Here is a 95,077-nt window from a genome sequence, read left to right as displayed (position 1 = left end):
CCGCCACCGTCGTCAGCGCCAGGTCGAACCGCTCCACGCCGGTGAAGGTGGCGGCGTAGTTCGAGTTGTAGACGCTGAAAGCCCCGCCGTAGCCCGCCCCCAGCGTCCCGCCCGTGATCCCGCCCCCGACCCCGTAGCCGTTGGCGTACGACGACCAGTCCAGGACCAGCGTGTCGAGGCCGGCATCGGCGGTCAGCGTGTCCGAGCCGGTGCCGCCGTTGAGCCGGTCGTTGCCGGCGCCGCCGATGAGCGTATCGTTGGCGCTGCCGCCGGTGAGGTCGAAGCGCTCCACGCCGGTGAAGGAGGCCGAATAGAAGTACTCGGTCGAGCCGTGGTTCACCACGGTGACGGTGTGGGAATAGCTTTTGTAGGCCCCGTCGCCGCTGTCCCGGAAAATGGCGCTGGACGCCCGCGACCAGTCCATAACCAGCAGGTCGCCAGTGCCGGCACCGCCGTCGAAAGAGGCGCCGTAGGAGGTCGCGAGGTCGACCATCAGGGTGTCGTCGCCGCCCTTGCCCGCGAAATGCGTCGCGGTGCGCGCGAACGCCGGATCGGTGGAGGCCACGCCCGCGGCGTTGACCACCGTTCCGCGCACGTCGAGCAAGTCGTTGCCGTCGCCGGCCAGGAGGTCGATCGCCTCGATCGACGTCAGCCTGGTGCCGTTCGAGAGGGTGAGGGTGCCCCCGCCCTGAAGCTGCTGGAGGACGACGGTGTTGTTGCCGCTGCCCGAGAGGGCGACCAGCGCGCGATCGAAGCCCTCGCCGCCGTCGATGTCGTCGACCCCGCCGCCGCCGTTCAGGGTGTCGTCGCCGCGGTTGCCGATCAGGATGTCGTTCAGCCCGCCGCCGTTCAGGGCATCGTTGCCGGTGCCGCCGCTGAGGTGGAAGCGTTCGATCTCCTTGAAATACAGGGTCTGCCCGAAGGAGCCGAGGACATACCGCTCGGCCTGGCCGAAGGCGGTGGAATCGCTGGTGCCGAGCCCGACGTAGGTGATCGCGCTCGTGGCGGCCGACCAGTTCATCACCAGGAGGTCGGTGCCCGAGCCCCCGTCGACATGGTCCGCGTTGCCGTCGAGGTCGCTGATGGTGACGGTGTCGTCGCCGCCGTGGCCGAAGACGGTGTCGGCCCCGGTCCCCGGCGTGAGCACGTCGTTGCCGTCGGCGAAGGGATCGTCGTCGGAGGCCTTGGCCGTGCCGGCCTCGACCCGGTACAGGCGGACGTTGTCGATCAGGGTGCCGTGGGCGTCGCCGGTGCCGACCTCCTTGAAGGTAAGCCGGTTCTTGTCGGTCCCGGTCCCGGCGCCGCCGGTGAGGTCGATGTAGTAGACCAGGGTGGCCGTCCCCGGGTCGATGTAGTCCGTGGTGGCTGCGCCGATGGTCCAGTTGAGCTTCTGCGCCCCCCAGTAGACCTCGAGGCGCGCGTTCGCCGCCGTGCCGATCTTGCGGGCGTCGAAGGCGAGACGATAGAGCGCGCCGTCCTCGGCGCCCGCGATCGTCTGGGTGATCATGGCGTTCGTGTTGGCCTGGTTGCCCTCGAGGTCGACACCGTAGCGTCCCTCGGACGGCGTCCCGGCCGCGCCGCCGGTGAAGAGCTCGATCCCCGGTCCGGCCAGGCGCTGCCAGCCGTCGAGCGGAGCGTAATAGCCGTAGCCGTTGGCATCCATGGTCGGATCGGCGACCACCTCGAAGCCGCCGTTGACCACGAGGTTGCTGTCGCCGCCGTAGAGGACGTCGTCGCCGCCCGAGTCGGTGATGGTGTCGTTCCCGAGGCCGCCGCGCGCCACGTCGGTCCCGGCACCGAGGAAGACGGTGTCGTTGCCCTTGCCGGCGTCGATCGCGCTGCCCGACAGGGCGCCGTAGCCCACGAGCCGGTCGTCGAGGCCGCTGCCGATCAGGTTCTCGATGGAGATCAGCCTGTCGCCGGCCGCATGACCGCCCGTGGGCGCGCGGTATTGCGCATCGCCCGGGAGCAGGGTGGCGCGGCTCAGGTCGACGTCGACGCCGACGTCCGAGGAGCGGTAGCTCGCGGTGTCCGCGCCTTCGCCGCCGTCGAGGGTATCGCCGCCGGCTCCGCCCTCGAGGACGTTGTCGGCGGCGTTGCCGGTGAGCGCGTCGGCACCGGCGCCGCCGACGGCATTCTCGATCAGGGATCGGACATCGCCGTCGTAGAGCAGCGCATTGGCGATGTTGCCGCGGGCGAAGTTGAGGGGGGCTCCGTCGTCGGCGATCCCGAGGTAGGCGCGCTGGGTGTTGCGGGCGGCCTCGCTGAGGGTCGTCCAGGCGCCGGGCCGCAGGTCGACGACGAGGGCCTGCGCGTAGTTCGAGAAGTCGTAGGTGTCGGTGCCGCCGCCGTCCCAGATCGTCTGGAAGATCATGTTCCGGGCCGGATCGGCGTCGTCGATCGGCACCCCGTCGATCGACATCCGGCCCGAGGTGAGGCTCCAGGTGTAGCGCGAGTCGCCTGCGTTGGTCGTGAAATCGGCGCCGTAGAGATACTGGAGCGCGGCGATGTCGTCCTGCATCAGGCCGATCGGATAGTCGGCGTCGTTGTACTTCGATCTCCCCTCCGGCCAGGTGTTGTAGGTCATGATCGAGTATTCTTGGCTGTCGTGATCGGTCGGCAGCTCGGGGAAGACTTCTGCGTGGGTGGTCTGGGCGGCGTGGCCGTGCTTCAGCCCGAGCGCATGCCCGATCTCGTGCGCGATGCCGGCGGCGTAGCCGAAGCTGCCGGGCGTGGGCGCGTTGTAGCTCGTCTTGTTGAACCAGGTGTCGCCGAAGGCGTAGGCCGGAAACCTGTCCGGATCGGGCGGGGTCGCCTCGGCCGAATTGTTCGATCCGCCCGGAACGTGGAGGGCGTCGCCCGTCCCGCTGTCGAGCGTATCCACCATCGCGAAGCGCAGGTTGGCGTTGGTGTCGGTCGTGAGGGTGAAGCCGAGGCCGGTGACCGCCGCGACGTTGTTCAGCAGCCGCGTCACCGCCGTCTGTTGGGCCGTGTTGAACGCCTGGAAGCCGTTGACCGCCTCGTAGCCGTTGCTGATGTACTCCGCCGAACTCGTCGGGAACGAGTAGGTCAGCGTCGTGGGGGTCCATTTGTAGCCCCACAGCAACCCGTTGATGTCGCCGCTGTCGCCGGCCTTCTTGCTCACCGAGGCCGAGTTCGATGCGCCCGAACCGCCCGTCGCGCCGTCGATGTCGTGATCGAACGCCGTGTAGGACGGGGTTCCTTCGGTCAACGCACACACGTAGCACATGTCGGTTTTCCGATGATCTGGAGCGCGTCGTGCCGGGAGGCCCCGACCGGCGCATCGACGGGGCGGCGTTCAAGTCTTGAAACGGTTCGGTGGATTGGACGGCAAACCGCTGAGTGAAATCCGTAAAAACGATAATCCTTTTTTTAGCAATGACAATTGTGCAACGCAGTTCTCGGCAGCAATGCCGGCACACGAATGTTGCGCGATGACAATGGTACCGCCATCGTCCGTTGCAAAACCCGGCCTCGGGCGATCCGCAACGCGCAACCGTCCGGCCCGGCGCTCTTCGACACTGCATTCGGCTCGATGGTCCGGTGTCCGCCCCTCGCCTCGTGTTGCGACTCAGCGCAGGATCGTGACGTCGGGCGCCATCATGGGCCAGGGGACGGTCGGATCCTCTCGATCGGGGCGGCGACCACGCGGATCGGGGTGGGAAGACGGTGCGGCACGCCGCGATACGGACCCGGAAACGATGGTCGTGTCCGCAGTTACCGTCCAACCCTGGCCGCCCAACCCTGGCGCATCCTGTCCGGCGGATTGCGCCATCGGATGCAGAGGTACCGGTCAATGCGGGTTGTGATGCGCCGCCGGCCGGGGCGAGGCCGTCTCGGCTTCCCTGAACGAGGTGAAGCGGTCCAGCGCATCGAGGGGGACGTCGAGCGTGCAGCGAAGACCCTCCGGCTCGAACGCCAGGCGGACCGCCCCCCCGAGCTCCTGTGTGATGGCACCGGTGATCAGGCGGGTTCCGTAACCGCGCCGTCGCGGCTCCACGACCGAGGGGCCGCCGCTCTCGTGCCACCCCATCGCCAGCCGGCTGGCGCCGCTCTCGCCGGCGACGACGCGCCAGGCGATGTCCACCCGGCCCCCGGGGACGGAGAGCGCACCGTACTTGGCCGCGTTGGTCGTGAGCTCGTGCACCGTCATGCCGAGCGCCAGGACGTAGCGCGGGGGCAGGTCGAGGTCGGCCCCGTCCAGCCGGAAGCGGTCGGCCTGCCCCACCCGGAACGGCGCCAACTCGTTCTCGAGGACCGTGCCGAGCGAAGCCCCGGTCCAATCGTCCCGCGAGAGCAGGTCGTGCGTCTTGGACAAGGCGAGGATGCGCCCTTCGAGCTGTTCGTCCGACGGGTCGCCCCGGCGCGATTGACGGGCAAGGGACTGCACCGTGGCCAGGGTGTTGCGGACACGATGGTTGAGTTCGTGCAGCATCATCCTCTGTCGCTCCTGCAGCAGGTGGCTGCGGGAGATCTCGGAGCGCAGTTCGCTCTCGTGACGCTGGAGGGCGCTCGCCATGGCGTCGAACGCTTCGCCGAGCTGGCCGAACTCGGTCGGACCGGAGATGCCGGTCCGCGTGCCGAGATCCCCCGTCCGCCAGGCCGTCGCGGCCCCCAGCAGGCGTCGCACGGGGTCCTTGATGAAGGCACGCCCCGCCAGCAGGGCGGCCAGCACGGCCAGGAGAGCGCCGAGACCGATCAGGATCACGCCGCGCCGCGTCGCCGCGTCGATGTCGGCGAAAGCCGCCTGCGGCGAGAACCCGACGGCGACCGTCACCGAATCGAGGTCGTCCGGCGTCGCGGCCGCGATGCCGGTGATGCGCATGGTCCCGCGCAGGCCGGGCAGGTCGATGACCCTGCCGCGGTTTGCCGTGAGCGCCGACCAGAGATCGGACGGCAGGGTCTTGCCGACCCATTGCTCGTGGTCGGGCAATCGGATCACGATGGAGCCCTTCCGGTCGGCGACGGTCAGCGTCGCATCCGGCGGGAAGCCGGCCCGGGCCTGATGCGCGGCGAGATGGGTCAGGTCGATGCTGGCCAGGACGACACCCGCCGGGCGGTCGCCCGTCCCCGGAATGGCCTGTGCGAACTGCAGTGTCGGCTTGGTGGTGATGCGACCGGTCACGAACTCGCCGATGGCAAAGCCGCCCGTGCGCATCGCATCCTGGAAGTAGCCCCGATCGGCCAGCCCGTAGGAACCACGGGCGGAACCGAGGGTATTGCAGACGATGCCGCCGTCGGCGTCGGCGACGCCGAAGAAGAACACGCCCGGCACCTTGCCGAGCAGGGTCTTCAGGTACGCCGTGCAGCTGGCCGGCTCCATGCCCCGGATCTCCGGCACCTCGGACAGCACGTCGAGGACCTGCCGGGTGCCGCGCCCGAACTGGCCGAGGTCGGCCGCGATGCTGCGGGCGACGCGCATCGCCTCGCCGCGAACGGCCTCGCCGCGCGCCGTGCGCAGCGCGTACTCGTTGTAACCCTGGATGGCCAACGCCGGCACGAGCGCCAGGGCCACGAGCCCCACGATCCGTTTGGTGAGCGACATCGAGAAACCGGTCCTATGTCACGGTTTCATCGGCGAGGATCGCGACCGGGCCGTCGCGACCGGGCCCGGCGCCCGGACCGGGAGCCGGCGACCACTGTCCCGAGGCCCGCTCAGGCGGCCACATCGTGCTGCTCCTGCATGGAGGCGAGGGCCACCTCCAGCCTGCAAACCAGGCCGGTGGGCAGGTAGGTGAGCCTGACCGCGCCGCCGGCCTCCGCGGCGAAGCTGCGTTCGATCAGGCGCGAGCCGAAACCGCGACGGGTCGGCTGCGCGAGGATGGGCGGACCGCCGTGCTCGGACCAGGTCAGGCAGAACCGCGGCGTCTCCTCCTCGTGCGCGATGTGCCAGCGCAGGTCGACACCGCCGAGGTCGTTCGAGAGCGCCCCGTACTTGGCCGCGTTGGTGGCGAGTTCGTGCAGGGCGAGCGCCAGCGACAAGGCCGGCTTGGCGGCGAGGTGGACGTTCGGGCCGCCGGTGCGGATGCGATGCGCCGCGCCGCCGCGATGCACCGCCAGCGCCCCGTCGACCACGTCGACGATGGGGGCCTGCGTCCAGCTCGACGCCGTGAGGATGTCGTGCGCGCGTCCCAGCGAGATCAGGCGGGCGGAGAAGGCGTCGCGCGAGGCCTCCATGTCGGTGGCGTCGCGGAAGGTCTGGCTGGCGATGGCCTGCACGAGGGCGAGGGTGTTCTTCACGCGGTGCTGCAACTCGCCGGTGAGCAGGCGCTGGTGCTCCTCGGCCCGTTTGCGTTCGGAGATGTCGAGCATCGCGCCGATCATCCGCACGGCGCGGCCCGCCCCGTCCCGGAGGACGTAGCCGCGGTCGAAGATGTCGGCGTAGGTCCCGTCCGCGCGCCGGAAGCGGTACTCCTCCGTCCAACCGGAGCCGGCCCCCTCGATCACGGTGTAGATGCCCTCCTTCACCCGCTCCACGTCCTCCGGATGGATGTGACCCTTCCACCAGGCGCCGCTCGGGCCGACCGCCTCGGGAGCGTAACCAAACAACGTCTGCACCGCCTCGTTCCAGAGAATGTGGTCGGTGCCGAGGTCCCAGTCCCAGATGGCGTCGTTGGTGGCACGGGCCGCGAGGCGGTAGCGCTCCTCGGTCTCGCGCAAGGTCCGTTCGGCCCGCCGGCTCTCGGTGACGTCGCGGGCCGTGCCGATGAGGCGTAGCGGCAGGCCGTCCTCGAACAGGGTCTGCCCCTTGGCGTAGACCCAGCGCTCGACCCCGTCCTCCGGGGCCACGGTGCGATAGGTGATGTCGTAGGTGCCGTCGCCGGCCGGATCGAGGGCGGCACGCACCGCCTCGTCGGCCCGGTCGCGATCGTCCGGGTGCAGGCGCGCCAGGTAGACGTCGAGGTCGACGGTTGCGTCCGGCCCGAGGCCGAAGAAGCTGCGGGTGCGGGTATCCCAGTTCAGCACGTTCGCGACGAGGTCGTAGTCGAACACGCCGGTCCCGGTCGCCTCGACGGCGAGGCGCAGCTGCTCGCGGGCCTTGCGAAGCTCGTCCTCGGCCTGCCGGCGGTCGTGGATGTCGCTGTTGCTGCCGAGCCAGCCGACGACCGCGCCGCTGCCGTCCCGCATCGGCTCGGCGCGGATCAGGAACCACCGGTAGGCCCCGTCGGCCCGTCGCAGGCGGGCCTCGGTGTCGTAGAGCCCCCCGCGCGCGCGGGCATCCTCCCAGCTCAGGAGCATGCCCGGCAGGTCGTCCGGATGGACCGCCTCGCCCCAGCCCATGGGCAGCGCCCGCTCCGGCGTCTGGCCGGTGTAGGCGTACCAGCGGTCGTTGAGGTAGCTCAGGCCGCCATCGGGATCGCCGAACCAGATGACGGTCGGCGCGAGTTCCGTCAGGGTCTGGAAGCGCGCCTCGGCGACCTTGCGCTCGTGGATGTCGAGCGAGGTGCCGATCCAGCTGCGCATGGTCCCGTCCGCCTCCCGCGCCGGACGGGCCCGGGACAGGAACCACCGGTACTGCCCGTCGCGACCCAGCAGCGGAAACTCGACCTCGTAGGGTCGTCCCGACGCCGCCGCCGCGAGCCAGGCACGCCGCGTGGCGTCGCGGTGGTCGGGGTGGATGACGGACATCCAGCTGGCCTCGCCGACCTCGCCCGCGGGCAGGCCGGTGTAATCGTACCAATAGGCGTTGCAGTAGGTGATGTTGCCCTGCGCATCGCCGAACCAGACGACCTGCGGGCTGACCTCGACCAGCGAGCGGTAGCGCATCTCGCTCGCCTCGAGGGCGGCGCCCGCCTCGCGTTCGTCGGTCCGGTCGCGAAGGATCTTCAGGAAGCCCACGACACGGCCGTCGTCCGACCGCAGCGGCATGATCTCGCCGCTCGCCCAGAACCGGCTGCCGTCCTTGCGCAGGTGCCAGCGCTCGTCCGGGGCGCTTCCGTTCTCCAGCGCCAGCGCCATCTCGGTCTCGGGCCGCCGGACGGCGCGGTCCTCCGGCGTGAAGAACGTCGCGGCCGGGCGGCCGAGCATTTCGGTCTCGCTCCAGCCGAGCACGTTCTCGGCCCCTGTGTTCCAGCGTGTGACCCGCCCCTCGGGGTCGGTCGCGACGATGGCGTAGTCGATCGCGCTGTCGAGGATGCGTTCGTGAAGCAGGCGCTGCTCGGCCTGATCCCGCAACGAGCGGCGCAGCTCCATCTGCGCCATGGCCTGACGGGCGAGCCGAAGCAGGCCCTTGCGTTGCCGGTCGGTCAGTTCGCGGGGCGTGGTGTCGAGGACGCAGACCGTACCGATGGAGTGCCCCTCGGCGGTCTTCAGCAGGGCGCCCGCGTAGAAGCGTAGGCCGGGGGCGCCGGTGATCAGGGGGTTGCCCGCGAACCGCGGGTCGCGCGAGGCATCGGGCACGTAGAGGACGTCCTCCTGCAGCAGCGCGTGGCGGCAGAAGGCGTGTTCGAGGGGGGTCTCGCGCACGCCCAGGCCGACCTCGGCCTTGAAGAACTGGCGTCCGTCGCCGATCAGGTTGACCACGCCGATGGGGACGTCGCAGAGTTCGGCGGCCGCTTCCGCGATCTCGTCGAAATCGCTCTCCCGCGGGGTGTCGAGCATGCGGTAGCCGTCCAGGGCCCGGAGCCGTGCCGCCTCTTTGTCTCGGGTCGCGCTCATCCTGGCGTCACGCTCGCGGGCGGCCGATCGTTCCATTGCCGGGTCGCAGCATCGATGGCCTGGACGGCCTTGTGGCACAAGGGGAACGGCCCGTCGCAGGATGATTCGGTCCTGCGGGTGGATACCCGGCGCCGGACCCGCGCGCGTCTGCCGGATGCAACCGGCCCGAGCTCTGCCGTCAGGTGTCATGCATCCGGTGGCTGTGGCATGCACAACCTTGAAGAACGCCCGCGAACCGGCGAAACAGGTCGCACCATTGAAGATGGATGCGACCATGGGCGGGAGGGGCGGTTTTCAGCCGATCGGGGCGATGTCCCTCGCCGTCGATCCGGCCCCGGACGTCGGCTCCGGTACCGCGTCCGGCCTCGTGGGTGATCCGCGCGGGGAGGCCGGCCCTCGGATCGCACCGTGAGCGGCGGGCCGTTCGAATCGGGGGAGGGCGTCCGGATCGCCTGTTCGGCGACGGAGCACGTCAGCCTCGCCTACCACGAGAACGCGGTTCCGGTGATCCGGGAGATCGTGGTCGCCAACGCCTCCGACCGGGATCTCGTCGACATCGAGGTGCGGATCGAGAGCCGGCCGGCGGTGGTGCGGCCGCTGACGCTGCGCATCGACCGGGTTCCGGCGGGCTCCAGCCATCACATCGAGACGCCGGACCTGCGCCTCGACGCGACGCGGCTGGCCGACTTCACCGAGGCGAGCCGCCTGGAGCTGACGGCGGTGCTGGTGGAGGCGGGCACCGAGGGCGCCCGGACCGTGGCGGAGCTGCGCCTGCTGCCGCCCTCACACTGGGGCGGCGGCGCCAGCGCGCCCGAACTGCTCGCCGCCTTCGTCCGGCCGAACGATCCGGCCGTCGACGTGGTCCTGCGCGATGCCGCGACCAAGCTCGCCGAGGCCGGCCGCGAGACCGGATTGAACGGCTACGCCGCCGGCCGCAAGGCCCGCGCCTGGGAACTCGCCGAGGCGATCTGGGCGGCGCTCGCCGACCGGGCCATCGCCTACGTGCTGCCGCCCGCGAGCTTCGAGCGGGCGGGGCAGAAGGTGAGGGGGCCCGGCGACGTGATCGAGCGCCGGGTCGGCACCTGCCTCGACCTTTCGCTGCTCTATGCCGCCTGCCTCGAGCAGGCGGGCCTCAACCCGGTGCTCGTGCTGACCGCCGGCCACGCCTTCGTCGGGGTGTGGCTGCGCGACGAGGATTTCGCGGGTGCCGCGATCGACGACATGCAGCTCCTGCGCAAGCGCCGCGACCTGCAGGACCTGATCCTCGTCGAGACGACGCTCCTGACCCGCCATCCGCCCGCGGCGTTCACGGCCGCGGTCGATCGGGGCGCCGCCCAGGTCGAGGACACGGCGCCCGCCGCCCTCGAGGTCGCCATCGACGTCCGGCGCTGCCGCCGCCGCGGCATCCGCCCGATGGACCTCGGCGAGGGCAGGGCCGCCCCCGTCGATCCCGCACCGGCGGCAAGGCTCCACCAGGCCCTGTCGGCCCCTCCGCCCTTCGACGAGGAGGGGCGCGCCCCCGCCGACGAGGCCCCGGAGACCCCGGTCGGGCGCATGGAGCGCTGGAAGCGCAAGCTGCTCGACCTGAGCGTGCGCAACAAGCTCCTGAACTTCAAGCCCGGCAAGGGCTCCGTCGTCCTCAAATGCGCCGCCCCCGGCGCCCTGGAGGACGGCCTGGCGGCCGGGCACGAGTACCGCCTCAGGCCCGTCTCCGACGTGGCGGCCGGGGCCGACGGGCGCGACGCCGGCCTCGACGCTCACCGCCATCTCGACGACGGCCGGCGCAGCGACATCGCCGCCGCCCTCGCACGGCGCGAGATCCACACGACCTCCACCGAGGCCGAGCTCGACCGGCGCCTGCTCGACCTCTACCGGCTGGCCCGCAACGGCTTCGAGGAGGGCGGGGCCAACATCCTGTTCCTGGCGATCGGTTTCCTGTCGTGGACCCGCAAGGAGGGCGAGGCCGTCTACCGCGCGCCGCTGCTGCTGGTGCCGGTCTCGCTCAAGCGCTCCAGCGTGCGCGCCGGCTTCCGGCTGGCGCTCCACGACGACGAGGTGCGGATCAACCCGACCCTGCTGGAGATGCTGCGCGAGGATTTTCGCCTGCGGATGCCGGACCTCGAGGGCGAGCTGCCGCGGGACGCCGCTGGCATCGACGTCGACGCCATCATCCGCAGCGTGCGCCGGCACGTGCAGGAGCTGCGCGGGTGGGAGGTGGTGCCGGAGGTGGTGCTCGCGGCCTTCTCGTTCACCAAGTACCTGATGTGGAAGGACCTGGTCGACCGGGCCGACCTCCTGCGGCGCAACCCGGTGGTGCGCCACCTCATCGACACGCCCAAGCACGCCTACGGCGACGGCGCGCCCTTCCCCGATCCGACCCGCCTCGACCGGGACCACCCGCCCGAAACCGTGTTCGCGCCGCTGTCGGCGGATTCCTCGCAGCTCTCGGCGGTCCTGGCCGCCGCCCAGGGCCGGGACTTCGTGCTGTTCGGGCCGCCCGGCACCGGCAAGAGCCAGACCATCGGCAACATGATCGCGCAGTGCCTGGCGCAGGGGCGCACGGTGCTGTTCGTCTCGCAGAAGACGGCGGCGCTCGACGTGGTGCAGCGGCGCCTGCGGGAGATCGGGCTGGGCGACTACTGCCTGGAGGTCCATTCCACCAAGGCGCAGAAATCGGCGGTGCTCGGCCAGTTGCGCCGGGCCTGGCACGAGCGCGCGACGCCCTCGCAGGGTGCGTGGAACACCGCCGCGGGCGACCTCGCGCGCCTGCGGGAAGAGCTGAACGGCCTCGTGTCCGCCCTGCACCGGCGGCGGGAGAACGGGCTCTCGGCCTACGAGGGGTTCGGGCGGGTGATCGCGGCGGGTCCGGACGACGGGGGGCTGGCGCTCGCCTGGGACGACCATCGCGCGCACGACGGCGCGACGCTGGCGGACCTGCGCGCGGGCTGCCGCGACCTGCGCCCCGTCCTGGCCTCCGTCGGCTCCCTCGTCGACCATCCGCTGCAGGGGGTCGAGGCCACGCAATGGTCGCCGGTCTGGCGCGACGGCATGGCCGGCGCGATCAGGGCCGTCGAGGAGGCGCTGGCGGCGCTCTCGACGAGCGGGCGGGCGTTTGCCGAGGCGATCGGCCTTCCCTCCCTCCTGTCGACCCATGCCGGCACCCGCGGCCTCGTGGTGCTGGGCAATGTCCTGACCCGGCCGGAGGCGCGCTGCGGCGCCGCCTTCCTGGCCGACGGCACGGGCGACCTGCGCCGGGCCGTCGCCGCGCGCGAGCGCTTCCAGGACACCCGGGCCGAGTTGCGCGGCCGGCTCGCCGGACGCTACCGCCCCGGCATCCTCGACACGGACCTGCCGGGCCTGCTCGCCGAGTGGATCGCGGCTCAGGGGGCGAACTTCCTGGTCCGGGGCGGCCGGCTGAGGCGGGTGGTCCTGCAGGTGCAGCCCTATGCGGAGGGCGCCTTGCCCGACGACCTCGGGCCCGACCTCACCGGCCTGATCGACCTCGCGCGGCACGTCCGGGCCGGCTGCGCGCAGGACGCGGTCCTCGCCCGGCTCGGGGCGCCGTGGAGCGACGCCGAGCTGCCGGCGGCCGAGTTCCGGGCGGCGATGGCCTGGGCCGACAGGGTCGAACAGCTTCTCGACATCCTCGGGCCGCTGTCCCTCGGCGCCGAGGGCCTGCGCGGCCACCTCGCGCAGCTCGCCGAGCATCGGGCCAGGGCCCTGGCCGACGGGGGCCCCATCGCGCAGGCCTATGTCGCCTTCGGGCAGGACCGCGCGCGGGCGGGCGAGGCGACGCGGGCGCTCAACCGGTTGGCGGGGCGCGCCGACCCCGAGGCGCCCCTGGCGGGGGAGACCGGCTGGATCGAGGCCAGCATCGATCGGGTCCGGCGCTGGGCCTCCGGGCTGGGGCGGGCCCAGGGCTGGTGCGCCTGGCAGGCCGCCGCGCAGAACGCCCGCCGGATCGGCCTCGCCCCCCTGGTCGAGGCGCTCGAGGAAGGCCGCGTCGCCCCCGACCGGGCCGAGGCGGCGTTCGAGACCGCCTATGCCCGCTGGTGGACCGACCGCGTCGTCAGCGACGACCCCATCCTGCGCAGCTTCCTGCCCGAGCGCCACGAGGACGCCATCGCCCGCTTCCGGGCGGCCGACGCGCGCCTCGGCGAACTCGCCAAGCAGGTCGTCCGCTCGCGTCTGGGCGGCGGCATTCCGGGGCCGACCGCCTTCGGGACCGACCCCGAATGGGGCACGCTCTCGCACGAACTGACGAAGAAGACCGCGCACATGCCCCTGCGCAAGCTGTTCGGGAGGATGCCGGGTGCGCTCACGAGGCTCACCCCCTGCGTGATGATGAGCCCGCTCTCGATCGCGCAGTACCTGCCGCCCGACAAGGAGCCCTTCGATATCGTCATCTTCGACGAGGCTTCGCAGATCTCGCCCTGGGACGCCGTGGGCGCCATCGCGCGGGGCCGGCAGGTCGTCATCGTCGGCGACCCCGAGCAGCTGCCGCCCACCAGCGTCGGCGACCGCGGCGTCGACGACATCGAGGACGGCAGCGACGTCACCGACCAGGAATCGATCCTCGACGAATGCCTGGCGGCCAACATCCCGCGGCGCACCCTCGACTGGCACTACCGCAGCCGCCACGAGAGCCTGATCGCCTTCTCGAACGCCCGCTACTACGGCGGGCGCCTCGTCACCTTCCCCTCGCCGGTGACCGACGACCGGGCGGTGCGCTTGACGCATGTGCCCGACGGCGTCTACGAGCGCGGCGCCGGCCGCGTGAACCGGCCGGAAGCCCGCGCCGTCGTCGCCGAGGTCGTGCGGCGCCTGCGCGAGCCCGACTTCGCGGGGCAGCGGCGCTCGCTCGGCATCGTCACCTTCAACGGCGAGCAGCAGCGGCTGATCGAGAACCTGCTCGACGAGCGGCGCCGCGCCGACCCGGAGCTGGAGCCGTATTTCGACCGTGACCGCTGGCACGAGCCGGTCTTCGTCAAGAACCTCGAGAACGTGCAGGGCGACGAGCGCGACGCCATCCTGTTCTCGGTGGCGGTGGGGCCGGACCAGGCCGGGCGGCCGGTGAGCACCGTGTCCTCGCTCAACAAGGACGGAGGGCACCGGCGCCTGAACGTCGCCATCACCCGCGCCCGGCGCGAACTCGTGGTGTTCGCCTCGCTGCGGCCCGAGCAGATCGACCTCGGCCGCACGCGAGCGCGGGGCGTGCGCGACTTCAAGCACTTCCTCGAGTTCGCCGACCGCGGCGTGCGGGCGCTCGCCGAGGCCTTCGCGCCCACGGGGGGCGACGTCGAATCGCCCTTCGAGGCCGCCGTCATGGCCGCCCTCCAGGCGAGGGGCTGGACCGTGCACACCCAGATCGGCGTGTCGGGCTTCCGGATCGACCTCGGCATCGTCCATCCCGACGCACCGGGCCGCTACCTCGCTGGCGTCGAATGCGACGGCGCGACCTATCACGGCTCGGCCACCGCGCGGGACCGCGACCGCCTGCGCGAGCATGTGCTGACCGACCTCGGCTGGCGCATCCGCCGGGTCTGGAGCACCGAATGGTGGACGGATGCGGCAGGCGCGCTGTCCAAGCTCGACCGGCGCCTGCGCGAGGACCTGGAGGCCGATCGGGCCCAGGCCGCCGCCTCGGCTCAGGTCGCCCCGCCCGCGCAGGAGGAGGCGGGCCTGGCCGACGCCGACGCGGGCCTCCCCTTGCCGGAGTCGGAGGCGGGTCCGGATGTCCCCGCCGACGATCCCCGGTCCGTGGAGGACCCCGTCGCCCGCCACCTCTATGCCGACCGGGACGGGGCGCCGGGCCCGATGCCGGAGCCGACCTACCGCCTGGCCGATCCGGCCGGCCTCGGCCTGCCGATCGCGCCGGCGCGGTTCTACGAGGCGTCCTACCGCGCCGTCCTGGCCGCGATCGTCGAGCACGTGGCGCGCGTCGAGGGACCGATCTACGAGGACGTCCTCCTGCGGCGCGTGGCGCGGGCGCACGACCTGCAGCGCGTCGGCCCCCTCATCCGCGAGGCCGTCCTCGACCGGATCGCCCCCTCCATCGCCCGCACCGAGGACGACGGCCGCCCCGTGCTGTGGCCCCCGCACGCGGAGCCGCGCGCGAGCCACCCCTACAGACCGTCGCCGGCTGGCCAGCGCAGCCATGGCGACACGCCGATGCCGGAACTGGTCGGGCTGGCGGGCACGCTCCCGGCCGGAGGCCCGGAGGCCGACCGCATCCGCCTGATGGCCCAGGCGATCGGCCTGTCGCGGGTCGAGGCGTCGACACGGGAGCGGTTCTCCCGTGCCTGCGCGCTCGCCGGGCAGCTCGCGTCGTCCCCGGAGACCGGGAACCCAGGCCGCGGCACCTGACGGGCGCCGTGGCGCGCCGCAGTCGCGCCGAATCTCCCTCTCCCGGCCATGATCCGGTCACCTTCGCGTCGGAAGGCGACGTGATTGTACGGGCAGGTGTCCTCGGGGTTGGCGCGACATCGGCGAGCCGAGCCCCGAGGCCGTGCATGAACGCGCGTCGGGCGCGTGAGGATTGAGCGTATGACGAAGCGATCGACGATCGACCGGGCCGTCCGGTCCACCGGGCCCCTCGCGGCCCTGGCCCTGGCGATGCTGCCGGGAGCCGCCCTGGCCGTTCCGGCCGATCCGAGCGGAACCTGGCTCACCAAGGACGGGCGCGCCCGCATCCGCGTCGAGAAGTGCGGCCCGCAGGAAAAGAACATCTGCGGCTACGTGGTGTGGCTGAAGGTGCCCCTCAACGACAAGGGCCAGCCGCGGGTCGACTTCAAGAACCCGGACCCGAAGAAGCAGGCGCGGCCCTCGCTCGGCCACCAGCTCATCATGGGCTTGAAGCCCAACGCGGATTCCCGCTTCGAGGGCAAGATCTACAATTCCGAAGAGGGCAAGTCCTACGACGTCACCATCTGGACCGAGGAGCGCAACGAGCTGTCGATCCGCGGCTGCATGCTGGCGATCCTGTGCGGCTCGGAGACCTGGATGCGGGTGAACGACGTGCTTCCGGGCCAGCTCACCGGACCCACCAACGGCCCGGGCGGCCCGCGGGCCGATGCCGAGTGGGCGCCCAAGGCCGGCCCGGCGACGGCCTCGGCGCCGGGCGTCACCACCGGCACCGCCAAGCCGGCGCCCAAGCCTGCACCCAAGCCGGCCGCCGCGCCGGCGGAGTGATCGGATCTCGTCCCATGTCCGGTCGATCACGTCGTGATCCGGACATGGGCTTCGCTCAGGCACCCCGCGGGCTTCGTGATCCGGTTCCCGCTCGAACCAACCGGAAACCGGATCAGTCCACCAGGGCGGCGTAGGTCAGCACCCGCAACTCCCGTCTGATCGGCAGGGCCGAGGACGGGATGAGCTGGGCGAGGAGGACCACCGCGAGGTCCTCCCGCGGATCGACCCAGAAGGCGGTGCTGGCGAGCCCGCCCCAGGCCACCTCGCCGGGGGTGCCGACGATCTGGGCGCGGGCCGGATCGAGCATCACCGAGAACCCGAGCCCGAAACCGATGCCGGTGTAGGACGATTCGGAGAACCGCGGCTGACCCATCGCGGCAAGATCGCCGTCCAAGTGGTTGCTCAGCATGAGCTCCACGGTCTTGCGGCCCAGGAGCCGGACCCCGTCGAGTTCGCCGCCGCGCAGCAGGAACCGGCAGAACCGCATGTAGTCCGCCGCCGTCGAGACGAGGCCGCCGCCCCCCGAGGCGAGGGCGGGCGGTCTCGTGAACCGGCTCTCGACGCTGTCGTCGTAGAGCTTCAGCTTGCGGTCGCGGAACAGGCTGTAGTTGGACGCGAACCGCGCCAGCTTGCCCGCGGGCACGTGGAAATCGGTATCGACCATCCCGAGGGGGGCGATCACCCGCTCGCGCAGGACGTCGCCGAACTCCCGCCCCGCGATCACCGCGACGAGGTGGCCGAGCACGTCGGTGGCCACCGAGTAGTTCCATTCCGCACCGGGCTGGGCCAGCAGCGGCTGGCTCGCCGCCCTGCGCACCACCTCGGCCAGGCTCGCCTCCTGGTTCTCGCCGAAATCGACCCCGTTCTGGCGGTAGAGGGCGTCCACCAGCGTCGCCTCCATGAAGCCGTAGGTCAGGCCCGAGGTGTGGGTGAGGAGGTCGCGGATGGTGATCGGGCGGGCGGCGGGCTCGGTGTCCCATTTCGCGCGGCTGCCGCCGGTGAGCACCCGCATGTCGGAAAACTCCGGCAGGAAGCGGGTGACGGGATCGTCGAGCTGGAACCGGCCCTCCTCGTAGAGCATCATCACCGCCACCGAGGTCAGCGGCTTGGTCATCGAGTAGATGCGCACGATGGTGTCGGCATCGAATGGCTTGTCCCGCGCCAGGTCGGCCTTGCCGTGGGCGCGGAAGAAGGCAGTGCGCCCGCGCCGGGCCACGCTCACCGAGAGGCCGGCGAGGCGCCCGTCGTCGACGAGGCGGCGCATCCAGCCGTCGATCCGCTCCAGGCGCTCGGGGCACAGGCCGACCGCGGTCGGGTCGGTCACGCTCACGTCCTGCATCCCATCGCCCCGTCGCCCTGCCTGCCGCGTGGAGAGGGCCGGGAACGCGGCCTCACCACCCCATCGTTCCCGGCCCGCCCTTGAACGGCCCGCGGATCGCGCGCGTGATCCAGCCGCCATAGAACCCGCCGGGCTGGGGCACCACCCGTTCGTCGTCGACGTAGCAGGCGTCCATCGCGCCGGCATAGACCGCGACGTAGTTCGCGATCGGCCGGAAGCCGGGCGTCGGGTCGGGATAGGCCCAGGCCGCCCCTTGCGCGACGCGCCCGCCGGCGGTGAGATCGAACAGCACCGCGCGGCCCTTCCATTCGCAGATCCCGGCCCGCCGCGGCGGCCCGAGGAGGCCGGGCGCCAGGGCGGAGGGCGGACAGTAATAGGTCGGCGGGTGGCTCGTCTCGAGGACGCGGAACCCCTCGCGGGTGTCGGCCACGGTCAGGCCGGCGAAGACCACGCGCAGGCGCTGGCGCACCGGCTCCAGGCGCGGCGGGCGGGGATAGTCCCAGACGCTCTCCTCCTCGGGACCGGCGGGATCGGGGCTCGGGTGCATGGGGTCGTCCTCGTGGCGCGAGATGGGGAATCCGGGGCCGGACGCAGGGCGTCCGGGGAGGGGAGATAGCGCGCGCCGGCGCCCGCAAAAGCGTTTGCCGGCACTCCCCGCCATGGTAGCGCAGGGCCGCGACAGACCGGAGGCCGCCCCCCGTGACCGAGCCCGCCCTCTTCCTCGACTTCGACGGCACCCTCGTGGAGATCGCACCCACGCCCGATCAGGTCCGGGTCGATCCGCCCCTGCCCGCCGCCCTGGCGCGGCTGCGCGAGCGGCTCGGGGGGGCGCTCGCCATCGTCACCGGCCGGTCGATCGGGGTGATCGACGGGTTCCTGGCGCCCGAGCGCTTCGACGTCGCCGGGCTCCACGGGGTCGAGACGCGCTTTCGCGGCGAGGTCGGCGGCGGCCGGCGGGAGGACCATCCGGCCCTGCGCGCCCGGATCGACGACCTTCACGCGGCCCTCGACCCGCTGCCGGCGGTCCTGATCGAGGACAAGGGCGCCTCGGTGGCGGTGCACTGGCGCCTGGCGAGCCCCGCCGACGCCGAACGCGCGCGCGGGGTCGTCGAGGCGGCCGCCGTCGCCCTCGGCGAGGCCTACAGGCTGCAGCTCGGCAAGGCGGTGGGCGAGATCGTGCCGGCCTCGGCCACCAAGGGGGCGGCGATCAGGGGCCTGTCGGCCCATGCCCCCTACGCCGGGCGCCGGGCGATCTTCCTCGGCGACGACCTCACCGACGAGCGCGCCTTCGCCACCGTCAACGCCGACGGCGGCGTCAGCGTGCGCATCGGCCCGGCCGAGACCATCGCCACCCGCCGGCTCGCCGATCCGGCGGCGGTGCGGGCCTTGCTCTACGCCTGGGCGGACGGGGCGCCGATCGACCCGGACGCCCTGCCGCCGGCCTGAGGCCCGATCCGCTCCGCGAAACCAGAGACATGTCCATGGAAGACGGTCCTATGGAAGACACGCCCATGTTCGAGTTCCCGGTCCTCGTCGGCGACATCGGCGGCACCAATGCGCGGTTCGGGGTGGTGCCCGAGGCGGGGGCGCCGCCGCGCCTCCTCGCCCATCTCGAGACAGCCGCCTTCCCGGACCCCAGCGCCGCCATCCGCGCCGCCCTCGGCCGCCACGACGGCGCGCCGCCGCGCTCGGCCATCCTGGCGGTGGCCGCCCGGGTCGACGGGCCGGAGGTACGGCTCACCAATGCCGCCTGGGTCATCGCCGGCGCCCGGATCGGGGCCGATTTCGGCCTGTCGCGGGCGGTGGTGGTCAACGACTACGTGCCGGTGGCCGCCGGGGCCGCGAGCATTCCCCCGGACGCGCTCACGGTCATCGGGCCGCACGGCCTGTCGGATTCGGGCGCCCGCCTGGTGCTCGGCCCGGGGACGGGCTTCGGGGCGGCCGCACTGATCCCCTATGCGGACCGCCTCGCCATCGTCTCGACGGAGGCCGGCCATACCGAGCTCGGCCCCGCCGACGACGAGGAGATGGCGATCTGGCCGGCGCTGGAGCGGGTCGGCGGGCGCGTCACCGTCGAGACCCTGCTGTCGGGCCCGGGCCTCGTGCGCCTGGACCGGGCACTGCGTCAGGTACGGACGGGGCAGGCGGGCCCGCCCGGCGACCCCGCCCTGATCACCGAGCGGGGACTGACGGGGGCGGACCCGGATTCCGCGGCGGCGCTGCGTCTCTTCGCCAAGCTGCTCGGCCGGGTCTGCGGCGACCTCGCCCTGACCTTCCTGGCCACCGGCGGCGTCTATATCGGCGGCGGCATCGCCCCACGGATCGTCGCCGTGCTGCGGCAGGGCGGCTTTCGCGACGCCTTCGAGGCCAAGAGCCCCTACGTGGCGCAGATGCGGGCCATCCCCACCAGCGTCATCGCCGTCCAGGACCCCGCCCTGACGGGTCTCGCCGCCCTGGCGAGCCGGCCGGAGGTGTTCGTCTACCACGGCCAGGTCTGGCGGCGGGGGTGAACGGGCACCGCGAACCGTCTGGACTTTCGCCGCAAAACGCCGCCCGGGCCCGGCGCCGGTAGCACTTCTTAAGGAGGTTGCGTCGAAGCTCCGCGCAACCTTCGGGATGGGCGATGTTCACCAACGTGTCGATGGAAAGAGCCCGGGTGGCGGCCGACTGGTTCTGGGAAACCGATGCGGACGGCCGCCTGACCTACGTCTCGCCCGAGGCCGAGGCCGCCTTCGGCCTGACGGCGGCGGCGCTGCTGGGGCGGACGCACGCCTCGCTGGCCACCGAGGCCCCCGCCTGGGCAGCCGACGGACGGATCAGGACCCTCTCCTATCCCTACGCGCATCCCGACGGGCGGCTGCGCCGGGTCAGGATCGCCTGCGAACCGCGCCTCGATACGGACGGGCGCCGGCTCGGCCATCGCGGCGTCGGCACGGCCTGCGATGAGGCGGCCGCCGACCCGCTGGAGGCCCACGCCGGGCTGTTCGAACAGAACCGGCGCTTCGACGCCGCCCTGGAGAACATGAGCCAGGGCCTGTGCATGTTCGACCGCGAGCAGCGCCTGGTCGTGTTCAACGGACGCTATTGCGAGATCTTCGGCCTGCGGCCCGGCGACCTGCGCCTGGGCATGACGCAGCGGGAGATCATCGCGCTCTTGTTCTCGCGCAACTGCTACCACCCCGACACCACCATCGACGGGCTCCAGGCCAGCGTGCAGGCCGCGGTCCAGGCCGGGGGCGGCCACGACGTCCATCGCACCCTGGCCGACGGCCGCATCGTCGCCGTCTCGCACCGGCCGATGGCCGGCGGCGGCTGGGTGGCGACCTTCGAGGACGTGACGCACCGCCAGGAGAGCGAGGCGCGCATCGCCCACCTGGCCCGGCACGACGCCCTGACCGACCTCGCCAATCGCTCGGCCATCCAGGAGACCGCCTACAGCCTGGCCGACACGGTCCGGGGCCGGGAGCGCAGGCTGGCGGTGTTCGCCCTGAGCCTGCGCCGGTTCAAGTTCGTCAACGAAGGCCTCGGGATCCCGATCGGCGACCTGCTCCTGTGCGAGGTCGCCGATCGGTTGCGCGCGCTGTCCCCGGGGGTCGACACCGTGGCCAGGGTCACGGGCGACGAGTTCATGGTCGTCGGGACCGTCGGCGACGAGGCCGAGGCCTTCGCCATGGGCGAAGACCTCGTCGCGGGCGTGCAGGCCCCGGCCGCCATCGCCGGGCAGACGGTCAGCGTGGGGGTGAGCCTCGGCATCGCCCTGTGGGACGGGCAGGAGCCGAACATCGGGCTCGTCATCAAGAGCGCCGACCTCGCCCTCGACCATGCCAAGGCCGAGGGGGCCGGCACGGTGCGCCTGTTCGTTCCGGAGATGGACGAGGCCGCGCGCCGGCGCCGGACCCTGGAGCGGGACATCGCGGCGGCGTTCGCGCTCGGACACTTCGAGGTGCACCACCAGCCGATCCTCTCCGTCGCGAGCCGCGGCATCGTCGGCCTGGAGGCACTGGTGCGTTGGCGCCATCCCACCCGGGGCCTGATCAGCCCGGGCGTCTTCATCCCCATCGTCGAGGAGACGGGACTGATCGTGCCGCTGGGCGAATGGGTGCTGCGCCAGGCCTGCCGCGACGCGGCGAACTGGCCGGAGGAGACGAGCGTCGCCGTCAACGTCTCGGCGGTGCAACTGCGCCAGGGCGACTTCTGCCGGGTCGTGAAGGCGGTGCTCGCCGAGACCGGCCTGTCCCCGCACCGGCTCGAACTCGAGATCACCGAGAGCGTCCTCCTCGACGACAGCGGCGCCAACCTCGCGACCCTGCACCGCCTGCGCGCGGCCGGCATCAAGATCTCGATGGACGATTTCGGCACGGGCTATTCGAGCATCAGCTACCTGCGCCGGTTCCCGTTCGACAAGATCAAGATCGACCAGTCCTTCGTGCGCGACGCCGCGCGCAACGCCGACGCGCTGGCCATCGTCCAGGCGATCATCGGGCTCGGCGCCAGCCTCGGCATCCGCACACTGGCCGAAGGCATCGAGACCGAGGAGCAGCTCGCCATCGTCAAGGCGGAGGGCTGCGACGAGATGCAGGGCTTCCTGTTCAGCGCGGCCCGGCCGGCCGCCGAGATCGACGCCCTGTTCGCGTCTGGCGGCCGCGCGACGCGGGCGGCCTGAGGCCGGCCCGGCGAACGGGACGCAGCCGAGGCCGCCGGCCTCAGATCCCGTCCCCGGCGAGCTCGCGGGCCACGGCGCGCCGGCCGATGTCGCGGCGGCAGAACCCCTCCGGCCAATCGATCCGGCCGATGGCGGCATAGGCCCTGGCCTGCGCCTCCAGCATGGTGGCGCCCAGCGCCGTCACCGCCAGGACGCGGCCGCCGTCGGCCAGGAGCCGGCCGTTCTCCAGGCGGGTTCCGGCATGGAAGACGACGACGTCGGGATCGTCCCGCAGCGCCTCGACGCCCCGGATCTGCGAGCCCCGCACCACCGTGCCGGGATAGCCGGCCGCCGCCATCACCACCGTGAGGGCGGCCCGGTGGCGGTCGAAGGCGATCTCGACGCCCGAGACGTCGCCGTCGCAGGCGGCCACCAGGGCCGGCACGAGGTCGCTCGCGAGGCGCGGCATCAGCACCTGCGCCTCGGGATCGCCGAAGCGGGTGTTGTACTCGATGAGCTTGGGGCCCTCGGCCGTGAGCATCAGCCCGGCGTAGAGGATGCCGACGAAGGGGGTGCCGCGGTCGCGCATGCCGTCCAGCGTCGGGGCGACGATCGTCTCCATCACCTCCCGCTCCAGGGCGGGCGTGAGGACGGTGGCGGGAGAATAGGCGCCCATGCCGCCGGTGTTGGGGCCGCGGTCGCCGTCGAACGCACGCTTGTGGTCCTGGGCGGTGCCGATCGCCACCGCCCGGGTGCCGTCGCACAGGGCGAAGACGCTCGCCTCCTCCCCGAACAGGCATTCCTCGATGACGATCTCGGCGCCTTCGTCGGCGAGCATGGCCAGGACCGCGGCGCGGGCCTGCTCCATCGTCTCGGCGACCACCACGCCCTTGCCCGCGGCGAGCCCGTCTGCCTTGACCACGATCGGAGCGCCGCGCGCGGCGAGATAGGCGAGGGCGGGGTCGACTTGCGTGAACCGGGCGAAGGCGGCCGTGGGGATGCCGCGCTCGGCGCACAGGTCCTTCGTGAACCCCTTCGAGCCTTCGAGGCGCGCCGCCGCCCGGCTCGGCCCGAAGGCGCGGATGCCAGCGGCCTTCAGGTCGTCGACGAGACCGGCCACGAGGGGCACCTCCGGCCCGATCACCACGAGGCCGATGGCCTCGGCTTGGCAGAAGCCGAGGATGGCGGCATGATCGGACACGGTCAGGCCGGGCCGATTCTCGCCCACGGTGGCGGTACCCGGGTTGCCCGGCGCCGTGAACAGGCGCTCGCACAGCGGGCTCTTGGCCAGGGCCAGGGCCAGGGCGTGCTCGCGCCCGCCCGAACCGATCAATAGGATGTTCATGAGCTCGAATGGTCTCCCGATCGGTTCGGAGGTCCCGGCACCACCGGCGCGGCCTCGTCCCGCCCCGACATCGCATCTATCATCGAAACGCCGGCGGGGAACCGTCGCGGCGGCGATGGCAGGGAGGCCCGATCGGCGGTCTGCGGGCGACGGAACGCTTCCCGCGAGCGCGCGTTGATTTCGGCTATGCCAGGATGTCGCCGTCCCCTCCCGAATTCGACGGTGCCCCGCAAGGGCAATGGTTTCCGGTTGTCCCACTGCGTGACCGACTGGACCGGCCCACCACGCGCCGCCAACGACAATCGCTGGATGACGGGCGGTTCCCTATGGCCATGGGCCGTCGTGATCGGCCTCGCGCCGATCATATCGGCCGCCGTACTGCTGGCGATGTCGTTTTGATTGCCGCCATCGTCACGCTCCTGAGGTCGGTGACGATCCGACTCGGATAGACGCATCGAGCCTCCGGTCCGACAGCCGGACGAGACGCGCATCCGTTCGCGTCGGTTACAGATCCGGCTCGTTGAGGACGTAGGGTCCGATGCGGCTTTGCAGATCGATGGTGCCGCCCGCCTGGCCGGCGAAGGTCTCGTCGACGACGATGACGGGGATGCCGGCGTGGCGCATCTGGTCGCGCAGGCGGTCGGCGAGGATGGCGTGCGCGGGATCGCGGCGGGACGAGGTCTGGAGAAGGACCGCAGCGGGACGTGCGATCACCGCCAGGACGTCCTGCGCCGCCTCGAGGGACGCCGTCACACTGGCGTAACCGAGTTCGGCCAGATCCCCGGCCAGGGAGTGGTCGATGGCACGGTGACCATCATCGACGACCAGCACTTGCTGCAGCGCACTCATGAGGATCAGGGATATTCCATCGCCGGTCCCTTGGAAAGGGATACGTGTGACAACACACATGGCCGCATTCGGTTCGCCGGCCACGCTCCGAAATTCACATTGCTGCCGCGATGATGACCGGGGCCTGAACCGCGCGCCGTCTCTCGCCCGACGCACGATGGCCCGGACGCAATACCCTGGCGACGCAGGTTTTCTCATCGGTGCCGCAGGCGACAGCCGCCGATGGCCGGCCACCACGGGGGCTGGGCGCCATTCTCGCGGATGCGGCGGACCGGACGATCGGGCGAGGGTCAGCCGAGGGTCAGAGCAGTGGCGCGGCCCGCCCGCACGGTGGCGCGGAACCGGGTTTCCGACCAAGCCTCGGCGGTTTTCTCGGGACTGTTGCCGCGCTGCAGCAGTGCGGTGCGGCAGGCCTCGCCGCGGAAGGCGAGGCGCCCGTCCTCCTCGGCCCGGATCGCGATCAGCGCATCGGGCAGGGGCGACCTCTCGGGGTCGGCCAGGGTCCGCAGGACGTCGTCGCGGCCGCGAGTGCCCGACAGGAGGGCGACCTCGTCGAAGGCGACCACGTCGATCACCGGGTGGGCGCCGTCCGCGGCCAGGGCGCGGGCCGGGAAGGCGGACGGCGCCCGGTGGACGAGGCTGCACGACCGCAGGGTGTCGGGCAGCCGGCTGGCGGCGAGGTTCCGCTCCAAGCCGGCCGGGGCGACGAGGTGGGTCGGCAACGGCCGCGCCAGCGTCTCGGCGAAGGGCAGGGCGGAGAAGACCGGGAGGGTTTCGAGGCCGGCTCCGCCCGTGAGCGCCGTCCCGAGGCCGGTGACCACGGCGCGCAGGTCGCTGAACGGCAGCAGGCTGAGGATGCGCTCGCCCGGGGCGATCCCGATCCGGGTGCGGTGAAGGGCGATGGCGGCGAGAAGGGCGTTGCCCGAGCGGTGGACGGGCCTCGCCGGATCGCCGCCGGCGAAGCTGACGAGGCCGCCGGCGGCCTGCGCGGCGAAGGGGCCGCCGGTGCCGTCGAGGGCCATCCCGTCGAGGCTGATGACGCCGTCGGGCACGTCGGGTCCGAAGGCGGCGAGGTAGCGCAGGCCGAAGTAGCGCAAGGCGACCCGGCGCATGGTCTCGGCCGGCGCCGCGTTCCCGGCCCGGGCCTGGCAGAGGACGGCGGCGATCCCGGCGGCCTGGACACCGGCGACGAGGTCGTCCTCGCTCCAGCCGGGCGGCAGCAGGCAGGGGCAATGCCCCGCCGCCTCGATGGCGAGATAGGCGAGCGCGCTCTCGGCCCCGCCGGCCAGGGACAGGCCGATGCGGCTCCCCTTCGGCAGGCGCCAGGTCCGCAATCCGTTGGCCAGCCGCGAAACGATCTCGGTGGCGGCGGCATAGGTCCAGGTGATGGGCGCGCGCCCGCTCCAGGCCCGCTTGTCGGCCGGATCGACGAAGGCGACCCGGTGGGGATGGACGTGGGCCGTCTCGGCCAGGAGGGCGCAGAGGCCCAGGCGGCCGGCGGGCGCCGGATCGGGAGCGGGCGGCGGTGCCGCGACGGCCTCCGCCGCGGGGTCGCGGGTGGCGGGGGCGGGGCGGGGTCGCGGCGGCGACTCGCCGGCCATCGGCGTCCGCCGGGCCGGAGCCGGCGAACCGGGACGGTCGCGGGGCGTCGTGATGATCACGGGCTGCGCCGACACCGGTCCCTCGCTCGCGGAAGTCTCCCCCCGTGATGGCGCGTCAGGGTTAAGCCGGGCTTAACGGACTCGCCTCGCGATGGAGGCGTCCCGGAGGGCCGTGGGTGATTGCCATGAGGCGGCGCCTGGGCCAGGAACGGCGCCGGTGTCATGTCTTCGCCGCATTCGGAAGGAAAGCAGGCCGCCCGTTCAGTCGCGCGATCTGTCCACAGATTCGCGCGGAGCCATCGCTGCGCATCCGTCGGCGCAAGGGTGGTCCGGTTCCGCATCGGCCGCGACAGGCGGCCGGCCGGCCAGCCGGTATCGTGCGCTCCGGCGCGCCGCTTCACTATCTCCTCGAGGGGTCAGAGCTGATGTTCTTCGCCAACCAGTCCGCGCGCCCGCTGCGCATCGCCGCCGTCCTCGCCCTCGCGGGCCTGGCCGGGCCGGCCCTCGCCCAGGCGCCGGCGCCCAAGGGCAAGGCGGCGCCGACCGCGCCCGCCCCCACCGCGCCCCCGCCGGGCCAGGGCGCCGCCCAGACGCCCGCCGCCCAGACCGGGCCCCAGACCATCAACGTGAAGTCCGAGCCCTCCCAGACCGAGTGGACCAAGGTCTGCGGCAAGGACCAGGGCAGCGGCACCGACGTCTGCTACACCACCCGCGACTTCGTCTCGGACCAGGGCCAGCCGGTGCTGGCGGTGGCCGTCTACGACATGAAGAACCCGCAGACGAAGCAGGAGGTGCGCGTGGTGCGCTACCTCATGCCGCTCGGCCTGCTGCTGCAGCCGGGCATCCGCTTCACCGTCGACGGCCAGCAGGGCACCGCCGGCAAGTTCGCGGTCTGCTTCCCCAACGGCTGCTTCGCGGAGGCCGGCGGCGTCGGCAACGAGCTGATCGCGGCCATGAAGAAGGGCACGCTCCTCAACGTCAGCGTCCAGAACCAGACCCAGCGCGAGGTCACCTTCGCCGTGCCGCTCACCGGCTTCGGCAAGGCCTTCGACGGCCCGGCGATGGATCCGAAGGTGCTCGAGGAGCAGCAGAAGAAGCTCCAGAGCGAGCTCGAGAAGCGCAGCGACGACATGCGCAAGAAGCTCGAGCAGCAGAACGCCGCCGGCGGCACGGCCGCCCCGGCACCCGCAGCGGCTCCCAAGCCCTGATCTGCGTGACGTTTGAACGTGAACGAAAGAGAGGCCGGGCGGATCGCCCGGCCTCTCTTGTGTCGGCATGCCCGATAGCGGAGGCCCGCCTCGATCGAGGGGCGCCCCATCCGTACTCAGGCGCCGCGTGGGCTCGGTGATACGGCTCCCGCTTTGTCCAAGCGGCGAACCGTATCAATTCGCCTGCCGTTCCCGCATTCGGTAGCCGCCGTTCGCATCCCGCTCGAACACCTCGGCGATGCCGGTGTGGCGCAGGGCCTCGCCGGAGGTGTCGTGCACGAGGTTCTGTTCGGAGACGTAGGCGACGTACTCGCTCTCCGCGTTCTCGGCGAAGAGGTGGTAGAACGGCTGGTCCTTGCGCGGGCGCATCTCCTCGGGGATCGCCAGCCACCATTCCTCGGTGTTGTCGAACACCGGGTCGACGTCGAAGACGACGCCGCGGAACGGATAGATGCGGTGGCGGACCACGGCGCCGAGGCCGAATTTGGCGGTTCTCATCGCGGGGGCTGTCATCGTCGTGTCGATCATGAAGGTCAGATAAGGCGCCGGACGCGTCCTGTCATCGTGCGACCAGGTCGTCGTCCGGCGCCGCGCGTCAGCCCAGGTTGTAGGTCTTGGCCAGGTCCGGGTCCTTCTCGGCGACCAGCTTGGCGAGATCGACGATGACCTTGGCCTGCTTCCAGGTGGCGTCGTCCTGCATCTTGCCGTCGAGCATCACCGCGCCGGTGCCGTCGGGCATCGCCTCGACGATGCGCACGGCGAAGGCGACCTCGGCCGGATCGGGCGCGAACACGCGCTTGGCGATGGCGACCTGGTTGGGGTGCAGCGTCCAGGCTCCGGCGCAGCCCATCAGGAAGGCGTTGCGGAACTGGGCCTCGCAGGCATCGCCGTCGGAGAAGTCGCCGAACGGGCCGTAGAACGCCTTGAGGCCGTTGGCCATGCAGGCGTCGACCATCTTCGCGATGGTGTAGTGCCATAGGTCCTGCTGGGCGCTGGCCCGGGCGGCGCCGTCCGTGGTCGGGTCGGCGATGACCCGGTAGTCGGGATGCCCGCCGCCGACGCGGGTGGTCTTCATGCCGCGCGAGGCCGCGAGATCGGCCGGCCCCAGGCTCATACCGTGCATGCGCGGCGACGCGCTCGCGATGGCGTCGACGTTGGCCACGCCCTCGGCCGTCTCCAGGATGGCATGGACGAGGATGGGCTTGGTGACGCCGTGCTTGGCCTCGAGCTGGGCCAGCAGCTGGTCGATGTAGTGGATGTCCCACGGCCCCTCGACCTTGGGCACCATCACCACGTCGAGCTTATCCCCCACCTGGGACACGATCTCGAACAGGTCGTCGAGAATCCAAGGGCTGTTCAGGGCGTTGATGCGCGTCCACAGGCCGGTGCCGGAAGCCGCGAAATCCGTGGCCTGCGCCATGGCGACGAAGCCCTTGCGGGCGGCCTCCTTCTGGTCGACCGGCACCGCGTCCTCGAGGTTGCCGAGCACCACGTCGACGGTGGCCGCGAGTTCGGGCACCCGGGCACGGACCTTGTCGTTGTGGGGCGGCACGAAGTGGATCATCCGCTCGAGCTTGACGGGCAGGTCGCGAAACGGTGCCGGCGCACCGGTGGCGAGGGGCTGGAAGAAGCGGCGCGGCAGTTTCATCGGGGCTCTGGCTCCGTGGGGCGGGATCGGAACGGCGGGCACCCCCGCCTCCTCCGTCAGCGGTTAGTTCATGCTCGCCCCCCAGGTCAAAGAACGGATGCGTTTTCGCACACCGGGAACCACGCGGGGGCCGCCGGCCGCCTCGCCCCGGAACCGCCGTTGCGACCTTGCGTTTTGCCAATCAGGGCGGGTGGCGTGAACGAGGATCAGGCGATGTCCGGATCGACCAATCGACCCGCCCCGGCGCGGCGCGCTCGCAGGACGGCGTGGCTCACGGCCGGGGTCATCGCGGGCTCCCTCTCGCTCGCGGCGAGCGCATCGGTCGAGGCCGGCCCCGCCGAGCGGCAGAAACCGGCCGAGAGGGTCGCCTTCACGGCCGGCGAGGCGGCCGCCGCGCAGCCCGACGGCCTGATCGGCGTGCGGATCGCCGGCGACGATCCCGCCGCTTTCCAGGCCCTGATCGACGGAGCCTCCCGGGCGAGCGACCCCTGGCTGGTGATGTCGGGCGGCGGCGAGAACGGCGCCTTCGCGGCCGGCCTCCTCAACGGCTGGAGCGCTTCGGGTGAGCGGCCCTCCTTCGGCGTGATCACCGGGGTGAGTACCGGCGCGATGATCGCGCCCTTCGCCTTCGTGGGCGCCAGCGAGGACGCGACGCTGGCCAAGGCCTACACGGAGGTCTCGGCCGCGGACGTGTTCGAGTTCGGGGCGACCCCGATGTCGCTCACCGACACCTGGCCGCTCAAGCGGCGGATCGACCGGTCGGTGACGGCCGACCTCCTCAAGGCCGTGGCGGCCGAGCACGCGAGGGGCAGGCGCCTGCTGGTGGCGACCACGGCGGTGGACGCCGAGCGCCCGGTGCTGTGGGACATGGGCGCCATCGCCACCGCCGGGGGGCCCAAGGCGCTCGCCCTGTTCCGCTCGGTCATCCTGGCCTCGGCGGCGGTGCCCGGCGTTTTTCCGCCGGTGCTGATCGAGGAGCGGGGGCAGGACGGCAAGGCGTTCCAGGACATGCACGCCGACGGCGGCACCATGGCCCCGTTCTACCTCGCGCCGGAGGCGGCCCTGCTGGGCGACACCCTGCGGCTGCCGACGCAGATGGTCTACCTCGTGATCAACAACCGGCTGAGCCCGGACTTCCAGATGGCGAGCCGCAGCACCCTGAGCGTGCTCGGGCGCGCGATGTCGGCCGCCATCAAGGCCCAGACCCGCATGGCGCTGGCCGTGGCCCGCACCTTCGCCGTCCGCGAGGGCATCGCGCTCAAGGTGGCCCAGATCGACGGCCGCTTCACGAAGACGAGCGCGGTGCCCTTCGACGGGGCCTACATGCGGGCGCTGTTCGCCCACGGCGCCGCCCTGGGGCGGGCCGGCACCGCCTTCACGCAAGAGGAGGCACACGGCGCCACAAGTTCGCTGCGGCCGCTGCCGCGCCCGGACCTCTCCCCGCGCCCGGAGACGGCCCCGCGCCGGGACATCGCCGTTCGCTGATCAGCGCGCGCCGGCCCGCATCAGGGCCGGCGCGCCCATGCGCGGCAGCACGCCCTCGCGCATCACGATGCGCCGCAGGGGCGCAATCGAGGTCATGGCGATCAGCCCGATGCCCCGCAGGGCGTCCACCGGCACGAGACCAGTGAGCAGGCTGCGGTTGAGGAGGTCCACGGCCGCGGTCCGCAGCCGCGCATCGCGGGAGCGCGAGCGGGCAAAGCCCGCGAGCGCCTGGCGCGAGCCGGGATCGCGTCCCTCGGAGCGGGCGCCGAGCACCGCATCGCGCAGCGCCGCCGCATCGCGAAGGCCGAGGTTCAGCCCCTGTGCCCCGATCGGCGGGAAGACGTGGGCGGCCTCGCCCACCAGCGCCAGCCGGTCGGCCACCGGGCTCGCCACGGAGAGGCCGCGCATCGGCACGAGGCCGCGCGGCCCGTCGATGCGCATGGCCCCGAGCATCGCCTGCGCCTGGGTCTCGACCGCCTGGGCCAGGGCGTCGTCGTCGAGTTCCGACAGGCGCCGGGCCGCCATCTCGGCCGTCACCCAGACGAGGCTGGAGCGATGGCCGCCGGGCAGGGGCACCAGGGTGAACGGCCCCTGGCGGGTGTGGAACTCGGTGGAGACGTCCCGGTGCGGCCGGTCGTGGGCCAGCAGCGTGGTGATCGCCGCCTGGGGATAGGACCAGGTCCGTTCCCGGATGCCGGCGCTCCTGCGCATGACGGAGCGTCCGCCGTCGGCGGCGACCACGAGCCGGGCGGCGATACCGCTGCCGTCGGCCAGGCGCACGGTGGCGGCATCCACCCCCGTCTCGAGGTCGGCCGCATCGGCCTCGACCAGGGTGAGGTTGGCCGCGGTCCGCGCCACGTCGCGCAGGGAGGCGACCAGCCGGGCACTCTCGACGTTCCAGCCGAAGGCCTCGAGACCGATCTCGGTGGCGACGAAACGCGCCGGCGGAGGCCGGAACAGGCTGCCGGTGTCGTCGACGATGTGGAGTTCGGCCAGCGGCGCGGCGTGAGGGGCGATCGCCGCCCAGGCGCCGAGCGCGTCGAGGAAACGCACCGATCCGTCGAGGAGGGCGACGGTCCGGCCGTCGGCCACCGCGCCGTGCCGCCCGATCAGGGCGGTGGCGACGCCGTCGCGCGCCAGCGCCAGGGCGGCACACAGGCCGACCGTACCGGCACCGACCACGGCGGCCTCGAAGCGGGGAGGGGATGTCATGGGTTTCTAGCCTCCAACCTGAACGCGCGTCCCCCCTCGCGGGGCGGGATCGAGGGCGGGGGGGTCCGCTGGCCTCCGGAGGAGGGTCACCCGGCCACCCCCGCCTCCGACGTCTCCCCACAAGGATGAGGAGAGCCACGCCTTATCCGAAGAGATGGCCATCGCCCGCCCGCTTCAAGCCCCACGATTGCGCGACATCCTGGCCTTCCACGACGCAACCCTGGGCGGAAGGCGCCGTTACGCTTCGGCACGACGAAGACGCCGCAGGAGGGAACCCCGTGAACCTCGCCATCGCGCTCCTGGCCCTCGGGTTCCTGATGCTGGTGGCCTATCGCGGCTTTTCCGTCATCCTGTTCGCGCCGGTCGCGGCGTTGGCCGCGGTGCTCCTCACCGATCCGTCCGCGGTGCTGCCCGTGTTCAGCGGGCTGTTCATGGACAAGCTCGTCGGCTTCGTGAAACTCTACCTGCCGGTGTTCCTGCTCGGCGCGGTGTTCGGCAAGGTCATCGAGCTGTCGGGGTTTTCGCGCGCCATCGTCACCGCGGTGATCGACCTCGTCGGCCCGCGCCGGGCGGTGCTCTCGATCGTGCTGGTGTGCAACCTGCTCACCTACGGCGGCGTCTCGCTGTTCGTGGTGGTGTTCGCGGTCTATCCGTTCGCGGTCGAGGCGTTTCGGCTCAGCGACATCCCAAAACGCCTCATTCCCGGCACCATCGCCCTGGGCGCCTTTTCCTACACCATGGACGCGCTGCCGGGCACGCCGCAGATCCAGAACATCATCCCCACCACCTTCTTCAACACCACCACCTGGGCCGCGCCCTGGCTCGGGCTGATCGGCGCCGCCTTCATCCTGACGCTGGGCGTCCTCTATCTCGACCGACGCATCGCCTCCGCCCGGCGCTCGGGCGAAGGCTACGGCAGCGGCCACGCCAACGAGCCGGCCGCCCTCGCCGACGAGTCCCTGGCGCATCCGGCCGTCGCGCTCCTGCCGCTCGTCGTCGTGGGCCTGTCCAACCTCGCCTTCACCGCGCTGATCCCGCGCCTCTACGGCCCCACGGTCGAGACCACGCTGGCGGGCCTCGACAAGCCGATCGTGACGACCACCACCCAGGTCACCGCGATCTGGGCGGTGGAACTGGCGCTGCTCCTCGGGATCGCCACGGTGTTCGCCTTCGCCTGGAAGCCGGTGGCCTCAGGCTTCGCGCAGGGCAGCAAGGCGGCGGTGGCGGGCTCTCTGCTGGCCGCCCTCAACACCGCCTCCGAATACGGGTTCGGGGCCGTCATCGCGGCCCTGCCGGGCTTCCTCGCCATCCGCGAGGCGCTCTCCGCCATCCCCGACCCGCTGATCAACGAGGCGGTGACGGTGACCGCACTTGCCGGCATCACCGGCTCGGCCTCGGGGGGCCTGAGCATCGCGCTGGCCGCCATGTCCGCCACCTTCGTCACGGCGGCGCAGACCGCGCAGATCCCGATGGAGGTGCTCCATCGGGTAGCCGCCATGGCCAGCGGCGGCATGGACACCCTGCCCCACAACGGCGCCGTCATCACCCTGCTCGCGGTGACCGGCCTCACCCACCGCCAGGCCTATGCCGACATTTTCGCGATCACGATGCTGAAAACCGTAGCGGTGTTCGTGGTGATCGGAGTGTTTTATGCGACGGGGATCGTGTGAGGCGAGGGGAGCGTCGGTTGCGAACCCACGAACCACACCGCCCGCCTTGTCCCCGCGCCCACGCCCTATATGAGCGCTCACCAGCACCGAGGAGCAAGCGACCATGACCAAGGCGATCCGGGTTCACGAATACGGCGGCCCCGAGGTGATGCGGCTGGAGGAGGTGACGCTGCCCAAGCCGGGTCCCGGCCAGGTCCGGGTCCGGCAGACCGCCATCGGCGTCAACTTCATCGACATCTACTTCCGCTCGGGCGCCTACAAGGCCGCCGCCCTGCCCTTCACCCCCGGCAAGGAGGGCGCGGGCGTCATCGTCTCGCTCGGGGAGGGCGTCACCGGTTTCCGGGTCGGCGAGCGCGTCGCCTACGGCTCGGCCGCCAACACCTATGCCGAGGAGGTGGTGATCGAGGCGAGCGCGGCCGTGCATCTCTCCGAGCGGGTCGACGACGTCACCGCCGCCGCGATGATGCTGAAAGGCCTCACCGCCGAGTACCTGCTGCACCGGACCTACAAGGTGAAGGCCGGCGACACGATCCTGTTCCACGCCGCCGCCGGCGGCGTCGGTCTCATCGCCTGCCAATGGGCCAAGCACCTCGGCGCCACCGTCATCGGCACCGTCGGCTCGGCCGAGAAGGCGGAGCTCGCCCGCGCCAACGGCTGCGACCACGTCATCCTCTACCGGGACGAGGATTTCGCCGCCAAGGTGAAGGAGATCACCAAGGGCAAGGGCGTGCCGGTGGTCTACGACGGCGTCGGCAAGGACACCTTCCCGGCCTCGCTGGACTGCATCAGCCCGCTCGGCCTGTTCGCGAGCTTCGGCTCGGCCTCGGGGCCGATCCCGCCCTTCGACATCGCGCTGCTCAACACCAAGGGCTGCCTCTACGCCACCCGGCCCTCGCTGTTCGCCTATTCGAGCCACCGCGACGTGCTCGATTCCATGGCCGCCAACCTGTTCTCGGTGGTGGGCAACGGCGCCGTGAAGATTCCGGTCCATTCCCAGGCGCCGCTCGCCGAAGCCCAGCAGGTCCACCGGGATCTGGCCGGCCGCAAGACCACCGGGGCCACGGTGATGATCCCCTGACCGAAAGCCCGCACGCCGAGAACCCGCACGCCGAGAGTCCGCAAACCATGGCCTGGACCGGCACAGACCTCCTCCTCGTCATCGACGTGCAGGTGGATTTCCTGCCCGGCGGGGCTCTCGCCGTGCCGGACGGCGACGCGGTGATCGCCCCGATCAACTGGCTGATCGGGGCGGCCCCCCACGTGGTCCTGACACAGGACTGGCACCCGGCCGGCCACGTCTCCTTCGCCTCCAGCCATCCCGGCCGGGCAGCCTTCGAGGCGGTGGCGCTCCCCTACGGCACCCAGGTGCTGTGGCCGGACCATTGCGTGCGGGGATCGGCCGGGGCGGCGTTCCACCGGGATCTCAGGACCGACCGGGCCGAACTGGTGATCCGCAAGGGCCACCACCCCGATGTCGACAGTTACTCGGCCTTCCTCGAGGCCGACCGGCGCACCCCCACGGGGCTCGCCGGCGCCCTGCGCGAGCGCGGGTTTTCGCGATTGGTGCTGTGCGGGCTCGCCACCGACTACTGCGTCGCCTGGAGCGCGCTCGACGCGCGGGCGGCGGGGTTCGCGGTGGCGGTGGTGGAGGACGCCGTGCGCGGGATCGACCGCGACGGCTCGGTGGCGCGGGCGTGGGGTGAGATGACGGCGGCGGGGGTTGAGCGGATCGAGAGCGGGAAGATTGCAAGCGGATAAGGAAATTCCGCTCGATCCAGACGCCCTTGAAATACACCTCAGGTTTACGATATCACTAAAGTCAACTTGAGGTATGAAACATGGCTGATGATCTCGATCAGCGCGGCCCTCCCGACCGGCAGCGCATCAACGTCAACGAATCCTGGGAAGTAACCTGGTGGTGCAAGGAATTTGGCGTCACCGAAGCGCAACTACGGGCGGCCGTAAAGGCGGTCGGTCCTATGGTGAAGGACGTGGCTCGCCATCTGGGCAAACCGGTTCCGTAGCGGCCGCACGAGCGACCGACAGCCTTTCAAGTCCGGGGCCACGGCATGGCCGGTTCCGGACTTGAGGCGTCCAAACGCTACACCGCACTCCCATACAGATCGTAGGCATCCGCCCGCTCGATCTTCACGGTGACGATGTCGCCGACCCGTAGCGGTCGGCGGCTCGTGACGTGGACGGCGCCGTCGATCTCGGGGGCGTCGTATTTCGAGCGGCCCTTGGCGAGGCCGGGGCCGGCCTCGTCGATGATGACGGGCAGGCGCTTGCCGATGCGGGCCTTCTGCAGGCGCAGCGACACCACCTGCTGCGCCTCCATGAACCGGCGCTTGCGCTCGGCCTTCAGTTCCGGCGGGACCGGATCGCCGAGCCCGTTGGCCACCGCGCCGCCCACCGGCTCGAACTCGAAGCAGCCGACGCGCTCGAGCTTGGCTTCGCGGATCCAGGCCAGAAGCTCCTCGAACTCAGCGTCGGTCTCGCCGGGAAAGCCGACGATGAAGGTCGAGCGGATGGCGAGATCCGGGCAGACCTCGCGCCAGCGCCGGATGCGCTCCAACTGGCGCTCCTGGTTGCCGGGCCGGCGCATGCGCTTGAGCACGCTGGGAGACGCGTGCTGGAGCGGCATGTCGAGGTAGGGGAGCACACGCCCCTCGGCCATGAGCGGGATGACCTCGTCCACATGCGGGTAGGGGTAGACGTAGTGGAGCCGGACCCAGGCGCCGAGCTGCCCGAGTTCGCCGGCCAGGTCCGCGAATTTGGCCCGCACCTCGCGGTCCCGCCATGGGCTCGCGGCGTAGCGGATGTCGACGCCGTAGGCGGAGGTGTCCTGCGAGACCACCAGCAGTTCCTTGACGCCGGCCTTGACCAGCTTCTCTGCCTCGCGCAGCACGTCGCCGGCCGGACGGCTGACGAGGTCGCCGCGCAAGCTCGGGATGATGCAGAAGGTGCAGCGGTTGTTGCAGCCCTCGGAAATCTTCAGGTAGGCGTAGTGGCGCGGCGTCAGCTTCACCCCTTGCGGCGGCACCAGGTCGAAGAACGGGTCGTGGGCCGGGGGCACCGCCTCGTGGACGGCCGCCACCACCGATTCGTAGGCCTGCGGGCCGGTGACGGCGAGAAGGTTCGGATACTTCGCCCGGATCTCCTCGGGCTGCGCGCCCATGCAGCCGGTGACGATGACCCGGCCGTTTTCGGCCATGGCCTCGCCGATCGCGGCCAGCGACTCGGCCTTCGCCGAATCGAGGAAGCCGCAGGTGTTGACGATGACGACGTCGGCGCCGTCGTGGCGGCGGGAGAGCTCGTAGCCCTCGGCGCGCAGGTGCGTGAGGATACGCTCGGAATCCACCAGCGCCTTCGGGCAACCGAGGGAGACGAAGGAGATCTTCGGGGCCGCGCCTTTGAGCGTGGGCAGGACGGATGCGGTCATGATGGCTCGTCGGGCACGGCGCGATCGGCGCCAAGGGCTTGGCCGGGGCGATCGCACGGGTGCGGGATTTGGATGCAGGGTCTATAGCGCCATCCGTCCGATCTTGCGAGCCTGGCCCGCTTTGTCATGACCGGACAGGAGCTTGGCCGCGGCCGCGGCGGCGGGTGGGGGGCTCCCCCCGGTCGTCCGTCCGCGCCGGCCCGGACGATTTCGCAGCGGCGCCCCCAGCACAAAGGGTGCATAAGGGCTCCCACGGCCATCGGCCCGGCCTAAGGCCGCTCGTCAGACAGCAAGAGTCCAGCCCGACCCGCCCATGTGGACCCAAGACATCTGGATTCGAGACCTCCCGTCCCTCGATCCCGTCGCGGCGGCCCTGGCGCTGTCGCAGCTGCCGGGGCTCGCCTTCCTCGACAGCGCAATGACGCACGAGACCCTCGGGCGCCGCTCGATCGTTGCCGCCGATCCGTTCGGGCGGTTCCGCTGCAGCGGGGGCCGGGCGAGCCTCGACGGCCGGCCCCTCGACGGCCCGCCGCTCTCGGCCCTGCGCGCCTGCCTCGCCCCCTACCGCGTCGCGCCGGAGCCGGGGCTGCCCGCCTTCCCGGGGGGGGCCATCGGTTACATCGCCTACGACTTCGGGCGCACCCTCGAACCCGCCGCCGTTCCGGCCCGGCGGGCCGGCCTGTGCGACGACATCGCCCTCAATCTCTACGACACGCTGTTGTCGATCGACCACGAGACCGGGCGCTGCCGGCTCGTGGCCACGGGCTTTCCCGAGACGACGCCGGCCGGGCGGAAGGCGCGCGCCGCGGCGCGGCTCGACGCCTTCGCGGCCCTGCTGGAGAAGGCCGGCCCGCCGCCGGCCGCCGGCCCCGCCGTCCCGCTCGCCTGGACCTCGAATTTTTCGCGCTCCGCCTACGAGGCGGCGGTGGAACGGGTGCGCGACTACATCCGGGCCGGCGACATCTACCAGGCCAACCTCGCCCAGCGCTTCGAGGCGGCGCTGCCGCCGGGCTTCGACGGCTTCGCCCTGTACCGGCGCCTGCGCGCCACCAACCCGGCGACATTCGGCGCCTACCTGGCCTTCGACGGCCTGACGGTGGCCTCCAGCAGCCCCGAACGCTTCCTCAAGCTCGACGGCCGCAGCGTCGAGACCCGGCCGATCAAGGGCACGGTCCGGCGCGTCGCCGACCCGGACGAGGACCGCCGGCGCGGCGAGGCCCTGCAGGCCGACCCCAAGGAGCGGGCCGAGAACATCATGATCGTCGACCTCCTGCGCAACGACCTCTCGCGGATCTGCGAGCCGCACAGCGTGACGGTGCCGACCCTGTGCGGCCTCGAATCCTACGCCTCGGTGCATCACCTCGTCTCGGTGGTCACCGGCACCCTCAGGGCCGGCGCCGACGCCCTCGATCTCCTCGGCGCCACCTTCCCCGGCGGCTCGATCACCGGCGCGCCCAAGCTCAGGGCGATGGACATCATCACCGAGATCGAGGGCGATGCCCGCGAACTCTACTGCGGCGCCATCGGCGCCATCGGCTTCGACGGCTCGCTCGACACCGCCATCGCCATCCGCACCGTCTTCATGGACGGGGGAAGGGCGGTGCTGCAGTCGGGGGGCGGCGTCACCCTGCTCTCGGACCCGGCGGCCGAATACGAGGAGACCCTGACCAAGGCCGCCCGCGTGTTCGAGGCCTTCGACGACCCGGAGGCGGCATGATCCTCGTCGTCGACAACTACGATTCCTTCGTCTTCAACGTGGTGCGCTACCTCGAGGAACTCGGGGAGACGGTGCGCGTGGTGCGCAACGACGCCCTCGACGTGTCCGGCATCCGGGCGCTCGGCCCCGACGCCCTGGTGATCTCGCCGGGGCCGTGCACCCCGGCGCAGGCCGGCATCTCGGTGCCCGCGATCCGCGACCTCTCGGGGGAGATCCCGATCCTCGGCGTCTGCCTCGGCCACCAGGCGATCGGCGCCGTCTTCGGCGGCCGGGTGGAGCGGGCAGGGCGGCCGCTGCACGGGCAGGGCACGCCGATCCGCCACGACGGGCGGGGCCTGTTCGCCGGCCTGCCCGACCCGATGACGGTGGGGCGCTACCATTCGCTGATCGTGGCGCCCTCGGACGCCATGGCGCAGGTTCTCGCCGTCGACGCCGTCTCCACGGACGGGGAGGTGATGGCGCTCAGCCACCGCAGCCATCCGACCTGGGGGGTGCAGTTCCATCCGGAATCCGTGCTCACCGAGCACGGCCACGACCTGTTCTCCAACTTCCTCGGCCTCGCCCGCGACTGGCGCGAGGGCCACGCGAAAGGCTGAGCCGTGCTCTGGTTCGAGGGCCGCCTCGTCGAGGGCGCCACCGTCCCCTTCGACCTGTCCGACCGCGGCCTGACGCTGGGCGACGGGGTGTTCGACACCGCGCTCTGCCTCGGCGGCCGGATCGCCTTCGAGGCCGAGCACGTCACCCGCCTCGTGGCGGCGGCCGCACACCTCGGCTTTGCCGTCCCGCGCCCGACCGTCGAGACGGCGATGCGCGCGCTGGCGGCCGCCTGCCCGCAGGCGGCGATCCGCACCACGCTCACCCGCGGCACCGGCCCGCGCGGGCTCGCCCCCCCGCCGGACGCGCGCCCCGCGCTCTGGGCCAGCGCCGCCCCCTTGCGCCCGGGGATGGCCTTCGCGCCGTTGAGCCTGCTGCCGGTGGAGACCCGCCGCAACGAGACCTCGGTCTGTTCCCGCCTCAAGACCCTCGGCTACCTCGACGCGGTGCTCGCCGCCCGCGACGCCGCGCAGGCCGGGTTCGACGAGGCCCTGTTCCTCAACACCCGCGGCGCCGTCGCCTGCGCGGGCACCGGCAACCTCTTCGCCCTGAAGGGCGAGTGCCTCGTCACGCCGCCCCTGCGCGACGGCGCGCTCGACGGCATCATGCGCAGCCGCATCCTTCTCCACGCGGCGGAGTGCGGCCTGAGGGTAGAGGAGACCGCGCAGCCGCTGAGCGCCTATGCCGACGCCGATGCGGTCGTCCTCACCAATTCCCTGCGCCTGATCGCCCCCGTCTCCGCCATCGGAATTTGGAATATTCCGTCGGTCGATCACCCCGTCGTGGCGCGGTTGACGCAGGCGGTGCGCCGCGACGTCACGGGCGCCTGCGGTGTGTCGGGGATTCCGTGACCGGCATGGCCCCGATCATGGACCCGGTCATGACCCCAATCTCGGCCCCGCCCCCCTCCGGACCCGCCTGGATGCGGGCGGCGCTGATCATCGTCTTCGGCGGCATCGGCCTGGTCCACCTCACGGCCCCCGACGCCTTCCTGCCGATCATGCCGGAGTGGGTGCCGCGGCCCCGCCTCGTCGTCGTCCTGACCGGGTGGTACGAGCTCGCCGGCTGCATCGGCCTGCTGGTGCCGCGCCTGCGCCGGACCGCCGGCCTGATGCTGGCGCTCTATGCCGTCGCGGTGTTCCCGGCCAACATCAAGCACGCCCTGGAAGGCATCGCGGTGCCGGGCCTGCCGCAGAGCTGGTGGTACCACGGGCCGCGCCTGGCCATGCAGCCGGTCATCGTCTGGTGGGCCCTCTACGCCACCGGCTGGACGCGCTGGCCGTGGCGGGTGCGGACGAACGGGGAAAGGAAGAGGCAGGGGTGATCCGGTCGTGGGCGATCTTCGCCCGTGCCCGGTCCCCCTCATCCCGAAGCGCTCCTTGCGGCGGCAACGAGCCTCGAAGGAGGGTTCCGGACGGCTCCGAGATGCCTCCCTCGCCCCCTCCTTCGAGGCCGCCGTCGCGGCGCCTCAGAATGACGTCGACGTCGGAGGAATATGCTCGGCATTCTTGGAATAAAAAGGAATATTCCTATTCCTTCCGTTCGTCTCGCTTCACCGCCTGCCAGGCCGCCTCCATCGCGGCGAGATCGCTTTTCGCGAGGGGGGTTCCGTCCCGGTCGAGGCGGGTGGCCATCGCCGTGAAGCGGCGCTCGAACTTGGCGTTGCCGCGCCGCAGCGCTTCCTCCGGATCGATCGACAGGTGCCGGGCGAGGTTGGCGACGGAGAACAGGAGGTCGCCGATCTCCTCCGCGATCGCCCCGGGGGCACCCTCGGCCATGGCCTGCGAGACCTCGTCGATCTCCTCGCGGACCTTGGCGACGACCTCGGCCGGGTCGGGCCAGTCGAACCCGACGCTCGCCGCCCGTCGCGAGATCTTCTCCGCCCGCGACAAGGCGGGGAGGGCGCGGGCGATATCCGCGAACGGCCCCGGGTCGGGTCGAGGGTCATCCTCGAGTCCAGGGGTGTCCCGCCCGGCGGCGCGTTCGCGCGCCTTGACCGCGTTCCACAGCACCGCGACCGCATCCGGATCGGTCGGCCGGCCCCCATCCTCGAGCACGCGGCCGTCGGGCTCGAACACGTGCGGATGCCGGCGGATCAGCTTGGCAGTGATGGCAGCGACGACATCGCCGAAATCGAAGGCGCCGGTCTCCTCGGCCAGGCGCGCCTGGAACACGACCTGGAGCAGCAGGTCGCCGAGCTCGTCGCGCAGGTCTGACGGACGCCCCCGCTCCACCGCGTCGGCGACCTCGTAGGCCTCCTCGATGGTGAAGGGGACGATGCTGGCGGGGGTCTGGGCGAGGTCCCAGGCACAGCCGAAATCCGGATCGCGCAGGGTCGCCATCAACCCGATCAGGCGATCGATCGCCGCCTGTGTCGCCTGTGCGCTCATGAACGATCCCGGGATTGGAGAGAGACGATCCTGCCGGACTGGCGCCTGCGTCGGCCGTCGGAGCGACAGGTGACCATGGGGTTAAGAAATCCCGGTCGTTCTGTCACCGGTCTCGGCCTCTGGAGACGGACAGTGGACGGCGCTCTGACAACGTCCAAGACATCGTCTTTGGGAGGCTGTTCGTTTCGACGAACGATCCCGTCCGGTACTAGGAAAGTTATCAGGAAGGATTCTCAGAGAGTCTTTTCGGCAAGTTATAGGAGGCCGGAAAAAATCTCGTCACGACAGAGGGTTGAGCGATGTTTCGGTATCGAACTCTGCGCGACTCCGCATCCGACTCTGCGGTGGTCCGTATCCAGATCTGCGTGGCATCGTGGGGCTCGCGTATCGAGATCTGCGTAGCTGCGTATGGGATTCGGCGGGGATGGCGGGCTCGGCCGGTGAACTATGGGGACAGATCCCGCATCCGCCCCCGTATCGAACTCTGCGTCGGCCGATCGCGGCGCGGAGCGGCGTCCTGTCCGCCTCGGGACGCCGTCGCACGGATACCCCGGTGCGACCACTGATCGCCGGCCCGTGCGGCGCATGCCGTCAGGCCGTGCCAAGACGCCGGCCGAGCCGGCGTGCGTGCCGTGCCAAGACGCCGGCCGAGCCGGCGTGAATCCGTGGGTAACGGGGATTTCGCGAGGAAACCGCAGGCCGGTGCGACTCTCCTGCGCCCAATCGTGCCATGCACGACGATCGGCGCTGCGGCGGGACGAAGTCGGGGAGGGGGCGTGTCGGGGATCGAGGAGAAGCTGGCCCGGATCCGCGATCTCGATCTCCTGGCCGAGATCGAGGGCGCGCGCGGCGGCTTCCTGTTCGCCACCATCGTCGAGCACGTGCTGCACCGCCAGCTCGCCAGGGACGCCGAGGCCGCCTCGCGCCAGGCACTCACCGGACGGCGCCTCGACATGGCCCGCGACCAGCGCCGGCGCGACGCCGTGCGCGAGGTGATCGAGAACGAGCCGACGGCGCCCGAGAACCTGCAGCACATCCACAGTGTGCTCGCCCTGTGCGGCCTGCCCTACCGCGATCCGGGCTCGGCACGCGAGTTCTTCCGGGACTACGGCCGCAACTCCCTCAGCCTGCTCGCCGGGCGGCTCAAGAACCCGGCCAACGGCGAGATGGAGCCGCAGGGCCTGCCCTACGGCCCCAAGGCCCGCCTCGTCCTCCTGCATCTGTGCACCGAGGCGGTGCGCCAGCGCAGCCCCACCATCGCCGTGGCCGACAGCCTGTCGGGCTTCATGAAGGAGATGGGGTTCGCCGTCACCGGGGGCGAGCGCGGCACGATCCGCCAGTTCAAGGAACAGCTCAACCGGCTCGCCGCCTGCACCATGCAGATCGGCCTGTGGGACGGCGGCGACACCGCCCGCACTCTCAACGTGCCGCCGTTCCGGCAACTGGCCCTGTGGCTGCCCCAGGGCGGGGAGGGGCACGTCTGGTCCAAGACCGTGCAGTTCCACCAGGACTTCTACGACAACCTGATCCAGCACGCCCTGCCCGTCGACATCCGGGCGGCGCGGGCGTTCTCGGGCTCGGCGCGCAAGCTCGACCTGCTGTTCTGGGTCGGCTACCGCCTGCGGGCCCTGCAGCGCCCCTTGCGCCTCACCTGGACGAACCTGCACGGGCAGTTCGGGGCCGACAACGCCAGCATCCGCAGCTTCCGCCAGGCCTTCAAGGCCGATTTCGCGCACCTGTGCGAGGTGTTCCCCAAGCTCCCCATCACCCTCGACGACACCGGCATGTTGCTCAAGCCCGCGGACGCCTCCACCCTCCTGATCCCACCGCGCAGCGGCCGGCCGGCCAGGGCCAGCCGCGCGACCGCCGCCTGATACGGCGGCCGCTCGATGAAAGCGGGAACCCCATCGGCAAGCCCGCGCGGTGCCCGTGCGAAGCCCAGGCCCGCATCGCGTCGTGATCGACCGGAGACGGTACGAGACCGGCGAGACCCGATATTCCAATCTGAGGTGTTGGAATAATCCGTTGCTTGCGCTAGGAACGGCGGGCAGATCCGGATCTCGCCCATGGAATTTCCGACCCAGGCGCAAGCGCAGGCCCACCTCGAGGCGCTGCGACGCCGCCGCGACGCCCTCGACCGGGAGATCGCCGACTGCTTGGCGTTCCTCGACCTCGGCCACCGCCTCCGGCCGGCCGCGTCACTCCCCGAACCGGCGTCGGATCGGGCCATGGCGCCGGACGGGTTCGATGCCGGCGACGACGCGTCCCGTTCCGAGGCCCGGCGCCGGGGCCGGGCGATCGTCGCTGCCTGCGTCGCGCTCCTACGCGAGGCGGGCCGGCCGCTGCATGCGGGGGAACTCGTCGCCGGCCTCGCTGCCGCCGGCGTCACGGTGCCGGGCCCCGATCCGGTGGCCGCCCTCAACACCCGCCTGTGGAAGCGCTCGAATCCCGGCGGCCCGTTCCGGCGCCTCGGCGACGCCGTCTATGACTTGGCCTGAAAGCTTGGCCAAAGACTTGGCCGAAGGGGCGAGGGCACGACGAACTGCGGTTCGCCGGGGGGCCCGCCGTCACGGTGATGCACCGATCCGGCCCACCGCACCGGCCCTTGCCGCCCGCCCGGAACCCCTGCCGAGGGGGGATCCGGCCGAGGGCCAGAGCGATGAAGCGACCCGAAACCATCGGTGGGGCGAGCGTTCGCTGAGTCCTTCAGCCTCACGAGTCCTTCAGCCTCAAAAGTCCTTCAGCCTCAAAAGTCCTTCAGCCTCTCATGGCCCTCACCGGCCCGGCGTGAAGCTGATGGTGGCCACCGCCCGCTTGGTGCGGTCCTCCGGCCAGGGGGCGGCCTTCTGGGGGGCGCGGCCGGAATAGACCATCGTGCCCTCGCCCTTGCGCAGGGTGACGCGGCCGCGCGGGGTGTTCACGGTCACGAGGCCGTCGAGGACGAGGACGCCGAAGCCGCCGTCGATCGGGCCGCCCCAGACCGTGGTGCCGCGCACCCCCAGCGTCCCCACCGCGGTGCGGATCGCGACGTTGCCCCCGGTCGGGCCCTCGATCTTGCCGCCCACGAACAGGAAGGCACCGCGCGCCACCGTGATCCCGAGCTTTCCGCCCTGGCGCTCGGGTTTGTAGACGAACTCGTCCACCGTGAGCTTGGCGTGTTCGCCGAGCGTCAGGACGGTGCCGTCGCTGAGCTTGGCCTCCAGGCGCGAGGAGCCCCCGGTGCGGATCATGTCGCTGAAATAGACCGGGCCCGTCGCCGTCATGTCGCGGGGCTGGCCCTCGACCACGGCCACGGCCTGGCGTTCGACCTTGTCGACCCGGCCGACCACGGTGGCGGCCCCGGCCGCGGACGGGCCGAACAGGGTCGATGCGACCGCGAGAAGGGCAGGAAGGAGGGCGGGCGGCAGGGTGGCGCGGGAGGGCATCATCGGGGTGGCTATCCGGTCCGGGCGAGCGAAGGGGGGGCGAGGAACGAAGGGGCAGGCCCGTCGGGGGCCGTCGGGGGGCCGGCGAGGGCGCGGGTTCCGGCGGTGCGGACGAGCGCAAGGGTCTCGGCCAGGGGCACCGGCCGGCCGAACAGGTAGCCCTGGCCGAAGGCGCAGCCCATGGCGGTCAGGGCCTCGGCCTCGGCCGGGATCTCGATGCCCTCGGCCACCACCGGGATGGCGAGTTCGTCGGCGAGCCGCAGGATGGTCTGGACGATCTTGCGGCTGCGCGGGTCGCCGAGCATCGCCTGCACGAAGGCGCGGTCGACCTTGAGGGTCGTGATCGGCAGGGTGCTCAGGTAGCTCAGGCTCGAATAGCCGGTGCCGAAATCGTCGATGGCGATGCCCATGCCGCTGTCGCGGCAGCGGGTGAGGGCGTCCGCGGCGGCGCGCGGGTCCTGCATCAGGATGCTCTCGGTGATCTCGAGCTTCAGGCTCTCGGGCGCCATGCCGCTGGTGGCGAGCATCTCGGCGACCATGGCGGGAAAGCTGATCAGCGCCAGGTCGTGGCCCGAGACGTTGACGCTGACGAAGGGCACGCCCTCCATGGCCTGCGGGTTCTGCAGGGCCGCCAGCATGATCTCCGGCATCACCCGGCCGACCTCGGCGAGCGCCCAGCGGGTGATCTCGACGATGAGGCCGCTCGCCTCGGCCACGGGGATGAAGGCGAGGGGCGGGATCAGGCCGCGTTCGGGGTGGCGCCATCGCATCAGCGCCTCGAAGCCCGCGAACCGGCCCGAATCCAACCGCACGATCGGCTGGAAGAACAGCACCAGTTCGCCCTCGTCGAGGGCGCGGCGCAGCTCGCGTTCCATGACGAGCTGGCCGATGGCGGCCTGCATCTGCGTCGAATGGACCGGCTGGTCGGCGGCGGCGGCGGCCCGGCTCGGCTCGGGATGCGGCAGGGTCGTGCGGTTCACCATCGCGAGCATGTCGCGGTAGCGGGCCATGACGACGCCCAGGCACATCCGCAGGATCGGGTCGAGCTGCGCGATGCGGTGCTGGATCTGGTCGTCGGTCACCGGGATCAGGCTGCAGTCGCGGGCGACCCTGGCGGAGGCCGAACGCGGGCCGGCGTCGAGGAGCGCCATCTCGCCGACGATCTCGCCGGCCCCCCGGGTCGCCAGCCTGACCTCGCCGCCCTCGCGGCGCAGGAAGATCTCGATCTCGCCGTCCATCACGAGATAGGCGGCCCGGCCGACCTCGCCCTCCTCGAACAGCACCGATCCCGTCGGCAGGGTGAGGCGGGCATAGGTATCCGGCATGGGCGTAAGGTGCGCCTCGCAGCCCGCGACAGGGCGACGGGGAAACCTTTGTCAGAAGAAGTTTAAGCGAACCTCTCCGCCCTCCTCGTGCCACCTGCTCGGATACGCCTCGCGGCGGCTCGCGGCATTGGCCGATTCGTTCATCCGGCCTTGCCAGAGTGCCGGGCGAGGCGCGGGTCGCCCGCGTTCCGTTCCATGAGGATCCCGTTGGCGATGCGACGCGGACTGAGACGCCTCTCTCCGGTGATGGCCGGCCTTGCCGCGCTCCTGGCCGTGCTCGCCCTGCGCGCGACCCTGGCCGATCCGTTCGAGCGGCTGCGCCTGGCCGGCTTCGACCTCCTGCAGCGGGCCGCGCCCCGCACCCTCGCGACGCCGGCCCCGGTGCGGGTCGTCGACATCGACGACGCCACCCTGGCGCGACACGGGCAATGGCCGTGGTCCCGCGACACCGTGGCCGGGCTCGTCGACACCCTGCGCGACCTCGGTGCGGCGGCCATCGCCCTCGACGTGGTCTTCGCCGAGCCCGACCGGACCTCGCCGCGCACCCTCGCCGAGACCTGGCGCACCCGCTACGGCTGGCAGGGCGATGCCGCGGGCGACCGCCTGCCGGACCACGACGAGACCCTCGCGGCGTCCTTCGCCAAGGGCCGGGTGGTCTCGGGCTACGGCCTCCTGCCGGCCGACAACGGCGCGGCCGCCCCGGCCCGGCCCGGATTCGCGGTGCTAGGCCCCGATCCGGCCGCGCATCTGCCGGGCTTCTCCGGGGTCATCGCCAACATCCCGCTCCTCGAGCGGGCGGCGGCCGGACACGGCAGCTTCACCATCGCGGCGGGGCGCGACGAGATCGTGCGGCGCCTGCCGATCCTCGGGTCCCTGCGCGGCGGCCTCGTGCCCTCCCTCGCCCTCGAGGCGCTGCGGGTGGCGCAGGGCGAGGACACCGTCCGGGTCCGCACCGAGCAGAACGGCGGCCCGGACGGCGCCGTCACCGGATTCACCGTCCGGGTCGGGTCGCTGGAGATCCCCCTCGACGCCGAGGGCGCGCTGCTGCTCCACCACAGCGGCAGCGTGCGCGAGCGTTCCGTTCCGGCCTGGCGGCTGATGCAGCCTCAGCCCGATGCCGCCGCCCGCGAGGCGGTGGCCGGCCACATCGTGCTCCTGGGCACCAGCGCCGTCGGGCTGGGCGACCTGCGGCCCACGCCCCTCAACGCCTACGAGCCGGGCATCAACGTCCATGCCGAGGCCCTCGAGCAGATCCTCACCGGGGCGACCCTCGACCGTCCGGCCTGGGCGGGGGGCGTCGAGATCGTCGCGGCCGCCGGTCTCGCCCTCGCGGCGGCGCTGGCCGCCGCGGCCCTGGGCCTGCGCTTGGCCACCGGCCTCACGGGACTGGCGATCGCCGCCCTGGGCCTCGGCGCCTGGCTCGCCTACGTCCGGGCCGGCCTCCTCGTCGATGCCACCCTGCCGGGCCTCGTGGTCGGGCTGAGCTTTTCCGCGGCGATCCTGACGCGCCACCTCCTGGCGGAGGGGGATGCCCTGCACCTGCGCCAGGCCTTCACCCACTACCTCTCGCCCGACCTCGTCCAGGCCCTGGTGGCCGATCCCGGCGCGCTCAAGCTCGGCGGCGAGACCCGGACCATGACGTTCCTGTTCACCGACCTCGAAGGCTTCACGAGCCTCACCGAGACCCGGGGGGCGGAATCCCTCGTCGCCCTGCTCAACGGCTATCTCGACGGGTTGTGCGGCGTCGCCATGGCGCATGGCGGCACCGTGGACAAGATCGTGGGCGATGCCGTCCACGTCATGTTCAACGCGCCCCTCGACCAGCCCGACCATGCCGAGCGGGCGGTGGCCTGCGCGCTGGCCATGGATGCCTTCGCCACCGGGTTCTCGGCGGCTCAGCGCGAGGCCGGGGTGCCCTTCGGCAAGACCCGGATCGGCGTGAACACCGGGCCGGCGGTGGTCGGCAACTTCGGCGGCGCGCGCCGGTTCGACTACACGGCGCACGGCGACGCCATCAACACGGCGGCCCGGCTCGAGGCGGCCAACAAGGCGCTGGGTACCCGCATCTGCATCGCCGGCAGCACCGTGGCCGGCTGCCCCGGCCGCGCCTTCCGGCCGATCGGCACCCTGATGCTGCGCGGCAAGGCCCAGGGCGTGCCGGTGTTCGAGCCGGCGCCCGCGGTGTGCGAGGCCGCCTTCGAGATCCGCTACCGCGATGCCTTCGACCGCCTCGCGGCTGGCGAGGAGGCGGGCGCGCAGGCGATGCTGGCGCTCCACGCCGAGCGCCCGCAGGACGCGGTGGTGGCCCTGCACGCCCGCCGGATCGGGGCCGGCGACCGCTCCCTGCGCATCGCCGCGTGAGCCCGGATCAGGCGGACGCGCGTGCGCCCACCAGACCCGTTGTGGCGCGGTAGCGCAGGCCGAAGGCGGAGAGCGCGATGAGGAAGGACAGGCCGTTGGTGGGCACGTAGAGGGCCGTCTCGAACACCGTGATCGTCAGGACGAACAGCCACAGCCGCAGGAACAGCATCCCGAGGGGATCGATGCCGCGCCCGCGCGCCTGCAGGTCGCGCAGCGGCGCCAGCACCAGCCACCACAGGGTCAGGGCGAGGCCGGGCAGGCCGATGTCGAGGGCGACGCTGAGGTAGCCGTTGTGCGCGCTCTTGATGGCGTTGACCCAGCTCGCGCCCTCGCCGCCGCCGCCGTAGAACACGCTCTCCCAGAAGGCGCCGTAGCCGTAGCCGGTGATCGGCCGCCTGGCGATGTTGTCGAGGGCGAACCCCCAGATCTCGGTCCGCCCGGTGAAGCTGGCGCTGCCCAGCACCGAGGCCACCACGGCCTCGATGGAGGGGACGAGCACGGTCCCCACGGTGCCGGCCAGCAGCAGCGCGACCGGTCCGACGATCACGGCCGCCCGCCACCAGCCCGCCCCCGACAGGGTGCAGAGCCAGGACAGGACGAGCACCGTCGGCATCAGAGCCGAGGACGACTTGGCGGCGGTGAAGGCCAGGAACACCGCCGCGGCCACGGCCAGGGCGGTGCCGAGGATCCGGTATCCGACGCTCCGGCAGAACAGGCCCACGAACACGAAGATCGCCATGGTCGCGCCCGCGCCGTTCTTGTGGTCGAACAGCCCGCGCCAGCTGCCGGCGTGCTCCGGCTCGGTGAGGTCGCCGGCGGTGTGCATCGACAGGTTCGGCGCCAGCACCAGCCCGAGGTAGCAGACCGCCGTGATCGCGGCGGCCGTGGCGCCCAGGGTCAGGGCGAACTGGCGCAGGTTGCGGGCCAGCAGCAGCATCGCGGCCGCCGCCATCAGCATGATCAGGAGCGAGACCAGCCTGCGCCCGGAGGTGGCCGGGTCCACCGAGGTCACGGTGGTCAGGCAGAACCAGGCCAGCGTCGCCACGGCCGGGGCGGTCGTCAAAGGCCGCAGGACGCCGAGCCCGCGGTGGAGGATCACGAGGCCGGCCGCGCCGCCGATGGTGAGGAAGAGGACCTGCGTCAGGAGGTTGCCGCCCGCCCCCGATTCGATGAGGTAGGTGCCGGTCCGGTCCTGGAACGGGCTCGGCCCGACGAGGATCACCAGCAGGATCAGCACCATCGTCCCGATGCGCACCGCGTCCGGGATGTCGGCCGCTGCCGTGCGCGGTGCGCCGCGCGCGATCCCCGTGCTCATGTCCGCACTCCTTCCCGGTCCGGGACGTCGGTCGCGAGGCCCGTCCCGGTCCGGCACGCGGGCGTGCCGGGGTCGGGCCCCGTTCCGCCGTACCGGCGGTGTCCAGCGGAATTCGTACCACGTGCCGGGATATGGGCGGCCCGACGGATCACAGGCTCAGGAAGGCGGTGACGAGGCCCAGATCGGTGAGGCCGTGGAGGAGCTGGTCGAAGCCCATCAGCCACCAGAACGGCGCCTGCGACGGCACCAGGGCGGTGCGCCGGCCGACGATCGCCTTCACCCGGTCGACCGCGAAATGGATCGTGAAGTCCACGAGAGCAAGCCACCACAGGTGCGGCGCCACCGCGAGGGCGACGGCCAGCGTCAGGCCCGCGTGGCAGCCGGCATGGGCCGCGAGCGGCAGCAGCCAGCCCCGCGCCCCCTCCTTGCCGCGGGCCATCCATGTGGTCTGGAGGAGGAAGTCGGCGAGGTAGTGCTTGACCGCCATGACGGCGGCGAGCGCCGTCACGGTCCAGACGGGGACCAGGATCATGGACGCATGTTTCCCCGCCGACCTCGTTCGGGACGGCTCTAGAGCATGATGGGGGCAAGGGAAATCGGGTTCTTCGGCCCCGCGCCAGGCTCTCGCGGGCAGAGCGTCGATCGCTCCGGTTCGGCGATCATGCGGTGCGGGCGTGCCGGGTTCGCCTCGGGGCGCTGCGAAACCTATCGGCGCGGCGCGATCGTCCTGGGCAGGGCGCGGGCAGGGCGCGCGAGGCCATCCGGGTGAGGGCTCGCCCCCCGGCCGCAGCGACACCCTCAAAACCGCCCCCTCCGTCATCGCCCGCAGCATCCGTCCCCATCATTTCACCCCCGCCGCGTTATCGCACGTCGCCGATGGTGCTCTACCATCGACCCGGTGCGGGGAGGGGCGGCGATGGGTGTGCTCAGGTCGAGCCTGAAGGCGGTGACGGCGGTGGTCTCGCGCAACCGCCTCACCGCGCGGCTGTTCGAGGCGGTCTCGACCTCGCTGTTCTACAACCACGTCGCCCTGGTGAAGGGCCGACACCTGGCGGCGATCCACGCGGCCACGGGCGGGGTCGTCGAGGACGGGCCGTTCCGCGGGTTGCGGCTCGGCCGGGCGGCGCATTGGGGCCACGACGGCATCGCGATGCTGCTCGGGGACTACGAGCGCGAGGTCGCCGCCGCCCTGTTCGCGCGGGATCTCTCGGCCTACGGGGTGTTCGTGGATGTGGGCGCCGCCAACGGCTATTTCGCGGTGGGCATGGCGCTCGCCTCGCCGCTGCCGGTGGTGGCCTTCGAGCGCGATCCGGCCTCGCGCGCGGTCATCCGCGCGAATGCGGCGCTCAACCACGTGAGCCTCGACCTCAGGGAGGAGGCCACGGCGGCCGCCCTCCAGGCGGTCATCGCGAAAAAGCCGGGGCGGGCCCTCGTCCTCGTCGACATCGAGGGGGCCGAACTCGCGGTGCTCGACCCCGCCGAAACGCCCGCGCTGGCGCGCGCCGACATCGTCGTCGAGAACCACGTCGTCGGCGGGACCCGCAGCCTCGACGTCCTGGCCGGGCGCCTGGCGGCGACCCACGCGGCCGTTCCGATCCCGCGCGAGGGGCGCAATCCGTTCCGGTCGGCCCACCTGCGGGCGCTACCCGACAACGAGGCCTGGGCCTGCCTCACCGAGCAGCGCGCGGCCGATTCGGGCTGGGTGCTGTTCAGGGCGCTGGCGTATCCGTGACCGTGCCGATGACTTGGCCTGTGACTTGGCCTGTGACTTGGCCTGTGACTTGGCCTGTGACTTGGCCTGTGACTTGGCCTGTGACTTGGCCTGTGACTTGGCCCGTGATGGCGGCCACGATCCGCTCGCGCTCGGCTCGGCTCGCGGCCAGGCCCCCCCTAGCCGCGGCCAGGACGTCGGCGCCCGCCGTCCGCGGCGTACCGGCGTCGAAGGGCGGGGCGGGGGCGTATTCGAGGGCGAGCTGGACCCGCTCGGCCTCCGCCCGGCCCATCAGCTCGGCCACAAGCGTGAGGGCGAAGTCGATCCCGGCCGTGACGCCGCCGCCGGTGACGAGGTTGCCGTCGCGCACCACCCGCTCGGCCACGGGCACCGCCCCGAACGCCGCCAGCAGGTCGAGGGCGGCCCAATGGGTGGTCGCCCGCCGCCCCTCCAGAAGCCCGGCCGCCCCGAGCACCAGCGCCCCCGTGCAGACGGAGGTGACGTAGCGCGCAAGGGCCCCCTGCCGGCGCACGAAGGCCAGGGTCGCCTCGTCCTGCATCAGCGCGTTCACCCCGACCCCGCCGGGCACGCACAGCACGTCGAGGTCCGGGCAGGCCGAAAAGGTCGTCGTCGGCATCAGCACGAGGCCGGTGGCGCTGGCGACCGGATCGAGGCTGGCGGCCACCACATGCACCTGCATGCCGTCGGCCGAGGCGAAGACCTCGTAGGGCGCGGTGAGGTCGAGCTGCTGCACGCGCGGGAAGGCGAGGAGGCCGACCTGCAGGGTGTCGATCTGTCGGCTCATGGCGGGTTCCGTGATGGCGCGGCGCTCGCCCCTCCTTACCCCGGCCGGGGCGTGGCGGGGAGAGGCAGGACGATCGGGTGAAACCCGATCGTCGACCATCGGCGCGCGAAGAGCGCCCCGCGGAGCAGGCTTTGTAGGACATCCGTCCTGCAAAGCATCGAGCGCAGCGATAGCCAAGGCCGCGGAGGTGGCCGCCGGCGCTCGAGGCCCGGCAAAAACACAGGGCGATCGGGTTCACCCGATCGCCCTGAGGGGAGAGGCGCCGAATTTGACTTTCCCCCGGCCATCCCCGACACGGACGCCCTTCCCCGACACGGACGCTTTTCGGCAGCGCCGGTCCGGAGCCGCGCTTGTCCCCGCCTTCACGGCCGCCGCCTCGATGATCCGCCCGCCATGAACAGTCCCGCGGCAGACCGGACCCGAGGCGACCGTTTCCGGTTCGCCGAGACCGTCCTCGCCTTCGGTGCCCGCAGCCACGCCAACGCCTGCGCGCTCATCCTCGCCCTCTGCCTCGCCTGCTTCCTGCCCGGCCTGGTCTCGCTGCAGCCGATGGACCGCGACGAGCCGCGCTTCGCGCAGGCGACCAAGCAGATGCTGGAGACCGGCGATCTCGTCGACATCCGCTTCCAGGCCGAGGCCCGCCACAAGAAGCCGGTGGGCATCCACTGGGCGCAGGCCGCCGCGGTGGCGGCCGGGGAGGCGCTGGGCGTGCCCGAGGCCCGCACCACCATCGCCCTCTACCGCATCCCCTCGCTCCTCGGCGCCCTGGCCGCGGCGCTGCTGAGCTACTGGGCCGCCCTGGTGTTCCTCGCCCGGCGCGGGGCGGTGCTGGCCGCCGCCCTGTTCGCCACCTGCCTGATGCTCTGCGCCGAGGCGCACCTGGCCAAGACCGACGCCCTGCTCGCCGCCTGCTGCACCGCCGCCATGGGCGGGCTCGCCCGCGCCTGGATCTGGCGCGGCCGGCGCGACCTCGACCGGGCCACGGTGCTGCTGTTCTGGGCCGCTGTCGCCGTGGGCATCCTGGTCAAGGGGCCGATGGTGCCGCTCTTCGTCGGCCTGCCCGCCGTGGCGCTCTGCCTCCTCCACCGCTCCGGCGCCTGGCTGCGCGCGCTGCGGCCCGCCTTCGGCCTCGCCCTCACCCTCGTCGTGGTGGCGCCGTGGTTCGTCGCCATCGTCTGGAAGAGCGGCGGCGCCTTCCTCAGCGCGTCGGTGGGGCAGGACATGCTCGCCAAGGTCGGCGGGGCCGCCGAGAAGCACGGCGCGCCCCCCGGCACCTACCTCCTGGTGTTCTTCGCCACCTTCTGGCCGGGAGCCGCCTTCGCGGCGCTGGGCCTGCCCCTCGCCCTCGCCAACCGCCGCACCGATGCCGCCGCCTTCCTGCTCGCCTGGATCGTCCCGGCCTGGCTCCTGTTCGAGGCGGTGCCGACCAAGCTCCCGCACTACCTCCTGCCGGTGATGCCGTCGGTGGCGCTCCTCGCGGTGATGGCCCTGGTGCCGGGGGCCGCCCTCGACCCCTGGCGGGCCGGCACGCTGCCGGGCCGGATCCGCCACGCCGCCGCCGCCGCCCTCGTGGTGCTGATCCCGGTGGGGCTCGGCGCCGGCCTCGTCGGGGTCGCCTGGCACCTCGACCGGGTGGTCCCCTGGGCCGGCCTCGCGCCGCTCGCCGCCGCCAGCCTCGTCGCGGTCGCCTGCGCCGGGGCGCTGGTGCGGGCGCACCGGGAGCGCGCGATGATGCTCGGCGTCCTCGCCTCCGTCCTGCTCGTGCCGGGCGTGCTCGGGCTGACCCAGCCGTCGCTGGCCGCGCTCCAGGTCTCCCCCCGGCTCGCCGCCATCCGCGATCGCCTGCCCTGCCGGCCCGCCGTCGCCAGCCTCGGCTACCGCGAGCCGAGCCTCGTCTTCCTCATCGGCACGGACCTGACCATGCTCAACACCGGCGCCGAGGCGCGCGACTTCCTTTCCGCCGGCGGCTGCCGCCTCGTCTTCGTCGACGGCCGCCACGCCGGCGACCTCGAGGCGACGCGGGCGAGGGACCTGGCGGGCGGTCAGGTCTCCGTGGTCGGGCAGGTCTCGGGCTTCAACCTCAACACCGGCCGCCGGGTCGACCTCTCCGCCTATGCGGTGACGCCGTGAGCGTGCTGCCCGCCCTGCCCGAATCCGGGTCCTTGCGCCTCTCGGTGGTGGTGCCGGTCCGCAACGAGGCCGGCAACATCGCCGCCCTGGTGGCGGAGATCGGCGCGGCCTGCGCCCCCCTGGCCCCGTTCGAGGTGATCTACGTCGACGACGGCTCCACCGACGGCACCGCCGCAGCATTGGCCGCCGCCCGGGCCGGCCGGCCCTGGCTGCGGGTGCTCTGCCACGCCCGCAGCGCCGGCCAGTCGGCGGCGGTGCGCAGCGGCATCGCGGTGGTGCGCAGCCCCGTCGTCGCCACCCTCGACGGCGACGGCCAGAACGACCCCGCCTTCATCCCCTCCCTGTTCGCGGCCCTGGAGGCGGGCGGCGCCGGGGTCGGCCTGGCGCAGGGCCAGCGCGTCGGGCGCAAGGACGGGCGCCTCAAGACGCTGCAGTCGCGCATCGCCAACGGCGTGCGCGGGCGCATCCTCAAGGACGACACCCGCGACACCGGCTGCGGCCTCAAGGTGTTCCGCCGCGAGGTCTACGGGGCGCTGCCGTATTTCGATGCGCTCCACCGCTTCATGCCGGCGCTGGTCGCCCGCGAGGGCTACCGTGTCGTCCACCGCGACGTGGTCGACCGGCCGCGCTTCACCGGGCGCTCGAACTACGGCCTGTTCGACCGGCTCTGGGTCGGGCTCCTCGATCTCGCCGGGGTCTGGTGGCTGATCCGGCGCCGGCGCCCCGCACCCGCGGTGGCGGAGGGATGACCCCATGCTGATGCAGCTCTCCGAGGACCTGGGCGGCTACGTCTACGACGTCTTCGTCACCCGCTTCGACCTGTGGCTGGTGTTCGGGCTCGCCGCGCAGCTGGTGTTCGGCTCGCGCTTCGTCCTTCAGTGGATCGCCAGCGAGCGGGCCGGCCGCAGCGTGATCCCGATGTCGTTCTGGTTCCTCTCCATCGCCGGCGGGCTGATGACCCTGGTCTACGGCTTCGTGCGCCGCGAGCCGGTGATCATCTTCGGCCAGGGCCTCTCGACCCTGATCTACCTGCGCAACGTCGCGCTGATCGTGCGCGAGCGCCGGGGCAGAGCGCCGAAGGCCCCGTGACGCCGCTGCCCGCCTTCCACGACGACCTCGACGCCAGCCTCGCCGAGCTGTGGCGGCTCCTGGGGGAGGGCGCCCGCAAGGCGGGCAGCGGCTTCCACACCCCGGCGCTGGCGACGGTGGACGCCGAGCGCCGGCCGCAGGTGCGCACCGTGGTGCTGCGCGCCGCCGACCGGGAAACCGGCACCCTGCGCTTCCATTGCGACCGACGCTCGCGCAAGGCCGACGAGATCGCCGCCACCGGCTTTGCCGCGCTGCACGCCTACGACAGGGACACCAAGATCCAGATCCGCGTGTCCGGTCAGGCCCGCCTGCACACCGACGACGCGCTCGCCGATGCCGCCTGGGCCGGCGCGATCGCGATGAGCCGGGTCTGCTACGGCACCGTCCCGGCCCCGGGTGCGACGATTCCCAAAGGCGATGCCTACACGCTGCCCGAGGCGGAGGAGGCGGTGGCCCTCGGCCGCGCCAACTTCTGCGCCGTGCAGGTCCGGGCCGAGGCCCTGGAGTTCCTCTACCTCGACCGGCGCGGCCACCGCCGGGCCGGGTTCTTTCGCGATGGGGCGGGCTGGGACGGGCGGTGGCTGGTGCCGTGAGGCCCGGCGCCACTGTACGAAGGAGATCTCTCGTTCACATCGCCGCGCGCAATCGCGCAAACCCGGCATCCAGATCCGCCTGCAGATCCTCGAGGTTCTCCAGCCCGATATGGAAGCGCAGGCCCGGGCCGCCCGGCTCCCAGCGGGTGGCGGTGCGGTAGGTCTTGCAGTCGAAGGGGATGACGAGGCTCTCGAAGCCGCCCCAGGAGAACCCCATCCCGAACAATTCGAGCCCGTCGAGCAGGGCGGCGAGCGCCGCGGTGGGGACCGGCTCGAGGATCACCCCGAACAGGCCGGACGAGCCGGAGAAGTCGCGTTTCCAGATCGCGTGGCCGGGGTCGTCGGGCAGGGCCGGGTGGAGGACGCGCAGCACCTCCGGCCGGGCCTGCAGCCAGCGCGCCATGGCGAGCCCCTGGCGCTCGTGCTCGCGCAGGCGCAGTTCCATGGTGCGCAGGCCGCGCAGCGCCAGAAACACGTCCTCCGCCCCGGCGCACATGGCGAAATGCTCGAAGGTGCGGTGCAGGGCCGGCCAGTGCGCGGCGTTGGCCGAGGTGAGGCCCAGCAGCAGGTCCGAGCCGCCGCTGAGGTACTTGGTGCCCGCCTCCACGGCGATGTCGACCCCGCGTTCGTGGGGCGGGAAGAACAGCGGCGTCGCCCAGGTGTTGTCCATGATCACCGCCGCCCCGCGGGCATGGGCGACCGCCGCGATGCCCGGCACGTCCTGCATCTCGAAGCTCTGCGAACCCGGCGCCTCCACCAGCACCGCCTTGGTGGTCTCGCGCATCAGCTCGCCGATCCCGGCACCCACCAGCGGGTCGTAATAGGTCGTCTCGACCCCGAACCGCTTGAGCACGCCCTCGCAGAACAGGCGGGTCGGGCGGTAGGCGGAATCGGTCACCAGCAGGTGGTCGCCCGCGCTCACCACGCTCATCAGCGCCACGGTGAGCGCGGCGAGCCCCGAGGGCGTCAGGACAGTGCCGGCGGCGCCGGTGAGTTCGCTCCAGGCGTCCTTGAGGGAATCCATCGTCGGCGAGCCGCTGGTGCCGTAGTCGTAGCGTCCGCGCCGGTGCATCAGGTCGTCGTAGGTGGGGAACAGCACCGTCGAGCCGCGATAGATCGGGGTGTTGACGAAGCCGTGCTGGGCCGAGGGGTCGCGGCCCGCATGGATCAGGCGGGTGCTGCGGCCAAAGCGGCCGGGATCGCGGGGAGGGGTGTTCGACATCGTCACCGAGGCAGGGCGAGGGGGGTATTGCGGTGCGATCACAGCCCGTGCGCGGCTGCGGCGTCAACCCGCGGGGGTTGACCCGAGGGCGCGATCCTTCGCAATGGCCCCGTCGTCATCACGAGACCGCGGACATCGCCCTTGGCCGATCCAACCCCTCGACGACCGCGTGCCGCGGCGCCGCGCCGGGGCCCCGAAGGAGGGCTCGATGGTGTTTCTCGGCCTCCGGCGGCCTCCCGAGCGGCCTCCGCGGCGCTGCGGCGCCTCGGGATGAGGGCTCTCGGGAAGAAGGCTCTCGCGGGAGCGGTGGCGTCGGCGGCCGTGATCGTCACCCCCGCCCTGGCGGACGGCACGCTGGCGCAGGTCAAGGCCCGCGGGCACCTCGTCTGCGGCGTCAGCCCCGGGGTCGCCGGGTTCAGCCTACCCGACAGCGCCGGCGAGTGGCGCGGCCTCGACGTCGATTTCTGCCGGGCGGTGGCCGCGGCGATCTTCGACGACCCCAAGGCGGTGCGGTTCGTGCCCCTGTCCTCGGCCGCCCGCTTCACCGCCGTGCAATCGGGGGAGGTCGACGTGCTGGCGCGCAACACCACCTGGACCCTGTCGCGCGACACCAGCGCCATGAACTTCCCCGCCATCACCTTCTTCGACGGGCAGGGGTTCCTGGTGCGCAAGGCCCGCGGGATCGGCGCGGTGAAGGACCTCGACCGGGCCACCGTCTGCCTGCAGCAGGGCACCACCACCGAGCTCAACCTCGCCGACTGGTTCCGCACCCGCGGGCTCACCTACCGGGTCGTCACCTTCGCCAATTCCGAGCAGACCCTGGGCGCCTACGAATCCGGCCGCTGCGACGCCTATTCCACCGACAAGTCCTCCCTCTACGGCGAGCGCCTGCGCACCGCGGACCCGGAGGAGCACGTCATCCTCGACGAGACCATCTCGAAGGAGCCCTTCGCGCCGGCCGTGCGCCAGGGCGACGACCAGTGGCGCGACATCGTCGCCTGGACCCACTACGCCATGCTCGACGCCGAGGAAGCGGGCATCGGCCAGGCCAACCTCGAGGCGATGCGCAAGTCCGCGCCGGGACCCGACGCCCGCCGCATCCTCGGGCTGGAGGGCCGCTACGGCGAACGGCTCGGCCTCACCGTGGATTGGGCCGAGCGCATCGTCCGCCACGTCGGCAACTACGGCGAGGTGTTTTCGCGCAACGTCGGCGAGGGCTCGCCGCTCAAGGTGCCGCGCGGGCTCAACGCGCTGTGGACGCAAGGGGGCCTGCACTACGGGCCGCCGATCCGGTGAACCATGCCTGACCCCGCCCGCTCTCCCGTTCGCCGGCGTGCGCTGGCCATCCAGGCGGCCGTCGTCGTCGCGCTGGCGGGGATCGCCTATCTCGCCGCCGCCAACGCTTCCGACAAACTCGCGCGCCAGGGCATCGTCGGCGGGTTCGGGTTCCTGTGGCGCAACGCCGGGTTCGACATCAGCCAGCGGCTGATCCCCTATGCCGCCGCCACGGCCACCTACGGCGAGGCGATCCTCGTCGGGCTCCTCAACACGCTCCTGGTCTCGGGCCTCGCCATCGTGCTCGCCACGGCACTGGGGTTCGCCCTCGGCATCGCCCGGCTCGGGCCCAACCTCCTGGCCCGGTGGCTGGCGGCCGGCTACATCGACCTCGTGCGCAACCTGCCGCTGCTGCTGCAATTGCTGGTCTGGTACGTGGCGGTGCGCCTTGCGCTGCCCGACCCGCAAGAGCCGGCCTCCCTGTGGGGGATCGCCAGCCTCAGCCAGCGCGGGCTCTACCTGCCGCAGCCCGACCTGGGCGGGCGCGGCTGGGCGATCCTCGTCGCCGGCGTTCTCGGCCTCACCGTGGCCGTCGTCGCGCGGCGGTGGCCGCTCCGGCTCGCCCTGATCCTCGGGGCTCCCGTCCTGACCCTGGCGGGGCTGTGGCTCGCCGGCACGCCGTTCGCCGTCTCCTGGCCGGTCCGCGGGCCTTACGACGTCGAGGGCGGCCTGGCCGTGCTGCCGGAGTTCGCCGCCCTGCTGATCGGGCTCTCGACCTACACCGCCGCCTTCATCGCCGAGATCGTGCGCGCCGGGCTCATGAGCGTGCCGGCGGGGCAGACGGATGCCGCCAGGGCCATCGGCCTGTCGCGCAGCCAGACCCTGCGCCTCGTCACGGTGCCCCAGGCGATGCGGGTGATCGTGCCCCCGCTCACCAGCCAGTACCTGACGCTCACCAAGAACTCGTCGCTGGCGGTGCTGATCGGCTATCCCGACCTCGTCCACGTGGTCATGGGCACCGTGCTCAACCAGACCAACCAGGCCATCGAGGCGGTGGCGATCACCATGGCGGTCTACCTCCTCGTCAGCCTGTCCACGGCGCTGGCCATGAACGCCTACAACGCCCGCGTCGCGCCGGCGGGGCGCCGATGACCCGGTTCGTGCGCAGCACCCCGGTCCCGCCGAGGCCGCGCCCGCCGAGGCCCGGGGGCGCCTTCGGATGGCTTCGCGAAAACCTGCTCTCGGGCTGGGGCAACGCGCTCACCACCCTGGCGATCCTGGCGCTGCTCGCCTGGCTGCTGCCGCCGGTGCTGCGCTTCCTCGTGGTCGACGCGGTCTGGACCGGGACCTCCGGCGAGGCCTGCCGCCCGGAGGTGGCGGGCCGGCCGGTGGGGGCCTGCTGGGCCTTCGTCGCCGACAAGATCGGCTACCTCGTCTACGGCTCCTATCCGGTGGGGGAGCGCTGGCGGGTGAACCTCGTGTTCGCCCTCGCCGCCCTGGGCGCGGGCTGGATGCTGTGGCTCGACGCGCCCCGGCGCGGGCTCGGCGCGGTCCTGGTCTTCGCCGTGCTGCCCGTGGTCGGCTTCGTCCTGCTCGCGGGCGCGCCCCGGCTCGGCCTCGGGTCGGTGCCGACCGGGCTGTGGGGCGGCATGCTCGTGACCTTCGTGGTGGCGCTCACCGGCATCGTCGCCGCGCTGCCGCTCGGCATCCTGCTGGCGCTCGGGCGGCGCTCGCGCCTGCCGGTGCTGCGCTACGCCTGCATCGGCTTCATCGAGTTCTGGCGCGGGGTGCCGCTCATCACCGTGCTGTTCATGGCCAACGTGATGCTGCCCCTGTTCCTGCCCGGCGACCTCACCGTCGACCGGCTGGTGCGGCCGCTCGTGGGCATCGCGCTGTTCGCCTCGGCCTACATGGCCGAGGTTGTGCGCGGCGGCCTCCAGGCGATTCCCGAGGGCCAGTCGCAGGCGGCCGCCGCCCTCGGGCTGACCCGGGTGCAGACCCTGCGCCACGTCGTGCTGCCCCAGGCCCTCAAGGTGGTGGTGCCCGGCATCGTCAACACGCTGATCGGCCTGTTCAAGGACACGACGCTGGTCTCCATCGTCGGCATCGCCGACTTCATCCGGGTGCTGGAATCGGCGCGCGCCGATCCGCGCTGGTCGGCGCCGATGGTGCCGCTCACGGCCTACGTCTTCGCCGGGCTGTTCTACTTCGCCTTCTGCTTCCTGATGGCGCGCTACGCCGGCTTCATCGAGCGGCGGCTGGCCGCCGGGGACCGGGCCCGATGAACCCGTCGGCCAAAAGCGAGCCGGCCGTCGTCCTGTCGGGCGTCAACGCCTGGTACGGCGACACCCATGTCCTGCGCGACGTCGACCTCACCGTGGCCCGGGGCGAGCGGGTGGTGGTGTGCGGCTCCTCCGGGTCGGGCAAGTCGACCCTGATCCGCTGCATCAACGGGCTCCAGCCCCACCTGTCGGGCAGCATCGCCGTGACGGGCATCCGCCTCGACGGCCCGGCGGCCCTGGAGGCGGTGCGCGCCCGCGTCGGCATGGTGTTCCAGAGTTTCGAGCTGTTCCCCCACCTCACCGTCCTCGAGAACTGCACCCTGGGCCCGGTCCACGTCCGGCGCCTGGCCCGCGCCGAGGCCGAGGCGCTGGCGCGCCACCACCTCGCCCGCCTGCGCATCCCCGAGAAGGCGGACGCCCGCCCCGCCGACCTCTCCGGCGGCCAGCGCCAGCGCGTGGCCATCGCCCGCGCCCTGTGCATGGAGCCGGCGGTGATGCTGTTCGACGAGCCGACCTCGGCCCTCGACCCGGAGATGGTGGAGGAGGTGCTCGAGGCCATGGTGGACCTGGCGCGGTCCGGGATGACCATGGTCTGCGTCACCCACGAGATGGGGTTCGCCCGCCGCGTCGCCGACCGCATCGTGGTCATGGACCAGGGCCAGGTCGTCGAGGTGGCCCCGACGGACGCGTTCTTCGCAGGACCCCGCCACCCCCGGTCCCGTGCCGTCCTGGGGTTGGCGCCGGTGTGATGCGGAGCCGGCGTCCGGCTGGTCCGGTTCGTTAACGCCCTTGCGCTACCCGTTGATGGTCCTCGCGTTCTTCGAGAAGTGCCAGCGGTGCGTATCCTCCGGTCCCTTGCCGTCTGCAGTGTCTTCGGCATCAATCTCGTGGCGATCGGCTTCGTGTGCGCCGACCGGCTGGCGCATCCGCCCGTCGCCCCGATTCCCGTCATGGCCCGCTCGACCCAGCTCGGCCCCAGCACCACGGGGGCGATCCCCGGCTCCGCGCCGGTCGCCTCCATGAAGGTGGCGCCGCTGCCCAAGGCCACGGACGGCTTCGACACCGAGCGGCTCAACGCCCTCCTGCGCGGCGATCCGATCTCCGGCCCCGCCCGGCGCTGACCCGGACCCCGCCGGCGTGCCATGATCGGCCGGACGGAGGCCGACCTCTCGATGCGCAGCCTCATCACCGACATCGCCGGCATCCGCGTCGGCCACGCCCACGACCGGCGCCTGGCCAGCGGCACCACCGCGATCCTGTTCGACGCCCCCGTGACGGCGGGCGTCGACGTGCGCGGCGGCGGCCCCGGCACCCGCGAGACCGACCTCCTCGACCCCGAGCGCACGGTGGCGGCCATCGACGCCCTCGTCCTGTCGGGGGGCTCGGCCTTCGGGCTCGATGCGGCGGCCGGCGTCGTCGCCCGCCTCGCCGAGACCGGGCGCGGCTTTTCGGTGGGGGCCGCCCGCGTCCCGATCGTGCCCGCCGCGGTCCTGTTCGACCTCCTCAACGGCGGCGACAAGGCGTGGGGCCGCTTTTCGCCATACCGCGACCTCGGCTACGCCGCCGCCCGTGCGGCGGCCCCCGCCTTCGCCCTCGGCTCGGTGGGGGCCGGGATGGGCGCCACCACCGCCGGCCTCAAGGGCGGCCTCGGCTCGGCCAGCGCGCCCGTGGCCGGCACGCAGGCCCATGTCGGGGCGCTCGCCGCGGTCAACGCCTTCGGCCGGGTGACGGTGGGGGAGGGGCCGTGGTTCTGGGCGTCCCCCTTCGAGGTGGGCGCGGAGTTCGGCGGGCGCGGGTTCCCCCCGGCGATGCCGGCCGACGCCTTCGCCTGGCCGAGCAAGGAGCTGCCCGGCGCCAACACCACCCTTGCGGTGGTCGCCACCGACGCGATCCTCACCAAGGCGCAGGCCCGCCGCCTCGCGGTGATGGCGCAGGACGGCCTCGCCCGGGCGATCCACCCGGTCCACACGCCGCTCGACGGCGACGTGGTCTTCGCCGTCGCCACCGGCCGGGTGCCGCTGGCCGATCCCGTCGGCGACCTCGCCCGCCTCGGCGACGCGGCGGCCCGCGTGCTGGCCCGGTCGGTGGCCATCGGGGTCTTCGAGGCCACGGCCCTGGCCGCCGGTCCCCCCGCCTGGCGCGATCGCCACGGGGGCTGAGGCCCGGCCCCCGAGGGCGGGGCCCCTCCGCTTCCCGCCGCCGCCAAGCCCCGCTGCCGCCAAGCAACGCCGGCGGCTCGCATCGATATCGCCAGATGCGCCAGTCTGGAATTGTTATAATTCTCAGGTCAGGCACCGTCAAAATGGGTGGCACGACGACGCAGTGCCAGTTAATCCCATGACGACGATAAATGTTGAACGCGGCCCGTATTGGTTTATGCCTCGCCCGGTCCCCGCCGCCATCCGGCGTTGCGGGCACGGCCGGGGCGGATCGGCCTCGCGGAGTGTCGAGTGATGCTGGGACGTGGCGGTCGCAGGGCCCTGGTCGGGGCGGTTTTCGCGAGCCTGGCGGCGGTGGGCGCTTCCCACGCCAAGGAGGTGCCGATCGGCCCGCACGTGGTCCAGCAGGGCATCGACGTCGGCGCGGTCTACCTGCAGCCGATCGAGATGGACCCGCCCGGCATGATGCTCGCGGCCGCCGACTCCGACATCCACCTCGAGGCCGACGTCCGCGCCGCCAAGGACAACAGGAACGGTTTCGCCGAGGGCGACTGGATGCCCTCGCTGTCGGTCACCTTCGCGCTGGTGAAGCTCGACGGCGACAAGCCCACCGAGACCAGGGTGAGCGGCACGCTGATGCCGATGGTGGCCAACGACGGCCCGCACTACGGCGACAACGTCAAGCTCGCCGGCCCCGGCCGCTACCGCCTGACCGTGACCGTGGCGCCCCCCGGCCCGCACGCGCATTTCGGCCGCCACGTCGACAAGGAGACCGGCGTCGGGGAGTGGTTCAAGCCGTTCGACCTCGTCCAGGACTTCACCTTCGCCGGCACCGGCAAGAAGGGGGCGTATTGACCGCCCGGTGGGCCGCCGGGGCCCTGCTCGCCGCCGGTCTCGCCGCGTCCCCGGCCCGGGCCGATGACCTGCCGGTGATCCGGGTCGAGATGCGCGACGGGGTCATCGTCCCCAGCGTCATCGAGGTCCCGGCCAACACCCGCTTCAAGCTCGAGATCGCCAATACCGGCCAGACCCCGGTGGAGTTCGAGAGCGCGGAGTTGCGCCGCGAGAAGGCGATCGCGGCCGGCTCCACCTCGTCGATCGTGTTCCGCACCGTCGATCCCGGCTCCTACGCGGTGTTCGACGACTTCCACCCGGAGGCCAAGGCGACCCTGGTCGCGAAATGACCTCCGCCCGTCGCTCACGCCGATCGGCATCCCCTCTCCCTCGGCGAGGAGGGCAGGGGCAGGGGACGGTCGGGCGACCCTCTTCGGGCCCGGCGGACCCGACACGCCCATCCTCGATCCTCCCCGTCACCGAAGGCACCCTCCCGTGACCCCCCAGCCCATCGCGCACCCACCCGGCCTGCCCCGGCCCGGCCTCGGCCGGATCGACGCCGGCCTGGCGCGGCTCGGCGACTGGCTCGGGCGCCACCTGCGCACGGTGCGGGCGCTGCAATGGGCGGTGGTGGCGGTCTACCTCGTGCTCGTGGCGGTGCCGGCCTTCCTGCCGCTGCCCGGGCGCAGCGCCCAGATCTGGACCGACCTGACGCTGGCGGCGCAATTCGCGTTCTGGGGCATCTGGTGGCCGTTCGTGCTGGTGAGCATGGCGGTGGTGGGCCGGGCCTGGTGCGGCCTGCTGTGCCCGGAGGGCACCCTCACCGAGGCCGCCAGTCGCTGGAGCCTCGGGCGGGCGGTGCCGCGCTGGCTCAGCTGGGGCGGCTGGCCGTTCGTGGCCTTCGCGGGCACCACGGTCTACGGCCAGATGGTCAGCGTCTACGGCTACCCCAAGCCCGTCCTCGTGGTGCTCGGCGGCTCGACCCTCGCGGCGATGGCGGTGGGCCTCGTCTACGGCCGCAACAAGCGCGTCTGGTGCCGCTACCTCTGCCCCGTCAACGGCGTCTTCGCGGTGCTGGCCAAGCTCGCCCCGGTGAGCTTCCAGGTGGACGGCCGCACCTGGGCCGCCTCGCCCCGCCCGGCCCGGTCGGAGGCGTTCAACTGCGCGCCCCTGGTCCCCGTCAGGACCATGCGCGGGGCGGGCGCCTGCCACATGTGCGGGCGCTGCAGCGGCTACCGCGGCGCCGTGCGCCTCGCCCGGCGCTCGCCCAACCACGAGATCGTCCATGTCGCCGGCACCGAGCCGGATGCCGGCCAGAGCGCCCTGATCCTGTTCGGGATGATGGGGCTGGCGGTGGGCGCCTTCCAATGGTCCTCGAGCCCGTGGTTCGTGTCGGCCAAGCAGGCCCTGGCCACCTGGCTGATCGAGCGCGGCACCGCCTGGCCCCTCGAGACGACCCTGCCGTGGTGGGTGCTCACCAACTACCCCGAGCACAACGACGTGCTCAGTCTCCTCGACGGGACGATGCTGATCGCCTACGTCGCCGCCGCGGCACTCGGCCTCGGGCTCGCCCTCGCCGCCCTGGTGGCGCTGGCGACCCGGGCCCTGGGCACGTGGTCATGGCCCCGCTTCCACCACCTCGTCCAGACCCTGATCCCGGTGGCCGGCTGCGGCCTGTTCCTGGGGCTCTCCGCCCTCACCGTCGGGTTCCTGCGCGGCGAGCGCATCGACGTCCCGTTCGTGCCCGAGATCCGGGCGCTGCTGCTGGCCGGGGCCTGCCTCTGGACCCTGCGCCTCGCCTACGCCGTCGCCGGCCTCTCCGGCCGCGGCCTGCGGCGCCTGTCCGCCACCGCCGCCATCGGGGCGGCCACCGCCCTGTCGAGCGCCGGCTGGGTCCTGATGTTCTGGATCTGGTGACCGCCTTCCCTCCCTCCACAGGAGATCCGCCATGATCGGCGCCTTCGTCATCGCCTTCCGCGAGGTCATCGAGGCCGGCCTCATCGTCGGCATCGTCATGGCCGCCACCCGTGGCATGCCCGGCAGCCGGCGCTGGATCGCGCTGGGGGTCGCGGCTGGTCTCGCCGGAGCGGCCCTGCTGGCGCTGTTCGCCGAATCGGTCTCCGACGCCTTCGACGGCACCGGCCAGGACATCCTCAACGCCGGCGTCCTCGTCGTCGCGGTGCTGATGCTGGTCTGGCACAACACCTGGATGAGCCGGCACGGGCGCGAGCTCGCCGGCGACCTGCGCGCGGCCGGCGATGCGGTGCGGGCCGGCGAGCGCCGGGCGGCGGCGCTGGCCGTGGTGGTCGGCGCCGCGATCCTGCGCGAGGGGGCCGAGCTCGTCCTGTTCCTCTACGGGCTGGTGGCCTCGGGCGCTTCCGGGGCCGACCTCCAGATCGGGGCGCTGGCCGGGGTCGCGGCGGGCGCGGCGGTCTCGGCCGTGAGCTACTTCGGGCTCGCCGCGATCCCCACCCGCTACGTCTTCTCCGTCACCTCGGCGCTGATCGTGCTGCTGGCCGCGGGCCTGGCCGCCCAGGCGGCGCAGTTCCTCGCCAACGCCGGCCTCGTCACCGTGCTCGGCCAGACCCTGTGGAACACCGCCGCCATCCTGCCCGAGGCGTCCTGGCCCGGCCGCGTCCTGCATGCGCTCGTCGGCTACACCGACCGCCCCACCGCGCTCCAGGGCGCTACCTACCTCGCCACGGTCCTGGTGATGCTCGCCCTGATGCAGTGGAGTGCGACCGGTCGTCCCCGGGCCCTGCGGACCGCCTGAGGCCCCCTTGCTGGCGGGCGCGCGCGATCTAGTTCAGATGAAATGAATACGATCATCGTCGTCGCCCTGATCTGTGCCGCCAACCTGCCGCAGCCCGACTGCACGCGCGAGACCGCCCTCGACGTGATCACCGGCCCGGCCCACTCCCTGCAGGAATGCCTGTTGCAGGGGCCCATCCTCGCCGCCAGCGCCGGCCATTCCGGCGATGCCGGCCGCTACGTCAAGACGCGCTGCGAACAGCGCCGCTGATCGCAAGGGAAGGCTGCCACATGGACGACGAGGTCAGCCCGGATCGGGCGGTGATGATCCGCCTGCGGGCGCGCCTGGCGGTGGTGGAGCGCGCGGCCTGGTTCGGCTTCGCCCATGCCATGCGCACCGCACCGGAGGCGACCCTCGCCTATCTCGACGCCGAGCGCGCCAAATGCGCCGAGGGTTTCGGCCAGCGCGGCTGGGCCGCCGACCTCACCCCGGCAGAGCGTAGGATGCTGGGCGCCGAGGTCGACGCCGGCCTCGCACAACTGGCCGCCGACGGCCGGGACGCCTGAATCGACGACTGCGCTTGTCGAGCGGAGCGAGGCTCCTCGCCCGGCGCCATGCCGGTCGGACCGGCACACGTAACTCGGGCGCCGCAGCGCCCATGCCGGCGCGGATGACGGTCTTTCCCTCGTTGGGATCCGTGCGCCCGCTACCTCGACGAGCCCTTCTACAACGACCCGGCCGCTCGAAAGACCGGCGGCGGCACGCTGGTGTCCCCGCGCGACAGGGGAGGGTTGGTGCGACCTCTCCGGCCACGACCTCGCGGACGGTAGCCTGCGGCTCGCTTCGAAGCGTTCGAGCGGGACGCTTTCCCTTCGTCTTGCGAGGAGGTGGCAGGGGAGTGGAGTGGTTCCGCCTGCCTCGACACAGGGTCGCCGGGCCAACCCCGCAAGGGGGAGGGGACCCGCGCCTCGATCGTCAGCGAACTTGTATTAGCATTTATTTCCTGGACTAAAAGTCCTAGGATACTTGTCAGGTCCGGGTTCTCCACCCTTCTCCCGTGCGGCCGAAGCCCTGTGGATGCCCGGCCGCGCCGCCCGTCCGCCGACGCGGCGCGCGTGCTAGAACTGCGCGGGCGAGGGATCGCGGCGATCCCCCGTGTCCCCGTCTTGGCGGGCAACCGGACTTGGCGGGCAACCGGAGCGGTGATGACGGTCGGCATCGAGATGGGCGTCAGCCTCGGCGCGGGCGCGGAACCCGCCCTCATGGACCTCGAGGAGCTGCTCGCGACCCGCCTCCTCGTCCAGGGCAATTCCGGCTCGGGCAAGTCGCACCTCCTGCGCCGCCTGCTCGAACAGAGTGCCGGCGCGGTGCAGCAGGTGGTGATCGACCCCGAAGGCGATTTCGTCACCCTGGCCGCCGCGCACGGCCACGTCGTGGTCGACGGCGCCCATGGCGAGTCCGATCTCCAGGCCATCGCCGCGCGGGTGCGTGCGCACCGGGTCTCGGTGGTGCTCGATCTGGAGAGCCTCGACGCCGAGGCGCAGATGCGGGCCGCGGCCGCCTTCCTCGGCGGCCTGTTCGAGGCCGAGCGCGCCCATTGGTATCCCGTCCTCGTGGTGGTCGACGAGGCCCAGGTGTTCGCGCCGGCCGCCGCCGGCGAGGTCTCGGACGAGGCGCGCAAGGCCTCGCTGGGGGCGATGACCAACCTGATGTGCCGCGGCCGCAAGCGCGGGCTCGCCGGGGTGATCGCGACGCAGCGCCTGGCCAAGCTCGCCAAGAACGTGGCCGCCGAGGCCACCAACTTCCTGATGGGCCGCACCTTCCTCGACATCGACATGGCACGCGCCGCCGACCTGCTCGGCCTCGACCGGCGCGGCGCCGAGCGTTTCCGCGACCTGGCGCGCGGCGAATTCGTGGCCCTCGGGCCCGCCCTCAGCCGGCGTCCCCTGGCGCTGCGCATCGGCCCGGTCTTCACCGGAAGCCGGGCCGGCTCGCCGACCCTGATCCCGCTGCCGCAGGCCGCCACCGCCGATCTGCGCGCCCTGATCCTGACCCGCGCCGACGACGAGCCCGCCGCCTGGACGCCGGCCCCGCGGGCGACGCCGACGCCGCGCACCACCCCGGCCGAGCTGATGCGCGAACTGGGCCGCCACCGGCCCGAGCCCGTCGAGGCGGCGCCGACCCTGTCGGAGGCCGAGATCCGCGAGGGGATCGAGGCGGTCCTGCGCGGCATCGCCGACGACCGCGATGCCGCCGGCCAGCCGGTGGCGGTGGTCTACCAGGACTTCCTGGTACGCTGCCGGATGCGGGGCCTCGACGGCGAGGCGATCACCCTCTCGGCCTTCCGCCGGCGCCTGGGCGTCGCCCGGGCCGGCGTCGACGAGGAGGCCGCCGGAGTCGATCCCCAGGCCGATGCCCGCTGGGAAGAGGCGCGGAGCGTGGCCGCAGCCCTGCCCGACGAGGTCCAGGGCCTGTTCCTTCTGCTCGCCCGCGCGGCCCTGGCCGCCGAGCCCTGCCCGGGCGACGAGGCCCTGGCCCGGGCGATCGGCAGCCGTTCGCCCGGCCGGGCCCGGCGCCTGCTCAGCTACATCGAGACCCGCGGCACCATCGTCTGCCGCATGGATTATCGCGGCAACCGCGTCGTCGCCCTGCCGGGGCTCGGCTGCGAGACCGCGCCGGGCGATCCCAAGGCATCGCCCGGTGACCCCAAGGCGCCGCCGAGCGAGGTCAAGGGTTTGGCCTGTGAAGGCAAGGCGGTGCCGCCGGAGGGCTTCGGCCTGTTCGCGGCGGAATAGGGCCCGCCCGCCACGGCCTCAGGAGCCGGCGCTCGTCGCGCCCTCGCAGCCGCTCGACGCGTAGGCCCTGACGATCGCGGACAGGAGGCCCGGATAGCGGGCCTCGACCTCGGCGTGGCGCGAGTGGTTGCGCATCTCGACGCCGTGACGCTCGCAGCGGATCAGGCCGGCCTCGCGCAGCACCTTGAAGTGGGTGGACAGCGACGACTTCGGAATCACCCGGTCCCCCACCGCGGCGAGCGCCGAACACGCCTCGACGCAGCCCGCCCCCATGATGCTGGCGAAGATCGCAGCCCGGTTCGGATCGGACAGCGCGTGCAGGATCGCGTTGGGCGGAACGTCCTCGATCGGGGGATGAAACAGCGGCCTCATGATCGTCCAAATGGGGGCTTGATCTGCGCGTCTTCAGTTCCGAAGTCCTGAACTATGGGACTAGCGGCGACCATCCCGGTGCCGGCCCAGGGTCGAAGGATAGCACGGATGTCGAAGCTCGACGGGAAGGTCGCCGTGGTGACCGGCGCATCGAAGGGGATCGGCGCGGCCATCGCCAGGGCGTTGGCGAAGGACGGCGCGGCGGTGGTGGTCAACTACGCCTCGAGCAAGGCGGGGGCGGAGGCCGTGGTGGCCGCCATCACCGCGGCGGGAGGCCGGGCCGTCGCGGTCCAGGCGGACGTCTCGCAGGCGGCGCAGGCGCAAGCGCTGATCGAGGCGGCGGTCGAGGCGTTCGGCCGCCTCGACGTGCTGGTCAACAATTCCGGGGTCTACGAATTCTCGGCGATCGAGGAGGTGACCGAGGCGCACTACCGGCGGCTCTTCGACGTCAACGTGCTCGGCGTCCTGCTGGCGACCCGGGCGGCCGCAAGGCACCTCGGGGAGGGCGGCAGCATCGTCAACATCTCCTCGGCCATCACCCGCGTGAATACGCCGGCCGCCTCGGTCTACTCCGGGACCAAGGGCGCCGTGAACGCGATCTCGGGCGTGCTCGCCAACGAACTGGCGCCGCGCAGGATCAGGGTCAACGTGGTCAGCCCCGGCTTCGTGGTCACCGAGGGCACCCATGCGGCGGGCATCGTCGGCTCGGAGATGGAAGCGGGTCTCGTCGCGCAAACGCCGCTCGGCCGCTCCGGCCAGCCCGACGACATCGCCAGCGTCGTGGCTTTCCTCGCCTCCGACGAGGCCCGCTGGCTCACCGGCGAGGAGATCACCGCCAGCGGCGGCATTCGCTGAGGGCCGACGACCCGCGACGGGTCTGTGCGCTGCAGCACACCGGCGCACGGGCACTTGTTTGCCGAGTCAAGAACCCCAGATACAACAAACGCATGACGTTGCCGTGTCCCGGGCCGAATCGGTCCGGGCTTGGGATCTCTTCGGATCGCCCCGACGACGGCTCCCCGCCGTCGGGGCGATCCGTGGGGACGCGACGCCGTTATCCACAGGCCGGGCCCTGCTTGCCCCCGCGCGAGCCCTGGCCTCCACGAGTCTTGATATCGATGAACCAACTCGTCCGCCTATCCCAGATCGGCGAGGCCGATGCCATCGCCGAACCGTCCGCCGACCTGCGCGTGCCCTTCGCGCAATCGGGCGCGTTCGTCTGCAAGTTCATCATCGGCGAGCCCAACGACCAGGCCGTATGCTGCGGCGCGCCCGTGCCCGACGGCAAGAGCTGGTGCGCCTTCCACCGTCGGATCGTGTTCGAGCCGGCCCGTCCCGGCCGCATCCGCTGATCCGCTCAGGCTAAACGTCCCGCGTCCGTACGCGAGGGCCGCCGCGATAGCCTCGAGTCCGCTGGCGCCTTTGCCACGGCCATGCTCTTCTCGCCACTCCGCGAGGGGAGGGGGCCGCGATGAGGGAACCGGGCGATCTCGCTCGCCTGCTGTCCGTCAATCCGTTCTTCGCCAGCCTCGGGCCCGAGGCGGTGGCGGCCATCGCCGGCCTCTGCCTCACCCGCGGCTTCGAGGCCGGCCGCACCCTGTTCCTGAAGGGCGACCCCGGCGACGCCCTTTACGCCATCCGGCGGGGCCAGGTGCGGATCGTGGCGGCGACCGGGGACGGCCAGCGCCGCACCCTCAACGTGCTCGGCGCCGGCGACGTCTTCGGCGAGGTCGCCCTCCTCGACGGCCGGCCGCGCACCGCCACCGCCGTGGTGAGCGAGGCGGCAGACCTGTTCGTCGTGCGCCGCGGCGATCTCCTCGCCCTCCTCACCCGGCGCCCCGAACTGGCGATCCAGGTCATCGAGCTCCTGTGCGCGCGCATCCGCTGGATGAGCGAGCAGGCCGAGGAGGCCGCCTTCCTTCCCCTGGACCGGCGCCTGGTGCGCCGCCTGATCGGTCTGGCCGAGGATTTCGGCACGGAGATCGCGGTGTCGCAGGAGGACCTGGCCGGATTCGTCGGCGCCACCCGCGAGAGCGTCAATCGCCAGCTCCAGGTGTGGAAGCGAGACGGATTGATCGCGCTCGGCCGCGGGCGCATCCTGATCCGCGACGCGGCTGCGCTCGCCCGCTTGGCGGGACCCTCGGACGGATCGTGACGTGCGGATGCGCTCAGCGCCTCGTCGGCATCCGGGCCACGGTCGGCCCGGGACCGCTGTCGCGTTCGGCGGCCGGCACCGGAGACGGAGAACCATGACGGTCGATCGATCGATGAGAGCCGTGCCCATCCTGGCCGCAGCCCTGCTGCTGGCTGGCGTGGGAGGGGCTTCGGCTGAAGGCTGCCGCACCACCGCCTTCACCGATCCGCCGCGCGAGGTGCTCGCCTGCGCCGACGGGCTCACCGTCACCGCCGAGAAGCAGGCCGACTATCGCCTGATCGAGCGCGAAGGGCGCCCCGTCGGCGCCGAGCTGCGGGGGCGGGGGATCCTGATCGAGGTCCCGCCGGGGCGCCGCAACGGCTTCCAGGTCCTCACCCCCCACGCCATCGCCTCGGTGCGCGGCACCACCTGGGCGGTGGACGTCACGGGCCGGGCCACCGCGGTGTTCGTGCGCGCCGGCCGCGTCGCCGTCTCCCGGCCGCAGGGTTCGAGCCTCCCGCAGGGTTCGAGCGTCACCCTCGGCCCCGGCGACGGGGTCGATGTCGAATCGACCGGCGGGTTGACGGTCCGGCAATGGCCGCGCGAGCGCGCCCTGCATCTGCTGGCCCGGTTCGGCCGGTGAGGGCTCCCACGGGCAGGGCTCCCACGGGCATGAGTGCGCCGATCCACCGGACTGTCGCGGACGGACGTGCTTGCGGGGGAAACCCGAGCCGGACCTCGTCCTGATGCGGGGGGCGGAGCGGGGCGGGGGGCTGCTGCTGCTGGCGGCGCTCGGCCTCGGCCTCGCCTGGAGCCTCGCCCTGGTGCTGCCGCACCTGCGCGGGCAGGCGAGTCTCCTCGACCGGATCGAGGCGCCGCTGGCCGACCTGCGCTTCCTCGTCGCCGGGCCGCGGCCGGCCCCGGCCGACGTCGTCGTCGTCGCCATCGACGATGCCACCATCGCGGCCGCCGGCGCCTATCCCCTGCCGCGGGCCTATGTCGCCCGGCTGCTGCGGGCGCTGTCCTCGGCCGGTGCGAGGGCGATCGGGGTCGACGTCCTGTTCGTGGCCGCCGGCACCGAACGGGACGACGCCGATCTCGCCGCCGCCTTCTCCGAGACCCGGGCGGTGATCGCCATGGCCGCCCTGTTCCCGCGCCTCGGCGACGAGGCCCGCGCCAGAACCGGCGCGCTCGCGAACCTGCCCGTCGCCGAGCGCCTGCTGCGGCCCGCCGACAGGTTTTCGCAGGCGGCCGGCCTCGGCCTCGTCAACGTCGCCACCGACCACGGCGGCATCGCCCGCCACGTCCCCCTGCTGGTGGTGGCGGAGGGCGAACTGCAGCCGTCGCTGCCGCTGCGGCTGGCGGCGCTGGCCGCCGGGCGCGACCCGGATTTCGGGCCGGACGCCGTCACCCTCGGCGGGCTCACCGTTCCCCTCGACGTCGGGGCGAGCCTCGCCCTGCGCTTCTACGGGCCGCAGGGGACCGTGCGCACCGTGAGCGCCGCCGACGTGGTCGAGGGGCGGGCGGGCGGCGCCGGCCTGCAGGGCCGCCTCGTCCTCGTGGGGGCGACCAGCCCGGGGAGCGGCGACGTGCTGCCGACCCCCTTCGACCGGGTGTTGCCGGGGGTCGAGATCCTGGCCACCGCCCTGGCGCATCTCACCGCCGGCGATGCGCTGGTGCGCACCGCCACCGTCCGGCGCATCGACGCGGGTATCGCCCTGCTGCTGCCGGCCCTGGCGATCCTGCTCGTCGCCTTCCGGCGCGTCGCCCTCGGCCTCGGCCTCGCGTGCCTCCTCGTCGCCCTGACGGCGGGAGCCGTGACGGGGCTGTTCGCCTACGGCATCTGGCTGAGCCTGGCGCTGCCGCTCGCCGCCGTCGCGGTACCGGTGCTCGCCTACCTCGGCGCCCGGCTCTGGCTCGACCGGCGCCAGGCCGTCCGGCTGACCCGCGACCGCGACGCGCTCCTGCGCTTCCATCCCCCGGCGGTCGCCGCCCGGCTGGCGCGGGAGCCGGACTTCCTCGTCTTGCCGGTGGAGCAGGCGGCCGCGGTGCTGTTCGTCGACCTCTCGGGCTTCACCGGCCTGTCCGAGCGCCTGGGGCCGGCCTCGACCCGCGCGCTCCTCAAGGACATGCACGACATCGTCGAGGATGCCGCCACCCTGCGCGACGGCTCGGTGACGAGCTTCATGGGCGACGGCGCCATGATCCTGTTCGGCCTGCCCGAGGCGCGGCCGGACGACCCCGACCGGGCGCTCGCCACCGCCCGGGATCTGGCCGCCCGCTTGGCGGCCTGGCTCGACCGCGAGATCGGGCCGGGGCAGGGGGGCGTCCGCATCGGTGTCCACTCCGGTCCGGTGGTGGTCTCGCGCTTGGGGGGCACGCGCAACCAGCACATCACCGCCACCGGCGACACCGTCAACGTCACGAGCCGGCTCCTCGACATCGCCAAGGCCGAGGGTGCCCCGATCGTGCTCACCGGCGACCTCATCGCCGCCCTCCACCGGCCCTCCTCCCTGCCCGAGCCGCCCGTGCTCACCGCCCGTGCGGTGCGCGGGCGTGCCCGCCCGATCACGGTGCACTGCCTGGGCGCGCCCGTGTGAGGCCCGCCGGTATCGGTTCGCCCCCGGACGCGCTATCGGACATGCCGACGGCAACGAGCCTCGGGGGAGGGTGACGAGTGGCGGCGCGCGCAACGCGATGGCTCCGGGGTCTGTTGGCCCTCGTGCCGGCGGTCGGCCTGACCGTCCTGATCGTCGATCCCGCCTTGCACGAGGCCGCCCTGGCGCGCCTCCACGCCCTCGCCGATCCACCCCGGCCCGAGCGCCCGCACCTGCCGGCCCAGCGGGTCGCCGCCGAGGAGGGGCGCATGGTGGTGCGCCTCAAGCCGGCCGAGCAGGCACTGGTGGGCATCGAGACCCGCGTCGTGCCGGCCCTGGCGCACCGGGCCGAGCTGCAGGCCTACGGCAGCGTCCTCGATCTCGCCCGGGTCACCGAGCTCACCAACGCCTATGCCACCGCCAGGGCCCAGCTGCAGACGGCGCAGGCCAAGGTCGAGGTCTCGCGCAGCGCCTCGCAGCGGGCCAAGACGCTGGGGCCCTACGCCACCACCGTGCAGGTCGAGACCACCGAGGGCACCTTCCAGACCGACGTCGCCTCCCTGGCGGCGGCGGAATCGCAGGTGCGCACGCTGAGCGCCACCGCCCAGCAGGAGTGGGGACCGGTGATTGGCCGCGCCATCGTCGAGCGCAGCGCCGCGGTCACCCGGCTGATCGAGCGCAGCGACTTCCTGGTCCAGGTCACCCTGCCCCCCGGCGAGACCCTGAAGGGTCCGCCCGCGGCGGCCTTCGCCGAGGTGCCGCCCCAGAGCGCGCGGGTCGCCCTCGCCTACGTCTCGCCGGCCACCCGCACCGACGCCCGCATCCAGGGCCTGAGCTATTTCTACACCGTGCCCGGCAACAGCGGCTTCCTGCCGGGCATGAGCATGCTCGTGTTCCTGGCCGGCGACCGCACCGTCACCGGCATCAGCGTGCCCGAGGACGCGGTGGTGCATTGGGGCGGGGGCACCTGGGTCTACCGGGCGGTGCAGCCGGGCGCCTACGTCCGCCACCCGCTCAAGGCCGATCCGGTGATGGCCGACGACGCCTACGTGGTCGACGACCTGCCAGGCGGCACCGAGATCGTCCTGCGCGGCGCCCAGGCGCTCCTGTCCGAGGAGATGAAGGCCCAGCTCCAGGTCTCCGGCGGCGTGGACGACGACTGACACGGTTCCCGCTTGGATCAAGCGGGACCCGTATCACCAAGCCCGCGGGGCGCCTGAGCGACGCCGACATCCGCATGGCGAAGCCACCAAACGGATTTCGTATGACCAAGGACACCCTGCCCTCGGGTCCCCAGGCCGCCCTCGTCGCCTTCGCCGTGCGGTTTCGCGGCATCGTGCTCGCCCTCGCCCTGGCGCTGGCCGGCTTCGGCGTGGCGACCTTCGGCGACGCCAAGTACGACGTCTTCCCGGAGTTCGCGCCGCCCTCGGTGGTGATCCAGACCGAGGCGCCAGGCCTCGACCCCGAGCAGGTCGAGGTGCTGGTGACCCAGGCGATCGAGGTGTCGGTCAACGGCCTGCCCGGCCTCGTCACCCTGCGCTCGAACTCGATCCAGGGCCTCTCGGTGATCACCGCCACCTTCCGGGCCGGCAGCGACATCTACCGGGTCCGCCAGCTCGTCACCGAGCGGCTGACGGCGCTGGCCGGCCGCCTGCCCCAGGGCGTGCGCGCCCCGGCCATGACCGCCCTGACCTCGGCCACCAGCACGGTCCTCCTCGTCGGGATGACGGCGCCCGGTCGCTCGCCGATGGAGCTGCGCACGCTCGCCGACTGGACCCTGCGCCTGCGGCTGCTGGCCGTGCCGGGCATCGCCGAGGTCTCGGTCTATGGCGGGGCGGTGCGCTCGCTCCAGATCCAGGTCCGGCCCCACGACCTCATCCGGTTCGGCATCGGCATCAACGACGTGCTCGCCGCCGCCCGCAAGGCCACCGGCGTGCGCGGGGCGGGCTTCCTCGATACGGCCAACCAGCGCGTCACCCTCCAGACCGAGGGCCAGTCCCTCGGCCCCGAGGCGCTGGGGCGCACGGTGCTCGTCAACGAGGGCGGCGCCAGCGTGAGCCTGGCCGACGTCGCCGACGTGGTCGCGGCCGGCGAGCCGCCGATCAGCGCGGCCCTGGTCGACGGGGTGCCCGGCGTCCTCGTGATGGTCGGCGCCCAGTACGGCGCCAACACCCGCGAGGTCACCGCCAGGGTCGAGGCGGCCCTGGCCGAACTCGCCCCCGCCCTGGAGCGCGAGGGCGTCACCCTGCGCCCCGACCTGTTCAAGCCGGCCGCCTTCATCACCCTGGCCAATGCCAACGTGCTCCAGGCCCTGGGGCTGGGCGGCATCCTCGTGGTGATCGTGCTGTTCGTGTTCCTCTACGACTGGCGCACCTGCGTCATCAGCGCAGTGGCGATCCCGCTCTCGCTGATCGCGGCTGTGCTGGCGCTGCAGGCGATGGGCGAGAGCCTCAACACCATGACGCTGGGCGGCCTCGCCATCGCCATCGGCGAGGTGGTGGACGACGCGGTGATCGGCGTCGAGAACGTGGTCCGACGCCTGCGCGAGAACCGCCGCCTCGGCCGTCCCCGCGAGGAGGGCAGGGTGGTGATCGACGCCATCCTGGAGGTGCGCACCGCGGTGGCCTACGCCACCTTCGCGGTGTTGCTGGTGTTCCTGCCGGTGCTGGCCCTGTCCGGCATCGCCGGCCGGCTGTTCGGGCCGTTGAGCCTCGCCTACATCCTGGCGGTGGTGGCCTCGCTGGGTGTAGCGCTCACCGTGACCCCGGCGCTGGCGATGCTGCTCCTGACAGGGCGCGATGGGGCCCAGGCCGGCGACCCGCCGGTGATGCGCTGGTCGCGCGCCGCCTACGCCTGGTCGCTGGCCGGGATCGAGCGGGTCTCGGCCGCCGTCGTCGCCCTGGCGGTCGTCCTGACGCTGGCGGGCGCCGCCCTGGTGCCGGGCTTCGGCAGCACCTTCCTGCCCGACCTGAAGGAGGGCCACCTGATCCTGCACATGGCCGGGGCGCCGGGCACCTCGCTGCAGGAATCGATGCGGCTGGGCACCCGCATCACCGCCGCCCTCAAGGCGATTCCCGGCATCCGCGCCGTCGCCTCGCAGATCGGGCGGGCCGAGGCCGGCCAGGACACCGCCGGCACCCACTACAGCGAGATCCACATCGACCTCGACCCCGGTCTCGGGGGGGCGGCGCAGAAGGCGGTGGAGGCCCGCATCCGCGCCGTGCTGGCCGATTTCCCCGGTGCCGCCTTCTCGCTCAAGACCTTCCTCACCGAACGGATCGAGGAGACCGTCTCGGGCGCCGGCGCCCCCATCGTGGTCGGCGTGTTCGGCAACGACCTGACCCGCATCGAGACCGCGGCGGCGGACATCGCCCGCGAGGTCGCCGAGGTCGCGGGCGCCACCGACGTCCAGCGCAGCGCGCCCCCGGGCCTGCCCCAGGTCAACGTCTCCCTGCGCCCGAACGACCTGCGCCACTGGGGGCTCGAAGCCGTCGACGTCCTCGAGGCGGTGCGCACCGCCTACCAGGGCGACGTGGTCGGCCAGACCTACGAGGGCAACGCCGTCTTCAACGTCCTCGTCATCCTGGCCGCCCAGCCGCGCGGGCGCCCCGGCAGCCTCGGCGAGCTGCCCCTGCGCACCCCCAACGGCCGCTACGTCGGCCTCGCCCAGGTCGCCGACATCTACGCGACCTCGGGCCGCTACCAGGTGCAGCACCAGGGCGCCCAGCGGGTCCAGACCGTCACCGCCAACGTGCAGGGGAGGGACGTCGCCGCCGTCATGGCGGCGGTCCGCGCCAAGATCGCCCGCGAGGTCGCCCTGCCCTCGGGCGTCTACCTCGGCTACTCGGGGTCGGCGGAGGTGCAGGACCGGGCCCAGCGCGACCTCCTGCTCTATTCTGGCTTTGCCGGGTTCGGCATCCTGATGCTGCTGGCCGTCGTCACCGGGTCGGTGCGCAACCTCCTCCTGGTGCTCGTCAACCTGCCCTTCGCCTTCGTGGGCGGCGTGCTCGCGGTCGCCGCGAGCGGCGGCGTGCTGTCGCTCGGCTCCATCGTCGGCTTCGTGACGCTGTTCGGCATCTCGCTGCGCAACACCATCATGATGATCTCCCACTACGAGCACCTCGTCACGATCGAGGGCCGGGCCTGGACGCTGGCCACCGCCATCGACGGCGCCGCCGACCGGCTGGTGCCGATCCTGATGACCTCCCTGGTGACGGGCCTCGGCCTCCTGCCCCTGGCGCTGGGGGCGGGCGAGCCCGGCCGCGAGATCGAGGGGCCGATGGCCCTGGTGATCCTCGGCGGCCTCGTCACCTCGACGATCCTCAACCTGATGATCCTGCCGACGCTGGCGCTCAGGTTCGCGCGGTTCGCCGGGGGCAGGGGGGATGCCACCGATCCGGTGCCCCTGCCCCGATGACGATCATCCAGGCCCTCGGACGGCGCTTGGCCAGCCGTCGCGGAGCCGGAGGGGGTCGGATCCGGAGGCGGCAGTGTACCTGTCATCGCTATCTGGCGGCGGTGATAGAAAATTGGCGGGATCACGCGGGTCGGATCGGGTCGTCGCGGATCAGAATTGATCGTGGCGGTACGTCTCGATCACCCTGCCCGGCTCATCGCGTTCCACGGCGATGCTGCCAAAAACGTCCGATCGCCGCTCGGCTGGGCGCTCGCTGTTCCCCAAATTTGCTGATGCATGCCTGTCGAGCCTCTGTCAGCCGCATAGTCCCCATGATGTCCAGCAGGAAATCGGTCACCTCGGGATCATCAAACAGCCGGCTCCGGGTGTCGATTTGGACCCGCCTCGGCTTCAGGACCGCAGGCTTATCGGCCTTGTGCGCTGCTAATTGGCGCTGGCAATCCAGCAGCTCAACATAATGCGCAGCAGGGATCGTCACGACATCAACGCCCGAAACCGTCACCCGGACCGGCGTCACGTCAGTCGTGCCGGTCACCGATAATCCTTCCAGCGGGAGCGGAAGGTCTGGATGCGGCCGACAGATGGTGCCCGCTCAGCTCCGAACTCAGCGACGCAGGCTGTCCGAAGCGCGGCGCCTGTTTCGCGGCCCCGGAACCGCTCTCTGAGGAAAGCGGCGACCTCTGCGTCCTTCTCGATGGTGGAGAGACCGGCCGGAGGAGCTTTTGCCGCCGCGATCCTCTGCCGCGTGACATGTGTACGGAAGGCGAGCAATTCGGCATAGGCTGTCATGGAGAGAACGACCACCCGCTCTCCCCCTCGACGCGCAAAGATCGGAAGAGCTTCACCAGAGCGAACTGTCAGCTCTGGCCGATCAAGGCCAAGGCTGGCTTTCACTTTTTCAACGCTCATTGAATCACCTTCCAACACGTATGAACGCATAATTGGCTCGCGGACCAACGGCTTGTGACATCGTAAGTGTACGTCTGTGGGGCAAGAAAACCGATTGACCCTTCCGAATAAATCGCAAACTAAGTGGCTCGCCGTTTAATTTAACCCGACATCAGGGCTCCTGCATAGCTGACGTTCATAATAGGTGTGAGATGCCAGAATTCATTCCAGCCAACGTCCCTGTCGACGTGCTTATTGCCAGATCAGTTCAGGATCTCACAAAGCATGTGAAGCCGTTTGTTGCTATCTTACCGGACAGCGATACATGGAACGACTACGGCCGGAACTTCTTCGCGAAGCTGCACATTCGTCCTGCCGAGGGCGATCCGTTAAACTTCCACCTGCGGCTGATGTTCGAAGGACGACTAAAAAGCGAGCCAGTATTCAAGGAGCTTCTCCAAAAATTCGGAGAAGTTTTTCCAATAGAACTTATCAAAATACCTTTCGTTTCGCTTCTGACGAAGGTTGAGTACTATCAACAATTCATCAGAGAACTCGGCTTCGAAATTGGTGTCAGCGCGCTCCGCAAAATGCACGACGCAACAGTTGCCCGCACAGAAGGCGCCAATCAGGAGTTGCTCGCCCTGATTGACAACGAAGAATTCCACATCGGTGCCCTTCGCAGCGGCAGCGCATACGATGCCCTTAGGCGCGGTGGTAGGTTTTTCCGGCCAGATATCCCCGCTCCCGTCGATGATGCGGCCATCGACTTCGTATTCTCCGCCCAGCTGCCAAGCGCCGATAACTCCTACATGCTTCCTTTCAGCTTCAACCAAGAAGGCATTTTTCGGGACCGCGCCTCCATCCTGATCGGCCGCAACGGTACAGGTAAAACGCAGCTTCTGAAGTCGATTATCGACGCCCTCCATTCTAACCATCAAGATGGTTATTTACGGCCACACTTTCAGCCGGTGTTCCACCCTTCGCGTGTGCTCGTATTCTCCTCTGTTCCGACCGATCCATTTCCGCGTTCCATTGGAGCGTGGCACGGTATTGACTACGAATACTTCGCCGTTAACGCTTCAAGGGAGAACCAGATTGACCCGCTGCTTGCTGCTCTTGTCGCGTGCATGAAGTCAGAGGAGCTTAACGGTTTTGGAGAAATGCGCGACAAGTCGCGCATGGAAGTAATCCAAAATGCGCTTGAGCCAATCGGCCTTTGGAAGCGTCTTCACTTGCCCTTACGAGCACGTCGGATTGGAGACGATTTACCATATGTGATTGAGACCAATGGGCTCAGCTATTTCCCTATCGGAAGGTCGCTCAATGAGCTTAACTCCATTCGGCTCATCCAGCAAATCGACTGGTGCAGGCCGGCAATCGTTTTAGACGATAAGATGCAGATGCGGCGCCTCAGCAGTGGTGAGTACGCGATGCTACGCTTTGCGGCGCAGGCGTCCGCAGCCATAGAGCAGGGCAGTCTCCTTTTACTGGACGAGCCAGAAACACATCTTCACCCGAACTTTGTCTCCGATTTAATGGAGATCCTCAACAACCTGCTTCAGTCGACACGATCAATCGCCATCATCGCGACGCACTCGGCGTATGTCGTACGGGAGGCGCAGCGCGAGCGGGTCAATGTCCTCACGTTGAAGGACCGCGAGATCGCCATTGACACACCCCGCATGCAGACGTTCGGCGCCACTATCGACAGCATCTCACAGTTCGTCTTTGGCGACACCAGCATCTCGCATCGCTACCAAAAAACACTGGCAGATTGGGCCGATCGAACCGGGCGCGATCTCGGTATTGATGGAGTTATCGCGCAGTATGGGGCTGAACTAAACTCAGAAAGCTTGTCCTTTATCGCGCGCCGGTTATTGGAGCCGCCGGCTGCTACGTCGGCGTCGGAGCAGCCCGAAGCGATCTGAGCCATGGATCATCTTCCCCTCCCCGCGACGGCCGCCGAGGATGAGGCGGTCGTGAACAGTTTCGCGAAGGATGCCTTTTGGGCACCGCATGTTGCCGATTGGATCTTAGCATACCAGACATATCAGGCGAGCGGCGGAAGCCCATTCGCTGTCTCCCCGCATGATTTTGGGGCCAGCATAACTGCTCAGCAGTACTCCTTATACGACAAGCGAGGTGGGTCAGGCGTACTCCGCCGTATGCGTCGCAAAGGAGGATTGAAATCGTGCCCGGTCTGCGGCTCGCCTGTGACGGGTAGCCTTGATCACTATCTACCTCGGGACATCTATCCTGAGTTCGCGATCATGCGCGCCAATCTCGTCCCAGCTTGCCAGCATTGCAATTCAGGTGTGAAGGGAACTACGGTCCATGGCGGTGATCCCCGGCGCTTTATACACCCGTACTATGATCAGTGGGCAGCGCAGGCTATTTGGTTCATCCAGATTATGACACCTTATCAAGCAGCAACGTTTAAGCCCCGCCCGATGCCGAACCTGACAGTAACACAGAACGACATTGTAAGTTTTCATCTAGAAAATGTGCTCGGCTCTCAATTTCACCTTTCTATGGCCACTCATTGGTCGTCTCTTCCGGGACAATTAAAAATAAGGGATCCGGCTCTCACGAGCGAAAGTTTAAAGCGGCAAATTGATCTAGAGCTTGCCGTCGCATTGCACTCTACAGGGCAGAATGGCTGGCAGGCGGCCCTGTTGCGTGGCATCCGAGGTGATGCAGGTGCTATTGAGTACTTGCGTCGTGAGGCAGACGCCACGGAGCTACCCCCAATGCCACCCATGCTTTAACATCGGCGATGCTTCATGGCTTTCCTGGAGAGGCGTGAGGGACATCCCCTAGCGTTTAATCAAGCCAAGGCACCACAACCAGCTCGGCGCTTCCCTTCCACTGGTTGGTCTCCCCGGCCGCAGCGAACTCGCTGTTCAGCAGTTTTTGAGCTGTGGCTTCGAGCTTCGGCCCGACGATCAGAAGCTTGCCCTGGAGGCCGAGGGGTCGGCCGAAATCGGCCTTCATGGTCGAGATGCCGATGCGCGCTGCTTCGTAGTGTGCGGCATCAAGAGGTTGCTTCGAGCCCCAGGCAAGCTGCCAGAAGCCGAAGCCGACGTTGCACCGCCCTTCGGTCCCGTAGCGATACTCCTTCCGCGAGAAGACATGCTCGTCGGTGTCGGCATCCATCCTGACGAGATCGAACAGACGTCTCTCTTGGTAGATGATCGGTTTGATCATACGGGTGTCGTCGATGAGGAACCACGGCTCGCCCGTTCCACCATCGGTGTTGGCCGTCGAGCCCGTCTGCCCAAGGGCGTTTTTAATGGGATGTTCGGTGTCGAAAAAGTACTGACCATCGAAGCATGGCGTGGTCCAGCCTTCCTTCAGAAGCGCCCAGACAAGCTCATCCGGGAACGTTGCGGACTGCCGACCAAATTCGGAGAAGATCGGATCATAGATCCCGATCTGATCGTCTTCGATATCCTCGCTTTTCACGCCGATGGTGCTCTCGAATGAGCGATTGACGATCGTGTAGGTTTCCGTCGTCAGGTTCTGAACGACACGATCGCCAACCCATTCCCGGATCCGGGGGAACTGACCCAGCCACCCGTACTCGTTCGACTTGGTGGTGGATTTCACAACCATCGCGGCGCGTTTGTAGAGTGGATTGGCGCCCTTGAAGCCGGCTTGAAAGGCGTTGGAGAAGCCGACGTAGAGGGTGGTCAGGTTGGGTGCGTTGACGATCACGGGAGCTTCCTGCTGATGAAGCGCGGTCAGCCCGCGCAGGTTGGGGCGGTTGACCAGGGAGGCCCGGAGGATGCCGATCACGGCTCCATTGGGCGTGTAGGCGATGACCGGCGAGATGTGCCGGTAGGCCTTATCTGCTAGAAGCGCGCGGCCGGCGGCGTTCCATTCGACCTCGCCCCAGATGCCATCGGCCCGCACCTGCAAGCCGATGATCCAGTCTTGCGCGGGCGAGGGGGCTCCCTTGGGCGCCGCGATGTCGGTGGAGTGGTTCTCATCGATGGGAAGGCGGTCGCCGGCCTTCAGGATTGCTGCGATGGGAGCGGCGGCGTTCGAGACCCGGTAGGGACCACGCCCGTCCAGCGTCGTGATCTCGCCAGCCGGCAGGAGGTGGATGTATCTCGGAGCGGTCTCGGTCTCCGCTGCCGGCAGCGGGAGGGCGGCACAGAGAGCGGTGAGAAGGCTCGGCATCGTCATGCCCGTTCCCTCCCCTTAGGGACGGCAAGGTAGCTGCGTACGCTCTCGCGAGTGACGTGCAGCCGCTTGGCGATCTCCGGACGGGGTACTCCGGCGGCGTCAAGCCGCCGGGCAAGCCACGGCTTCGCAAGAGGTACCTTCAATTGCCCCTGGCCGAAGACGCGGCGCATCGCCTGGGTCAGCTCAAGGCCGATCTCCTTGACCAGGGGCGAGGCCGGGCGGGGGGTCGAGGGGATGTAGATCTGGCTACCGCCAAAGCCGAGTAGGAAAGTCTCAGCCCCTTCCTGGCCGAGAGCTTCGACATAGGGGGTCACGCTCGGCGGCATCTCATTTGTGGCTGGCATGTTCAGATGCTCGGGTCTGGGCGTCCGTGTAGGCGCCCACCTTTTGGCATCATCCGTCCAACCGCATGCCCCGGACAGTTGTCCGGGCCGGCTCGTTACTCGGCGGCAAGTACGGCTTTCTCGATCTTGGCCTGCCGCTCCTGGCGCAGCTTGGCTCGCATCCTGCGGATCGTGCGGCCATGAACACCGAGTTCGGCCGCGAGCGCTGCTTCACTGCGGTCGGATTTCGCAACCACCTCACGGAGGTGCCTTCGATAGCCGGTGAACTCGCCGGACCTGTGGGTTGGGAGTTCGACCGCCAGCCCACCAATGCCGGTAGCCATGTGAGCCGCGAACTTCATCGCGGCATCCGCTCCGATGGCGATCACGATGGGATGATCTGGCGGAAGCTTCTCACGGACATAGAAGCGCGTGCCGCCCAGATGCCCTATTAACGCCTCGGCGCTCTCCTGGCCGATCAAGTCCACAATTTCATCGAATTTGAGATAGTAGGCCGCACCACTCATCGGCATCTCCAGGTGCGCCGCAAAGCGCTACGTCTATGGACCGTTGCCACGCCACGCTGGAGAAAACAGCATCCCAGGGATTGGGTTGATTTTACTTGATAATCTCTTTCGAAGCAGTCTATTTGTAAACAAATGATTTGGTAGAGAAAAATCTTACAAGTACCCATGAGTAAAAATTGTGCCATGAGCGGCCTAGAGCGGCGTATCTGAATTCAATGGGTGGTTTACGAGGGCAGCTTACATATACTATCATCCAAAAAATAACGCCGTGAAAATTTTTTGGTGGGTGAGTTATGGAAGACAATACCGTTTTTACCGCTGCCCAGAGCAAATATAAAAGGTACATTGAGGAAATATCTGAGGATATTGCGGAAACAGTTCAACAGTTTGGCTGTCAGCCAATTCTCTTTATTGGATCAGGATTATCGAGACGGTATTTTAGTGCCCCAAGCTGGGACGAATTGCTTGAAAATCTTGCCAATCAATGTTCTAAGATAGACAAAAAGATTGCTTACTATAAGCAGGCACTTGGATCCTTGCCTGCTGTTGGAGAGGAGTTCGCGAAGCTCTACCACGAATGGGCGTGGACCGACGGCCAAAATAAATTCCCTGTGGAAATGTTTGAAGGCGACACCCCTTCTCAAGCTTACATCAAGTTCTTCATCTCACAATTATTGATTGAGACAACGCCGGTAGAGCTTAAAGGTCTAGCTATGACTAAACATGGGGAAGAGATTGAAGCTCTACGCCATGTCAAACCACACGCAATTATTACAACAAACTATGACCAGATGTTAGAGGTCATCTTCCCGGATCATGCTCCGATCATCGGACAGCAAATACTTAAAAGCGCTGCTGTTACAGTTGGAGAAATTTACAAGATCCATGGGTGCGTAAGCCAGCATAGCAGTCTTGTTTTTACACAATCAGATTATGATTACTTCGCGAAGAAGAAAAGGTTTCTCAGCGCAAAGCTGCTGACATTCTTCAGTGAGCATCCACTGATATTCATCGGTTATAGCGCCAACGATCCAAATATCCGGTCGATTTTATCGGAAATTGATGAGGCTTTGCCCGAAAAGGGCGGGCTCATTCCAAATGTGTATATCCTTGACTGGAAAGATGACTTAACTGAGGAGAGTAATCCGCCTCGCGAAAAAGTTCTTCCGACAGCTGACGATCGCACGGCAAGGGTGAAATTGATCGAAGCCTCGAGTTTCAAGTGGGTCTTTGACGCCTTTGCTGCAAATCCATCTCTCAATGACGTCAACCCGAGAGTGCTTCGAGCACTTATAGCTCGCTCATATGAGCTGGTGCGCCACGACATACCTAAAATGAAGGTTGAGGCTGATTTCAAAATGCTAAACAACGCCGTCGGTAGTTCAGACGAGTTCGCAAAATTGTTTGGCATCGCTAACATAAGTAAGTACACTGCGGCTTCTGCTACACATCCTTTTAGTGCAACCGAAGTTGGCAAGATTTTAGGTGGTAAGCAGTGGCATATGACCAATCAGATGGCTGATAAGTTAGCACAACTTACAGGCAAGAAAAGTATAAGACTCTACGATAATCGGTATCATATCTCTGAGATGCTAAATACATCTGTGACCCACAGGTACTCTCAAGAAGCCATCGATTTGTTAGTCAAAGTGAAAAACGGCCTGCCTTTCGAGTTTGCCGAAGATTAAACTGCTACGCTGATCAATCTGACCGTTCGAATTTGTCGGTTTTCTTTTTATGCAGGATGTTACATGCGCGGTAAGCCAATCGAACTTGTGGAGATAGAGGACCTTCAACAACTCATCGCCGATGGAGTCACAGAGGATCGTCAGCTTGAACTCAAGCGGGATATTCCCGTCAGTCCAGAAGAACAAAAAAGCCAAGCCAGATCGTATCCTAGCAATATCCCAGCAGATAGATCATGGATTTCGAATAAAGCAATCATGCCGTTCGGCAGAGATGCACTGGCGGAAGAAGTTGTCGCTTTTGCAAATGCAAGCGGTGGAACGCTTATTTTAGGGATAGATGAGACGGATGAAGCTCCTCCTCGCGCAAAGTGTTTAAATGCCCTTCCAGACGTGGTGGGACTAGAACGACGGCTTCGCGATGCGCTCGCCGATTGCATTGAGCCTCGCTTACCGTACGTCGCTGTTCGCGGAGTTGTGACAGAGGGCGACGGTGGTGGTGTGATCCTGATTGAGATTGGTGCTTCTAGCTCCGGCCCTCATTGGGTGAAGAAAACACGCAAGCCGACCATCCGACGCGAAGATCGGTGCGATACTCTCACAATGCCCGAGGTTCACGACATGGTATTGCGTAATTCTCGGAGCATGTCAGCCGTTGTCTCGCAGACTGAGGCTGTACGAAAGGAGTTTGTCGAGTGGTTCAGGTATCATTTGGGGGATAAATCAGCGCAGCAAATAGCAATTTTGCACCTGGAAACACGTGTTGAAGAGTGGTTGTCATCGATTGGTCATGCTGCATTGGGCGCGCAGGCTGTATTGGTTCCGCATTACGATTTGGCGATCCCACGTTTAGAAAGAATAGATGGATTACTGCCACCATCTGACGCCATAGGCATACAAACGCACAATGGTATTAGGAAAACCCATTATATAGAGGCCTATCTTTATGCCTTAAGCTATCAACAAAAAATGTTGGGTGGTGTGATGGCCATCCAAGATGGTGGTTTCCGTAAGTCGATTAAAGTATATCGGGATGGAAAAATCATAGTTTCGTTTTTCCAGCATCGCGAAACAAGGTCTTGTACGTGTTCGGCTGATTTGATTGTTGCTTTAGCCGGTTTTGTTCTCGGTTTATTTGATCGGCTTCGCAGGTTAAGCAGTTATCCCTCCGCTCCTGCTAATCTATCAATCGATATATGTACGAGAGGCCATGTTGGTGTGGGCGACTATGAGGGTATAAATCTTCACGGTATTTACGGGAGGCTCCCAGAGCATTTGGAGTTTCCAAGTTACACCATTGGTGAGAGCGGCGACATTACGCTTGCACTTCAAGAGGTCGCTTCCGACCTCATGAACGCAGGTGGTATGGCCGCATCCCACTTGCCAAAGGTAGTTTGGAGCGATCCTCACTGAGGCCCCGAGGGCTCCGTATCGTCGCCTCAGGGCACATAGGAGCGTCGTCGGGACAAGATGGAATGGTGGTCTGTCTTTAGGATCGTCGTTCAAGCGGGTATTCAACGCCAGGATGGCAACCGGTGGGTAAAAGCAGCAACAGGCTTATCCAGGGATCGGAGGGGCCTGTACGAGCTTCTGGGGCAATAATTCTGCGAGGCAGAGGAATGCACTTAGGTGACCGCTCTTCCGGCAGGCTGTGCCTTACCGCGCACCTACGCTCTGTCCTTCATAGCCTTCAGCATTGTGAAGAGCTTTCCGGCTCTGGCCGCTGTTGGGAACCACGGCGTTGACGCGCAATGGTAACGTTCCAGCCAACCGTTCAACTCGGCTTCCACCTCACAGCCAGACCACTCGCGCCATAGCGCACGGATCAGCTCGTTTTGCTCGGGCGAAACGAAGCCCAACCGGCGGCCGAAGCCGAATTTTCTGGAGGTGATAGTGATCCTGGCAGCCTTAATCAACCATTACCCGCTTTAGTAGAAAAGGCCCGGCTCGACGTTGCGTGCAAGCCAAACGATCTCAGCTTCGGTCATCGGCGTGCCACGTTCAAGACAGCGGGCAGTCACCTCAGCCAGTTCCTCGGCCATCATCGCGAAGTCGTTGATGCGCTCATCGAAGTGACCCAAGGCGATGCCGTACCGGGTCCGGTCGCTAATATCGAGATCTTGGTTTGCGAGGGCATCGAATTGCGCGAGGGTCAGGGGCACGCCGGTAGCAACGGCCTGATCGAGGGCGGCGATAGACGCCTCGTTCCGCCCCAGCATCGCGGCCAAGATACCGCGCTGGCGCTTGTCGCAGAGGCCGGCGTCGGAGTAACGGATCGTGGCGTAAGCTAGGTTCAAGGCGCTCATCCGGCGGCGGCTCAGAATTTCGTGTTCTGGGGTGGCCGCCGTGGGGAACGCGACATCCCAAAGCGACATCCCGCTGCCAGGGTGGGCCTGCCGAGCCGTCGGCGGTCCTCGGCTTTCACGACGACCGAACACATTCGTAGCAGGGTGCTTCGTCGGCAGATGCCCCCCTGGAAACGCCTCAGGCGCTTCAAATTCGTCTTCAAGAGAATTTGGCGAGCGGAGTGGACGGACAGGCAAAAACCCCTCTTCGACGGTCTGAGACGATCTTTGAAAAAGCAACCGCCGAGGGGGTACGCCATCTCCCCCGTAGCAGCAGCCCGCTGCCAGGGCGGGATTGCCAAACCGGACCGGCGATTTCCCGGTTGTCACGGCGGTCTGTCGAGAGTTTCACTCGGTCCGATGCCGGGTGCAAGGCCGGGCTCCCGTGCTAGAAGCCACGCAGCGCGGGGCGATTGCGAGTATCCAGCACCTGCGCTCAATTTTCGTCTCTGTCATCCTGACGTTTGTTCTGGGCGCGGGTCTTCATGGCCCGCAAGGCTGTGATGACCTTTCCGGCCCCGGCCGAGGTGAGGAAGCGCAGCGACGACGCGCGATGATAGCGCTCCAGCCACACGTTCAAGCCAGCTTCAATCGCGGCGTCTCTTTCACCGGCCGGGCGGCTCCATTGACGCCACAGCGTACGGATCAGCTCGACTTGATCCGGCGAGGCGAAGCCAGGCCGGCGGCCGAATGCCGGAGCGAGCGAGGCGGCGGGCGCAACTGGCTCGCGATCGAAGCCTTCGGTCTCCAGGAAGGCCATGCACAGATCGAACCCGCGCCGGTCGAGATCGGTGGCGGAGACGACGCCGCCATAGTCCTGAAGCATCCCGTAATAGCGTGCATCCTGCATCGCGTTCCGCTTGCGCGCGACATGGAGGAGACGGAGTTGCGCAGGCGTGATCTCCCGGCGTGCGGCGGTGAACGCGGCCACATCGAGGCCACGCCGCTCCCATCGCGTCATCAGGTCAAGCAGCCCACGCCCTGAGAGGTCGCGCAGGTCGGCGACCCCAGCATAGCCGCGCAGGTCAGCCGCGTAGGTGTGCGGCGTGAGGCCAAGCTGGCGCGCAGCCTCTTCGATCAGCTTGCGAGCGCGGGCCGAGATGGTCGGCCGCTGCCGGCACTTGAAGCCGCTGACCGTGAGGTGGTCCAGCAGCCGGGTAAGCCCGGCCGCCGTCAGATCCTCGACGTGATCGGCGCCGCCGCAGCGGCGCAGGATGACGGCAAAAGCGTCAGGGTCGGGCACGGCCGCCGCGCGAGCCCGGTCCAGGAGCTTGAGCTGCGCTGGCCGGATCACTGGAAGTACCTTTCGCGAGCGGCGTCGCCTTCCTCCTCCAAGCTATTCAGGCGATCAGCCATCGTCATGATAGACGAAGTCACCAAGCGAAGAGCCTCCGTGAGTTTACCGTCGACGCCTTCGCTTTCCAGAGCCATGTTGAACAGGTTGACGAGTGCACGCATATCATCCGCTATGCCACTCGTGTCCTCCAACAAGCCAGATATCACCCGCACGCACGCGTCCTGATCTTTGAAAGTCCGCTCGTAAAATGAATGCAGCCGGTGCTGGGCCTTGGCGCAATTGGCGAGCATTTCCTTCCACCGGATCAGAAGGCTTTCGGGAACTTCGGGGCCGATCGAGGCCCCGTCCGGGTCGAAGCGAAGCGGGTGGCGCTGGCCCGCCTCGTTGGTCGCCATGATGGGGGCGTGCCGCGGATTTACGTGCTCATTCATTAGAGACGGCCTTTTTGATGGGATGGGAGGCCGGCCGGGTCAGGCTCGGCGCGGGGTACGCAACAAAGGGAGGGGAGGGGGGATTAGCGCCGCTTCGGCAGGCGCTTGAAGCTACTTTGACGCTCGACCTTCGGAGCTGCCGTAGCTCTTGCGAGGTCTCGCGAAAGGTGCGGGAAGTGCGACAGCGCCTCGCGCAGGTGATCGACTTCGACTGTCCGGCTTCCCGCTGCCTCGGCGACGGCACGGGCGATGGGCAGCACCTTGCCGATGCCGTCCGCGTGGTGAGCCTCAGCGAGGGCGCGGCACAGCCGGAACGCCTCCGGACTCTCGACGTCGTACTGGCCCGAGAGCAAATCCGCGTCCGCGTCGAGGATGCAGTCGATCTCTTCTCGAACCGGCAGACGCCGAGCGATCTGCCCGATGGCCGCCTTCTGCGAATTGACGAACTTCAGCGCCTCGTCGTTGCCGAGGAACAGCATCTGCACGCGGGCCTGCTCGCTGATCGTCAGCAGATCGCGCAACAGGCGTAGGCCGAGGTTCTGAGCCTCGTCGAACAGAAGGATGGGGAAGGAGCTGGCCTTGGTGCACAAGAGCTTGTGCGTCGCCGCAACCCCGTAGACCGTGCGCACGCCAAGATGAGGCGCGACCTCTTCGAACACCGCCATTGCCGAGTTGCCCATCACTCCGGTGACGGTCACAAGCCCAACGGCCGGCCCCTCCAACGTCTCGGAGCGGCGCACGGCCTCCTCCAGCGCGCGCGTCTTACCCACACCAGGCGCTCCAATGACGAGCCCGTTTTGGCCGAAGCGATCGCAACGGTCGATCGCGCCGAGTACGACACCGGCCGCCGAAGTCATGACGAACGGCGTGTCCCGGCTGGACTGCACTTGCCGGCGTGTTTCGAACGCCTCTTTCTGGGCAGCTTCGGCTTCGCGCTTGGCAGCAAGCTCCGCACGTTTCTGCGCAATGCGCTCCTGATATCTACGCTCTTCGCGCTCGTCTTCCTCGCGCTCTAGTTTGCGCGCGTGGATACTGTGCTGCAAATTGCGGGGGAGGTGGGCGTACTTTGGATCGATGTCGAAGCCGAGATCGCTCAAAGCACACCTCTGATGCGTTGGTTGCGTTCCAAGGTGGCCTTGAGCTTGGCCTGCTTCGCAACATGCTCGCGGTTGCGCCGCTCGCTTTGGCTCTCCACGATCCGGCGGCCGATTTCGGCGCGACCCGCGTCCAGCTCGATCGTGCCGGCACTTTCCGGGACCGGCGTCGTAGGCTGGCGGCGACCGGAGGCGATCATCTCGGCCTTCACGTCGATCGGGTTGAGGTCGGCGGCCTCGGCGGCGATGGCGTTCCGCGCCACCCGCTTGCGCCGTGCGGCCTCTTCAGCGCCGGCCGGATCAAGGCGGCCGTAGACCGGATCGGGATGGGCGATGCCGATCAGCTCGCCCTTCAGCGTGAAGGCGGGGATGGCGGGCCAACACAGGTACTTCGGGAGCCGGATGCACACCTTGCTGCCGGTGTGCCGGACCAGCTCGTCGCAGTAGAACAGCTCGCCGCCGACGTTGATCTTGCCGTCCACGACCTTGCGCGTGGCCTCGATCGAGAACGCCGTCATCAGCGCCAGCGGGTCGATGTCGGTACGCTTCCACCCGTCTGCGACGGCCTGGGCGTAAGCCTGCTCCGGGGAGCGGCCAGCGAGGTCGCCGGTCTGGCGCTTGGAGTTGTAGAAGCGTAGCAGCTCGTGGAAGTCGTGGGCGAAGTCGTCGAAGGTGCCGTCGAACGGGGAGGGCGCTTTTCCGAGGTTGGCCGTCCGCGCCTTCATCCGGTCCCCGCCGATGTAGCCGGTGAGGGGAGAGAGGATCGTCTGCTCGATGACGCGAAAGGAGCCTTCGAGGATGCCCTTGGCCGCCGCGTTGTAGGGGGCGGCCCGCGTGATAGGCCCCCCGCCCCCGCCGAGACAGTCGAGGCCGCCGAGGCGCAGGGCATCCTTCAGGAACTCGGCGAAGCCGTATTCCGAACCGTTATCGAGGTAGAGCTTCGCCGGCATGCCCCAGTGCGGGTCCTGCGTCATGGCGATGAAGCTGTCGATCAGGTCCGCGTTGCGGATGCCGGTGCTCGGCTCGCACAGCACGAGGTCGATGCGAACGCGGCGGTTGGCGGCGTCGAGCCAAGCAATGCCCTTGGGCGTCGCCAGCGTGCCGTCCGTACGGACCAAGTAGAGGTCGAAGTGGTGCACGTCGCCGAACACGAGTTCCATCGGCGCTAGGCCAGCCGACGTGAGGCGCGTGCGGGGGCGCTTGTCGTCCCAGCTCTTGATGTCGGTGCGGTACTCGTGGACGCGCCGAGCGTCCCGACCGGCCTCTACGACGCCCTTGGGCAATTCGCACGCGGGCATGATCTCGGCGAAGGTGCCGCCGATCCCGGCCTTGAGGGTGAGGTCGGCAAGGTATTCGCCGGCAAGGCGCTGGACGACGCTATAGGCCGCCCCGCCGCCCCATAGCTCGCGGATGCGCTGCCGGGCCTTACGAGCAATCTCCGCGCGCACCGCTTCGTCCAGGCCAACCGTCGCGACGTCCCAACGCTTCGTCAGGATCAGTAGGCTTTCCGGCTTCGTCTCCCGGCGTTTGCGCAAGAGGCCCTTCAGACCGTGCTTTTCCGCCTTGCCGACCTTGCGTTGGATGTCGCGTAGGCTGGGCGCGAACCACTCTCCGTGCGGGCCGCAGATACGAACGTTAGCCCGCTCCTGCATTGCCGCAGCACGGTCGCGGGAGCCTTTGGGATGAGCCCTGATTGGACGGATAAACTCAGCCCACCATGCAGCGGCTTCGGCGGCCTTTCCGGAGGGGTTGAAGGGGGCTTCAACAGGGGAATGCAGGGTTTCAAGGCGTAGCTGGAGTTCGACAGGCAGACTGGTCGATATAACCTCGAAAGATGTGCCGGCGACACCGCCGCCAAGTGCAGATCGGCGTCGTCGAACCTGGAGCGCCGCGCCACGCCAAGTTGAACCCTTTTGGTCAAAGGCTTGACTGAGACTCTTAGCTGCGCCCCGCCGGGTAATCCGAGCAATTTGACTGAGCTCTACTGTTCCGATCCAGCGTTGCATGAACCTAGGCCACCGTTACCGAGGCCAAATTGAGCAAGCGGGCTCGCAGCTCGCGCGCAGCCGGACCGTCGCGACGCCCCTCAAGGACAGCGGTAGCCCACTGTCGGGATACGCCATTCTGCTCGCACCATTTCGCAAGGGAACTGCCTTGCTGTACAAGCGCGGCTCTAACGGTCCAAAGCGGTTCCGGTGACGGGGCGGGCAAGGGACGATCCTAACGCAATCAGAATGCAATCAGATATGATTGCATTCTGATTGCAGGTCAAGCGACATGTCTGCTGAAGCTGTTTCCGCGTTCATAGACGAGCTTAAATCCTTGTTATGGGCGGCATCCGATGACGAGCTCGCAAGCTCTCTCAAGGTTGGAAAAAGCACGATAGCAAGCTGGCGCCGACGAGGAAGCGTTCCGGTCAAAATTAGAAGACAGATTTACTTTAAGTATAAAATTGACTATGATCTTATTGCTACTGGAACACATTGCCGCGACGCCAAAAACAATCATTTGTTTTCGACAGCGATATATGCAGCTATAATGAGACTAGCTAAACAGGCTCAAGAAGCTGAGATTGAAGAAATTGCCAGTTGGCTGGCCTTACACGAGGCGGATTTTCGAGCGCACCTCATTGATCCCGTCACCTTCCATGTTGCGGACCCCTTCACAACTGAAGCTTACGAGCGGATGCTGAAACAGGTCCTGACAGGCGATCTTGCTTCGCTGGAGGCATTTCGGCGCTTGCAAAACGAAGTTCGAGCGGACGAGGCGCTCATGGTAGGGGGAGGGTAGTTCCCCACCCTGTTCCCCACCTCGTTATTTCTGCGACTTCAGCCAAAGTGAAGTTCCTCACTCTGAGGCAGAAAACTAAGCTTGTGCAGTCGCTTACCAATCGGTCGCGTGTATCTGGCGAGGGGCAGCAGGGGGCGCTTCAGTTCCCCAATCCGACTTGACTAGGCCATTGCTATCAAACGATTTTTTCGATCCGCCGCCAATTAGCGGTGACGGGCCCGCCGCCAATTTCGCTTCGCCGCCCCAACCCGGACCCCCGCCGTCGCCATGGTCCTCTATTCGCATAAGATATATTATGGAACATGGAGACGCTAGGTACTTGGGGGAAGGGGACTTTCCTGCCCGATGCGCTCCTTGTGAACGACCTTCTCGGTTGGGCCGTGCCTTCCGTCGGAGGCTTACCCCTCGTAGACCGGACCGCTCCACAAGGATTCACCATCCCCGTCGAGGCTGGATTCACCACGGATGCAGATACGGCCGGTCGAAGCGCGGCCGTTTCATTGGGTGTGGGTTGCCCTTAACATGATCGCGCAATCGTCATAATCGTCCTCCAAAGGGAAGGCGGTGTCCGTGATCACCCGCCGGACCGCCGCGACCGAGCCGAGCCTCATGCCCCGCCCCTGCCCGAGCCTCCCGTCCCGCTCCCGCCTCCTGGCCGCCGTCGGTCTGGCTGCGGCCTGTCTCGGAATACCCGGATCGGGAACTCCGGCGCGGGCCGAACCGGTGGCCCCGCCGGCCGCCGTCACCGTGGCGACGGGGTTGCCGCGCCTGGCCGCCCGGCTCGCCGAGGGCGGCGAGGTCCGCATCGTCGCCTTCGGTTCCTCGTCCACGGAGGGCATCGGCGCCTCCTCCCCGGCCTCGACCTATCCGGCGCTGCTGCAGCGCGACCTCTCCGAGA

The 95,077-nt window shown here is 70.0% G+C and carries 79 protein-coding genes and 1 pseudogene (1 of these 80 running past the window's edge); 50 read left to right on the top strand and 30 right to left on the bottom strand.

What is annotated here, in order from left to right:
- The 3 genes from ASF39_RS20105 to ASF39_RS20095 all read right to left on the bottom strand — a co-directional run.
- The coding region (locus tag ASF39_RS20105) for a M10 family metallopeptidase (RefSeq protein ID WP_162240613.1) at positions 1-3,232 on the bottom strand (3,232 nt) is incomplete at its 3' end.
- A 582-nt stretch (positions 3,233-3,814) separates the two neighbouring features.
- The gene (locus ASF39_RS20100; protein WP_055882061.1) at positions 3,815-5,566 is read right to left on the bottom strand and encodes an HWE histidine kinase domain-containing protein; all 1,752 of its coding nucleotides are present in this window, start codon (positions 5,564-5,566) and stop codon (positions 3,815-3,817) included.
- A 110-nt stretch (positions 5,567-5,676) separates the two neighbouring features.
- Positions 5,677-8,679 (bottom strand): PAS domain S-box protein, encoded by a 3,003-nt coding sequence (locus ASF39_RS20095; RefSeq protein ID WP_156648565.1) that lies wholly within the window; start codon positions 8,677-8,679, stop codon positions 5,677-5,679.
- Positions 8,680-9,087: 408 nt separating this feature from the next.
- Between ASF39_RS20095 and ASF39_RS20090 the strand changes: the two genes are divergently transcribed.
- Together ASF39_RS20090 and ASF39_RS20085 are read left to right on the top strand one after the other, a co-directional pair.
- Positions 9,088-15,045, top strand: a complete 5,958-nt coding sequence (locus ASF39_RS20090) for a DUF3320 domain-containing protein (protein WP_056287161.1) — start codon at positions 9,088-9,090, stop codon at positions 15,043-15,045.
- Positions 15,046-15,225: 180 nt separating this feature from the next.
- Positions 15,226-15,870: a DUF2147 domain-containing protein gene (locus ASF39_RS20085; protein ID WP_056287158.1), complete on the top strand. Its 645-nt coding sequence runs from the start codon at positions 15,226-15,228 to the stop codon at positions 15,868-15,870.
- 112 nt (positions 15,871-15,982) lie between these two features.
- On the opposite strand, the gene ASF39_RS20080 is transcribed toward ASF39_RS20085, so the two are convergent.
- Together ASF39_RS20080 and ASF39_RS20075 are read right to left on the bottom strand one after the other, a co-directional pair.
- Positions 15,983-17,209, bottom strand: a complete 1,227-nt coding sequence (locus ASF39_RS20080; protein ID WP_055882048.1) for a serine hydrolase domain-containing protein — start codon at positions 17,207-17,209, stop codon at positions 15,983-15,985.
- 52 nt (positions 17,210-17,261) lie between these two features.
- On the bottom strand, positions 17,262-17,756 hold the full coding sequence (locus ASF39_RS20075; RefSeq protein ID WP_056287155.1) for a DUF427 domain-containing protein: 495 nt from the start codon (positions 17,754-17,756) through the stop codon (positions 17,262-17,264).
- Positions 17,757-17,908: 152 nt separating this feature from the next.
- Between ASF39_RS20075 and otsB the strand changes: the two genes are divergently transcribed.
- The 3 genes from otsB (at position 17,909) to ASF39_RS20060 (ending at position 21,872) form a co-directional block, all read left to right on the top strand.
- Complete coding sequence (gene otsB, locus ASF39_RS20070; RefSeq protein WP_056287152.1) at positions 17,909-18,655, top strand: trehalose-phosphatase; 747 nt, start codon at positions 17,909-17,911, stop codon at positions 18,653-18,655.
- Between the two features lie 65 nt (positions 18,656-18,720).
- On the top strand, positions 18,721-19,719 hold the full coding sequence (locus ASF39_RS20065; RefSeq protein WP_055882108.1) for a glucokinase: 999 nt from the start codon (positions 18,721-18,723) through the stop codon (positions 19,717-19,719).
- Positions 19,720-19,832: 113 nt separating this feature from the next.
- Positions 19,833-21,872, top strand: a complete 2,040-nt coding sequence (locus tag ASF39_RS20060; protein WP_056287147.1) for an EAL domain-containing protein — start codon at positions 19,833-19,835, stop codon at positions 21,870-21,872.
- A gap of 40 nt (positions 21,873-21,912) precedes the next feature.
- Here the strand turns inward: ASF39_RS20060 and purD are convergent, their stop codons facing one another.
- Positions 21,913-23,196, bottom strand: coding sequence for a phosphoribosylamine--glycine ligase (gene purD, locus ASF39_RS20055; protein ID WP_056287145.1), 1,284 nt, complete (start codon positions 23,194-23,196; stop codon positions 21,913-21,915).
- Positions 23,197-23,457: 261 nt separating this feature from the next.
- Here purD and ASF39_RS21595 point away from each other — a divergent pair, with 261 nt between their 5' ends.
- Positions 23,458-23,595, top strand: a complete 138-nt coding sequence (locus ASF39_RS21595; protein ID WP_156387570.1) for a hypothetical protein — start codon at positions 23,458-23,460, stop codon at positions 23,593-23,595.
- Positions 23,596-23,700: 105 nt separating this feature from the next.
- Here ASF39_RS21595 and ASF39_RS20050 read toward each other — a convergent pair whose 3' ends face one another.
- Positions 23,701-24,045, bottom strand: a complete 345-nt coding sequence (locus ASF39_RS20050) for a hypothetical protein (RefSeq protein WP_055882030.1) — start codon at positions 24,043-24,045, stop codon at positions 23,701-23,703.
- A 290-nt stretch (positions 24,046-24,335) separates the two neighbouring features.
- Positions 24,336-25,721, bottom strand: a complete 1,386-nt coding sequence (locus ASF39_RS20045) for a class I adenylate-forming enzyme family protein (RefSeq protein ID WP_244472488.1) — start codon at positions 25,719-25,721, stop codon at positions 24,336-24,338.
- 350 nt (positions 25,722-26,071) lie between these two features.
- Here ASF39_RS20045 and ASF39_RS20040 point away from each other — a divergent pair, with 350 nt between their 5' ends.
- Entirely contained in the window at positions 26,072-26,854 is a 783-nt protein-coding gene (locus tag ASF39_RS20040; RefSeq protein WP_056287142.1) for an invasion associated locus B family protein, read from the top strand.
- 174 nt (positions 26,855-27,028) lie between these two features.
- Here ASF39_RS20040 and hspQ read toward each other — a convergent pair whose 3' ends face one another.
- Entirely contained in the window at positions 27,029-27,367 is a 339-nt protein-coding gene (gene hspQ, locus ASF39_RS20035; RefSeq protein ID WP_055882102.1) for a heat shock protein HspQ, read from the bottom strand.
- 82 nt (positions 27,368-27,449) lie between these two features.
- A complete protein-coding gene (locus tag ASF39_RS20030; RefSeq protein WP_055882025.1) occupies positions 27,450-28,502 on the bottom strand; it encodes a CoA ester lyase in 1,053 nt (350 codons plus the stop codon).
- Between the two features lie 213 nt (positions 28,503-28,715).
- Here ASF39_RS20030 and ASF39_RS20025 point away from each other — a divergent pair, with 213 nt between their 5' ends.
- Complete coding sequence (locus tag ASF39_RS20025; RefSeq protein WP_082494711.1) at positions 28,716-29,987, top strand: patatin-like phospholipase family protein; 1,272 nt, start codon at positions 28,716-28,718, stop codon at positions 29,985-29,987.
- Here the strand turns inward: ASF39_RS20025 and ASF39_RS20020 are convergent, their stop codons facing one another.
- Entirely contained in the window at positions 29,988-31,199 is a 1,212-nt protein-coding gene (locus ASF39_RS20020; RefSeq protein WP_056287140.1) for an FAD-dependent monooxygenase, read from the bottom strand. It lies immediately after the preceding gene.
- Between the two features lie 278 nt (positions 31,200-31,477).
- Here ASF39_RS20020 and ASF39_RS20015 point away from each other — a divergent pair, with 278 nt between their 5' ends.
- From ASF39_RS20015 to ASF39_RS20885, 4 genes are all read left to right on the top strand, one after another.
- Complete coding sequence (locus ASF39_RS20015; RefSeq protein ID WP_056287137.1) at positions 31,478-32,869, top strand: GntP family permease; 1,392 nt, start codon at positions 31,478-31,480, stop codon at positions 32,867-32,869.
- A gap of 103 nt (positions 32,870-32,972) precedes the next feature.
- A complete protein-coding gene (locus ASF39_RS20010; RefSeq protein WP_056287133.1) occupies positions 32,973-33,947 on the top strand; it encodes a quinone oxidoreductase in 975 nt (324 codons plus the stop codon).
- Between the two features lie 47 nt (positions 33,948-33,994).
- Positions 33,995-34,627: a bifunctional nicotinamidase/pyrazinamidase gene (gene pncA / locus ASF39_RS20005; RefSeq protein WP_056287130.1), complete on the top strand. Its 633-nt coding sequence runs from the start codon at positions 33,995-33,997 to the stop codon at positions 34,625-34,627.
- A gap of 80 nt (positions 34,628-34,707) precedes the next feature.
- On the top strand, positions 34,708-34,893 hold the full coding sequence (locus tag ASF39_RS20885; protein ID WP_082494710.1) for a DUF3606 domain-containing protein: 186 nt from the start codon (positions 34,708-34,710) through the stop codon (positions 34,891-34,893).
- Positions 34,894-34,970: 77 nt separating this feature from the next.
- On the opposite strand, the gene rimO is transcribed toward ASF39_RS20885, so the two are convergent.
- The gene (gene rimO / locus ASF39_RS20000; protein ID WP_055882009.1) at positions 34,971-36,311 is read right to left on the bottom strand and encodes a 30S ribosomal protein S12 methylthiotransferase RimO; all 1,341 of its coding nucleotides are present in this window, start codon (positions 36,309-36,311) and stop codon (positions 34,971-34,973) included.
- A gap of 313 nt (positions 36,312-36,624) precedes the next feature.
- On the opposite strand from rimO, the gene pabB reads away from it, so the two are divergent.
- From pabB to ASF39_RS19980, 4 genes are read left to right on the top strand one after another with little or no spacing between them, the layout of a single operon-like run.
- Positions 36,625-38,028, top strand: a complete 1,404-nt coding sequence (pabB, locus tag ASF39_RS19995; protein ID WP_200938255.1) for an aminodeoxychorismate synthase component I — start codon at positions 36,625-36,627, stop codon at positions 38,026-38,028.
- A complete protein-coding gene (locus ASF39_RS19990) occupies positions 38,025-38,624 on the top strand; it encodes an aminodeoxychorismate/anthranilate synthase component II (protein ID WP_056287128.1) in 600 nt (199 codons plus the stop codon). The genes pabB and ASF39_RS19990 overlap by 4 nt, the downstream gene beginning before the upstream one ends.
- A gap of 3 nt (positions 38,625-38,627) precedes the next feature.
- Positions 38,628-39,473 (top strand): aminotransferase class IV, encoded by an 846-nt coding sequence (locus ASF39_RS19985; protein WP_056287125.1) that lies wholly within the window; start codon positions 38,628-38,630, stop codon positions 39,471-39,473.
- Between the two features lie 29 nt (positions 39,474-39,502).
- Positions 39,503-39,946, top strand: coding sequence for a DoxX family protein (locus ASF39_RS19980; protein WP_244472487.1), 444 nt, complete (start codon positions 39,503-39,505; stop codon positions 39,944-39,946).
- A gap of 205 nt (positions 39,947-40,151) precedes the next feature.
- Here ASF39_RS19980 and mazG read toward each other — a convergent pair whose 3' ends face one another.
- Positions 40,152-41,012 (bottom strand): nucleoside triphosphate pyrophosphohydrolase, encoded by an 861-nt coding sequence (gene mazG / locus ASF39_RS19975; protein WP_056287123.1) that lies wholly within the window; start codon positions 41,010-41,012, stop codon positions 40,152-40,154.
- A gap of 776 nt (positions 41,013-41,788) precedes the next feature.
- Between mazG and ASF39_RS19970 the strand changes: the two genes are divergently transcribed.
- Positions 41,789-42,886, top strand: a complete 1,098-nt coding sequence (locus tag ASF39_RS19970; protein ID WP_056287120.1) for a replication protein RepA — start codon at positions 41,789-41,791, stop codon at positions 42,884-42,886.
- Between the two features lie 192 nt (positions 42,887-43,078).
- Positions 43,079-43,510 carry a hypothetical protein gene (locus tag ASF39_RS19965; RefSeq protein ID WP_055881991.1) on the top strand — a complete coding sequence of 144 codons (432 nt, stop codon included), beginning with the start codon at positions 43,079-43,081 and terminating at the stop codon, positions 43,508-43,510.
- 276 nt (positions 43,511-43,786) lie between these two features.
- Here the strand turns inward: ASF39_RS19965 and ASF39_RS19960 are convergent, their stop codons facing one another.
- Both ASF39_RS19960 and ASF39_RS19955 read right to left on the bottom strand, forming a co-directional pair.
- Complete coding sequence (locus ASF39_RS19960) at positions 43,787-44,440, bottom strand: FecR family protein (protein WP_056287116.1); 654 nt, start codon at positions 44,438-44,440, stop codon at positions 43,787-43,789.
- An 8-nt stretch (positions 44,441-44,448) separates the two neighbouring features.
- Positions 44,449-45,762, bottom strand: a complete 1,314-nt coding sequence (locus ASF39_RS19955) for an EAL domain-containing protein (RefSeq protein ID WP_056287113.1) — start codon at positions 45,760-45,762, stop codon at positions 44,449-44,451.
- A 213-nt stretch (positions 45,763-45,975) separates the two neighbouring features.
- On the opposite strand from ASF39_RS19955, the gene ASF39_RS19950 reads away from it, so the two are divergent.
- Entirely contained in the window at positions 45,976-48,123 is a 2,148-nt protein-coding gene (locus ASF39_RS19950; RefSeq protein ID WP_162240612.1) for an adenylate/guanylate cyclase domain-containing protein, read from the top strand.
- Between the two features lie 7 nt (positions 48,124-48,130).
- Here ASF39_RS19950 and ASF39_RS19945 read toward each other — a convergent pair whose 3' ends face one another.
- On the bottom strand, positions 48,131-49,438 hold the full coding sequence (locus ASF39_RS19945; protein WP_056287104.1) for an O-antigen ligase: 1,308 nt from the start codon (positions 49,436-49,438) through the stop codon (positions 48,131-48,133).
- 148 nt (positions 49,439-49,586) lie between these two features.
- Positions 49,587-49,970, bottom strand: coding sequence for a DUF3307 domain-containing protein (locus ASF39_RS19940; protein WP_055881969.1), 384 nt, complete (start codon positions 49,968-49,970; stop codon positions 49,587-49,589).
- A 384-nt stretch (positions 49,971-50,354) separates the two neighbouring features.
- Between ASF39_RS19940 and ASF39_RS19935 the strand changes: the two genes are divergently transcribed.
- Complete coding sequence (locus tag ASF39_RS19935; protein WP_056287103.1) at positions 50,355-51,170, top strand: hypothetical protein; 816 nt, start codon at positions 50,355-50,357, stop codon at positions 51,168-51,170.
- Positions 51,171-51,273: 103 nt separating this feature from the next.
- Here the strand turns inward: ASF39_RS19935 and ASF39_RS19930 are convergent.
- Positions 51,274-51,954 (bottom strand): annotated as a pseudogene (locus tag ASF39_RS19930) (DJ-1/PfpI family protein); the annotation flags it as partial.
- 393 nt (positions 51,955-52,347) lie between these two features.
- Between ASF39_RS19930 and ASF39_RS19925 the strand changes: the two are divergent.
- Genes ASF39_RS19925 through ASF39_RS19910 form a run of 4 tightly spaced genes read left to right on the top strand, consistent with a single transcriptional unit; the run spans position 52,348 to position 55,766 of the window.
- The gene (locus tag ASF39_RS19925; protein ID WP_056287099.1) at positions 52,348-54,084 is read left to right on the top strand and encodes a glycosyltransferase family 39 protein; all 1,737 of its coding nucleotides are present in this window, start codon (positions 52,348-52,350) and stop codon (positions 54,082-54,084) included.
- A complete protein-coding gene (locus tag ASF39_RS19920; protein WP_244472486.1) occupies positions 54,081-54,833 on the top strand; it encodes a glycosyltransferase in 753 nt (250 codons plus the stop codon). The genes ASF39_RS19925 and ASF39_RS19920 overlap by 4 nt, the downstream gene beginning before the upstream one ends.
- 4 nt (positions 54,834-54,837) lie before the next feature.
- Positions 54,838-55,173: a lipid-A-disaccharide synthase N-terminal domain-containing protein gene (locus ASF39_RS19915; protein WP_056287097.1), complete on the top strand. Its 336-nt coding sequence runs from the start codon at positions 54,838-54,840 to the stop codon at positions 55,171-55,173.
- Entirely contained in the window at positions 55,170-55,766 is a 597-nt protein-coding gene (locus tag ASF39_RS19910) for a pyridoxamine 5'-phosphate oxidase family protein (protein WP_056287094.1), read from the top strand. The genes ASF39_RS19915 and ASF39_RS19910 overlap by 4 nt, the downstream gene beginning before the upstream one ends.
- Positions 55,767-55,800: 34 nt before the next feature.
- Here ASF39_RS19910 and metC read toward each other — a convergent pair whose 3' ends face one another.
- Positions 55,801-56,988 carry a cystathionine beta-lyase gene (gene metC / locus ASF39_RS19905; protein WP_055881951.1) on the bottom strand — a complete coding sequence of 396 codons (1,188 nt, stop codon included), beginning with the start codon at positions 56,986-56,988 and terminating at the stop codon, positions 55,801-55,803.
- Between the two features lie 270 nt (positions 56,989-57,258).
- Here metC and ASF39_RS19900 point away from each other — a divergent pair, with 270 nt between their 5' ends.
- The 13 genes from ASF39_RS19900 to ASF39_RS19840 all read left to right on the top strand — a co-directional run bounded on the left by ASF39_RS19900 (position 57,259) and on the right by ASF39_RS19840 (position 69,085).
- Complete coding sequence (locus ASF39_RS19900) at positions 57,259-58,284, top strand: amino acid ABC transporter substrate-binding protein (protein ID WP_055881946.1); 1,026 nt, start codon at positions 57,259-57,261, stop codon at positions 58,282-58,284.
- A 3-nt stretch (positions 58,285-58,287) separates the two neighbouring features.
- Positions 58,288-59,415 (top strand): ABC transporter permease subunit, encoded by a 1,128-nt coding sequence (locus ASF39_RS19895; RefSeq protein ID WP_056287090.1) that lies wholly within the window; start codon positions 58,288-58,290, stop codon positions 59,413-59,415.
- A complete protein-coding gene (locus ASF39_RS19890; RefSeq protein WP_056287084.1) occupies positions 59,412-60,548 on the top strand; it encodes an amino acid ABC transporter permease in 1,137 nt (378 codons plus the stop codon). The genes ASF39_RS19895 and ASF39_RS19890 overlap by 4 nt, the downstream gene beginning before the upstream one ends.
- Entirely contained in the window at positions 60,545-61,294 is a 750-nt protein-coding gene (locus tag ASF39_RS19885) for an amino acid ABC transporter ATP-binding protein (protein WP_056287081.1), read from the top strand. The genes ASF39_RS19890 and ASF39_RS19885 overlap by 4 nt, the downstream gene beginning before the upstream one ends.
- Before the next feature lie 87 nt (positions 61,295-61,381).
- Complete coding sequence (locus ASF39_RS19880; protein ID WP_056287078.1) at positions 61,382-61,666, top strand: hypothetical protein; 285 nt, start codon at positions 61,382-61,384, stop codon at positions 61,664-61,666.
- A 21-nt stretch (positions 61,667-61,687) separates the two neighbouring features.
- The gene (locus ASF39_RS19875) at positions 61,688-62,704 is read left to right on the top strand and encodes a P1 family peptidase (RefSeq protein WP_244472485.1); all 1,017 of its coding nucleotides are present in this window, start codon (positions 61,688-61,690) and stop codon (positions 62,702-62,704) included.
- A 294-nt stretch (positions 62,705-62,998) separates the two neighbouring features.
- A complete protein-coding gene (locus tag ASF39_RS19870) occupies positions 62,999-63,559 on the top strand; it encodes an iron transporter (protein ID WP_056287075.1) in 561 nt (186 codons plus the stop codon).
- Positions 63,556-63,888 carry a cupredoxin domain-containing protein gene (locus tag ASF39_RS19865; RefSeq protein ID WP_055881927.1) on the top strand — a complete coding sequence of 111 codons (333 nt, stop codon included), beginning with the start codon at positions 63,556-63,558 and terminating at the stop codon, positions 63,886-63,888. The genes ASF39_RS19870 and ASF39_RS19865 overlap by 4 nt, the downstream gene beginning before the upstream one ends.
- Before the next feature lie 145 nt (positions 63,889-64,033).
- Entirely contained in the window at positions 64,034-65,455 is a 1,422-nt protein-coding gene (locus ASF39_RS19860; RefSeq protein ID WP_244472484.1) for a 4Fe-4S binding protein, read from the top strand.
- 31 nt (positions 65,456-65,486) lie between these two features.
- The gene (locus ASF39_RS19855) at positions 65,487-66,311 is read left to right on the top strand and encodes an FTR1 family protein (protein ID WP_056287072.1); all 825 of its coding nucleotides are present in this window, start codon (positions 65,487-65,489) and stop codon (positions 66,309-66,311) included.
- Positions 66,312-66,353: 42 nt separating this feature from the next.
- Positions 66,354-66,560 (top strand): hypothetical protein, encoded by a 207-nt coding sequence (locus ASF39_RS19850; protein WP_055881921.1) that lies wholly within the window; start codon positions 66,354-66,356, stop codon positions 66,558-66,560.
- Between the two features lie 20 nt (positions 66,561-66,580).
- Entirely contained in the window at positions 66,581-66,856 is a 276-nt protein-coding gene (locus ASF39_RS19845) for a hypothetical protein (protein WP_056287069.1), read from the top strand.
- A gap of 639 nt (positions 66,857-67,495) precedes the next feature.
- Positions 67,496-69,085: an ATP-binding protein gene (locus tag ASF39_RS19840; protein ID WP_056287066.1), complete on the top strand. Its 1,590-nt coding sequence runs from the start codon at positions 67,496-67,498 to the stop codon at positions 69,083-69,085.
- 18 nt (positions 69,086-69,103) lie between these two features.
- Here ASF39_RS19840 and ASF39_RS19835 read toward each other — a convergent pair whose 3' ends face one another.
- Positions 69,104-69,457: a helix-turn-helix domain-containing protein gene (locus tag ASF39_RS19835; protein ID WP_055881913.1), complete on the bottom strand. Its 354-nt coding sequence runs from the start codon at positions 69,455-69,457 to the stop codon at positions 69,104-69,106.
- 108 nt (positions 69,458-69,565) lie between these two features.
- On the opposite strand from ASF39_RS19835, the gene ASF39_RS19830 reads away from it, so the two are divergent.
- The 7 genes from ASF39_RS19830 to ASF39_RS19800 all read left to right on the top strand — a co-directional run bounded on the left by ASF39_RS19830 (position 69,566) and on the right by ASF39_RS19800 (position 78,605).
- A complete protein-coding gene (locus tag ASF39_RS19830; protein WP_056287062.1) occupies positions 69,566-70,312 on the top strand; it encodes a glucose 1-dehydrogenase in 747 nt (248 codons plus the stop codon).
- A 263-nt stretch (positions 70,313-70,575) separates the two neighbouring features.
- Positions 70,576-70,809 (top strand): hypothetical protein, encoded by a 234-nt coding sequence (locus ASF39_RS19825; protein ID WP_055881906.1) that lies wholly within the window; start codon positions 70,576-70,578, stop codon positions 70,807-70,809.
- A gap of 119 nt (positions 70,810-70,928) precedes the next feature.
- Positions 70,929-71,612 carry a Crp/Fnr family transcriptional regulator gene (locus ASF39_RS19820; protein ID WP_056287059.1) on the top strand — a complete coding sequence of 228 codons (684 nt, stop codon included), beginning with the start codon at positions 70,929-70,931 and terminating at the stop codon, positions 71,610-71,612.
- Positions 71,613-71,724: 112 nt separating this feature from the next.
- Positions 71,725-72,234, top strand: coding sequence for a FecR domain-containing protein (locus tag ASF39_RS19815; protein WP_156399119.1), 510 nt, complete (start codon positions 71,725-71,727; stop codon positions 72,232-72,234).
- A 70-nt stretch (positions 72,235-72,304) separates the two neighbouring features.
- Positions 72,305-74,191 (top strand): adenylate/guanylate cyclase domain-containing protein, encoded by a 1,887-nt coding sequence (locus tag ASF39_RS19810; RefSeq protein ID WP_156648564.1) that lies wholly within the window; start codon positions 72,305-72,307, stop codon positions 74,189-74,191.
- Between the two features lie 77 nt (positions 74,192-74,268).
- Positions 74,269-75,351, top strand: a complete 1,083-nt coding sequence (locus ASF39_RS19805; RefSeq protein WP_056287052.1) for a hypothetical protein — start codon at positions 74,269-74,271, stop codon at positions 75,349-75,351.
- Between the two features lie 101 nt (positions 75,352-75,452).
- The gene (locus ASF39_RS19800; protein WP_156648563.1) at positions 75,453-78,605 is read left to right on the top strand and encodes an efflux RND transporter permease subunit; all 3,153 of its coding nucleotides are present in this window, start codon (positions 75,453-75,455) and stop codon (positions 78,603-78,605) included.
- Positions 78,606-78,798: 193 nt separating this feature from the next.
- Here the strand turns inward: ASF39_RS19800 and ASF39_RS21590 are convergent, their stop codons facing one another.
- Together ASF39_RS21590 and ASF39_RS21585 are read right to left on the bottom strand one after the other, a co-directional pair.
- Positions 78,799-79,140, bottom strand: a complete 342-nt coding sequence (locus tag ASF39_RS21590; RefSeq protein WP_156648562.1) for a hypothetical protein — start codon at positions 79,138-79,140, stop codon at positions 78,799-78,801.
- The gene (locus tag ASF39_RS21585; RefSeq protein ID WP_156648561.1) at positions 79,137-79,514 is read right to left on the bottom strand and encodes a hypothetical protein; all 378 of its coding nucleotides are present in this window, start codon (positions 79,512-79,514) and stop codon (positions 79,137-79,139) included. Before ASF39_RS21585 ends, ASF39_RS21590 begins: the two co-directional genes overlap by 4 nt.
- 191 nt (positions 79,515-79,705) lie before the next feature.
- On the opposite strand from ASF39_RS21585, the gene ASF39_RS20880 reads away from it, so the two are divergent.
- Entirely contained in the window at positions 79,706-81,424 is a 1,719-nt protein-coding gene (locus ASF39_RS20880; RefSeq protein WP_082494707.1) for an AAA family ATPase, read from the top strand.
- Positions 81,425-81,766: 342 nt separating this feature from the next.
- The gene (locus tag ASF39_RS22170; protein ID WP_156648560.1) at positions 81,767-82,264 is read left to right on the top strand and encodes a hypothetical protein; all 498 of its coding nucleotides are present in this window, start codon (positions 81,767-81,769) and stop codon (positions 82,262-82,264) included.
- 55 nt (positions 82,265-82,319) lie between these two features.
- Here ASF39_RS22170 and ASF39_RS19790 read toward each other — a convergent pair whose 3' ends face one another.
- From ASF39_RS19790 to ASF39_RS19780, 3 genes are all read right to left on the bottom strand, one after another.
- A complete protein-coding gene (locus tag ASF39_RS19790; protein ID WP_082494706.1) occupies positions 82,320-83,687 on the bottom strand; it encodes a Mu-like prophage major head subunit gpT family protein in 1,368 nt (455 codons plus the stop codon).
- Entirely contained in the window at positions 83,684-84,001 is a 318-nt protein-coding gene (locus tag ASF39_RS19785) for a hypothetical protein (protein ID WP_200938253.1), read from the bottom strand. Before ASF39_RS19785 ends, ASF39_RS19790 begins: the two co-directional genes overlap by 4 nt.
- A gap of 125 nt (positions 84,002-84,126) precedes the next feature.
- On the bottom strand, positions 84,127-84,537 hold the full coding sequence (locus ASF39_RS19780; RefSeq protein WP_056287027.1) for a hypothetical protein: 411 nt from the start codon (positions 84,535-84,537) through the stop codon (positions 84,127-84,129).
- A 293-nt stretch (positions 84,538-84,830) separates the two neighbouring features.
- On the opposite strand from ASF39_RS19780, the gene ASF39_RS20875 reads away from it, so the two are divergent.
- Together ASF39_RS20875 and ASF39_RS20870 are read left to right on the top strand one after the other, a co-directional pair.
- Positions 84,831-86,225, top strand: coding sequence for an SIR2 family protein (locus ASF39_RS20875; RefSeq protein WP_082494705.1), 1,395 nt, complete (start codon positions 84,831-84,833; stop codon positions 86,223-86,225).
- Positions 86,226-86,288: 63 nt separating this feature from the next.
- The gene (locus ASF39_RS20870) at positions 86,289-87,635 is read left to right on the top strand and encodes an ATP-binding protein (RefSeq protein ID WP_082494704.1); all 1,347 of its coding nucleotides are present in this window, start codon (positions 86,289-86,291) and stop codon (positions 87,633-87,635) included.
- Positions 87,636-88,150: 515 nt separating this feature from the next.
- On the opposite strand, the gene ASF39_RS19775 is transcribed toward ASF39_RS20870, so the two are convergent.
- The 5 genes from ASF39_RS19775 to ASF39_RS19755 all read right to left on the bottom strand — a co-directional run bounded on the left by ASF39_RS19775 (position 88,151) and on the right by ASF39_RS19755 (position 93,041).
- On the bottom strand, positions 88,151-88,597 hold the full coding sequence (locus tag ASF39_RS19775) for a hypothetical protein (RefSeq protein WP_056287024.1): 447 nt from the start codon (positions 88,595-88,597) through the stop codon (positions 88,151-88,153).
- Positions 88,598-89,003: 406 nt separating this feature from the next.
- Complete coding sequence (locus ASF39_RS19770; protein ID WP_056287021.1) at positions 89,004-89,861, bottom strand: regulatory protein GemA; 858 nt, start codon at positions 89,859-89,861, stop codon at positions 89,004-89,006.
- Positions 89,858-90,259, bottom strand: coding sequence for a hypothetical protein (locus ASF39_RS19765; RefSeq protein ID WP_056287017.1), 402 nt, complete (start codon positions 90,257-90,259; stop codon positions 89,858-89,860). Before ASF39_RS19765 ends, ASF39_RS19770 begins: the two co-directional genes overlap by 4 nt.
- Positions 90,260-90,378: 119 nt before the next feature.
- Complete coding sequence (locus ASF39_RS19760; protein ID WP_156648559.1) at positions 90,379-91,392, bottom strand: AAA family ATPase; 1,014 nt, start codon at positions 91,390-91,392, stop codon at positions 90,379-90,381.
- Positions 91,389-93,041: a hypothetical protein gene (locus ASF39_RS19755; RefSeq protein WP_056287010.1), complete on the bottom strand. Its 1,653-nt coding sequence runs from the start codon at positions 93,039-93,041 to the stop codon at positions 91,389-91,391. Before ASF39_RS19755 ends, ASF39_RS19760 begins: the two co-directional genes overlap by 4 nt.
- Before the next feature lie 625 nt (positions 93,042-93,666).
- Between ASF39_RS19755 and ASF39_RS21575 the strand changes: the two genes are divergently transcribed.
- The gene (locus tag ASF39_RS21575; protein ID WP_156648558.1) at positions 93,667-94,179 is read left to right on the top strand and encodes a helix-turn-helix domain-containing protein; all 513 of its coding nucleotides are present in this window, start codon (positions 93,667-93,669) and stop codon (positions 94,177-94,179) included.
- Between the two features lie 723 nt (positions 94,180-94,902).
- On the top strand, positions 94,903-95,077 hold the 5' end (the start) of the coding sequence (locus ASF39_RS19750) for an SGNH/GDSL hydrolase family protein (RefSeq protein WP_244472483.1). Its footprint extends 518 nt past the window's final position; only the first 175 of its 693 coding nucleotides appear in the window; the start codon lies at positions 94,903-94,905; its stop codon lies off the right edge, out of view.

It is taken from the genome of Methylobacterium sp. Leaf108, assembly GCF_001423265.1.
Lineage (GTDB): Bacteria > Pseudomonadota > Alphaproteobacteria > Rhizobiales > Beijerinckiaceae > Methylobacterium.
The sequence above is the reverse complement of the archived record's forward strand: the minus strand, read 5'-3'. Positions and strand labels throughout refer to the sequence as shown.

Coding starts and splice junctions, on each gene's coding strand:
- ASF39_RS20100 (WP_055882061.1), bottom strand. CDS start 5,566: ATGTCGCTCACCAAACGGATCGTGGGGCTCGTGGCCCTGGCGCTCGTG.
- ASF39_RS20095 (WP_156648565.1), bottom strand. CDS start 8,679: ATGAGCGCGACCCGAGACAAAGAGGCGGCACGGCTCCGGGCCCTGGAC.
- ASF39_RS20085 (WP_056287158.1), top strand. CDS start 15,226: ATGACGAAGCGATCGACGATCGACCGGGCCGTCCGGTCCACCGGGCCC.
- ASF39_RS20080 (WP_055882048.1), bottom strand. CDS start 17,209: ATGCAGGACGTGAGCGTGACCGACCCGACCGCGGTCGGCCTGTGCCCC.
- ASF39_RS20075 (WP_056287155.1), bottom strand. CDS start 17,756: ATGCACCCGAGCCCCGATCCCGCCGGTCCCGAGGAGGAGAGCGTCTGG.
- ASF39_RS20065 (WP_055882108.1), top strand. CDS start 18,721: ATGTTCGAGTTCCCGGTCCTCGTCGGCGACATCGGCGGCACCAATGCG.
- ASF39_RS20060 (WP_056287147.1), top strand. CDS start 19,833: ATGTTCACCAACGTGTCGATGGAAAGAGCCCGGGTGGCGGCCGACTGG.
- purD (WP_056287145.1), bottom strand. CDS start 23,196: ATGAACATCCTATTGATCGGTTCGGGCGGGCGCGAGCACGCCCTGGCC.
- ASF39_RS20050 (WP_055882030.1), bottom strand. CDS start 24,045: ATGAGTGCGCTGCAGCAAGTGCTGGTCGTCGATGATGGTCACCGTGCC.
- ASF39_RS20040 (WP_056287142.1), top strand. CDS start 26,072: ATGTTCTTCGCCAACCAGTCCGCGCGCCCGCTGCGCATCGCCGCCGTC.
- hspQ (WP_055882102.1), bottom strand. CDS start 27,367: ATGACAGCCCCCGCGATGAGAACCGCCAAATTCGGCCTCGGCGCCGTG.
- ASF39_RS20030 (WP_055882025.1), bottom strand. CDS start 28,502: ATGAAACTGCCGCGCCGCTTCTTCCAGCCCCTCGCCACCGGTGCGCCG.
- ASF39_RS20025 (WP_082494711.1), top strand. CDS start 28,716: ATGTCCGGATCGACCAATCGACCCGCCCCGGCGCGGCGCGCTCGCAGG.
- ASF39_RS20020 (WP_056287140.1), bottom strand. CDS start 31,199: ATGACATCCCCTCCCCGCTTCGAGGCCGCCGTGGTCGGTGCCGGTACG.
- ASF39_RS20010 (WP_056287133.1), top strand. CDS start 32,973: ATGACCAAGGCGATCCGGGTTCACGAATACGGCGGCCCCGAGGTGATG.
- pncA (WP_056287130.1), top strand. CDS start 33,995: ATGGCCTGGACCGGCACAGACCTCCTCCTCGTCATCGACGTGCAGGTG.
- ASF39_RS20885 (WP_082494710.1), top strand. CDS start 34,708: ATGGCTGATGATCTCGATCAGCGCGGCCCTCCCGACCGGCAGCGCATC.
- rimO (WP_055882009.1), bottom strand. CDS start 36,311: ATGACCGCATCCGTCCTGCCCACGCTCAAAGGCGCGGCCCCGAAGATC.
- pabB (WP_200938255.1), top strand. CDS start 36,625: ATGTGGACCCAAGACATCTGGATTCGAGACCTCCCGTCCCTCGATCCC.
- ASF39_RS19990 (WP_056287128.1), top strand. CDS start 38,025: ATGATCCTCGTCGTCGACAACTACGATTCCTTCGTCTTCAACGTGGTG.
- ASF39_RS19980 (WP_244472487.1), top strand. CDS start 39,503: ATGACCCCAATCTCGGCCCCGCCCCCCTCCGGACCCGCCTGGATGCGG.
- mazG (WP_056287123.1), bottom strand. CDS start 41,012: ATGAGCGCACAGGCGACACAGGCGGCGATCGATCGCCTGATCGGGTTG.
- ASF39_RS19965 (WP_055881991.1), top strand. CDS start 43,079: ATGGAATTTCCGACCCAGGCGCAAGCGCAGGCCCACCTCGAGGCGCTG.
- ASF39_RS19960 (WP_056287116.1), bottom strand. CDS start 44,440: ATGATGCCCTCCCGCGCCACCCTGCCGCCCGCCCTCCTTCCTGCCCTT.
- ASF39_RS19955 (WP_056287113.1), bottom strand. CDS start 45,762: ATGCCGGATACCTATGCCCGCCTCACCCTGCCGACGGGATCGGTGCTG.
- ASF39_RS19950 (WP_162240612.1), top strand. CDS start 45,976: ATGCGACGCGGACTGAGACGCCTCTCTCCGGTGATGGCCGGCCTTGCC.
- ASF39_RS19945 (WP_056287104.1), bottom strand. CDS start 49,438: ATGAGCACGGGGATCGCGCGCGGCGCACCGCGCACGGCAGCGGCCGAC.
- ASF39_RS19940 (WP_055881969.1), bottom strand. CDS start 49,970: ATGATCCTGGTCCCCGTCTGGACCGTGACGGCGCTCGCCGCCGTCATG.
- ASF39_RS19935 (WP_056287103.1), top strand. CDS start 50,355: ATGGGTGTGCTCAGGTCGAGCCTGAAGGCGGTGACGGCGGTGGTCTCG.
- ASF39_RS19925 (WP_056287099.1), top strand. CDS start 52,348: ATGAACAGTCCCGCGGCAGACCGGACCCGAGGCGACCGTTTCCGGTTC.
- ASF39_RS19915 (WP_056287097.1), top strand. CDS start 54,838: ATGCTGATGCAGCTCTCCGAGGACCTGGGCGGCTACGTCTACGACGTC.
- metC (WP_055881951.1), bottom strand. CDS start 56,988: ATGTCGAACACCCCTCCCCGCGATCCCGGCCGCTTTGGCCGCAGCACC.
- ASF39_RS19900 (WP_055881946.1), top strand. CDS start 57,259: ATGAGGGCTCTCGGGAAGAAGGCTCTCGCGGGAGCGGTGGCGTCGGCG.
- ASF39_RS19895 (WP_056287090.1), top strand. CDS start 58,288: ATGCCTGACCCCGCCCGCTCTCCCGTTCGCCGGCGTGCGCTGGCCATC.
- ASF39_RS19890 (WP_056287084.1), top strand. CDS start 59,412: ATGACCCGGTTCGTGCGCAGCACCCCGGTCCCGCCGAGGCCGCGCCCG.
- ASF39_RS19885 (WP_056287081.1), top strand. CDS start 60,545: ATGAACCCGTCGGCCAAAAGCGAGCCGGCCGTCGTCCTGTCGGGCGTC.
- ASF39_RS19875 (WP_244472485.1), top strand. CDS start 61,688: ATGATCGGCCGGACGGAGGCCGACCTCTCGATGCGCAGCCTCATCACC.
- ASF39_RS19870 (WP_056287075.1), top strand. CDS start 62,999: ATGCTGGGACGTGGCGGTCGCAGGGCCCTGGTCGGGGCGGTTTTCGCG.
- ASF39_RS19855 (WP_056287072.1), top strand. CDS start 65,487: ATGATCGGCGCCTTCGTCATCGCCTTCCGCGAGGTCATCGAGGCCGGC.
- ASF39_RS19850 (WP_055881921.1), top strand. CDS start 66,354: ATGAATACGATCATCGTCGTCGCCCTGATCTGTGCCGCCAACCTGCCG.
- ASF39_RS19845 (WP_056287069.1), top strand. CDS start 66,581: ATGGACGACGAGGTCAGCCCGGATCGGGCGGTGATGATCCGCCTGCGG.
- ASF39_RS19840 (WP_056287066.1), top strand. CDS start 67,496: ATGACGGTCGGCATCGAGATGGGCGTCAGCCTCGGCGCGGGCGCGGAA.
- ASF39_RS19835 (WP_055881913.1), bottom strand. CDS start 69,457: ATGAGGCCGCTGTTTCATCCCCCGATCGAGGACGTTCCGCCCAACGCG.
- ASF39_RS19830 (WP_056287062.1), top strand. CDS start 69,566: ATGTCGAAGCTCGACGGGAAGGTCGCCGTGGTGACCGGCGCATCGAAG.
- ASF39_RS19825 (WP_055881906.1), top strand. CDS start 70,576: ATGAACCAACTCGTCCGCCTATCCCAGATCGGCGAGGCCGATGCCATC.
- ASF39_RS19820 (WP_056287059.1), top strand. CDS start 70,929: ATGAGGGAACCGGGCGATCTCGCTCGCCTGCTGTCCGTCAATCCGTTC.
- ASF39_RS19815 (WP_156399119.1), top strand. CDS start 71,725: ATGAGAGCCGTGCCCATCCTGGCCGCAGCCCTGCTGCTGGCTGGCGTG.
- ASF39_RS19800 (WP_156648563.1), top strand. CDS start 75,453: ATGACCAAGGACACCCTGCCCTCGGGTCCCCAGGCCGCCCTCGTCGCC.
- ASF39_RS21585 (WP_156648561.1), bottom strand. CDS start 79,514: ATGAGCGTTGAAAAAGTGAAAGCCAGCCTTGGCCTTGATCGGCCAGAG.
- ASF39_RS20880 (WP_082494707.1), top strand. CDS start 79,706: ATGCCAGAATTCATTCCAGCCAACGTCCCTGTCGACGTGCTTATTGCC.
- ASF39_RS22170 (WP_156648560.1), top strand. CDS start 81,767: ATGCGCGCCAATCTCGTCCCAGCTTGCCAGCATTGCAATTCAGGTGTG.
- ASF39_RS19790 (WP_082494706.1), bottom strand. CDS start 83,687: ATGACGATGCCGAGCCTTCTCACCGCTCTCTGTGCCGCCCTCCCGCTG.
- ASF39_RS19780 (WP_056287027.1), bottom strand. CDS start 84,537: ATGAGTGGTGCGGCCTACTATCTCAAATTCGATGAAATTGTGGACTTG.
- ASF39_RS20875 (WP_082494705.1), top strand. CDS start 84,831: ATGGAAGACAATACCGTTTTTACCGCTGCCCAGAGCAAATATAAAAGG.
- ASF39_RS20870 (WP_082494704.1), top strand. CDS start 86,289: ATGCGCGGTAAGCCAATCGAACTTGTGGAGATAGAGGACCTTCAACAA.
- ASF39_RS19775 (WP_056287024.1), bottom strand. CDS start 88,597: ATGTCGCTTTGGGATGTCGCGTTCCCCACGGCGGCCACCCCAGAACAC.
- ASF39_RS19765 (WP_056287017.1), bottom strand. CDS start 90,259: ATGGCGACCAACGAGGCGGGCCAGCGCCACCCGCTTCGCTTCGACCCG.
- ASF39_RS19755 (WP_056287010.1), bottom strand. CDS start 93,041: ATGCAGGAGCGGGCTAACGTTCGTATCTGCGGCCCGCACGGAGAGTGG.
- ASF39_RS21575 (WP_156648558.1), top strand. CDS start 93,667: ATGTCTGCTGAAGCTGTTTCCGCGTTCATAGACGAGCTTAAATCCTTG.